Raw genomic sequence first — 112,952 nt, 5'->3', positions numbered from 1 at the left:
CGCATGCCCACCCCGGCTGTTGCGGCTCCGCCGGTGGTCGGTGTACCGCAGCGGAGTACAGCAACCACCGCAACCCCAGCCGACCGGCAAAGGCCTTCGACAACCCCACGACCAGCGTCCTGGACCGCAGTGGTCGTCCAGCTGATAGTTCGCATCGAGGAGGCAGTCATGCCCCTTGCGTGCCCGATCGAGCGGGAACCCACGGGGGACACCGGGCAGTCACGGTAGCCGGACACGAGAACGGCCCCCGACCAAACACCCGGGTAATGTGAACCGCGCTCTGGACGCGGCAGAGCACCCGGGCACCCGGCTGTGCACGCTGTGCGGAGCCGCGCAGGAGCTGACGCCTCTCCTCCGCGGGTTCAAGCACATCACCGACTTCGCCCCGGACGACACCTGATCCCTGGCCGCCGCACCGTCGGCGGCCCTGGCGCGGCGGCCCCGCCCGGCGCGCAACACCGGCGAGCGCGCCCCGATCCCCGGCAAGGTCCGCACCACCCATCCCGCCCTCCCACTCCTCAACTCCAGCCAGGGCATGGGCGAAGGGGGTCGCAACGGGGATGTCAGCGGCCCGACCACGCCGTACGCCCGTGGTGACCTGGGCGGACTCCAGAACGCTGTGAAGGCCTGCGCAACCTCTACCGCAACACTCAGCGCAACATCTGCCGCAACACCCAGCGCAACCCGAGGCCCTACTCGGTCCGGTGAAGACGTCGGGCCTCGCGCCGCATCCATGTGGCCAACCTCTACGCCCTGATAGCCCGGTCCCGCTGCTCCTCCGTCAGGTGGCACGGCAGTGGCCGCGGCTCACCGTTGAACGGTTCTCGCGAACGCCGGTGAGGCGGTCGGACGTGCCGTCGAGGATGACGTGTGTCATGCCCTCGCGTCGGCAGCGGGCCAGGACATCGTGCAGGTCGGGGGCCTGGTCGTCGAGGACGTCGATGCCCTCGTTCAGGCAGCGGTAGCCGGTGGCCTGGGAGATGCCCGCGTCGAGGGCCAGGCAGTACACGCAGCCGCGCTCGCGGAACCAGCGCAGTACCAGAACCGCCTGCCGGAACGGCCCGAGCGCACGCGAGCATTTCGGGGTGCCTATCCGCCATCGGTGGGCGGCCAGCAGGCGGGCGAGGTACTCCACCACATGGCGCGGGACGTCGAGCGTGGCAGCATAGGTGACCAACGTGAAGCCTCTGGTAGCTGTGGACGTCCTGTCCTACGAGGGCCTCACGGCTGCCCATGGCCTGGGCGTGGTGGGGCGAGGCCGGCTCAGAGTGCGATGAGACCTGCCGTTGCCGGTTTGAACCCGCAGCCGTCGAAGTAGAGCGACCGTAGATCGTCCTCGAAGTCGACGTGAAGCCATTCGCATCCGGCTTCGCGGGCCTGCCGGGCGGCCTCGGCGATGAGTTCGGCTCGGATCCCGGACCGGCGACACCCTCCCGCGACCACGGTGTCGAGGATGAACGCGTGAACGCCGCCGTCCCACACGACGTTGACGAAGCCGACGAGGTCACCATCATCACGTGCACAGACCCAGCCGAGGCTGTGGCGTTGCACCTGGGTCAGCCAATCGACAGCTGGGCTCGGATGGTGGAAGCCCTCTGCATGCAGCGCATTGACCGCGACGGGTGCAGCTGATCTCACTCGCACGCTCGTGGAGGGCAAACTCGTCGAACGACCCGGTGATCAGCTTCAACCGGAGGCCGCCTAGAGTGACGCGGCACTTGTGGTCGCGACGTCGGAGGGACGAGTGAGCCAGATGAAGATCGTCGTGGACGACCTGTCCGGCCCGCAGATCGCCCGGTTCCTCGCCGAGCACGTCCGGCAGATGCGGTCCCTCACGCCCCTCGAAAGCAAGCATGCTCTCGACCTGGACGGACTCCGCCGCCCCGAGGTCACCTTCTGGTCGGCACGGGAGGGTGACGCCGTCGTGGGCTGCGGCGCGATCACAAGACTGGACCCCCGCCACGCCGAGCTGAAGTCGATGCGCACCGCGCCGACGCGTACCCGCAGCGGAGTCGCCTCCCGGTTGCTGGAGCACATCCTCACCGAGGCCAAGCGTCTCGGCTTCACCCGGTTGAGCCTGGAGACCGGCGCCGCCGACTTCTTCCTGCCGGCCAGAAAGCTCTATGCGAAGTTCGGGTTCGACTACTGCGAACCTTTCGCGGACTACAAGCCCGATCCCAATAGCGTGTTCATGACCAGGGTGCTCTAGCCGAGCAGGCCGTCCGGCACGCCAGAACCTCGCCACCGGCGCCCAGCCGTGCGAAGGGCCTGAGGGCAAAAAACAGTCCCCGGTAGTACTGCGCGTGTCCTGAAGCTTCAGTCGTCACTGTCGCCTCGGTATCGCGCCGGCTTGCCGGGGGCCTAAACCACATCCTGTCCAAGTCACTCCGCCGACTAGACGTCCTCATCGACTTCGCAACTCTTTCGGTGTTATGGCCTACTAACAACGATCCACGCCAGCTGTCATGAGTCAATAGCTTTTCGGTAAATTCCGGACGGAACTTCCCGCGATCACCTCTTGCTACGGCATCCGACCCGTCCGAGCGCGGTACCAGCGCGCCACCGCAGTGCCCACCGGGTGAAGCATGAGGGATGGGGCCGGGTCTGCGGGTGGGTATTGCCCCCGGTCAGCTGCAGCCTGGCTCGGGCCTCCAGACAGGTCCGGGGGCCCGACCCTGAGACCGCGCGCGATCACTCGTACTCGCGCGACACCCCTTCGATCTTTCCGTCGGCGACCTCCTGCCGGTGATCGATGCATTTGGCGCGACGGCTCAGCAGGCCCTCGACGCTGTCGGCGCACTCGGCAACCTCGGTGTGATCCGCCCCGAAGTTGAGCCAGGTCACGGCGTCGAGTGCCGGAGGCCGTACAGGCGCGCAGCGAGCGGGGAGGCGACTGCGGGGCGCTCCGTCCACGCCCTGACCGCCGCCGTGCCATGCTGGGCGTGCCGGAGCAGGGGGGATCGCATGACAACAGACACCGGTGGTGTGGCCGAGTTCGGTGCACGGCCCTGGTACGGCGCCAACGAAGTCCTGGCGTTTCTGCTTGAGCTCGCGTCGCTGGGATTTCTGAGCTGGTGGGGATTCGGCGCGGGTCATGAGGGTGCTCTCCGGATCCTGCTCGGCGTGGGAACGCCTCTGCTGGCCGTCGTGGTCTGGGCGCTGTTCGCCGCGCCCCGGGCTCGGCTACGGCCGCGGCTTTGGCTGGTCCTGGTGGTGAAGGCGCTGGTGCTCGGCGGTGGTGCGGCCGCTCTGTACGGAGTGGGTCATCCCGTCGCGGCGGGTGCCGTCGCTGTCGTGACGGTCGTCAACACGGCGGTGGCGGAGATCTTCCGTACCGCTCCCGCCGAGCGTGGTGCCGACCGGGCTTCGCCGTCCGAGTGACCACGGACCGACCACCAGGGGGTCGCGGCGGGACTGCGGCGCCGTACTCGTCGAACCGCTCCACGTCGGTGAACACCAACCGGCGGGGAGGACCGGGTTCCACGTCGGCAGCCATCAGAAGCCGCTCACAAGCCCAGAAGCCGCTCACAAGGCCGGCGGACCAGCTGCGGCACACTGCCCGGCGCCCCTTCGCCACCGACCTCGCGAGCCGGGCAAGCGAGTCGTCCAAGGTGACGGACTGATCAGTAGCGAATCTCGACGAGCCGCCCTGCCGCATCCGGCTCGGGCGCCTCGGGAACCCGATTCGCTGTCCCGAGCGCGATCCGGTTCGCCGACCAGGCCGCGACAGCGGCGTCGAGCACGTCGTCGACGGGAATGCGGTCCGCCTCGCCGAGCTCGTCCGGGAGCACGAGGCCGGCCGCGGCCAGCAGCGTGCGGCGCAGGTTCTGGCCGCGCCAGGTCTTCTTGGCGTACGGCAGCGGCACTCCGTCGGCCAAGGCGCGGAAGGACACCTCGGGGTGCACCTCGTGGATCCGCTCGTCGGCGAGCCAGCACGCCCGCGCCTCGAGCAGCTTCGGTCTCAGCGCCCACGCCTGCCGGCTCAGCCGATTACCGGTGAGCTCCTGGCATCGGCCGGCGGCCGCCACGTAGTCCTGTTCCTCCCACGCCGTCCTTGGCGCCACGGGGAAAACGCTGCTGCGCCGCACCCCGAGCAGCGCCCTGGCCGCGAGATCCGCGGCGCGCCAGCCCCGCTCGACCAAACCCAACGGCATGTCCACCGCGACCGCATCCACCTCCGCGGCGCGCTCGATCAGCTTCTCGAGCCGGAGATCCACCAGGCTGCCCGCGTACGCGCCGTCCGTGAGCCTGATCCCGACCCACCCCTGCTTACCGCAGGCGTCGATCCCAAGGACGTCCATCCCACCTCACCCCTCGCGCGCAGGCCCGAGCCGCACCGTAGCGCCACCCACGGTCCCAGAAGCCGCCGCTCGCCGCCGTGCCCACGTCGCGAGATCCCCGGAGCGCACCCTGAGTGCAGGGCCCTCGGAGACGTCCGTTGCCGGGCGTGGTGCGAAGCCTTCCGCCAGTGCCCGGCAAGGGACGCCGGGCAGCGCTACTCGGTGCTGCGCTGGACGGTGTTGGTGGACGTCCCGCCGCGGAGCTCGTTCAGGAACCTGTCGAAGTTCCCTTCCGACCAGTGCTCGACGATCTGGCCGTGTTGCACGCGGTCGATGGAGATGCCGCTGAGGTGGACCTCGTGGCCGGAGGCGGGGATGCCGAAGATCGTCCCGGTGTGGACGCCTCCGAAGCTCCAGCGCGTGACAGCCTTGTCGCCTTCCACGATCTGGTCCTGGACGGTCATCTTGTAGTCGGTGATCCCCGCCTTGATGGCGAGATCGGCCTGGACCCAGTCCTCACGCTTCGCGGGTCCGTCGAACCCGTGGAGTACCAGGTCCTTCGAGATGTAGCGGTCGAAGCCGGCGGCCAAGTCGCCGTTGTAGCTGGCGTAGAACGCCGAGGACACCTGCCGCGGTGACAGATGGTGAAGGCGGGCGTGGGCGGACGCGGCGCGGTGCGAGGCCTGGCTCTGTGCCGCCGCCGGGACGGCCATGCCCGTCAGCGTGGCGGCGAGGGCGAGGCCCGTTATGGCGCCGATCACCCTCCTGCGCTGTTTGGCTGCGGAGGGGGTGGAGGGGGCGGCTGCGACCTTACGGATCCTTCTCGAGACCACGGGACACTCCTGAGAGCTCGTGTCGGTGCCTGACACCGAATTGGCTGACGCAGCAAGGATGCCCCCGCCGCACCTGACAAGCGTCATGGTTTGACCCGAAATCGTCTGGGCTTCGAGCGCCCCTCAAGTCCTGGTGACAGTGCCCCCGGCGAGGCTCCTCCCCAGCCCGATCGGACGGGGGAGCTGACGAGTCGTGGCGCCGGGGGACGGTTTCAGCGCAGGACGAGGAATTGCCGGTCGTGTGCAGTGTGCAGCCGCCACAGTTCCTGGGCCACCGTGTCCGGATGGTGCCCGGGGCGGCGTCCGATCCGGCCCACGACCGTGACCTGCGCGGCGTGCACGCCGTCGTCGGCGAGCGCATCGTGCAGCATGCGTACGTAGGCCGACTCGGCCGCGTAGGCGATTCCCGACACCGCGCGGTCGCGGTGTGGTTCGACGGCGGCGCCGCCTGTGGTGAACAGCAGCGTGCCGTGCCCCCGGCGGCGCATGTCCGGCGCGACCGTGCGGACGACCGCAGCCGCGGCCACGACGCTCAGTGCCAGTGCGCTTTCGACGTCCGACGGTCCGGTGTCGAGTACGGGCTTGATCCACGCGAGGCTCGGCCGTGGGCTGAACAGCACCGCCTCGATCGGCCCGAGCCGCTCGCGCAGTGCGCCGAGCGCGGCGGTGAGCGCCTGCTCGTCGGTGACGTCCGCGGTCTCGGCCGCCGTCGTCATGCCCTCGGAGACCAGACCGGCGACGATCGTTCCCAGGCTCTCCGCGCTGCGCGCGATCAGCCCGACGGGATGTCCCTCGCGGCCGAACCGGCGGGCCGCCGCAGCGCCCACACCGGGTCCGGCGCCGACCACGACGAACGCACCCCTGCTCACACCTGCTCCAGGTCCACGCTCTTGGTGAGGGCCTCGTTGGCATCGATCTCACGGCGCATCCGGTCCAGACGGGCACGTGCCCCGGCGAGCGCGTCGGAGCCGAGCAGCAGCCGCAACGGCGGCACCTCGCTGTCCACTGCCGCGGCGATGGCAGCGGCAGCCCGGTGGGGGTCGCCGGGCTGGCGGCCGGAGACGGCCAGCGTGGCCTCACGGCGCTTGCCCGCGGTCTGCTCGTAGTCGTCCAGGCGTGTCGGTGACTGCCGCATCGACGCGCCCGCCCACCGGGTGCGCAGGCCGCCGGGCTCCGCGATCGTCACCGCGATGCCGAGCGGTGCGAGTTCCGCGGCCAGCGACTCGGACAGGCCTTCCAGCGCGAACTTCGTGGCGTGGTAGTAACCGGTCGCGGCGAAGGCGGCCAGGCCGCCGAAGGAGGAGATGTTGACGACATGCCCAGAGCGGCGGGCCCGCATGCCGGGAAGGACGGCTTTGAGGACTGTCACCACGCCGTGCACGTTGGTGTCGTACAGGGCGCGTACCGCGGCCTCCTCGCCCTCTTCGACGGAGGCCAGGTAGCCGTATCCGGCATTGTTGACCAGGACGTCGATGCGCCCGAACGCCTGCTCACACGCCTGAACCGCCGCGGTCACCGACGCGGGGTCGGTCACGTCCAGCTCCAGAGCCAGCGCGCGGTCGGCGTACCCCGCGGCGAGATCGATCACGGCCGAGCGGTTGCGGGCGGTGACGGCTACTCGGTCGCCCCGTTCAAGAGCGTGCTCGGCCAGGGCGCGGCCCAGGCCGCTGGAGCAGCCGGTGATCAGCCATACAGGCGGTTCAGGCGATTGAGGCGATTGAGGCGATTCATTGGTTGCGTTCGACATGCCTCCATGGCAACAACAAGCCGGCGAACGTGCCACGCCCCCTTGAGGGGGGCTCTCGCAGGGTCAGCTTCGCGTGCGGCACGACCGCGGTCGGGGCCGGGAACAGCGGTAAGGTCGATCCGGATGGCACGTGACGACAATCAGCTCGGTTCCTTCCTGCGCAGCCGCAGGGAGAAGATCGACGCGGCCTCCGCCGGCATCGCCGACAACACGCGTCGGCGGGTCAAGGGGCTCCGCCGCGAGGAGCTGGCGTTGCTCGCCGGGCTCAGCCCCTCCTACTACACCCGGATCGAACAGGGCCGCGACCGGCACCCCTCCCGCGAGATCCTCGAAGCCCTGGCCCGCGTGCTGCGCCTGGACGATGTCGAGCGGGCCCACCTGTGGTCCCTGGCCATGCCGTCGCTGGCACCGGCCGACGACGGCACCGTTTCCGCCCACACTGTGCGGCCGGGGGTTCTGCACCTGCTGGAGCGGTGGAGCGACCTGCCCGCCTTCGTCGTCGGTCCCAGCCGCGACGTGCTGGCCGGCACCGCCCTCGCGGCCCGGGTCAACCCTGCTTGGAGCCCGGGGCACAACCTGATCGAGTTCGCCTTCCTCGACCCGCGCGCGCAGACGGTCTATCCCGACTGGGACGAGATCACGCTGCAGGCCGTCGCAGGTCTGCGCGCCACCGCGGCCACGCGCCGCGCGGACCTCGACGACTTCGTGGCGAACCTGCGCGAGCGCAGCGAAACGTTTCGTGCGCTGTGGGACTCCCACGACGTATACGAACGCGTGGTGGGCGAGAAGCGGCTGCGCGTCGACGGCGCCGGCGTCCTCCGCCTCAGCTTCGAAACCTTCGCGCTCCCCGGGCCCGAGGGCCACGTCCTGTACGTGTACTTCGCCCGGCCCGGCAGCACGGACGACGAGGCACTGCGCGACCTCGCCCGAGATGCCTGCTGAGCGGCTGACGGCGCTGTCCCGGACCGAGCCGCGGCGGCTCCGTGTCGACCTGGCCGTTCGATGCCCCACCGCTGGCAGCCCAGCCGTTCTGTGGTCTCGATGCCGGGCTCCGCGGGTGGTGGAGCAACGGCGGAGTCAACAGGTCCCTGCCTGTTCGTGACGACCTGGGGACGGCCCTCTGACATCTCAGCCGCCCCTCGTCGGGGGCCGAGGGGCGGCGCTTCGGTGCTTCGCCGGCTGAGGCCCTCTACTGTCCCCCTGTCCCCTGTCTACTGGCGCTTCAGGCCACGCTCGCCCCGGTTCGTGAGCCAGGCGAACACCCCGCGCCGGCGGGTGCGCCCACGAGGGAGCCCGCGAGGAGACCGAGGTCGTCGTCAGCCAGTGGCGGGAAGGCCCCTTGCGCCGCTGTCCCGAGGAATGTGGTCACCGTCATCGTCGCGATGAAGGCCGCCAGGGCAGCACGTCGACGAGGCGGTCTCGTGCGGTACAGCTCGCCCACGGGCCCGGCCGCGAACATGGCGGGGACGGCGAGGAAAGAGGCGGAGTCGGGCAGCCATCCGAACGGCCAGAGTGCCAGGGCGATGAGCCCGCACGCGGCGAGGCCCACGAATTCCCACACGAGGGTGGTCACCACGAGGTCTCTCGACCGGCTCGGGACCGGGCCGCTCTCGGTGTTCTCCTCGTCGGCCACGGCAAGAAGGTTAGCCTTCAACAGGGCGAATGTTCCCTGGAGGGAAGCTAGTTGGCAGCGGGACGGCGGCGAGCCAGAAGGATTCCCCCGAGCGCGCTCTCCGCGGAGCTGAGGGTCCTGTGCGTCTCGACGGTGAAGCCGGCCTCCTCGAGCCAGGAGGCCATGGGGCCGTGCTGCCGGCGATGGACGTAGACCTTCATCGGATGACCGCCGTAGCCCTCTGTCTTCAGCCGTGATTCGTCACCCACGTGGAAGCCGAGCAGCAGGGGGCCGCCGGGCCGCAGCACCCTCCGGAAGTGGGTGAGGACCAGGCCGATCTCGTCGTCGGGGACGTGGATCAGCGAATACCAGGCGACCAGGCCGGCCAGCGAGGCGTCGGCGAGGCGCAGGTCCGTCATGGAACCGACCTCGAACCGCAGGCCGGGGTGGTCACGCCGCGCCACCTCGATCATGCCGGGGGACAGATCGATCCCGAACGCGTCCACTCCCAGCTCGGACAAGTGGGCCGTGATCCGTCCCGGACCGCAGCCCACGTCCGCCACCGGTCCGCCGCCGGCGGAGTGCACCAGGTCGGTGAACAGCGCCAGAACCGCCCGTTCGTCCGGTGTCTTGTCCAAGAGGTTGCGTGTCTGCTCCGCATAGCTCTCGGCGACGGTGTCGTAGGACGTCCGGGTGTCCGCCAACCAGCCTTCGGTGCCCGCATCGATGCCCACGCCCGTACGCTACCCAACTGCTGGCATCTGGGGGCACTTTGGCGCTGGCCCTCAACTCGCCGGCCGGCACACCACGTCTGCCGGGGCGTTGCGCCGCCGGCACGAGCCGAGCCGTTGTGCTTCCGCCTCCTCTCGTGCGATCCGCTGGTGCCGTTCAACGAGTTGATACGCGGTCCAGGTGGACCACCACGGTCGTGTAGAAGCGGTGCACCGCGTCGTCGACGCTGCGGATGAAGCCGGACTCGGCGTTGCCGCGGCTGCTCCCCATGCCCTTGAGCAAGGACAGGCGGAAGCCGGTGATACGGATGCCGCTGTCCTTCGGGAGCATGTCCGCGGGCTCGGGGCGCAGCCGTTCCAGGGTGCCTCGCGGGCCGCCCGTCTCCCCTTCGACGAGTGTCTCGACGTGGAGGTCCGCCGGCGCCTCGGCCAGGCGCCGGACGAGCCGTTTCGCCCAGGACAGGGGGTAGCCCTGCTCGGGTGCGGGGATCTCGATGGAAGTACGCAGCCTGCTGGTACGGAGGTCCGCACTGATCGCCAGGATGCCGGGCGTTCCCTCGATGCGCAGCTCCGCTTGCAGTCTGCCGTCGCGGCACAGCTGGTCGGCGAGGCGGAGCCGGCGCGCTTCGGGGTCGGTGCCCCGCTTGGCGCGCTGGACGGGCAGCACCTTCTGCCCCAATTCGCCGCCCAGTCCGAGGCATACCTGGCGAATGAGGCGCTCCCAGCTCTCGACGACCTCCAGTGCGCGCCGGTCTCCGTGGCACAGGGTCTCGTCGTCGATTCCGTTGCGTACGGGTACCCAGGCGGGGCCCATGTTCTGGAAGCCGTGGCATCCGGAGTTGTCGTGCTGCAGGTAGTGCAGCAGCTCCTGGAGAAGCCAGGCGTGCGCCGCGTTGCCGACACCCTCGTGCCGGATCAGCATCTGTGCCTGATGGGCGACTTCCGCCCAGGAGAGGTGCCAGAGGGCCACCTTGTGCTTGCGTCGTCCGTCGATCTTGACGTCGACGAGTGGGCTGCCCTCCAGCGCGACGTCGTTCGACAGCGTGATCACAGCCTCGTAGCCACGTCGCGCGGCGATGTCCATGTACGCCTGGACCTGCTCGGCCTTGAGACTGTTGCCGTTGGTCTTCGTCTCGACCAGAGCGGTCCACAGCTTGCCCGCTCGCTCGACGCGGATCACCCCGTCGGGGCGTCGCGGGGTGTCGCCGTGCGGCAGGGTGACCTCGGTGAAGGTCTCCATGCGGCCGGCCGGCGCGCCGAAGGCGGCTGTGAGTCTCCTGCCGAATTCCGGCACTTGAGCCATCACCGACAGCAGTACCGAGGTGGCGCGCATTTCACGGTCCCGGTCGCTCTTGAGCGCGGACACCGGGAAGAGGCGTGCCACCTTCCAGGACTCGTTCTCCGCCAGGGTCTTCTTGGCCGCCTTGGGCAGGGTGACCTTCTTCTTGGCGGTGCGCGGACGTGCCGTCGGCTTCTTCTTCTCGATGTCGTCGTCGGACGTACGAGGAGCCGGGACGGCCACCAGCGGCGCCGTCGAAGCGGGCTCGTCAACCGTAGCCGGGGGCGTCCTGTTCCCCTGATCGCCCTGATCGTCCGTCGCGGTGCCGTTCTGCGCCTCTACCGCCGCCGCGTCGTCGTCGATGTCGACGCCGAAGTCCGTTGCCAGACCGGCCAGACCGGCGTCGTAGCCCTGGCCGACGGCGCGGAACTTCCACTCTCCGCCGCGCCGGTAGAGCTCGCCGAAGATGATCGCGCTCACCGAGTCGGCTTCATCGATGGCGAAGCGGAGGAGGTCGTCACCGGCACCGTCCGCCAACGACAGCCGCACTCCCTCGAGTTCCCCGAAGCGCGCTCCCTCGTACCTGCTGGCAGCGACGACTATGCGGTCGACTTCGGACGGGACCGCGGTCAGGTCGAAGCTGATGCGGTCCTCGTTGCCGTCCGCCGTCGGCGTCTTGCCCAGAAGCTGCACACTTCCGTCGGCGGCGACCGGGTTGTTGTAGAAGTAGAAGTCGGTGTCGCCGCGCACCTTGCCGTCGGCGTTCAGCATCAGAACGGACACATCCGCGTCGCCTTCGCCGGTCGGGCTTCCCCAGCCCAGACTGACGATCACCGAACCGACGTTCCCACTCAGGGCTCCCAGAGTCACATTCGAGCCCTTGATCATTTCGTGCACAATGCCCCCCCAACCGGCGCTACCTCACAGCGAGGGCCTCCCCGCCCCGGCTGCTTCACGCGCGACACGATGTGACGTGCCGCACACAGGTAAGTGTAGTGTCCACGGAGCGAGGCGTGGGCCGGACGGGATCTTCGGGCGGTCCATCGGCGGCGACAGCGCCGCCTCGGGCCACTGCACGCCCGGGAGGAGCAGTCGAGGACCACCTGGGGCCGGACATGGCGGGGCCCGGGAGTCGTATCCAGCTCCCGGGTCCCTGGGGGTGCCACCCTCGTGCGCACGCCGATGGCGTTTAAGAGTGCGGATCAGTTGTCAGGCCGTCGTGTTCTTCCTTTGAACTACCGCACCGTGGAGAGGTGCAGGCGAGAGTCGAACTCGCATCCGGCGGCGGTCGTCCGTACTCGGTCGATCCGGCGATCGGTGGCGGATGCTGAATCTGGAGCGAGAGTCTGAGTCTGACGGCGGCTGCCTCTACCGGTTGGGCCACCCCGGCCCGTACGTGGGGGCGCTGTGCCGGGGGGAGGATTCGAACCTCCACTGTCACCGCCGGCTTCAGGCTGAACCTCAGTTTCAGCTTGCGCTCGGGGCGCGGGCCGGTCCTCGGTCCGGCCTCTGCCCGGTGCGCACCCCCGCGCTCGCACGCGGGGGCGATTCGGAAGCCACCTTCCTCCGGCCTCAGCCGAACAGGTAGCCGAACACCGCGTCGCCGACCCGCCGGTCGGTGACCTCGGCGCCGTTGGCCTCCTCGCGGGCGAACTTGACGGCCTGCTGGAGCTTCTCGACCCGTTCCAGCAGTTCGTTCACCCGCCTCGCGGGGAGCGCCCCGGAGAACTTCACCGTGGTCCAGTAACCGATGGCCACGTCCTCGTAGTACACCTCGACCTGCGCCGGGTGCTTGTCGGTCGCCTCCGCCTTCACGTGGTTGCGCGGGACCTTCCTCGTGCGGATCGTGCGGACCGGGTCCGTCTTCCACCAGTCCGTCGACGGGTCGAGCGACCAGGACTCGGCCGCGTCCAGCACGGGGAGCTTCTTGACGAAGGTGTGCAGGTCCGTGAGCTGCTTCTCCAGGAACAGCAGGTAGCCGACCGGGACTTCGGCGACGACGGTCCTGCCGTCGACGGTGACGTCCGCGCGGGCCGCGCAGTTCGCCCAGTCCTTCGTGGCGGTCACGTCGAACAGCCGCGTCAGCGACGCGGACATCTCCCGCAGGATCTCCTCGGCCTTGACCTGGACCCGGGTCGACTCGGGCGGCAGCTGCTCGCCCTCCTCGTCCTTGGGCTGGTACGTCCGCGAGATGCCGGCCAGCAGCGCGGGCTTCTGCACCTTGTGGTGGGCCGCGGTGATGTCCTGGAGCGACTTGCTCTTGACACCCTTCTCCACGGCGATGATCTGGTTGAGCTTCGCCACGTCTCCCCCTTCGAACAGCAGCGGCATCAACTTAGCCCGGCAGGGGTCCCGTCTCGCTTCATTTTCTCGCGGGCGCCGTCGCGGCCGTGGCGGGGCTCACACTCGGGGCGCCCCTTCGCGTGAGCTGCCGCACATCCGGCCGGAGCTTCTCGCTCAAGTCGACGGCTGTTCACGGTCGTTGCGGGTATTCGCACACCCGTCCTGTTTGGGACCCATATCTATTTCCATGGTTTTTCGGGCCTTCGCCCCTTTCACTCGTGATGGTCCGCCATACGCCACTTCGCGCCACAGGAAGCTGTACGGATATGTCCTATTCGTCCGAGATGCCAGAAGTCCCCCTCGCTCCCCACGCAGTTACCGCCGCCGAGGTCGTCCCCGGCGACCTGGTCGCCCTCTCGCCGGAGGACGTGGAGCGGCAGCGGTGGTGTGTCGTGATGCACACGCTGCCCGAGTCGCCCGAGACGATCCGCATGACCCTGCGGCCGCCGCTCGGGGGCGTGGACCGGGAGGAGGTCCTCGACCGGGGGCGAGAGGTGGTCGTCGCCTCCCGGCGGGTGGACGTGGAGGGCGTCCCGTCCGTGTCGTCGCCGCGGCTCGACGAGGTCGTGTTCCGGGACGGGGACCGGGTGAGCAGGCTGCGGGCGGTGGATCCGCAGGGCGTCGAGGAGACGTACGCACGCCGGTGGGGCGTATGGCACCGGGACCTCGACTCCGGCAGCGGCGAGACCGTCTCCGACGCCGAGGTGCGGGGGTGGGCCGCCGGCGCCGATCGGGAGGGGTACGTCGTACGGCATCACGCGCGGCCGACACGCGAGCCCTCGGGGGCCGGGCCGCGGCGGGTCGTCGTGACCGGCCTCGGGGCACTCACGCCGCTCGGTGTCGGGGCGGGCGAGCTGTGGCGGGGGCTGCTCGACGGACGGCACGGGATACGGGAGCTGACCGGGGAGGAGTTCGCGGAGCTGCCGGTGCGGGTGGCCGGGGTCGTGCCCGTGGACCCGGCCGGGCTGCTGCCCCGCGCGGCCGCGCGGCGGATGAACCGGGCGGCCCAGTTCGCCGTGCTCGCGGCCCGGGAGGCGTGGGCCGACGCCGGGTTCGCCGACGGCGGGACCCGGGAGAGCGGACTCGATCCCGAACGGGTCGGGGTCAGCCTCGGCGCCATCCTCGGGGACGCCTCGGTGCTGGTCGGCGGGGACCGCCGGCTGCGGGACAAGGGGCCCCGCGGAGTGTCCCCGCTCACCACGCCCATGACCGTGCCGTCGCAGGCCTCCTCACAGGTCTCGCTCGACCTGCACATCACCGGTGAGGCCCGGACCGTGACCAGCGCCTGCGCCTCCGGGACCGAGGCGATCGGGGAGGCCGTCGACCGCATACGGTACGGCCGTGTCGACGTCGCCCTCGCGGGCGGCGCCGAGGCGGTCGTCACGCCGGCGATCATGGCCTCGTTCGCCGCGATGCGGGCTCTGTCCGACCACGGTCTCGAGGACGGCACCTCGCCGTCGCGGCCCTTCGCCAAGGACCGGGACGGGTTCGTCAACGGGGAGGGGGCCGGGCTGCTCGTGCTGGAGGCCGAGGAACACGCCCGGGCCCGCGGTGCCCGGATCTACTGCGAGGCCGCCGGGTGGGGGCTGTCCGCCGACGCGCATCACATGGCCGCGCCCGACCCGTCGGGGAGCGGGGTCGCGCTGGCGCTGCGGCGGGCGCTGCGGGACGCGGGCGGGCACGTCGTCGACGTCGTGCACGTCAACGCGCACGCCACCGCCACCGTGGAGGGGGATCTGGCCGAGGCCGGTGCGCTGCGGGCCGTGCTCGGGCGGCGCGGGGTGCCGGTGACGGCGCTCAAGGGGCATCTCGGGCACCTTCAGGGGGCCGCCGGCGGTGTCGAGGCGGTCGCGGCGGTGCTCACCCTGCATCACGGGCTGGTGCCGCCGACCGTGGGGTGCGCCGAGGTCGACGAGGAGATCGGGCTCGACGTGGTCACGGGGGCGGCGCGCAAGCTGTCCGGGGACGGGGATCTCGTGCTGAGCAACTCGTTCGGGTTCGGCGGGCACAACGCGGTGCTGGCGCTGCGGCGCGTCCGGTAGCGCGTCCCGCACGCGCGGGCGGCGGGGCGGGGCCCGCCGGGCGCCCCCGCCCCGCTCACGCCGTCCGTTTGCGGGCCGCCGCCTTCTTGGCCGGCGTCTTCTTGGCCGCGGTCTTGCCGGAGGCGGAGGCCTTCTTCGGCTCCTGGGAGCGGGCCGACTTCGCCGTCGCCTTCTTCCCGGACGCGGACTTCTTCGCCGCCGTCTTCTTGGTGGTGGAGGCCGACTTCCGGCCGGCCGGTTCCTTGGGGGTGGCGCGGGCCGTCTTGCGGCGCGGAAGGTGCCGGACCTCGGCCTCCTCCCCCGCCTGCGCACCCTCCTCCTCCGGGGCCTGCTCCACCTCCTCCCCGCGGGACTCCCGGGCGGCGCGGACACTGCTCTCCAGGGCGGCCATCAGGTCGAGGACCTTGCCGCCGCGGGCGGGTTCGGGGGCCTCGGGGATGGCCTCGCCGGAGGCCTTGGCCGCGATGACCTCCTCCAGCGCCTCGCGGTACTCGTCGTGCAGGTCCTCCAGGTCCACCTCGCCCAGGGTGTCCATCAGGGCGTCCGCCAGGTCCAGCTCCTTGTCCCGGACGGTGACGCCGGTGTCCGGGGCCACTCCCTCGGGGGCGCGGATCTCGTCCGGCCAGAGCAGGCCGTGCATGGCGATGACGTCGTCCACCACGCGCAGCATCCCCAGACGCTCGCGGCCGCGCAGGGCGAACTTGGCGATGGCGACCTTCCGGCTGCGCTTGAGGGCCTCGCGCAGCAGGGTGTACGGCTTGGCGGCGGGAGCCCCGCTCGCGGCCAGGTAGTACGCGTTCTCCATCTGGAGCGGGTCGATCCGGTCTGCGGGGACGAAGGCCACGATGTCGATCGTCCGTGCGGTCGGGAGCGGCAGATGGGCCAGGTCCTCGTCGGTGATGGGGATGATCGTGCCGTCCGCCTCCTCGTAGCCCTTGCCGATCTCCGCCTGGGTGACCTCGCGGTCCTCCAGCTCGCAGACCTTGCGGTAGCGGATGCGGCCGCCGTCCTCGGTGTGGATCTGGCGGAAGGAGACGGTGTGGCTCTCGGTGGCGTTCACCAGCTTGATCGGGATGCTGACCAGGCCGAACGAGATGGCGCCGTTCCAGATGGATCGCACGTGCAGCACCTTCCCCATCGTTTCGGGCATCGCTTCAGGACGGTTCGTCACGTTTTCGTGGTTTTCTTATCGTATGGCGCCGATCACGGAGGTGGAGGGGCGACGGCTCGCGCTCAGCAACCTGGACAAGGTGCTGTATCCGGCGACCGGGACCACCAAGGGCGAGGTGCTGCACTACTACGCGACGGTCGCCGGCGTCCTGCTGCCCCATCTGCGGGACCGGCCGCTGTCCTTCCTGCGGTATCCGGACGGCCCGGACGGCGAGGTCTTCTTCGTCAAGAACGTGCCCGCGGGTACGCCCGAGTGGGTCACCACCGCCGAGGTGCCCCGCTCGGAGGGCCCGGCCCGGATGGTGCTGGTGCAGGACCTGGCCAGTCTGATGTGGGCGGCCAATCTGGTGACCGAGTTCCACACGCCGCAGTGGGTGGTGCAGGCGCCGGGGCAGGCCGACCGGCTGGTGTTCGATCTCGACCCCGGGCCGCCGGCCGACGTGGTGGACTGCTGCCGGGTGGCGCTGTGGCTGCGGAAGCGGCTGGCCCGGGACGGGATCGAGGCCTACGCCAAGACGTCCGGGTCGAAGGGGCTGCATCTGCTGGCCGCGGTGCGGGACGCGTCCAGCGAGCGGACGGCGGAGTACGCCAAGGGGCTGGCCGTGGAGGCGGAGCAGGCCATGCCGCGGCTGGTGCTGCACCGGATGACCCGGAGTCTGCGGCCCGGCAAGGTGTTCGTCGACTGGAGCCAGAACGCCGCGCGGAAGACGACGGCGGCCCCCTACACCCTGCGGGCGCGGGCCGAGCCGCTGGTCTCGGCGCCGGTCACCTGGGAGGAGGTCGAGGCGTGCCGGGCGCCCCGGGCGCTGGAGTTCCGGGCCGACGACATCGCGCCCCGGGTGCGGGACCACGGAGACCTGCTGGCTCCGCTGCTGGACGGCGGGCGTGCCCGTCCGCTGCCCTGAGTGCTGCTGAAGACCGCTCCCGGAGGCCTCCCCCGTCAGCCGCTCGGCCTGAGGGCCGCTCCCGTCAGCCGCTCAGGATCCCGAAGGTCGCTCCAGTCCGCCGCTCAGGCTCCGAAGGCCGCTCCCCTCAGCCACTGAAGGCCGTCGACGATCCCGCCCGGGGCTCGGTCAGACCTTCCCCCAGGTCCGCCGGTCGCGGGCCATGGCGTGCAGGCCCTCCACGTCCGCCGGTTTGAGGACACCGCCCAGGCGGGCCAGGCCGGGCAGTTCCGTGTCGCGCAGGACGCGGACGTCGCGGGGCGGGGCGGTGAAGCGCAGGTCGGCGGGGCCGGTGAGGGCCAGGAGGGCGTGGACCTCGGCGGTGAGGGCGTAGGAGGCGCGGCCGGCCTCGGCCCGGATGCGGCGCAGCAGTGGTTCCGGCTCGTGGCGGCCCAGCGTGACCATGGGGTCGGCGACCTGGACCCGCTGCTTGCGGGCGTTCAGCGTGTGGACGACGAAGAGGCCGCCGGGGCCGATCGCCAGGTGGTGGATGCGGCCGTCGCCGGGCAAGGGGATCGAGTGCAGGGTGTGCCAGCCGGCGCCGTCCAGGCGGTCCAGGGCCTCGCCGACCGCCTGCTCGGCGGCGAGCGCCCGGCGGCGCGGGTCCGGGCGGAGGCGGTGCGCGGGGCCCGGGTCCCGGTCGAGGGCGATCAGCAGCGCCTCGCCGGGACGGTTGGGCGCGAGGTCGTCGTCGGGATGCAGGCTCAGCCGCGCCAGCTCGGCCGGGTTGGGCACCGGGGGCGGGCCCACCGTGACCGGGCCGGTCAGGAAGGGGCCGAGGGCCTCCAGTACGTCGTCGCGGTGGCTCTCGCCGAGCAGGTTGACCCGGGCGGCCTCCCGGTCGTACCAGGCGACGTTGCTGCCGTCGGCGCGGCAGACGTACAGCCGTTCCTGTCCGTGGCGCCAGGTCGGTATGACGCGCAGTCCACTCATGCACCATCACCCCACGACCATGGGAACAGGCGGGGTGCTCCAGGGGCAAGAACCCGGCTACCTTTGAGAGCGGTTGGGAGGGCATCTGGGAGGCGTCGTTGCGGACCCGAAGGAAGCAACCCGACGTACCGGCTCCGGGCAGTCCGTGGAGCGAGATCGTGCCCGGCCTGTGGATGGGCGGACACGAGTTCGAGGGACGCTCCGGGGCGCGGGAGTTCGCCGTCGTGCGGGACGAGTTCGATCTGGTGCAGACCCTGCTCAGGCTGCCGGGACACGGACCGGATCCGGGGGTCGAGCACCATGTGTGGCCGATCCCGGACGGACCGCTGGACGGCACCCAGCTCGCGGGTGTCATACGGCTGGCGCGGGCCGCCTGCGACGCGCTGGACGACGGCCGCCGGGTCCTGGTCCGCTGCTACCACGGGTACAACCGCTCGGGTCTGGTCGTCGCGCACGCGCTGATCCGGCGGGGGCGCTCCGCCGACGAGGCCATCCGGCTGGTCCGGGCGCGCCGCTCCCCCTGGGCGCTGCACAACGACCTTTTCGTCGCCTATCTGCGGGCCGGGCTGCCGACGGCCCGATTACTGGAGGAGCTGACCGAGTAATCGTTTCGTCGGAAAATGCGTAAGGTGTGCCCGGCACATGATCGGTGTGCGCCCGGCGCGCGGGCGGGACCTTCCGGCGCGTGACCGGCTCGCGCCCGGCGCCGCCCGGCATGTGCCCGGCGCGGCGCACGCACCCGGAGGCCGGCCGCCGAGTCCACCGGGTGATCCCGAAGAACTTCCCGACCGGAGCGCAGTGTTTGCCAGACATCCCGCCCTCGTCACCGCCCTCGTCGGCCTGCTGCTGGCCACGGCGGCGGGCTGTGGCGACGCGGGCGGGCTGCGGGGCGCGGGCCCGACGCCCACCGCGGTCAGCCCGGCCCGGCTGTGGCCCTCGCTGACCCCGGCCGCGAGCCCCGCCTGGCCGTACGACGAGCTCCAGATCGAGACGGTGAAGGGCGTCACGGCGCCCGGGGACGACATCCGCAAGGTCGACCCGGTGGCCGTCGTACGCGCCGAGGTCGCCGCGCACCCGGACGACTACCGCGGCGGCAAGGCGCCCTACCGCGGCACCGCCGCCCGGCTGGCGGACTGCGCGGACGGCCGGGACCGGGCCCGGTGTCCCGTGCTGCGGGCGTACTACCGCGACCTGACCGGTGACGGGCGCGAGGACATGACGCTGGGCTTCCGGCTGTACCCGACCAACCAGACGGCCGTGCGCGTCTACACCTTCGAGGGGCACCGGCTGAAGCAGGTCTTCGCCAACGACGACGCGGTGATCGGCGTGGAGCTGGCCGGCCGGGCGGTGATCATCCGCTCGCCCGCCGGGATCGCCGGGTACGAGTACCGCACGACGTGGTCGTGGGACCCGGAGCAGCGGGCCATGGTGTTCTCGCGCGACGAGTTCCTGCGCACCGGCCGGCCCGCCCGGCACAAGCCCGCGCCCGCGCGCAGCGAGGGGGCCTCGGGCTCCGCCGGGCCGGCCTCGCCGGAGACCGCCGGTCCACGGACCTCCTCCGGGCCGTCCCTGCCGGAGGAGTCCGGCTCGGCGGCCTTCTCGCCCCGTCCGTCGGCCACGCCCTCCGCGAGTCTGCGGTGAGGCTGGTGCTGCCCCGCTGGGCCGGGGCGCTCGCCGTGAAGGCCGCGGCCTTCATCACGGTCATGTCCTGCGGGCTCGCCGCGCTGCTCGGCGTGCTCGTGCACGTCTCGGTGACCGACCAGACCGTCGGCCAGGCCCGGACGCTGGCGCTGTCCCGGCTGCGGGACGCCACCAGCGCCTTCGAGGCCGGGGACACCCTGCCGCCGGGCGCCGGTGTCGATCCCGCGGGCCTGCCCGGGTCGCTGCGCAGGCTCGCCGCGGGCGGGGAACGCGGCACGATGGTCGACCGGCACGACGGGCAGCCGACGATGTGGGCGGCGGGACCCGCCGACCACGGGCGGGCGCTGGCCGTCGAGGTCGACTACGCGCAGAACGCGCGCACCATCGCGGGCCTGGACCGGGCGATCCTGTGGTCGTCGGGACTGGCGATCGGGGCGACGCTGCTGGTGGGCGCGTTCGCGGTGACCCGGGTGACCCGGCGACTGCACGCGACGGCCCGGGTCGCCCGGCGGATCACCGCGGGCGACCTGGACGCGCGGGTGCACGACCCCCGGACGAAGGACCCGACACGCCCGCAGGACGAGGTGGCCGCGGTCGCCGCCGCGCTGGACTCGATGGCGTCGTCGCTGCAGGGCAAGCTGATGGCCGAGCAGCGGTTCACCGCGGACGTGGCGCACGAGCTGCGCACCCCGCTGACCGGGCTGCACGCGGCGGCCGAGCTGCTGCCGCCGGGGCGCCCGACGGAGCTGGTGCGCGACCGGGTGGCCGCGCTGCGCACGCTCACCGAGGACCTGCTGGAGATCTCCCGCCTGGACACCGGGCGGGAGCGGCTGGACCTCGACACCGAGCGGCTGGGCGCGCTGGCGGAGCGGGTGGTACGCGCCACGGGGGCCGCGGCGGGAGCGGGGGCCGCGGCGGGAGCGGGGGCCGCGGCGGGAGCGGGGGCCGCGGCGGGAGCCGCTGAGGCCGGGGCCCGGACCGGGAACGCCGGGGCTCGTGCGGGCGCGGACGCGGGGATCGGCGTCACCGCCCCCGGTGTCACCGTGCGCGTCCTGCGGGACGTGTGCGTGGAGACCGACCGGCGGCGGCTGGAGCGGGTGCTCGGCAATCTGGTGGCCAACGCGCACCGGCACGGACGGCCGCCGGTGGTGCTGACCGTGGACGGGCCGGTCGTGACCGTGCGGGACCACGGGGACGGCTATCCGGCGTACCTCGTGGCGCACGGCCCGCAGCGCTTCCGTACCGAGGGCGGCGCGACGGGGCACGGCCTCGGGCTGACGATCGCGCTGGGCCAGGCGGAGGTGCTGGGCGCCCGGCTGGAGTTCGCCGACGCCCCGGACGGCGGGGCGGTGGCGACCCTGACGCTGCCTCACCGGCCGCCCGTGCCCGGGGACCCGGAGGCCAGGGGCTCGGGGACCGGCGGCGCCGTCCCCGATGGCGCAGTGTGACGGGCGGCCGGAACCCGGCGCTCCTAGGGTGGCGGTGAGCCGGACTCGCCCGTCCCGTGCGGGCCTCGCCACCTCGGGTGGAGGTACCCCATGCCCCAGCGCGGACCGCACCCGGGCACGGGGCCCGGCGCGCCTGGGCCCCGCCCCCGAGGACGCGCCACGCTGGCACCCAGCGCCGCAACCGCCCGGAAGCCACTTTTGGGTAGGTTCCGGACATGACCAAGGCCGGAACCACCGTGGCCACGGCGGACCCGCCCGCGCCGACCGTCCGCCTCCCCCGGCGCCGCGGCGTCGAACTCTCCCTCATCGTCCTGGCCGTCCTGCTGTCCGTGTACGGCTACTGCGCGGTCGGCCTCGCCCGGTTCGGCACGGTCCCGCCCGGCGCCGCCGGCTACGGCGCCGGGCTCGGTGTGCTGGCGCTGCTCGCGCACGGCGCGGTCCGGCTGCGCGCCCCCTACGCCGATCCGCTCCTGCTGCCCATCGGCGTGCTGCTGAACGGTCTGGGCCTGGTGCTCATCTACCGGCTCGACCTGGAGACACCGGGCGAGGAGGCCGCGCCCGTCCAGCTGGTGTGGTCCACGCTGGGCGTGGCGCTGTTCATCCTCGTGGTGCTGATGCTGCGCGACCATCGGTGGCTCCAGCGCTACGCGTACGTGTGCGTGGTCGCCGCGCTCGCGCTGCTCACCCTGCCGATCCTCTTCCCGGCGGTGAACGGCGCCCGTATCTGGATCCGGGTCGGCGGCTTCTCCATCCAGCCGGGCGAGTTCGCGAAGGTGCTGCTGGCGGTGTTCTTCGCCGCGTACCTGGCCGCCAACCGCAGCGCGCTGGCCTTCGCGGGCCGCCGCGTAGGACCGCTGCAACTGCCCACCGGGCGCGTGCTCGGCCCGGTCCTGACGATCTGGCTGCTGAGCGTCGTCGTCCTGGTCCTGGAGCGGGACCTCGGCACCTCGCTGCTGTTCTTCGGCCTGTTCGTCGTCCTGCTCTACGTCGCCACCGGCCGCACCGGCTGGATCGCGCTGGGGCTGCTGCTGGCCGTGGCGGGGGCGGTCGCCGTGGGCCGGCTGGAGCCGCATGTGCACAGCCGGGTCGAGGACTGGCTGCACCCCTTCGCCTCCATCGAGGCGGGCGTGGGCCCCAACCAGGTGACGCAGTCGCTGTTCTCGTTCGCGGCGGGCGGCCTGCTCGGCACCGGGCTCGGTCTCGGCCACTCGGTCCTCATCGGCTTCGCGACCAAGTCGGACTTCATCCTGGCCACCGCGGGCGAGGAGCTGGGCCTGGCCGGGCTGTCCGGGCTCTTCCTGCTGTACGGACTGCTCGTGGAGCGCGGCTTCCGGGCGGGCCTCGCCCTGCGCGATCCCTTCGGCCGGCTGCTCGCGGTCGGGCTCGCCTCGATCGTGGCACTGCAGGTGTTCGTGATCGCGGGCGGGGTGACGGGGCTGATCCCGCTGACCGGCATGGCGATGCCGTTCCTGGCGCAGGGCGGCTCGTCCGTCGTCACCAACTGGGCGATCGTGGCGCTGCTGATCCGCGTGAGCCATGTGGCGCGCCGACAGTACGACGGCCAGGTCGCCCCGTGAACCGCGAGGAGAGCGCGCCGTGAGCCGGTACATCCGCCATGCCGCCGCGTTCTGCGTCCTGCTGCTCGCGGCGCTGCTGGTGAACACGGCCCGGCTGCAACTGTTCCAGGCGCCGTCGTACGAGGAGAACCCGTTCAACCGCCGTTCCTCGATCGCCCGTTACGGGCAGCCCCGCGGGCAGATCCTGGTCGACGGCCGGCCCGTCACCGGCTCCCGGGACACCGGCGAGCAGCTCCGCTACGAACGGACCTACGTGGCAGGGCCGTTGTACGCGCCGGTCACCGGATTCGCCTCCCAGCGGTACGGGACGACCTTTCTGGAGCACGCCGAGGACGAGGTGCTCGCCGGCACCGATCCGATGCTCTCGGCGTTCCCGCTGTGGAACGACTTCACGCGGTCCCTGCCCCCGGGCGGCAACGTGGTCACGACGCTGAACCCGGCCGCCCAGCGGGCCGCGTTCGAGGGGCTGGGGACGCGCCGGGGCGCGGTCGCGGCGATCGAGCCGGCCACCGGCCGGATCCTGGCCCTGGTGTCCGCCCCGTCGTACGACCCGGCGGAGCTGTCCGGCAACGGGCCGACGGTGACGGCGGCGTGGGCGCGGCTGAACGCCGACCCGGAGAAGCCGATGCTCAACCGGGCGGTCCGGCAGACGTATCCGCCGGGTTCGACGTTCAAGGTGGTCACCGCCGCGGCGGCGCTGGACGCGGGGGTGGTGACCGACCTCGACGCACCGACCCGCTCGCCCGACCCGTACACCCTGCCCGGCACCAGGACCCGGCTGGCGAACGAGGCGGACGACTGCCGTGACGCCTCGCTGCGCCATGCCTTCGAGTGGTCGTGCAACACGGTGTTCGCGAAGCTGGGGGTGGAGGTGGGCGTCCACGACATGCGGTCGACGGCGCGGGCCTTCGGCTTCAACGACAAGGGGATCAGGATCCCGTTCTCGGTCGCGCCGAGCAGCTTCGACTCCCAGGTGGACCGGGCGCAGCTGGCGCTGTCGTCGATCGGCCAGTACAACACGCGGGCCACGCCGCTGCAGATGGCCATGGTGGCGGCGGCGGTCGCGAACGGCGGGCAGCTGCGGACGCCGTATCTGGTGGAGCGGACGACGCGCAGCAGCGGGGGCACGGTGTCCGCGCCCGGGCCGCGGCCGGCGCGGCAGGTGATGCTGCCGATGACGGCCGTGCGGCTGCAGGAGCTGATGACCGACGTGGTCGCCGAGGGCACGGGCACCAACGCGGCGATCCCGGGTGCCACGGTGGGCGGCAAGACCGGCACCGCCCAGCACGGACTCGGCAACTCCGGTACGCCGTACGCCTGGTTCGTGGCCTGGGCGCGGAGCGACGGGGACGTGGACGCGCGGGTCGCGGTCGCCGTGGTGGTGGAGGACGCGTCGGCGCGGCGCGGGGACATCAGCGGGGGCGGGACGGCGGCGCCGATCGCGAAGCGGGTGATGCAGGCGGTGCTGCACACCCGGCCGGAGCGCTGACGGCACTTACGCCCGCCGACGGGTGCGCGTGAGGCGGTTGCGCGTGAGCCGGGTGTGCTTCGTCCGGGTGCGCGCCGGCCGGGGTTCAGCCGCCGAGCCGTTGGCCCTGCTCGATGGCGTCCGTCACCTCCGCGACCCGTTCCCGCTCCTCCGCCGCGAAGCGTTCCGCGTCGAGTCGCTCCGCGATCTCCTCGTCCTGGGCCATGAGGAGGTCGAGGTTGGAGTCGCCCATCTCGAAGACGCCCATGTCGACGTAGGCCTGCTGGAGGCGCTTGCCCCACAGGCCGATGTCCTTGACGCAGGGGACGATGCGGCTGAACAGCAGCCGGCGGAAGAGCTGGAGGAACTCGGAGCGCTCGCTCAGCTCCTCCGCCTCCGCCTTCGGGATGCCGAAGTTCTCCAGCACCTCGACGCCGCGCAGCCGGTCGCGCATCAGGTAGCAGCCCTCGATGACGAACTCCTCGCGCTCGCGGAGTTCGGCGTCGGTGAGCTGCTTGTAGTAGTCGCGCAGCGCCATGCGGCCGAAGGCCACGTGCCGGGCCTCGTCCTGCATGACGTAGGCCAGGATCTGCTTGGGCAGGGGCTTGGTGGTGGTGTCCCGGATCATGCCGAAGGCGGCCAGGGCCAGGCCCTCGATGAGGACCTGCATCCCCAGGTACGGCATGTCCCAGCGGCTGTCGCGCAGGGTGTCGCCGAGCAGGGACTGGAGGTCGTCGTTGATCGGGTAGAGCATCCCGATCTTCTCGTGCAGGAAGCGGCCGTAGATCTCGGCGTGCCGGGCCTCGTCCATCGTCTGGGTCGCCGAGTAGAACTTCGCGTCCAGGTCGGGGACGGACTCCACGATGCGGGCGGCGCAGATCATCGCGCCCTGCTCGCCGTGCAGGAACTGGCTGAACTGCCAGGAGGCGTAGTGCCGGCGCAGCTCCCCCTTCTCCCGTTCGGTCATCTTGTCCCAGTACGGCGTCCCGTAGAGGGTCATCGACTCCTCGGGGGTGCCGAGGGCGTCGTAGGGATCGACCTCCAGGTCCCAGTCGATCCGCTTCTGCCCGTCCCACTGCTTGTCCTTGCCCTTCTGGTACAGGGCGAGCAGCCGGTCGCGGCCGTCGTCGTACTCCCAGCTGAAGCGGGCCGCGCCGGTCGCCGGCACCTGCCAGCGGGGGTCGCCCGGGTCCTTCGCGTACAGGTCGTAGGTCGGCATACCTCGCAGGCTCACACGTAGACGCCGAGTCAACAAGTCATGTGCAAGGGATTGACGACCTTGCTGACAAGCAGTCTTATAAGAGCGGAGAACATGTGACCCCGGGTAACGAGGTGGGAGAGCCATGACGACCGTGACGGAAGCCGACGCGCTCGCAGGTCTGCGCGACGCGCTCGGCCTGCTCAAGGACCGGGAGCAGGTGGCCGAGCGGCTGCTCGACTCTTCCGCCAAGCACTCCTTCGACCCGGACAAGGAGTTGGACTGGGACGCGCCCTTCGAGGAGGGCAAGTGGTTCTGGCCGCCGGAGCTGGTCTCGCTGTACGGCACCCCGCTGTGGAAGCGGATGGGCGAGGAGCAGCGCATCCTGCTCTCGCAGCACGAGGCGGCCGCGCTGGCCTCGCTCGGCATCTGGTTCGAGCTGATCCTCATGCAGCTCCTGGTCCGGCACATCTACGACAAGGCGGCCACGAGCGCGCACGTGCGGTACGCCCTGACGGAGATCGAGGACGAGTGCCGGCACTCCAAGATGTTCGCCCGGGTGATCGCGCGCGGCGGGACGCCCTGGTACCCGGTGAGCCGGGCGCATCAGAACCTGGGGCGCCTGTTCAAGACGATCTCCACCACCCCCGGGTCCTTCACGGCCACGCTGCTCGGCGAGGAGGTGCTGGACTGGATGCAGCGGCTGACCTTCCCCGACGAGCGGGTGCAGCCGCTGATCCGGGGCGTCACGCGGATCCACGTCGTGGAGGAGGCCCGCCATGTGCGGTATGCCCGTGAGGAGCTGCGGCGCCAGATGGTGACGGCGCCGAAGTGGTCCCAGGAGTTCACCCGGGTCACCTCCGGCGAGTTCGCCCGCGTCTTCTCGGTCGCCTTCGTCAACCCCGAGGTCTACACGAACGTGGGCCTGGACAAGCGGGAGGCGATGGCGCAGGTCAAGGCGAGCGGCCACCGCCGCGAGGTGATGCAGACCGGGGCCAGGCGCCTCACGGACTTCCTGGACGACATCGGCGTGCTGCGCGGGGTCGGGCGGCGGCTGTGGAAGTCGTCCGGGCTGCTGGCCTGAAGCGCCACCCCCGGCCCCCGGCGCCGGCCACCGGGGGCGCGCGTGCCGTACGGGGTGCGGGGTCAGCGATTACGCTGCGGTTCATGACCCCGCAGGCCCCCACCCCCGCCTACCGCAGGCTCAGCGTCGAGGAACGCCGGGCCCAGCTCCTCGACGCCGCGCTGTCGCTGTTCGCGCACCGGGTGCCCGAGGACGTCTCGCTGGACGACGTGGCGGAGGCGGCCGGGGTCTCGCGCCCGCTGGTGTACCGGTACTTCCCCGGCGGCAAGCAGCAGCTGTACGAGGCCGCGCTGCGCTCCGCCGCCGAGGAGCTCCAGCACTGCTTCGACGAGCCCCGCGAGGGCCCGCTCATGCCCCGTCTGGCCCGCGCCCTGGACCGCTACCTGACCTTCGTCGACGAGCACGACGCCGGTTTCAGCGCGCTGCTCCAGGGCGGCAGCGTGGTGGAGACGTCCCGGACGACCGCGATCGTGGACGGCGTGCGGCGGGCCGCGGCCGAGCACATCTTCCGGCACCTCGGCGTCACCGCGCCGGGCCCGCGGCTGCGGATGACCGTACGGATGTGGATCACGGCCGTGGAGGCCGCCTCGCTGATCTGGCTGGACGAGGAGAAACAGCCGCCCGTCGGCGAGCTGCGGGACTGGCTGGTGGAGCAGTTCGTGGCCGTGATGACCGTGACCGCGGCCCGGGACGCCCAGACCGCGGCGCTGGTGGCCGCCCTGGCGTCGGCGGATGGCTGACACTGGTGCCGTGAAGAGTCAGGACACCCCCTTCGAGGGCGGGCCCATGGACGGCCGGGTGCTGCCCGTGCTGCTCGGGCCCACCGGCCACCCGCCCAAGACCTACCGCATCCCGGTCCCGGACGCCGCGGGCGGGCCGCCCACCGTGCTCGTCTACCGCCGGGTGCCCCGCGGTCACAGCAGGCGGCTGGGGATCACCCAGGGCTGGAAGTACCTGTTCGACCCGGAGGGCGGACGGGGCGGGCGCCCGCGGTGGCCGTGGTCCAGGCCGCGGCCGTCGGGGGGCAGCCAACCGGACAGCACGGCCGGCCGCAGCCCGGGTGACACCCAGGAGTGACCGTGTTGCGCCGTTTCGCGTACATCTGACCTAAAGTCATCTCATCCGTCGCATGCTCACGGTGCGGAGCGGAAGGCCCGCTGCGCAGCGGAGGTGATGACGTGTCAGGAAGGGTGCTGCGTCTGGTGTGCACGGCGGCGGTGGCGGCCCAGGCCGCCCTCGTCCCGGCTTCGGCCACGGCCGCGCCGCAGCCGCCGAACACCGGGCAGCGGTCCGCGGCGGCTCTGCTGACGGACTTTCAGCGGATCTACGGGCAGGCCGAGAAGGCCGCCGAGACCTACCGCACCACCGCCGGACAGCTGGCGAAACAGCGCACCCGGGCCGGCCGGCTGGACGCCGCGCTGACCCGCGCCCGGCGCTCCCTGCTCGACAGCCGCGCGGCCGCCGGACGGCTCGCCCGGCAGCAGTACCAGGGCACCACCGGCCTCTCCCCCTACGTCCGGCTGCTGCTGGCCCGCGATCCGCAGCACGCGCTGGAGGAGGGGCATGTGATCGGGCAGCTGTCGCGGGAGCGGGCCGGGACGGTGGGCCGGCTGGCCGCCGGCGAGAAACGGGCGGACGACCTGGCCGCCCAGGCGCGCAAGGCACTCGCCGCGCGGACCGCCCTCGCGGCGCGCCAGCAGAAGGCCCGGGACGAGGTGCGGGGCCGGCTGCACGACGTCGAGAAGCTGCTGGCCTCGCTCACCGCCGAACAGCTCACGGCGCTGGCCGAGTCCGAGGCGAACGGGATCACCGGGGCGCAGCAGAGGCTGCTGGCCTCCGGCGCGCTCGGCACCGGCACCCCGCCGAGCCAGGAGGGCGAACAGGCCGTGCGCTATGCGGTGGCGCAGCTCGGCAAGCCGTACCAGTGGGGCGCGACGGGACCCTCGGCGTACGACTGCTCGGGGCTGACCTCGCGGGCCTGGGGCGCCGCGGGCACCGAGATCCCGCGCACCAGCCAGGAGCAGTGGGCCCGCCTGCAGCGCATCCCGCTGACGGAGCTGCGGCCGGGCGACCTGGTGGTCTACTTCCCCGAGGCCACGCACGTCGCGCTCTACCTCGGTGACGGCATGGTGGTGCAGGCGCCGCGGCCCGGCGCCCGGGTGAAGGTGTCCCCCGTCGCGGCCAATCCGGTGCTCGGGGCGGTGCGGCCCGACCCGGGCGGGGAGCCCCTGCGGCGGTACGCGCCGCCGAAGCTCCCCGCTGACGCCCTGAACGGGTCGGACCAGGGGTACTACGCGGCGCTCGCGGCGGAGACCTCGGCCAGATAGGCCTGGGTCAGGGCCGGGTCGTAGAAGAAGTTCTCGAAGTCGGCCGGGTCGTTGAAGGCGTTGGCGAAGCGGTCGGCGACCGGCTGGAGCTGGCCGGCGGCGCCGATGAGGTTGAGGATGTGCTCGGGCGGCGGGGCCAGCATCGCGTTGGTCCACTTGGTGACGTGCTGGGCGGTGGCCCAGTAGCGGTCGAAGGTGCGCTGCATCCACTCCTCGTCGAAGGGCTTGTCGCCCTGTTCGAGGATGGAGGCGAGGTAGGCGGCGGCGCACTTGGACGCCGAGTTGGAGCCCTGGCCGGTGATCGGGTCGTTGGCGACGACGACGTCCGCGACGCCGAGGACCAGGCCGCCGCCGGGCAGTCGGCCGATCGGCTTGCGGACGGTCGGGGCGTAGCGGCCGGCGAGCGTGCCGCCCGCGTCGGTCAGCTCCACCTTGGTGGCCCGCGCGTACTCCCAGGGCAGGAACTTCTCCATGAGCTGCAGGGTCAGGGAGAGGTGCTCGGCCGGGTCCTTGACGCCGTTGAAGACGTCGAGCGGGCCGCCGGGGATGCCCTCCCAGAAGAGGATGTCGGCGCGGCCGGAGACGGTGTACGTCGGCATCACGAACATCTCGCCGACGCCGGGGACCAGGTTGCAGCGGACCGCGTCGAACTCCGGGTGCTCCGGGCGCGGGCCCAGGCCGTGCACGTAGGACACCGCGAGGGCGCGCTGCGGCTCGGTGTACGGGGAGCGGGAGGCGTCGCGCTCGAACATCGACACCAGCTCGCCCTTGCCCGCCGAGACGAGCACGAGGTCGTAGGCGCGGGCGAAGTAGTCGAGGTCGCCGACGGCCGCGCCGTGGATGACGAGCTGGCCGCCGCGCTGCGCGAAGGTCTCCATCCAGCCGGCCATCTTCACCCGCTGGTCGACCGACTGGGCGTACCCGTCGAGCCGGCCCACCCAGTCGATGGCGCGCTGCGAGGGACCGGGGTCGAAGGAGCCGGGGGCGGCGACCGAGACACCGAGCCCCTCGATCTTCGGGGCCTGGGACTCCCAGAAGTTCAGCTGCAGGTCGCGCTCGTGCTGCAGTGCCGTGTGGAACATGCACTGCGTCGACATGACGCGGCCGGCGCGGATCTCGTCCGCGGTCCGGTTGGACATCAGGGTGACCTCGTACCCGTGCGACTGGAGGCCGAGGGCGAGCTGGAGGCCGGACTGGCCGGCCCCCACGACGAGTATCTTCCGCATGCGGGGGTGTCTCCTAAAGCTGACTTCTGGACTGCTCGGGGGGTCTCCCCGAGGGTGCTGCTCGGGGTCCTCGAGTCGGACTACTCGGGGGTTTCCTCGAGTGCGTGGGCGACGAGGGCCAGCAGGGTCTCTATGGCCGAGATGCGGCGCCGCGCGTCCATGATCATGACAGGTATGTGTGCGGGAATCGTGAGGGCCTCGCGCACGTCCTCCGCGTCGAACCGCTCGGTGCCGTCGAAGTGGTTGACCGCGACGACGTACGGGAGCCCGCAGCTCTCGAAGTAGTCGAGCGCCGGGAAACAGTCCTTGAGGCGGCGGGTGTCGGCCAGCACGACGGCGCCGATCGCGCCGCGCACCAGGTCGTCCCACATGAACCAGAACCGCTGCTGGCCCGGCGTGCCGAACAGGTAGAGCACCAGGTCGTCGTCGAGCGTGATGCGGCCGAAGTCCATGGCCACGGTGGTGGTCTGCTTGCCCGGTGTGGCGGTGAGGTCGTCGGTCTCCTCGCTCGCCTCGGTCATCATCGCCTCGGTCTGCAGAGGCGTGATCTCCGAGACGGAGGTGACCAGCGTGGTCTTGCCGACGCCGAAGCCGCCGGCCACCACTATCTTCGTGGCGATCGGGGCACGGGTGGGGTCCGTCTGCCACGGTTGCAGTTGCTCCTGCTCCCCCGGCACGGTGGGCAGCGGGGAGACGCCGACGGAGGCGGAGTCAGAGACGACGGAGTCCACTCAGCACCCTTTCCAGCAGTGCGCGGTCCGGCCGGCCCACGCCGTGCCCGGTACCGGTTCCGTACACACGGATCTTTCCCTGGTCCGCGAGGTCGCTCAGGAGCACGCGGACCACGCCGAGCGGCATCTGCAGCAGCGCGGCGATCTCGGCCACCGTCCGCATGCGGCGGCAGAGTTCGACGATGGCCCGCATCTCCGGCATGACCCGGGTGGTGAGGGAACCATTCGTCAGTTCCTTGCGCTCCTCGGCGGCCTCCAGTTCGGCCGTGCTCGTCACGAAGGTCTCGACGAGCAGCACGTGACCGAAGCGGGTACGGCCGCCGGTGAGCGAATAGGGGCGGACGCGGGCGGGTTTGCGTTCCCCGCCGCGGACCGGGAGGTGGTGTTTGGACGTACTGCTCATCGGGCGCTCCCCGCCGACTCGGACTCCAGGGATTTCCTCAGCTCGCTGCGGAGTTCGGGGGTAAGGACGTGTCCGGCGCGGCCCACGAAGAGCGCCATGTGGTAGGCCACCACGCTCATGTCGCACTCCGCGGAGCCGTGCACGCCGAGCAGCGAGCCGTCGCTGATCGACATGACGAACAGGCTGCCCTCGTCCATCGCGACCATCGTGTGCCTGACCCGGCCGAACTGCATGAGCTTGGCCGCGCCGACGGTGAGGCTGCCGATGCCGGAGACGATCGTGGCGAGGTCCGCGGCGGATCCGCGCGGCCCGCTGCGCCGCTCGCCGCGGGTCTGCCGGGCCTCGGCGTTGCGGCCGGGGTCGGACGAGAGCAGCAGCAGACCGTCGGAGGAGACCACCGCGACCGAGAGGATCCCGGGCACCTCCTCGACGAGGTTGCTCAACAGCCAGTGCAGGTTGCGGGCTTCACTGCTCAGTCCGAAGGTACTGGGCGCGGTCAACTGCTTGCCTCCTCGACTGTGCTCCCCGTGGCTTCTTCGACGTCTCCGTGTCCGTCCGGCCGCTGGGTTCCGGCGATCTCCGCCTCGACGTCGCGGTATCCGGCCTGCGCTCCCTGACGGAAGCCGCCGAGGCGGCGGCGGAGGGCCTCGGCGTCCACGGACCCGGTGCGCTGCCGCGGGGCCTGGGTGGGTGCGGTGATCTTCGGGGTGCGCTTGGGCAGGCCCTTGGCGGTGACCGTGTCCTCGGCCTCGTCGTCCGCGCGCTCGTGCACCTCGAGGTCGCCCGCGGCGGCGCGGGTGGGGCCGCCCGGTGCCGCGGGGGAGGTCTCGTGGCCGGGCGCGGCCGGGCTCTGCGGGGCGTTCCCGCCGACGGCCGCGTGCGCCGGCGGCGCGGGGGCCGCGTGCGGTGGCGGCGCGGCGGCCGTGGTGGGGCGGGCATGGGCCGGGTTCGCGCCGGGGCCGGGCCGCACGGGCAGCGGGTCCGGCTCGGAGGCCTGCGCCGGGAGCAGCAGCTCCATGGTCGTCTCGGCGGGGGACTCCGGCGCGGGGCCGGGGGCGGGCGCCGCGGGCGCTGCTTCGGCCGCGCCGTGGGGTGCCGCGGGCGCGGCCTCGGTTGCGCCCTGGGGTGCCGCGGCCTCCTCGGCGGTCCCGGCGGTGCCGGCCGTCTCCGCCGCCTCCGAGCGCTGCACCGCCTTCTCGGCCAGCGCCACCAGCGGGTCCTCGCCCTGCACGCGGCCGTACAGCACGTTGGAGTTGGCCTCGGCGTTCGCGCCCGGCAGCGAGTAGCTCTGGGCGCCCCCGGCCGCGGTCCGCGCCGACGGGGCCCCGGCCGCGGGCGCGGCCGCCAGCAGGCTGCGCGGTACGACGACGACCGCGGCGACGCCGCCCTGCTTCTGCTCGCGCAGATGCACCCGCACACCGTGCCGGTGGGCGAGGCGGGCCACTACGTACAGCCCGAGGCCGAGGCCGTCCTCGGCCTCCTGGTCGTAGGTCGCCTCGGGGTCGAACTCGGCGAGACGGGAGTTGAGGCGGGCCATCCGCTCGTCGGTCATGCCGATGCCCTCGTCCTGGACGGAGAGCATGATCTCGCCGTTCTCCAGGAGCCAGGCGGAGACCTCGACGGGCTGGTCGGGCGGGGAGAACCCGGTGGCGTTCTCCATCAGCTCGGCCAGCAGGTGGCTGAGGTCGTCGGCGGCGAAGCCGGCGATGTGGGCGTGCGGCGGCAGCGCGGCGATGCGGACCCGTTCGTACCGCTCGATCTCGCTGACCGCGGCGCGGACCACGTCGACGAGCGGGACCGGCCCGGCGCTCTGCTGGAGGTGCTCGGTCCCGGCGAGGACGAGGAGGTTCTCGCTGTGCCGGCGCATGACCGTGGCGATGTGGTCGAGCTTGAAGAGGGTGGAGAGGCGCTCGGGGTCGTGCTCGCGCTCCTCCAGGCTCTCGATGACGCCGAGCTGCCGCTCGACCAGGCCGAGGGTGCGCAGCGCCAGGCTGACGAAGGTGCTGCCGATGCTGCCGCGCAGCCGCTCCAGCTGGGCGGCGGAGTCGGCGAGTTCGGCGCGCAGTTCCTCGCGGGCGTCGGCCATCGTCTGGCGCTGGCCGACCAGGTGCCTGCGGTCGGCCTCCAGGTGCTTGCGGTCGGACTCCAGGCCGGCGATGCGCTCGGCGAGGGCCACGGCGTGCGCGTGCAGCGCGTTGACCGAGCGGACGACCTGGGCGAACTCGTCGTTGCGGCCGGTGAACTTGAGGGGTTCCTCGGCCGTCGGGTCGTCCGCGCCGGCCAGGCGCGCGGAGCCCAGGCGCAGCACCGCGAGCGGGCGCGTGAGGGTGCGGGCCAGTGCCGTGGCGATGGCCGTGGCGACCAGCAGCAGGGCGCCGAGGAGGGCGATCCGGATCTCCAGCGCGGTGACGTCGTCGTCGCGCAGCTGCGCCAGGTCCTTGGTGCGGTGGTCGTAGAGCGAGGACTCCGCGCCGCGCATCAGGTCCACGCGGGCGCTGAGCGCCGCGTCGGCCTTCTCCGGGCTGGTGGCGCGGTCGCGGTCGGAGAACGTGGGCTGGTCGGTGAGCTGGGCGAGGTACTTCGACGCGCTGTTGACCTCGGGACCGGTGACGGTCGAGTCGTACGACGCCTTGGCCGCCTCGGGGGCGGTGTCGCGGAAGTCGGCGAGGGCGGCGTCGGAGCGCAGCCGGGCCTGCTGGGCGGCGGCGCTGAGGGCGTCGCGCTCCTTGGCGTCGGCCTCCGAGGCGGCCCCCGTGGTGGTGGGCAGGCCGGTGGCCGGGTCGATGACGGCCTGCGTGGAGTGCGGCACGCTGAGCGCGGCGAGCAGCAGGCCGCGGGCGGCGGCGGCCTGCTGGACGGCGGTGTCCAGCTCGGCGAGCGCGTACGCGCCGGAGCCGGCCCGCGGCGGCATCCGCTCGGCCAGCTCGCCGGCCAGCCGGTGCAGCTCGGTGAGGGCGGCGGAGTAGGCCTGGTGGGTCTGCAGGGCGTTGCTCTGCCCGGTGAGCGCCGCGCGGCGCACGCCCGCGATGCCGTCGAGGTCGGAGCGCAGCCAGGCGGGGGTGTCGGGGTCGGCGCGCAGTTCCTCGACCTGCCGGTCGACGCGGGTGCTGCGCTGCTCGGAGGGCGCCTTGGCCTTGGGGCGGCCGGCGGCGACGTAGGCGGTGACCTCGTCGCGTTCGTCGGCCAGCGCGTGGGCGAGGGCGAGGGCGTCCTGGGTCTGTCCGGCGAGCGTCACCAGGTTCTGGGAGTCGCTCACCTGACCGGAGGCGGCCATCAGGGACGGGGCGCCCGCCCCGGCGACGGCCGCGGCCACGACGGCGACGGCCGCGATGAGCCGGTTGCGTACGTGGGTGGGACGGCCCTTGCCGACGGGGGGCGTGGCGGGGGACTGCTGCGGGCCTCCCGCGGAGGTCGTGTGGTTGCCTGTGCGCCGAGGCCGCGTTTTCTGCACCGGTGCTCGCATTCCTGTGCTCGTGTACTCATGGGCCCGGGTGGCGCCCCGTCAATTGGTGCGACTGGTGCGTACACCCTCCCCCCGAGCTCCCGACTTCGCGCGAGCAGGGGGACCTCCGTCGGTTTCCGACCCTCCCAGTGCCGGTGGGCAGTGGTCCCGCATCGTCCGACCGGCCACCCGAAGGAGTGAACATCGGAGGGGAGTTGGCGGGCAAGTTCCCGGGAGGGGCGTGACGCCCCTGCGCGGCGGGCCGGTTGGACGTCCGGGGCAGGCTTTGGCAGTATTCGCCACCACGCCTTCCCGGAGTGATTCATTCCAACCCAAAACAGGCGTGTGACCTGCGATGGCGCGTAAATCCTGGGGCGGTTGCCAGCCTTTCGCAAACCTTGTGAAGGCCTCGTGCAGACTGGCCGGATGCGTACGGAAGTCGTTTCGGAGCCCGGTCTGCCGGACCGCCCCAACGAGGACTTCGCGAGTGTCGCCCTGCCCGCTTCCGGGCAGGGCGGGTGCCTCGTGGTGCTGGACGGGGTCACGCCGCCCAGAACGGGGACGGGGTGTCTGCATTCGGTCCCCTGGTTCGCCGCCCGGCTCGGCGGGGCGCTGACCGAACTGACCCTTTCCTGCCGGGATCTGACCCTGCCGGGGATCCTCGCGCGGGCCGTCTCGCGGGTGGCCGCGGCCCACGCGGAAACCTGTGACCTTTCTCACCCGCGCACTCCGCAGGCGACCGTGGCCCTCGCCCGCTGGTCGCCGGAGGCGGTGGAGTACCTGGTCCTGTCCGACTCCGCGTTGCTGGTGGAAGCCTCCGACGGCACCGTCACCCCCCTCCTGGACGACCGCCTGGCCCGGCTCCCCCGGGCCTCGCTGGCCACCGACGCGCTCGTCGACGCCACGGTGCGCAACAAGGAGGGCGGCTTCTTCACCGCGGCCGCGGACCCCTCGGTGGCGGCCCGCGCCGTGACGGGCACCCTCCCGCGCTCCGGCGTCCGCTCGCTGACGGCGCTGACGGACGGCGCGGCGCGCTGGGTGGAGACGTTCCACGAGGGCGACTGGGCCGAGTGCGTGGCCCTCGTACGCAAGCAGGGGGCCCGCGCGCTCGTGGACCGCGTCCGCTCCCTGGAGAGGGCCGACCGCGAGGAGCGCGCCCGCCTGGGCCGCGGCAAGACGCACGACGACGCGACGGTGGTTTTCGCGGAGCTGTGAGCCCGGGCTACTTCTCCATGACGTCGTTCAGTTCGTGCAGGAGGCGGGCGAGTTCGGAGACCTCGCGGCGGTTCCAGTGGGCGAGCTGGCTGACGTAGCGGGCGCGGCGGGCCTCGCGGACCCTGCCGACGCGGCCGCGGCCCTCGTCGGTGAGGGCCACGAGCCAGGCGCGCCCGTCCGCCGGGTCCGGTTCCCGGGCGACCAGGCCGAGTTCCTCCAGGGCGCGCAACTGGCGGGACATGGTGGCCTTGCCGACGCCGATGTAGGCCGCGAGGTCGGTGGCGCGCTGGCCGCCGCACTCGTCGAGCCGGACGAGCAGGCCGTAGGCGGAGGACTCCAGGTCGGGGTGGACCTCGCGGGCCATCTCCCCCTGGTTGGCGCGGGCGCGCCGCAGCAGGACCGTCAGTTCCCGCTCCAGGGAGAGGAACTCGCGTTCCGCACCGCCGGGCACCGCGTCGGGCGCGCCGCCCCGGTCTCCGTCGCCGTTCGCCTCTTCGTGCACGTCAGCCCCGCCTCGTTCTCCCGGTTCCCGGTGTTTCCCGGGCGTGAAAGTTTCCGCCCGCCGCCGCCGTCGTCGCAGCTCCGCAAGTATTTCGCAGGCGTAGACCAACGGCAGCCCCCGGACCCCCTTCCCACCCCGGGTCTACGTGCGTAGCGTCCTTCGCAGGCCAGGAATGACATGCCCACGCCATCAGCGAACGCCGGGCCCACGGCGGCCCGTTCTCCCCGTCCGGCCGGCATGTCCGCGTTCTCCCCCACCGCGCACCACCGAGCCTCGGAGGCACGTCATGCCCGTGCACAGATCCGGAACGGCCCGCGTACGGCGGCTGACCGTCGCGGGGATCCTGCTCGCCGCGTTCTCCCTGCTGTTGACGCTCCCCGCCGCGGCCGCCGGCCGCCCCGCCCGGGGCACCGCCCACATGGGCATGGGCGTCCTGGCGCACGACGGCCCGGGCGGCACCCCCGCACCCACCGCCGTCACCCAGACCGAGGGCGTCGACGTCGCCGGCTACCAGGGCAACGTCGACTGGCCGACCCTCTGGAACAGCGGCGTCCGGTGGGCCTACACGAAGGCGAGCGAGGGGACGTACTACACGAACCCCTACTTCACCCAGCAGTACAACGGCTCCTACGGCATCGGCGTGATCCGCGGCGCCTACCACTTCGCCACCCCCGACACCACCAGCGGCGCCACCCAGGCCGACTACTTCGTCGACCACGGCGGCGGCTGGTCGCGCGACGGCATGACGCTGCCGGGCACCCTCGACATCGAGTGGAACCCGTACGGGGCCGCCTGCTACGGCAAGACCGCGAGCGCGATGGTCGGCTGGATCGCCGACTTCCTGAACACGTACAAGGCGCGCACCGGCCGGGACGCGGTGATCTACACGGCCACCAGCTGGTGGACCCAGTGCACCGGCAACTACGGTGGATTCGCCGCGAACAACCCCCTGTGGATCGCGCGGTACGCCTCGGACCCGGGGACGCTGCCCGCGGGTTGGGGCTACTACACGATGTGGCAGTACACCTCGTCCGGCCCGACGGTCGGCGACCACGACCGGTTCAACGGCGGGCTGGACCGGGTGCAGGCTCTCGCCAACGGCTGACCCCGCCTCCCGGCGCACGGCGAAGGCCCGGGACTCCCTCACGGGGCCCGGGCCTTCCCTCATCCGGCGGCCTCCGTCACGCGGCCACCGGAACCTCCGGCGCCGCCCCGCTCGACGCGGGCGCGAGCGCCAGCTCCAGGACCTGCCGGACGTCGGTCACGGCGTGGACCTCGAGCCGGTCCAGCACCTCGGCCGGGACGTCGTCCAGGTCCGCCTCGTTGCGCTTGGGGATGACGACGGTCCGCACCCCGGCGCGGTGGGCGGCCAGCAGCTTCTGCTTCACACCGCCGATCGGCAGGACCCGGCCGGTCAGCGAGATCTCGCCGGTCATCGCCACGTCCGTACGGACCAGGCGCCCGGAGAGCAGCGACGCCAGCGCGGTCGTCATCGTGATGCCCGCGCTCGGGCCGTCCTTGGGGACCGCGCCCGCCGGGAAGTGGATGTGCACGCCCCGGTCCCGCAGGTCGCCCACCGGCAGCTCCAGTTCGGCGCCGTGGCTGCGCAGGAAGCTCAGCGCGATCTGCGCCGACTCCTTCATCACGTCGCCCAGCTGACCGGTCAGCGTCAGGCCCGCCGCGCCGGTCTCCGGGTCGGCCAGGGACGCCTCCACGAACAGGACGTCACCGCCGGCGCCGGTGACCGCGAGGCCGGTCGCCACCCCGGGGACGGCGGTACGGCGCTCGGCCGGGTCCTGGGCGGACTCCGGCACATGGTGCGGCCGGCCGATCAGGGAGCGCAGATCGGCGTCGGTGACGGTGAACGGCAGCTCCCGCTCGCCCAGTTCGTGCCGGGCCGCCACCTTGCGCAGCAGCCGCGCCACCGACCGCTCCAGCGCCCGCACGCCCGCCTCGCGGGTGTACTCGCCGGCCAGCCTGCGCAGCGCGCCCTCCTCGATCGTCACCTCGCCCTCGTGCAGGCCCGCCCGCTCCAGCTGGCGCGGAAGCAGGTGGTCGCGCGCGATGACGACCTTCTCGTCCTCGGTGTAGCCGTCCAGCCGGACGATCTCCATCCGGTCGGCCAGCGCCTCCGGGATGGCCTCCAGGACGTTGGCCGTCGCGAGGAACACGACGTCGGACAGGTCGAGTTCGACCTCCAGGTAATGGTCCCGGAAGGTGTGGTTCTGCGCCGGGTCCAGGACCTCCAGCAGGGCCGCGGCCGGGTCGCCGCGGAAGTCCGAGCCGACCTTGTCGATCTCGTCGAGCAGCACGACCGGGTTCATCGACCCGGCCTCCTTGATCGCGCGGACGATCCGGCCGGGCAGCGCGCCGACGTAGGTGCGCCGGTGGCCGCGGATCTCGGCCTCGTCGCGGACGCCGCCGAGGGCGACACGGACGAACCGGCGCCCCATGGCGTGCGCGACCGACTCGCCGAGCGAGGTCTTCCCGACGCCGGGCGGCCCGACGAGCGCGAGCACGGCGCCGCCGCGCCGCCCGCCGACCACGCCGAGGCCCCGGTCCACGCGCCGCTTGCGCACCGCGAGGTACTCGGTGATCCGCTCCTTGACGTCGTCCAGGCCCGCGTGCTCCGCGTCCAGGACCGCCTTGGCGCCCCGGATGTCGTAGGCGTCCTCGGTCCGCTCGTTCCACGGCAGGTCGAGGATCGTGTCGAGCCAGGTGCGGATCCAGGAGCCCTCGGGCGACTGGTCGGACGCCCGCTCCAGCTTGTCGACCTCCTTCAGGGCCGCCTCGCGGACCTTCTCGGGCAGGTCGGCCGCCTCCACCCGGGCGCGGTAGTCGTCGGACTCCTCACCGTCCGTCTCGCCGTTCAGCTCGCGCAGCTCCTTGCGGACGGCCTCCAGCTGACGGCGGAGCAGAAACTCGCGCTGCTGCTTGTCGACGCCCTGCTGGACGTCCTTGGCGATGGTCTCGGCGACGTCCTGCTCGGCGAGGTGGTCCCGCAGCTGCCGCGTGGCGAGCCTCAGCCGGGCCACCGGGTCGGCGGTCTCCAGGAGCTCGAGCTTCTGGTCGGTGGTGAGGAAGGGCGAGTAGCCGGAGTTGTCGGCGAGGGCGGAGACGTCGTCGATGGCCTGGACCCGGTCGACGACCTGCCAGGCGCCGCGCTTCTTCAGCCAGCTCGTGGCGAGGGCCTTGTACTCCTTGACCAGTTCCGCGACCTGGCCCGGGTAGGGGTCTCCCCCGTCCGAACGGAGCGGAGCACCCGGGGAAGGGTCCGGCACGGTCTCCTCGACCGCCGTCCCCTCGACCCACAGCGCCGCGCCGGGGCCGGTGGTCCCGGCGCCGATCCGCACCCGCCCGCGGCCGCGTACCAGGGCACCCGGGTCGCCGTCGGCCAGCCTGCCGACCTGCTCGACCGTGCCCAGCACACCGGTCTTCGCGTACGTCCCCTCGATGCGCGGCACCAGCAGGACCCTGGGCTTGCCCGGCTCCGACCTCGCGGCGGCCTGGGCGGCCTCCACCGCGGCCCGCACCTCGGCGTCGCTCAGGTCCAGCGGGACCACCATGCCGGGCAGCACGACCTCGTCGTCGAGCGGCAGCACGGGCAGGGTGAGCGGTGTGAACGCCGTGGACTCAGCAGCCATGATCTCCCCTTCGGCAGTCAAGTTGAGCTATGCCGACTCAATGCTCGTGAGCCCGTTGTTGTTCCCCGACGCCTGTTCGCTCTGAGCGATCAAGGGGGAAGCCGCGCCGTCCGCGCCTTTCACGGCACGCGGGAGCGCAAAGGAGGGGGAGTTGAGGCGCAACGGGTGGGGCGCCGGGCTCATGCGCCGGAGCCGACGCCGGCAGTCATGTGCTGACGTCTGACACCCCGATGCCCGACGTCCTGACGCCTGACGCCCTGACGCCCGGTCAGGCCGTCGCGGCGGCCGGGCTCTGGACGCGCGCCCGCGCCCAGCGGCGGACCACCGGCCAGCTCGCCGTGCCGAGGCTCACGGAGAGCAGATGCCCCCAGCTCGTCATCGGGTCGGTGTACGCGATCAGGTCCGGGACCTGCATCCCGAGGAACCCGAGGAGCAGCGGCCATCGCAGCCAGGGAGCGAGCAGGCCGGACAGCGCCCCGACACCGGTGGCCACACCGAAGCTGATGCCGTAGTCCAGGCGGTGCAGCGAACTGTCGGGCAGCAGGCCCCCGAGCACCGCGAGCCCGACCGGGACCTCGGTCGCGAGGGTCGCCAGCACATGCCCGAACAGGAAGACGCCCGCCGCGCGCAGGCCCCCCACCCGGCGCTCCAGCGCGGTGAGCACCAGCAGGAAGCACAGCGCGTACGGCGAGGCGATCCCGCCCGCGACCCACAGCGCGCTGCCCGTCAGCACCAGCAGGGGCGTCCGCACCAGGTGCGCGACATCCGTGCTGGAGCCCTGGTACAGGACGTTCATCAGGGCGGGGTCGACACAGCGGGCGACGAGCGAGGTGACGGCCAGGACGACCGCGTAGCCGAAGGTGAAGGGGGTGCCGGTGGGGTCGGGCAGCAGACGCCAGGGGCGCGGTGCGCGTACGGCGCCGCCGGACCCGCCGGGTCCGCGCCGTGCGTCGAGGCGCGCCGCCGACGGGATGCGTACGGTCGCCCCGGCCGCGTCGGTCTCCGGCGGGGCGGCCGTGACGACGGCCCCGCCGGCGCCGGCGTCCGGCACCGGGCCCCGCTGCCGCGGCATGCCGTCGAGCAGCTGCGCGACCTCCGCGAGCCCCGGGTCCGCGTCGACGGCCGCGCCCGCGCGCACACCGGCGTCCGCGCCCTCCCCCGGCGCGAGCGGAGCGCGCCCGCCCGCCTCCGGCGCGGGAGGAACGCCCGAGGACGCCGAAAACGCAGCTCCGTCAGCCGTAGCAGTCCGTTCCACGCCGAGGCGCTCCTTCCGTCACGCCCCACCCTTGGCGCCCCACCGGCCACTGTCTATGACCGACGCCACCCGAACGCCGATTCACAGGAACTTCTGACCCAGCTCCCGCGTCCGCCCCCCTCTGCTTCGACACCACCCCCCGGGCACCGGTAATTCAGGTGGCGGCAAAGGCCCGTTGGGGCAGGATGGCCTCATGACCGCCTCGTACGACACGCCCGTGGTGCTGGACCGTCGCGAGGGCCCCTACGGCGAGGTCGTACTGCGCCGGCACGGCGCGCTGCTGCAGATCATCGCCAACGGCTGCTTCCTGATGGACACCTCCGACGGCCGCTCCGAACGGCTGCTCGTGGACGCCGCGCTCGCCGCCCTGGACGGACGCCCGGCACCGGACGTGCTGATCGGCGGCCTGGGTGTCGGCTTCTCCCTCGCGCACGCGGCCGCCGACCCCCGCTGGGGGAGGATCACCGTGGTCGAACGCGAGCGCGCCGTCGTCGACTGGCACCGCCGCGGCCCGCTCGCCGTCCTGACCGCCGAGGCCCTCGCCGATCCGCGGACGGAGGTCGTCGAGAGTGACCTGGTTCACTACGTCAATGAGACATCCGCCACATTCGACGCCCTGTGCCTCGATATCGACAACGGACCGGGCTGGACGGTCACCGAGGGCAACGAGGGGCTCTACGCACCCGCCGGACTGGCAAGCTGCGCAAGGGTGTTGAGGCCCGGCGGAGTGCTCGCGGTATGGTCCGCCCAGCCGTCTCCGGATTTTGAAGGAAGCTTGCGGAATGTCGGATTCCAGCAGGTGCGCACCGAAGAGATCCCGGTTGCCCGGGGCGTTCCGGACGTCGTCCACCTCGCCGTCCGACCTGGATAGCAATGCCGAGGTGACTCCCCGTACGCTGCTTTCCTGACGCCGATCATTCAAGCGTCAATCGCAGTCATGGGATCACCCCACGGATTCCGGAAAGCACACCCCAGGGGCGGGCGATGGAGCAGACACACACCGCGCACAACGGCACGACGGCGACCCCCGGCGCACAGCGCCGGGTTCTGGTCGTCGAGGACGACCCGACCATCGTGGACGCCATCGCCACCCGTCTGCGCGCCGAGGGATTCCTCGTGCAAACCGCGGGCGACGGTCCATCCGCCGTCGACACCGCGGAGGCCTGGCAGCCCGACCTGCTGATCCTCGACATCATGCTGCCCGGCTTCGACGGCCTGGAGGTCTGCCGCCGGGTGCAGGCCCAGCGCCCGGTGCCGGTGATGATGCTCACCGCGCGGGACGACGAGACCGACATGCTGGTCGGGCTCGGGGTCGGCGCGGACGACTACATGACCAAGCCGTTCTCGATGCGGGAGCTGGCCGCGCGCGTGCACGTGCTGCTGCGCCGGGTGGAGCGGGCGGCGATCGCCGCGACCACCCCGCGCTCCGGCATCCTGCGCCTGGGCGAGCTGGAGATCGACCACGCGCAGCGCCGGGTGCGGGTGCGCAGCGAGGACGTCCACCTCACGCCCACCGAGTTCGACCTGCTCGTGTGCCTGGCGAACACCCCGCGCGCGGTGCTCTCGCGCGAGCAGCTGCTCGCGGAGGTGTGGGACTGGGCGGACGCCTCCGGCACCCGGACCGTCGACAGCCACATCAAGGCGCTGCGCCGGAAGATCGGCGCCGAGCGGATCCGCACGGTGCACGGCGTGGGCTACGCCCTGGAGACGCCGACGCCATGAGCGGGGGGCCGGCGACACGGAGAGGCCCCGGGGAGGAACCCTGGGGCGGCGTACGCCCGTTCTCGATCAAGACCAAGCTCGGCGCGCTGGTCGTCATCGCGGTGCTGATCACCACCGGTCTGTCGATGATCGCGGTGCACACCAAGACCGAGCTGCGCTTCATCATGGTCTTCTCGATGATCGCCACCCTGCTCATCACACAGTTCGTGGCGCACTCGCTCACCGCGCCGCTGGACGAGATGAACACGGTGGCCCGCTCCATCTCGCACGGCGACTACACCCGCCGGGTGCGTGAGAACCGCCGGGACGAGCTGGGCGACCTCGCCCAGACGATCAACCTCATGGCCGACGAGCTGGCGGCCCAGGACAGCGCCCGCAAGGAACTGGTGGCCAACGTCTCCCACGAGCTGCGCACGCCCATCGCGGGCCTGCGCGCGGTGCTGGAGAACATCGTGGACGGGTTCACCGAGGCCGACCCCGAGACCATGCGCACGGCCCTGAAGCAGACCGAGCGGCTGGGCCGGCTGGTGGAGACGCTGCTGGACCTCTCCCGGCTGGACAACGGGGTCGTACCGCTGAAGAAGCGGCGGTTCGAGGTGTGGCCGTACCTGTCGGGCGTGCTGAAGGAGGCCAACATGGTGGCCTCCGCGCGCGCGGGCATCGCCTCCGGCTCCGGCAGCCACACGCGTACCGACGTCCATCTGCACCTCGACGTCTCCCCGCCGGAGCTGAGCGCGCACGCGGACCCCGAGCGCATCCACCAGGTGGTGGCCAACCTGATCGACAACGCGGTCAAGCACAGCCCGCCGCACGGCCGGGTGACGGTGCGGGCGCGGCGCGGAGCCCAGCCGGAGTCCCTGGAGCTGGAGGTGCTCGACGAGGGGCCCGGCATTCCGCGCTCCGAGTGGCACCGTGTCTTCGAGCGCTTCAACCGGGGCGCGGTGAGGCGTCCGCACGGACCCGGCAGCGACGGCGGCACCGGCCTGGGCCTGGCGATCGCCCGCTGGGCGGTGGATCTGCACGGCGGCCGGATCGGTGTGGCCGAATCCGAGCGTGGCTGCCGGATCCAGGTCACCCTTCCGGGGCTTCCCACTGCGTCGAGTTGACGTAAGGTTCGAACCGGAACCTCAAGATCCACCGGCGTCGCCGCAGGCGGACACGTGTGATCAGGCAGGAACCGCCGGGGACCGCGCCCTCCTACGGGCCGGACCCGGGTCGCGCCTTCCCATTCGCAGCGGAACCACGGTTGTTTCCCGCCATTTCAAGCCCCGAAACACGGCTTTCAATGTGACTTACGCGACGATGAACGGGCCCGACCTGACCTTCACGGTCTTGGGGGCGTAGCCTTTATTTCCGCTGTCCATCACCTTGTGAAGCGGAAGAGGGCGGTTGCCGCCGTGTCGCCACAGTCCCCCAGTAACTCGAGCATCTCGACCGACGACCAAGCCGGGAAGAACCCCGCTGCCGCGTTCGGTCCCAACGAGTGGCTCGTCGACGAGATCTATCAGCAGTACCTCCAGGACCCGAACTCAGTAGACCGCGCCTGGTGGGACTTCTTCGCCGACTACAAGCCCGGGGCCGCTGCCGCCGGCTCCTCGGCCCCGGCCGGTACGGGCCCTGCGGCCGCGGGGGCCGCAGAGACCGCCACCCCGGCTCAGGCGGCGCCCGCCGCTCCGGCCCAGCCCGCGGCCCCCGCCGCGCAGGCGCCGGCCGCTCCCCGGCCCGCCGCCGCGGCTCCGGCCCAGGCTCCGGCTCCGGCGAAGCCCGCCGCGCAGGCCCCGGCGCCCGCGCGGGCCGCCGCGCCCGCCGCCAAGCCGCAGGCCAAGGCCGCGCCCGCCGCCGAGGCGCCCGACGGTCCCGAGTTCGTGACGCTGCGCGGCCCGTCCGCCGCGGTCGCCAAGAACATGAACGCCTCCCTGGAACTGCCCACGGCCACCTCCGTGCGCGCGGTCCCGGTGAAGCTGCTGTTCGACAACCGCATCGTCATCAACAACCACCTCAAGCGGGCCCGCGGCGGGAAGATCTCCTTCACGCACCTGATCGGCTACGCGATGGTCCAGGCCATCAAGGCCATGCCGTCGATGAACTGGTCGTTCGGCGAGAAGGACGGCAAGCCGACCCTCGTCAAGCCGGCCCACGTCAACCTCGGTCTCGCGATCGACCTGGTCAAGCCCAACGGCGACCGCCAGCTCGTCGTCGCGGCGATCAAGAAGGCCGAGACGCTGAACTTCTTCGAGTTCTGGCAGGCCTACGAGGACATCGTCCGCCGCGCCCGCGACGGCAAGCTGACGATGGACGACTTCACCGGCGTCACGGTCTCCCTGACCAACCCCGGCGGCCTCGGCACGGTCCACTCGGTGCCGCGTCTGATGCCCGGCCAGTCGGTGATCATGGGCGTCGGCTCCATGGACTACCCGGCGGAGTTCCAGGGCACCAGCCAGGACACGCTCAACAAGCTCGGCGTCTCGAAGGTCATGACGCTCACGTCGACCTACGACCACCGGGTGATCCAGGGCGCCGCCTCCGGCGAGTTCCTCCGCCAGGTCGCGAACCTGCTGCTCGGCGAGAACGACTTCTACGACGGCATCTTCGAGTCGCTGCGCATCCCCTACGAGCCGGTCCGCTGGCTCAAGGACATCGACGCCAGCCACGACGACGACGTCACCAAGGCCGCCCGCGTCTTCGAGCTGATCCACTCCTACCGGGTCCGCGGCCACGTCATGGCCGACACCGACCCGCTGGAGTACCAGCAGCGCAAGCACCCCGACCTGGACATCACCGAGCACGGCCTCACCCTGTGGGACCTGGAGCGCGAGTTCGCCGTCGGCGGCTTCGCCGGCAAGTCGATGATGAAGCTGCGCGACATCCTCGGCGTGCTGCGCGACTCGTACTGCCGCACCACCGGCATCGAGTACATGCACATCCAGGACCCCAAGCAGCGCAAGTGGATCCAGGACCGCGTCGAGCGCCCGCACTCCAAGCCGGAGCGCGAGGAGCAGCTGCGCATCCTGCGCCGGCTGAACGCGGCGGAGGCCTTCGAGACCTTCCTGCAGACCAAGTACGTCGGCCAGAAGCGCTTCTCCCTGGAGGGCGGCGAGTCGGTCATCCCGCTGCTCGACGCGGTGATCGACAGCGCGGCCGAGTCGCGCCTGGACGAGGTCGTCATCGGCATGGCCCACCGCGGCCGCCTGAACGTGCTCGCCAACATCGTCGGCAAGTCGTACGCGCAGATCTTCCGCGAGTTCGAGGGCAACCTCGACCCGAAGTCGATGCACGGCTCCGGCGACGTGAAGTACCACCTGGGCGCCGAGGGCACCTTCACCGGCCTGGACGGCGAGCAGATCAAGGTCTCCCTGGTCGCGAACCCCTCCCACCTGGAGGCGGTGGACCCGGTCCTGGAGGGCGTCTCCCGCGCCAAGCAGGACATCATCAACAAGGGCGGCACGGACTTCACCGTCCTGCCGGTGGCGATCCACGGCGACGCGGCCTTCGCGGGCCAGGGCGTGGTGGCCGAGACCCTGAACATGTCGCAGCTGCGCGGCTACCGCACCGGCGGCACGGTCCACATCGTCATCAACAACCAGGTCGGCTTCACCGCGGCCCCCGAGTCCTCGCGTTCCTCCATGTACGCGACGGACGTGGCCCGCATGATCGAGGCGCCGATCTTCCACGTGAACGGCGACGACCCGGAGGCCGTGGTCCGCGTCGCGCGGCTCGCCTTCGAGTTCCGCCAGGCGTTCAACAAGGACGTGGTGATCGACCTCATCTGCTACCGCCGCCGCGGTCACAACGAGTCGGACAACCCGGCCTTCACCCAGCCGCTGATGTACGACCTGATCGACAAGAAGCGCTCGGTGCGCAAGCTCTACACCGAGTCCCTGATCGGTCGCGGCGACATCACCCTGGAAGAGGCCGAGCAGGCGCTGCAGGACTACCAGGGCCAGCTGGAGAAGGTCTTCACCGAGGTCCGCGAGGCCACCTCGCAGCAGCCGGCCGCCTCCCACGCGCCGGAGCCGCTGGACGGCTTCCCGGTCGCCGTCCCGACGGCCGTCTCCGCGGAGGTCGTCAAGCGCATCGCCGAGTCCCAGGTCAACGTCCCCGACCACATCACCGTCCACCCGCGTCTGCTCCCGCAGCTCCAGCGGCGGGCGGCCATGGTCGAGGACGGCACGATCGACTGGGGCATGGGCGAGACCCTGGCCATCGGCTCGCTGCTCCTGGAGGGCGTCCCGGTCCGGCTGTCCGGCCAGGACTCCCGCCGCGGCACCTTCGGCCAGCGCCACGCGGTGATCATCGACCGCAACACCGGCGAGGACTTCACCCCGCTGCTGTACCTGTCCGAGGACCAGGCCCGCTACAACGTCTACGACTCGCTGCTCAGCGAGTACGCGGCGATGGGCTTCGAGTACGGCTACTCGCTGGCCCGCCCGGACGCGCTGGTGATGTGGGAGGCCCAGTTCGGCGACTTCGTCAACGGCGCGCAGACGGTCGTGGACGAGTTCATCTCCTCGGCGGAGCAGAAGTGGGGCCAGACCTCCGGCGTCACCCTGCTCCTCCCGCACGGCTACGAGGGCCAGGGCCCGGACCACTCCTCGGCCCGCCCTGAGCGCTTCCTCCAGCTGTGCGCGCAGAACAACATGACGGTCGCGATGCCGACCTCGCCGGCGAACTACTTCCACCTGCTGCGGTGGCAGGTGCACAACCCGCACCACAAGCCGCTGGTCGTCTTCACCCCGAAGTCGATGCTGCGCCTGAAGGCCGCGGCCTCGACGGCGGAGGAGTTCACCACCGGCGAGTTCCGCCCGGTCATCGGCGACGCCACGGTGGACGCGGCCGCGGTCCGCAAGGTCGTCTTCTGCGCCGGCAAGGTCTACTACGACCTGGAGGCCGAGCGGCAGAAGCGCGGCGTGACGGACACCGCGATCATCCGCATCGAGCGCCTGTACCCGCTGCCGGGTGCCGAGCTCCAGGCGGAGATCAAGAAGTACCCGAACGCCGAGAAGTACCTGTGGGTCCAGGAGGAGCCGGCGAACCAGGGCGCGTGGCCGTTCATCGCCCTGAACCTCATCGACCACCTGGACCTGGCCGTCGGCGCGGACATCCCGCCGGGTGAGCGCCTGCGCCGCATCTCGCGGCCGCACGGCTCCTCGCCCGCCGTGGGTTCCGCCAAGCGGCACCAGGCGGAGCAGGAGCAGCTGGTCCGCGAGGTCTTCGAGGCCTGACCGGCCCGAGCCTGCGCACCGCCGGCGTGACGGCACAGGGCCCGGCCCCGAGTTTCCCGCTCGGGACCGGGCCCTTCGGCGTGTCCGGGACGCATAACCTGGAGGGGTACGACCCGAGGCCCGCGGGCCCAGCATCAGGAGAGCACCCGTGTACTTCACCGACCGAGGCATCGAGGAACTCGAGAAGCGGCGCGGCGAGGAGGAGGTCACCTTCGAGTGGCTCGCCGAACAGCTGCGGACGTTCGTCGACCTGAACCCCGACTTCGAGGTGCCGGTGGAGCGACTGGCGACGTGGCTGGCCCGGCTGGACGACGAGGACGACGAGTAGGGGCCCTGGGGTTTCTCTTCGGGGGTCGGGCGGGGGGGCGCCGGGACCGCGGGTTCCGTGTTCCCGCGGGTGCTGCGTGTCCCGCGTGTCCCGCGTGTTCGTGTTCCGCGTGTTCCGCGTGTTCCCTGCGGGGCGCGCGTTTCGTGGGGCCGCTTCCGGCCGCATGTCGTCACCGCATCGGGTGTCTTGACTTTCCATGGCCGCGATATATCGTGAATAACGGAAGACGCGATATGGCGTGTCGTGTCAATGTCCGGCCCTGTCCCGGTCCTGCGGTTGCGCGCGGTCCGGCCCGTCCCAGGAGGTCAGCACCATGCCCGAGTGGTCCGTCGGCGAGCCCGGGAAGCTCACCTTCGACGAGCCCGTGTCCGAGCTCCACGTCCGCATCGTCAACGGCGCGGTGAACGTCGTGGGCACGGACGAGGGTTCCGCGCGGCTGGAGGTCTCAGAGATCGAGGGCCCGCCCCTCATCGTCACCCAGCAGGGCGGCACCCTGACGGTCGCCTACGAGGACCTGCCCTGGAAGGGCTTCCTCAAGTGGCTCGAACGCAAGGGCTGGCGGCGCAGTGCCGTGGTGTCCCTGGCGGTTCCGGCGCAGGCGCGCGTCGAGCTCGGGGTGGTCGGCGCCGCGGCGATGGTCTCCGGGCTGGACGGGCACGCGGAGGTGAAGGGCGTCTCCGGCGACACCACCCTGGTGGGGCTCACCGGCCCGGTGCGCGCGGACACCGTCTCGGGCAGCGTGGAGGCGCAGGCCCTCTCGGGCGACTTGCGGTTCAACTCGGTCTCCGGGGACCTGACCGTGGTCGAGGGCGCGGGCTCCTCGGTGAAGGCCGACTCGGTGAGCGGGTCGATGATCGTGGACCTCGACCCGGCGGGCCGCCCCACCGACATCAGCCTGACCAACGTCTCCGGCGAGATCGCCATCCGTCTGCCCCACCCGGCGGACACACGGGTGGAGGCGAACACCGCGAGCGGGACGGTGTCCAACGCCTTCGAGGACCTCCGGGTCAGCGGGCAGTGGGGTGCGAAGCGCATCACCGGCCGCCTCGGCACGGGGCACGGCCGGCTGAAGGCGACCACCGTCTCCGGCTCGATCGCGCTGCTGCGGCGCCCGCCGGCGGAAGACGAGCCGTGGAAGTCGGAGGACCGCCGGCCGACCGACACCCCGAGCGACAGCACGACCCACAAGAAGGTGCTCTGAGATGCCCCCCGTCTTCGCCCACGGCCGCCTGCGTCTGTACCTGCTCAAGCTGCTCGACGAGGCCCCGCGCCACGGCTACGAGGTGATCCGCCTGCTGGAGGAGCGCTTCCAGGGGCTGTACGCGCCCTCGGCGGGCACCGTGTACCCGCGCCTGGCCAAGCTGGAGGCCGAGGGCCTGGTCACCCACACCACCGAGGGCGGCCGCAAGGTGTACGCGATCACGGACGCGGGCCGCGCCGAACTGGCCGACCGCAGCGGTGAGCTGGCGGATCTGGAGCTGGAGATCCGCGAGTCGGTCGCCGAGCTCGCCGCCGAGATCCGGGCCGATGTGCGTGGCGCGGCGGGCGACCTGCGGCGCGAGATGCGTGCGGCCGCCTCCGAGGCCCGGCAGGGACCCGGCACCGGCGTGGGCGGCCACGGCGACCTGGGGGACCCGGGCGACAAGGAGGCGTGGCGCGTCGCCAAGGAGGAGATGCGGCGGGCCCGGCAGGAGTGGAAGGAACAGGCCCGGCGCGCCAAGGACGAGAGCCGGCGCGCCCGGGAGGAGGCCCAGCGCGCCCGGCGCCAGGCGAAGGAGGCTCAGGAGCATGCCCGCGCCCAGGCGCAGGAGGAGCTGCAGCGCGTCGCCCGGCGGGTCCAGGAGCAGGTGCAGGACCACTTCGCGAGGGGCGACTGGCCGACGGGCGTGCGCGAGGGCCTGACCGAACTCGCCAAGGAGTTCGGCAAGGACTTGGGCTTCGGCCGCCCGGCGAACGGCACCACGGCGACCGGCACGTCCGCGCCCGGCCCCTCGACGAGCGGCGCGTCCCCCACGGGCCCGTCGAGGTCGGACGACTCCGGCACCCCTGCCACGCCCGCGGCCGGCCCCGAGTACACGCAGGCCCCGGAGGACTTCCCCGCCGCGTACGAACCGGCCTGGGCACACGAGGACTTCACCGGTGACCCGGCCCGCGACCTCGACCGGCTCCTCGACCGCTTCCGCGACGACATCCGTGACGCGGCCCGTGACCACGGCGTCACACCCGACCAGCTGCGTGACGCCCGCCGCCATCTGTCCACGGCCGCGGCCCACATCGGAGCGGCCCTGCGGGGCCCGAAGGTCTGACGGGCCCCGGAGGGACGGGCATCCTCCGTGTCGCCGTGGGAGGTGCGGGGGCAGGCCGTCAGCCGGCCTGCGCCTCTCCCCCGGCGTACAGCACACGGGTCAGGGACTCGTAGGTCACGCCGTGGTCGGCGAGGACCTCCGACGACACGCCCGGGCGGGCCGTCAGGGCGATCAGAAGGTGCTCGTCGCCGATGTACCGGTCGCGGTGCCCCAGCGCGACCCGCAGCGACTGGGAGAGCAGTTCCCTGGCCCCGCGGCTGAACGGCCGCCGTCCGGCCCTGCGGCCGGGACCGGCCTTCGCCCCGGGCGCCAACGCCCCTTCCCCGTGGGCCTCCTCGATCCGGGAGACGACGGCCGACAGGTCGATGCCCAGCCCGGACAGGGCGTCCGCGTCGGCCCGGGAGAGTCCACCCCTGCGCCGGGCCTCGGCCACCTCCCGTGCCACCGCCCGCCGCCGCGCCGGGGTCAGGCCCAGCGCGGCCAGGGCGAACGACCCGCGACCGCCCTCCCGGTCGAGGAGGGCGAGCAGGACGTGGGACTCCTCGACCCGGCCGGCCCCCGCCCGCTCGGCGTGCAGCACCGCGCCCTCGACCACGGCGCGGGCGTCCTTGCTGAACCGTTCGAACATCACTGCCTCCCGTACTTCTTGTGCACGGCCTGCCTGCTGACGCCCAGCTCGGCGGCGATCTCCTGCCACGACCAGCCCTGATTGCGCGCGCTGCGCACCTGTACCGCTTCCAGTTGCTCCAGCAGCCGGCGCAGTGCGGCGACGGCCCGCAGCCCGACCCGCGGGTCGCGGTCGCCCGCGCGCGCGGCGAGTTCCGTTGCCTCGGTCATGATGTCAACTTACGTTGACAGCAGGCCTTTGTCAACCGTGATTGACATGCGGGAGGGGTGCGGACGAACGAAACGGCGGGCCCGGAGGTCCGGACCCGCCGTCGCCGGCCGGGGAGCGCGCGCGGCGCCCGCGTCAGGAGTTGGTGAGGACGATCTTGCCGAACTGGTCGCCCGACTCCAGTCGCTGGAAGCCCTCGCGGGCGCGGTCGAGCGGGAGCGCCTCGTCGATGACGGGACGTACGCCGGTGGCGGCGCAGAACGAGAGCAGGTCCTCCAGCTCGTCCTTGGTGCCCATCGTGGAGCCGACGACCTTGAGCTCCAGGAAGAAGATGCGGGTCAGCTCGGCATGGGACGGCCGGTCACCGCTGGTGGCCCCCGAGATGACGACGGTCCCGCCGGGCCGCAGCGACTTCACCGAGTGGGACCAGGTGGCCGCGCCCACGGTCTCGATGACGGCGTCCACGCGCTGCGGCAGCCGCGCCCCGGGCTCCAGCGCCTCGACGGCGCCGAGCTCCACCGCCCGCTTGCGCTTGGCCTCGTCCCGGCTGGTGGCGAAGACCCGCAGACCGGCCGCCTTGCCGAGCACGATGGCGGCCGTCGCGACACCGCCGCCGGCCCCCTGGACCAGCACCGAGTCGCCCGGCCGCACGCCCGCGTTGGTGAAGAGCATGCGGTACGCCGTGAGCCAGGCCGTGGGCAGGCAGGCGGCCTCCTCGAAGGAGAGCTCCTTGGGCTTGGGCAGGATGTTCCAGGTCGGGACGGCGACCTGCTCGGCGAAGGTGCCCTGGTAGCGCTCGGTGAGGATGGAGCGGGGCTCCTTCGGGCCGACGCCGTGGCCGGTCTGGCCGATCACGGAGTGCAGGACGACCTCGTTGCCGTCCTCGTCGACACCGGCGGCGTCGCAGCCGAGGATCATGGGCAGCTTGTCCTCGGACAGCCCCACGCCCCTCAGCGACCAGAGGTCGTGGTGGTTCAGCGAGGCTGCCCTCACGGTGACCGTGCTCCAGCCTGGACGGGCCTCGGGGGCCGGGCGCTCCCCCAGTTCCAGACCGCTCAGCGGCTGGTCGCGGTCGATTCGGGCGGCGTAGACAGCGAACATGACCTTGACGATAGGTGCGCGTCCCGACCGACGGAACCACAGACCTCTGTGACACACGTCTTCTTGCCAACGCGGCGACTCGTCCGGGGGACGCACGGGCGCCGGAAAACGGAAATGGCCCCGCCCGAGAGAGGCGGGGCCATCAGGCTCACGTCAGCGACGCGCGACGCCCTCCGCGCGGGCGGCCGCGGCCACCGCCGCCGTCACCGCCGGAGCGACCCGCTCGTCGAACGGCGAGGGGATCACGTAGTCCGCCGCGAGGTCGTCCCCGACCACACCGGCCAGCGCCTCGGCCGCCGCGATCTTCATGCCTTCGGTGATCCGGGACGCCCGCACCTGCAGCGCGCCCGCGAAGATGCCGGGGAACGCCAGGACGTTGTTGATCTGGTTCGGGAAGTCCGACCGCCCGGTGGCCACGACGGACGCGTACTTGTGCGCGACGTCGGGGTGCACCTCGGGGTTGGGGTTGGCCATCGCGAACACGAAGGCGCCCTCGGCCATCGACGCCACCGCCGACTCCGGCACCGTACCGCCGGAGACGCCGATGAAGACGTCGGCGCCGGCCAGCGCCTCCTCCAGCGGACCCGACAGGCCCGCCTTGTTGGTGAACGACGCCAGCTCCCGCTTGACCGGGGTCAGGTCGTCCCGGTCGGCCGACACCACGCCCTTGCGGTCGGCGACGGCGACGTCGCCGATCCCGGCCTCCACCAGCATCTTGGCGATGGCGACACCCGCCGCCCCGGCGCCGGAGATGACCGCGCGCAGGTCGCCGAGGGCCCGGCCGCTCAGCCGCGCCGCGTTCCGCAGCGCCGCCAGCGTCACGACGGCCGTGCCGTGCTGGTCGTCGTGGAAGACCGGGATGTCGAGCCGCTCCTGGAGCTTGCGCTCGACCTCGAAGCACCGCGGCGCCGAGATGTCCTCCAGGTTCACGCCGCCGAAGGAGGGCGCCAGCCGGACCACGGTGTCGACGATCTCGTCGACGTCCGTGCAGGCCAGCGCGATCGGCACCGCGTCGACGCCTCCGAACTGCTTGAAAAGAATCGCCTTCCCCTCCATCACCGGAAGGGAGGCCTCGGGGCCGATGTCCCCGAGTCCGAGCACGGCCGTGCCGTCGGTCACGACGGCGACCACGGACGACTTCCACGTGTAGTCGTGGACGAGTTCCGGCTGCTCGGCGATGGCGGTGCACACCCGCGCGACGCCGGGCGTGTACGCCAGGGACAGGTCGTCCTTGTCACGGACCGGCACGGTGGCCTGCACTGCCATCTTGCCGCCGCGGTGCAACGCGAAAGCCGGGTCGAAGGAATCGAGGGGCTCGGCCCCGCCGTCCTGCTCCGCACTGCCGTCGCTGCGAGGATTGACGATCTCCGCTGCCACTTGGTTTTACCCCTTAAGTATTCATGGTTTGAGGGTGGCCACTCCTGGTTGAGGGGTGGGCGGGACCGCGTGGGCCCGGTTCGGTGATCGTGTCGGGCACCTACGCGACGGGCGCGCCGCACACGCGCCCTTGAGCCCCGGATGAGGGGTGTAAAGAACCTTCTTACCGGACGCACGGTGTCGACGACGAGTCCATAACGCGAAGGTCACATGACGGCGACGCGACACTTGGCCCAATATGGGGACAAGCCCTCGTCGATCGCTTGACAAGCGCTCAAGCGCTCTCAAACACCGCGGCCCTGCTGACCGCATCCTGAGATGCACCGAAGATCTTCCGGCCGGAAGGAGACATTCCCGCAGATGGTCCGGCCTTGTCGGACCGGCTTCGCGGGGTTCGGGGGTCGCCCGTTATCCGATTTTGACATAGCGGGCCCCCTGAATAATGCAATTCAAATGGCAAGATGCGGTCAATCACACGAGGTCGCAACACCCGAAGGTGTGTGTTCTCGTCGACCCATCGGCAACGCCACCCATCCGCCGGAGGAACCCACCATGACCGCACGCTCCACCCGTCGTCCGACCGCCGCGCACTCCCGGCTAGCTGCGGTCGGTGCGATCGCGGTCGCAGGCGCTCTCATTCTCACCGGTTGCGGTGACCAGACCAAGGACAAGAACAACGCGTCCGGCAGCTCGTCCGCCGGTTCCGCGCCGCTCGCCGACAAGCTCCCGGCGTCCATCCGCGACAAGGGCGTCATCCGCGTCGGCTCCGACATCGCCTACGCCCCGGTCGAGTTCAAGGACAACTCCGGCAAGGTCGTCGGTCTCGACCCGGACCTCGCGGCCGCGATGGGCAAGCAGCTCGGGGTGAGGTTCGACTTCCAGAACGGCACCTTCGACGCCCTGCTCACCGGCATCCGCTCCAACCGCTACGACGTCGCCATGTCGGCGATGACAGACAACAAGAGCCGCCAGGAGGGTGTCGACCCCACCACGGGCAAGAAGGTCGGCGAGGGCGTCGACTTCGTCGACTACCTGACCGCCGGTGTGTCGATCTACGCCCGCAAGGGCGACACCAAGGGCATCACCACCTGGTCCGACCTGTGCGGCAAGAAGATCGCCCTGGAGCGCGGGACCGTCTCGGAGGACCTCGCCAAGGCCGAGGCCAAGAAGTGCCCGGCCGGCAAGAAGCTCACCATCGAGGCCTTCGACGACGACCAGCAGGCCCAGACCCGGCTGCGCTCGGGCGGCGCGGACGCGGCCTCCTCGGACTTCCCCGTCGCCGCCTACGCGGTGAAGACCTCCGGCGGAGGCAAGGACTTCCAGCTCGTCGGCGACCAGGTCGAGGCCGCCCCGTACGGCATCGCCGTCGCCAAGAACAACACGCAGCTGCGCGACGCGCTGAAGGCCGCGATGGACGCGATCATCAAGAACGGCGAGTACGAGAAGATCCTGACGAAGTGGGGCGCCGAGGACGGCGCGGTGAAGAGCTCCGTCGTCAACGGCGGCAAGTGACCGCTCCGTGCGGGCACTGAGAGGCAATTCCCGTGACTGACATCGACAAGACGGCGGGGCCGAAGGGCACGCCCCCGGCCGGCGCGGAGGCCATCAAGGCCATTCCGGTCCGGCACTACGGGCGGTACGTCTCCGCCGTCATCGCGATCGCGGTCTTCGCCGCGATCATCTACGCGTTCGGCCAGGGCAAGATCAACTGGCACGCGGTTCCGGACTACTTCTTCGACGACCGGATCCTGACCGGCGTCAGCAAGACCCTCCTGCTGACGGTCCTGTCCATGGTCATCGGCATCGTCGGCGGCATCCTGCTGGCCGTGATGCGCCTGTCGAAGAACCCGGTGACCTCGTCCATCGCCTGGTTCTACATCTGGTTCTTCCGCGGCACCCCGGTCCTGGTCCAGCTGTTCCTCTGGTTCAACCTCGGCCTGGTCTTCGAGTACATCGACCTCGGGCCGATCTACAAGAACTACTGGTCCGACTTCATGACGCCGCTGCTGACGGCGCTGCTCGGCCTCGGCCTCAACGAGGCCGCGTACATGGCGGAGATCTGCCGCGCCGGCCTGCTGGCCGTCGACGAGGGCCAGACCGAGGCCGCCCACGCGCTGGGCATGAGCCACGGCAAGACGCTGCGCCGGATCGTCATTCCGCAGGCCATGCGGGTGATCGTCCCGCCGACCGGCAACGAAGTCATCAACATGCTGAAGACGACCTCGCTCGTGGCGGCCGTCCAGTATCCGGAGCTGTTCCGCTACGCCCAGGACATCGGCCAGGTCTCCGGCGCCCCGGTGGAGATGTACTTCCTCGCCGCCGCCTGGTACCTGATCATGACGTCGATCCTGAGCGTGGGCCAGTACTACATCGAGCGGTACTACGCCCGCGGCTCCAGCCGCAGCCTGCCGCCGACGCCGTTGCAGAAGGTCAAGGCCAGCGTGTTCTCCCTCGGCCGGCCGAAGGGAGGCATGGCATGACCGACAGGCTCGGCAAGACCGACACCCCCAGGGACGCGTCGGCGGCGATGGTCAAGGCCGAAGGCGTCCACAAGTCCTTCGGGCAGGTCGAGGTCCTCAAGGGCATCGACCTGGAGGTGCGGCCCGGCGAGGTGTTCTGCCTCATCGGTCCCTCCGGCTCCGGCAAGTCGACCTTCCTGCGGTGCATCAACCACCTGGAGAAGATCAACGCGGGCCGTCTGTACGTCGACGGCGAGCTGGTCGGCTACCGGCAGCAGGGCGACAAGCTCTACGAGCTGCGCGACCGCGAGGTCGCCATGAAGCGCCGGGACATCGGCATGGTCTTCCAGCGCTTCAACCTCTTCCCGCACATGACCGCGCTGGAGAACGTCATCGAGGCGCCGGTGCAGGTCAAGGGCGTGGGCAAGGGCGAGGCCCGGGACCGGGCCATGCAGCTGCTGGAGCGGGTCGGTCTCGCCGACCGCGCGGGACACTACCCCTCGCAGCTCTCCGGCGGCCAGCAGCAGCGTGTGGCGATCGCCCGGGCGCTGGCGATGGACCCGAAGCTGATGCTGTTCGACGAGCCGACCTCGGCCCTCGACCCGGAGCTGGTCGGCGACGTCCTCGACGTCATGCGCGACCTGGCCGAGTCCGGCATGACGATGGTCGTCGTCACGCACGAGATGGGCTTCGCCCGCGAGGTGGGCGACAGCCTGGTCTTCATGGACGAGGGCGTGGTGGTCGAGTCCGGCCACCCGCGTGAGGTGCTGACGAACCCTCAGCACGAGCGCACGCAGTCGTTCCTGTCGAAGGTCCTCTGACGGCACCGGCACACGAAGGGGCGGTACGGGTCCTCCGTACCGCCCCTTCCGCGTGTCGTCGTCGGCCCCTCCGCGCGGCCCGCCCCGTAATACCCTGGAACCACGACCGGCTGTTACCCGACCGTACCCAATGACCGTCGAGCGCCTGCATGAGGACACCAAGTGGAACTGGCCTATTACTCGGATTACGCCGTACGTCTCGTCAACAGCGAGGAGCCGGCCCGGGGCAAGGATTCCCTGACCTCGGTCGAGGCCGTCCGCGACCTGTTCAGCGGCAACGCTTCGGCGGCCCGGCGCGCCACCGACGCCGACGTCACGCGCTTCCGTTCGGTGCGGGGCCGGCTGCGCGCGGTCTTCGAGGCGGCCGACCAGGGCGACGAGACCCTCGCCGTGGACCTGCTCAACTCACTGCTGCTGGAGTTCCCGGTCAGCCCGCAGATCTCCGGGCACGACCACCGCGACGACGACGGCCGCCCCCTGTGGCACATGCACCTGGCCGACCACCCGTCCAACGCGACCGCCGGCTACGCGGCCATCGCCGCCATGGGCCTGGCCTTCCACCTCACCGAGTACGGCGTCGACCGGCTCGGCCTGTGCCAGGCCGCACCCTGCCGCAACGCCTACCTGGACACCTCGACCAACCGGTCGCGGCGCTACTGCTCCGACCGCTGCGCGACCCGCGCCAACGTGGCCGCCTACCGCGCCCGCAAGCGCCTGGAGGCGGACCGGTCGGTGAGCACGGGCCTCGCGGCCGACAGCGCCCAGCGCACCAGCGCCAGCGGCGAGCGCCGAGCCGCCCCGCGCGGCCGGTAGCGGAACCACACCCTGCCGAGGACCAGGTCCTCGGGCACGGTCCCGTAGTCGGTGCTGTCGCCGCCCGCGAACGCGTTGTCCCCGAGCACCCACCAGCCGCCCTCGCGCCGCTCCGCCGCGCGCTTGACGACGAGCAGGTCCTGCTGGAACGGATGACGCAGAACGATCACGTCCCCCGGCCGGACGCGGGCTCCGTAGTGCACCACGAGCTGGTCCCCGTGGTGCAGCGTCGGAACCATGGACGGCCCGGTCACCTCGGCCAGCCCGAACGGCAGCGCCGCTCCCCTGCGGCCGGTCTCCTGCGACAGCTCCGGCATCACCCGGCACCTCCCCGGTTCTTCCTCCACCAGTCTCAGTCTGACCCCGGACTTTTGTCGTAAGCCCAAGGGGGCACTCGCGAAAACGAGCCTTGCAGGGAGTAATGTCCCACCTGAGAAGACGATCACGAGGAAGGAACGCTCCATGCTTTCCCGCCTGTTTGCCCCCAAGGTCAAGGTCAGCGCGCACTGCGACCTGCCCTGCGGTGTGTACGACCCGGCCCAGGCCCGCATCGAGGCGGAGTCGGTGAAGGCCATCCAGGAGAAGATGGCCGCCAACGACGACCCGCACTTCCAGGCGCGCGCCACCGTCATCAAGGAGCAGCGTGCCGAGCTCGCGAAGCACCACGTCTCCGTGCTCTGGAGCGACTACTTCAAGGCCCCGCACTTCGAGAAGTACCCGGAGCTGCACCAGCTGGTGAACGACACCCTCAAGGCCCTCTCCGCGGCCAAGGGTTCCACCGACCCGGCCACGGGCCAGAAGGCACTGGACTACGTCGCCCAGATCGACAAGATCTTCTGGGAGACCAAGAAGGCCTGACCTTCGTCCCCGCCTTCCGACCTGCGGCGTCCTGCGCGCAGCGTCTCCCCTCCGCACCCGGTCCCCCGGCCGCCGAGCACGGCGTTCCGGTGGGCCGGGTGCGGTCTTGTCCGTCTCGTCTCCGCCCGGCCGTCGGTTACCGAGCGCCCCGGGCCCCTTCCCGTGCCATGCTGGCCGCATGACTCCCGAAGACCTGGTACGGCTGCGCCGGGCCCGTGACCGCATGGACCGGGAGTACGCCGAGCCGCTCGACGTGGCCGCGCTGGCGCGCACCGCGCTGATGTCGCCGGGCCACTTCCAGCGCAGCTTCCGGGAGGCGTACGGCGAGACGCCGTACGGCTATCTCATGACTCGGCGCATCGAGCGGGCGAAGGCACTGCTCAGGCGGGGCGACCTGAGTGTGACGGAGGTGTGCATGGCGGTCGGCTGCACCTCGCTGGGGTCGTTCAGCTCCCGGTTCACGGAGCTGGTCGGCGAGACGCCGAGCGCGTACCGGGCCCGGTCGCACGAGGAGAGCGCGGTGATCCCGGCGTGCGTCGCACGGACGTTCACCCGGCCCAGGCGGGCGGGGGCGCCGCGGCGGTCCTAGGTTGGGGGTATGGACCTCAAACTCCGCCAGTGCTTCATCGCCGTCGACGACCACGACAAGGCGCTCACCTTCTATCGGGACGTGCTGGGCCTGGAGGTCCGCAACGACGTCGGGTTCGAGGGGATGCGGTGGGTGACCGTCGGATCGCCGCTGCAACCGGACGTGGAGATCGTCCTGGAGCCGCCCGCCGCGAACCCGGACGCCTCCCCCGCCGACAAGGAGGCCATGGCCCGCCTGCTGGCCAAGGGCGTGCTGCGCGGGGTCATCTTCACCACCGCCGACTGCGACGCCCTCTTCGCGCGGGTCCAGGAGTCCGGCGCCGACGTCGTCCAGGAGCCGATGGACCAGCCCTACGGAGTGCGGGACTGCGCGTTCCGGGACCCCGCCGGGAACATGCTGCGGTTCATGGAACGGCCCGGAGACCGGTGACGCGCGCGCCGACCGGCCCGCCGCCCGGATCCCGGAGCGGGCCGGGCCGCCCGACCGGATCGGCGGGCAGGCGGTGGTGACGACGGCATGAGGCACGCACGAGCCGACCACGGCACGCCGACTCTCCCGCGCCGGGCGGGAGCCGGTGCCGCGGCCTCGTGCGCGGCCTTCCTCGTCGTGAGCTGCGGCCTGCCCCCGGGGCCCGGCGCCCCGGCCGGCTCGTCCTCCCCGACCGCGGCGACGGCCCGCGCCTCCGCCCCCACACCTTCGGCGCTGAAGCACATCGACCCGGCCGGGTTCCGGTCCGCCGTGGCGAGTGCGGCGAGGAAGCTCATGGTTCCCGGCGCGGTGGTCCTGCTCCGCACCCCTCAGGGGACCTTCCGGGCGGCCGTCGGCACGACGCAGCGGGGCACCGCCCGGCCGCCCACCACGGGCGACCACTTCCGGATCGCCTCCAACACCAAGACCCTGACCTCGGCGCTGATCCTTCTGCTCGCCCAGGACGGCAGGCTCCGGCTGAGCGACCCGGTGTCCGCCTACGTCCCCGGGGTCCCGAACGGCGAACACATCACCATCGCCGACCTGTTGAGGATGCGCAGCGGGCTCTACAACTACACCGACGCGCCCGGACTCGCGGCGAGTCTGGACGCCGACCCGGGCCGGGCCCGGACCCCGCGGGAGATGCTGGCACTGGCGTTCCGGCACCCGCCGGACTTCGCGCCCGGCACGTCCTACGAGTACAGCAACACCGACTACGCGCTCCTCGGCCTCGTCGCCGAGAAGGCGGGCGGCCGCCCGCTGGCCCGGCAGTTCCGGGACCGGCTGTTCGCGCCGCTCGGCCTGGCGGGGACCTCGCTGCCCGGCGCCGAGGACGTGTCCCTCCCCGCTCCCTTCGCACACGGCTACATGTACGGCGGGACGGCCTACGCGCTGGTCGACCGGCCCTACCCCGCCGGAACACGGGCGGCGGCCCGGTCCGGAAGGCTCCGGCCGCGGGACTACACCCACCAGAACCCCTCCTACGCCACCGCCGCCGGAGGCGCCGTCTCCACCGCGGACGACCTGGCCACCTGGATCCGGGCCCTGGTGAGGGGAAGGGTCCTCGACCCCGCGTTCCAGCGGCAGTGGCTGCACAGCCCGCGGGCCGAGGACCCGGCCGCGCCCGACGGGCGGAAGTACGGGTACGGCATCGCCCACCAGCGCTTCGGCCCGCACGCCGCGATGTACTACCACGGCGGCGAACTCCCCGGCTTCAACTCCTTCATCGGCCACGACCCGGACCACGACGTCACGCTCGTGATCTGGACGAACCTGACCCTGTCGCCCGACGGCCGGACCACCGCCAACGCCCTGCTGCCCACCGTCCTCAACGCGGTCTACGCCGGGCTCTCCCTGCCCACCTCGCCGGCCGGCGCGGAGTCCTGAGCCCGGTCGGGGTCGTGAGCCCGGTCGGGCTGTCGAGCCGGGGCGGACTCGTGCGGCTCCGCCGCGCCCGCTTCGGGAGCCGCCTCGGGCGCGGTGCCGGCGCGGGATCCGCAGGCCGGATTCCGGCACGGCCCGGGCCCCCATACCGGCACCCAGGCGCCCAGGGTCTTGTGCCGCCGGATGACCGTCTCCACGGGCTGTCCGCAGTCGGGACAGACGTGTCGTTCGCCGCCCATGTCCTCAGGGTAGGACGGTCAGCGCCGGCGCGCGTAGGTACGGACGATCGTCCCGTTGGCGAAGGTGCGCACCGACTCCAGGGTGAAGTCGGTGACCGCGAACCCGGAGCCGAACATCGGCATGCCCGAGCCGTACACCTGCGGGTACGTCTTGATGACCAGTTCGTCGATCTCGTCGAGCAGCTCGCCCGCGAGCTGCGAGCCGCCGCAGAGCCAGATGCCGAGGCCGGTCTCCTCCGTCTTCAGCTCGCGGATTCTGCCGACCAGGTCCTCGGCGATCACCTCCACGTTCGGGTCGGGTGCGGCCCCGAGGGTGCGGGAGGCGACGAACTCGCGCAGGTGGCCGTACGGGCTGGTGATCCCGGCGTCCAGGGCGAGCCGGTAGCTGCCGCGCCCCTGCACCACCGTGTCGAAGTGGCGGTTGGCGGTGTCCTCGACGCCGAGCTCGGCGCGGCCCTGCGCCGCGATGGTCTCGGGGTACGTCGACCTCAGATACCCGAGGAACTCCTCGTCCAGGAAGGCGAACATCGAGGAGGCGTCCCCGGACGGGTCGCCGATGAAGCCGTCGATGGAGCAGGCGACGAAGTAGGTGAGCTTTCGCAAGCGGGTCTCTTTCCGTAGGGTGGGCGAACCACTCCAGTTGTAGTGCTTCACTTGTAGTGGTTGCAAGGTATTTCCAGCACCGAAAACAAGTGACAGAAGGGATTCCGCATGGCCGGCAATCCGGAGCGGCGGGCGGCCCTGGTCGACGCAGGGATCGCGGTGCTCGCGCGGGAGGGCGCGCGGGGGCTGACGTTCCGCGCGGTGGACGCCGCGGGGGGCGTGCCGGTGGGCACCGCCTCGAACTACTTCACCGGCCGGGACGACCTGCTGCGCCAGATCGACGCCCGGCTGCACGTCCGTCTCGCACCCGACCCGGAGGTGCTGGCCCGGCTGATGGCCCGGCCCCGGGACCGCACCCTGGTCACCGCCTTCATGCACGACCTGCTGGCACGCGCGACCCGGGACCGCGCGGGCTACCTGGCCCTGCTGGAGATGCGCCTGGAGGCCACCCGGCGGCCCGCGCTGCGCGACTCCTTCACCAGGTCGGTGCGCGGGGACCTGGAGGAAGCCGTGGAGTTCCACCGCTCGGCCGGGCTGCCCGGCGGCGACGAGACCGTCACGGTGCTCTACCTCGCCGTGCTCGGGCTCATCCTGGAGCACCTGACACTGCCCGGGGTACTGGACGGCGTCCTGCCGGGAGTGGGTGTGCCGGAGGGCATGGTGGAGCGGATCGTGGCGGCGATCGTGCCCGAGGAGTGAGGCGCGAGGAGCCGGGACGGGGTCAGCCGCGCGGCTCCCGCCACATCGGCCACATGCTCGGGCCGTCCGGCAGGTCGAGGGTGCGGCCGGTCGGGGCGAACCCGAGGCGCTCGTAGAGCCTGGTGCTGCGGGCGCTGCTGGCCTCCAGGTAGGCGGGCACTCCCTCGCGGTCGCAGCGGCCCAGGACGTGCTGGACGAGCGCGGTGCCCAGCCCCTCGCCCTGCCGGGCCGGGGCGACGCCGATCATCCACAGGTACTCGTGAGCGCGGTCCGCGGGGTGCGCCTCGGCCATCAGCCGGGCGATCCACTCCACGCGTTCGTTGGCCGGGTCGACGCTCTCGCGCAGCCGTACGGCGTCGTCCGCCTCGGAGCCGCCGTCCCCGGAGTGGCCGCCGTCGCCTCCGGCGGGAACCGGCAGCCACAGCGCGCAGGCCGTGCCCTCGGCGGTGATGTCGATCCGGCCCTCGGCGAGCACGATGTCGGTGAAGGCGGTCATCAGCCGGTGATGGGTCGCGCGGCGGTACTCGTCGCCGGGGAAGACCCAACTGCTGACCGGGTCGTCCTGGAAGGCCTCGTCCAGCAACCGCACGACCAGCTCGCGGTCGCTCTCCCCCGCCGTCCGGATCTCCACGCCCATCTGCCAGCCCCTTCGCCTCAACCGGCTTGCCCCGTACGGGCGTTGAGGGTACTCGGCGCGGTGGGGGCATGGTCCGGCGGCCCGGTGGAAAGGGCGGGCCCCGCACACCGTGGGGAAGTGCGGGACCCGCCGGACCGGTGCCCGCGGCGGCCGTACGGGGTCAGGAGCCGTACGGACCCGGGGTCACCGGGGTCTTCTTTCGGCGCCACGCCGGCCGGACGGGCCCGCGCGGCGGTGCCGGACGCGGACTCAGCTGGTGCGCCGGGTCACGAACTCGGCCAGGGCGAGCAGGCCGCCCGCCCGGGCGGGGTCCGGGACGGCCCGGGCCAGTTCGTCCAGGGCCCGGCCCATCAGGTCGGCCGCCTGGGCCTGCGCCCAGTCACGTCCGCCGGCCCGCTCCACGGCCAGCGCGGTCCGCTCCCTCTCTCCTTCCCGGTACGGGCGCGCGTACAACTCGGCGAGTTCGGCGGCGGCCGGGGTGCCGGAGGTGAGCGCGGCGACCACCGGCAGGGACTTCTTGCGCGCGGCCAGGTCGGCGCCGGCCGGCTTGCCGGTGCGGCCCGGGTCGCCCCATATGCCGATCACGTCGTCGATGAGCTGGAAGGCGAGCCCGGCCTGCCGGCCGAACGCGTCCAGCGCCTCGACGTCCTCCTCCGCCGCTCCCGCGTACAGCGCGCCGACGGCGCACGCGCACCCCAGCAGCGCGCCGGTCTTGGCCTCGGCCATCGCGAGCACCTCGGTGAGCGTGACCTCGCGCGGGTCGCGCCGCTCCAGGGCCGTGTCCGCCTGCTGGCCGGCGCACAGCTCCACGACGCAGGCCGCGAGCCGGGCGGCGGCCGCCGGGGACGCCGGATGCGGGTCCTCGGCGAGCAGCCGCAGGGCCAGTGCCTGCAGGGCGTCCCCGGCGAGGATCGCGTCGTTGTCGCCGAACACCGTCCACGCGGTGGCCCGGTGCCGGCGGGTGGCGTCCCGGTCCATCACGTCGTCGTGCAGCAACGTGAAGTTGTGGACCAGTTCCACGGCCGCGGCGGCCCGCGCCGCGTCCGCCCGCGCCCCGGGACCGCCCAGCGCGGCGGCCGCGGTGAGGACGAGCGCCGGGCGGACGGCCTTGCCCCCGTGCCCCGCCGCCGGGGTGCCGTCCGCCTCCTCCCAGCCGAAGTGGTAGCGCGCGATCCGGCGCATCACGCCGGGCAGCGAGGCGACTGCGGACCGCAGTTCGGGATCGACCACCGTCCGGGCACGCTCCAGGATCAGCGTCGCGTCCTGTGCGTCGGCGGCGTCCGCCCGGCCTTCCGTCCGGCTGCCGACGGGGCGGTGGGGCAGTGTCGCGGCAGGCCGGTCCCCTCCTCGGCCGGCCTCCTGCGCGGCCTGCCGCGCCGCGCCGGCGGGACGCGGCACCCCGGTGGGGCCTTGCGTTCCGGCGGGACGCTGTGTCGTCTCCGTCATGAACTCGACCATCCGATCCCCCTCGGAGAATCCGCGGACGGTGGCGCTGATGCTGCCGGTTCCGGGCACGTACCCCCAGGGTGTACCCGGCCGCGCGGTCCGGGACACCGTGGACGGGCGTGAGGTGTCAGCGCCAACGGCCGACCTCGACGTTCTCCAGGACGCCGAGCGCGTCCGGCACCAGGACCGCCGCCGAGAAGTACGCGGTCACCAGGTACTTGATGATCGCCTGCTCGTTGATGCCCATGAACCGCACGGACAGGCTCGGCTCGATCTCGTCCGGGAGGCCGGACGCCCGCAGCCCGATGACGCCCTGCTCCTGCTCGCCGGTGCGCAGGGCGATGATCGAGCTCGTCCGGGCCTCGGTGACCGGGATCTTGCCGCACGGGAAGATCGGCACACCGCGCCAGGTGGGGATGCGGCTGCCGCCCATGTCGATGGTCTCGGGGACCAGTCCCCGCTTGTTGAGCTCGCGGCCGAACGCGGCGATCGCGCGCGGATGGGCGAGGAACAGCTTGGTGCTGCGCCGCCTGCTGAGCAGCTCGTCCATGTCGTCGGGACCCGGCACGCCGTCGTGGGGCTGGATGCGCTGGTCGTACTCGCAGTTGTGGAGCAGGCCGAACTCGCGGTTGTTGATCAGCTCGTGCTCCTGGCGCTCCTTCAGCGCCTCCACCGTGAGCCGGATCTGCTGCTCGGTCTGGTTCATCGGCTGGTTGTAGAGGTCGGCCACGCGGCTGTGGATGCGCAGCACGGTCTGCGCGATGCTCAGCTCGTACTCGCGGGGCGTGCCCTCGTAGTCGACGAAGGTGTGCGGGATGTCCGGCTCACCGCTGTGCCCTGCGGCGAGTTCCACCTCCTTCTCGCCGAACCTGTTGGTGCGCTGGGCGGGGATCGAGCGCTGCCGCTGCAGGTGGGCGCGCAGGGAGTCGGCGCGCTCCAGGACCTGCTCGAAGTCGTGGCGGGGCAGGACGAGCACCGTGCAGGGGGTGTCCGCGCGGGCCGTGTACTCCCAGATGGCGTCCGGGTCGAGCAGCGCCTGGTCGCCGAAGTACGCTCCGTCCGCGAGGACGCCGAGCACCTGGTCGTCGCCGTAGGGGCCGGTGCCCACCTTCTCGACCCTGCCGTGCGCCAGCAGGTACACCTCGTCGGCCTGGTTGCCGAAGGAGGCGATGACCTGGCCCGCGCCGATCTCCCGCTGCCGGCAGCGGGAGGCCAGTTCGGAGAGGACCTCCTCGTCCTCGTACCCCCGCAGCACCGGCAGTTCGCCGAGCTCCGCGGGGATGACCTCGACGCGGTCGCCGGTCTTCACGAAGGTGATGCGCCCGTCGCCGACGGCGTAGGTCAGCCGCCGGTTCACCCGGTACGTGCCGCCCTGGACGTCGACCCAGGGCAACATCCGCAGCAGCCAGCGCGAGCTGATCTCCTGCATCTGGGGAACGGACTTGGTGGTGGTGGCCAGGTTCCGCGCGGCCGTGGTGCCGAGGCTCTGCTGCGGCCGACCCTGCTCCGTGCGGACCTCTTCGCCTACCGACATAGAGAATTGCCCTCCCTTTCGTGCCCGGCATCGATCAGCACCGGGCATCGTTGTGCGGGCACAAGCCTTCCATCACGGAGCGTGTTCGTGCCATTACACGAAAGAGCGGGAATGGATCACTGCGGGCGGGGGCACGGACGGCGACAATGGTCGGGTGACCAGCTCCTCCGCCCCCGGCCCCGCCGGCTTCGACCCCGCAGGCGCAGACCCCGCCGCTCCCGGCCCGGCGGCCCTCTCCCCGCGGCTTCCGTCGCCGGTGCAGGAGCTCGCCGACGACCGCTTCGCCCGGCACGGGCTGCGGCTGCTGCTGAAGCGCGACGACCTGATCCACCCGGAGCTGATCGGCAACAAGTGGCGCAAGCTCGCGCCGAACCTCCGGGCCGCGGCCGGCCGGACGGTCGTCACCTTCGGCGGGGCGTACTCCAACCACCTGCGCGCGACCGCCGCCGCGGGCCGTCTGCTGGGTCTGCCCACGGTCGGCGTGGTGCGCGGCCAGGAGCTGGCCGACCGCCCGCTCAACCCCTCGCTGGCCCGGTGCGCGGCCGACGGGATGCGCCTGCTCTTCGTCGACAGGTCGACCTATCGACGCAAGACCGAGCCGGAGACGCTCACGGCCCTGCTGCGGACCGCCGCGCTCGACGCCGACGAGGCGCACGTGGTCCCCGAAGGCGGCAGCAACGCCCTCGCCGTGCGGGGGTGCCGCGCGCTCGGCGAGGAACTCCGCGACGACCACGCCGACGTGGCCGCCGTGGCCTGCGGGACCGGCGGCACGCTCGCCGGACTGGCCGCCGGACTGGGGGCGGGCCGGCGCGCCCTCGGCATACCGGTCCTCAAGGGAGGCTTCCTGGAGGCCGAGACCGCGGCCCTGCAGGAACGTGCCTTCGGCGGCCGCAGGGGCGAGTGGTGGCTGGACGACCGCTTCCACTTCGGCGGCTACGCCCGCACCACACCCGAACTGGACGCCTTCGCCGCGGACTTCACCCGCCGCCACGGCCTCCCCGTCGAGCGTCTCTACGTCGCCAAGCTGCTGTACGCCCTCGTCCGCCTGGCCGACGAGGGCGCCTTCCCGCGCGGGACGGCGATCGCCGCGGTCGTCACGGGCCGCCCCTTCCCGGACGGGCCCTGATCCACCGCGGCGGTTCCGCGCGGCCCGCCACCGCGCCCCGGCACTCCCCCGACCATGCGGCGCGCGAGCACTCGTGCGCGAGCCGCCCGGGCGACCACCCCGCCAGCGACCACCCCGCGAGCCGGCGCCGAGCACGCACCCCCCGCTCGGCCGCCCCGCCCACGAGCACGCCCCCGCGAGCGCCCCTCACGCCGCCTCCCGGTAGGCCGCCGCCTCCTCCAGGTCCAGCCTGCGCAGCAGGGTCCGCAGCATCTCGTCGTCGATGTAGCGGCCGTCCCGCAGCCGCACGAAGACCGACCGCTCGGCGCTGATCATCTCCCGGGACAGCCGGCGGTAGGTGTCGTCGACCGACTCGCCGGTGACGGGGTTGACCTGGCCGAGCCGCTCCCAGACGGCGTTGCGGCGGCGCTCCAGGACGGAGCGGAGCCGGTCGGCGAGCGGCGGTGGCAGGGCGTTGCGCTCGTCGGAGAGGAGTTCCTCCAGGCGCTGCTCGGCGACCCGTGACGCCTGCGCCTGGGCGTTGGCCTCGGCCAGGGTCTGCGCCTGCACGTCCCGGCGGGGGAACTTCAGCAGCCGGATCAGCGGCGGCAGCGTCAGCCCCTGCACCACCAGCGTCCCGATGACCGTCGTGAAGGTCAGGAAGAGGATCAGGTTGCGCTGCGGGAACGGGGCGCCGCCGTGCACCGTGACCGGGATCGAGAAGGCGATGGCCAGCGACACCACGCCCCGCATCCCGGCCCAGGCGGTCACCATCGCCCCCCTCCACGTGGGGTTCTCCTCGCGCTCCCGGATCCGCCGGGACAGCAGCCGGGGCAGGAACGTCGCCGGGTACACCCACACGAACCGGGTCGCGACGACGACCAGGAAGGCGGCGACCGCGTACCAGGCGGCCTCCACGCCCTCGTACTCCCCGAGTCCCCTCAGGACGATCTGGAGCTGCAGTCCGATGAGGGCGAAGACGGCCGACTCCAGCAGGAACGCGACCATCTTCCACACCGCCTCCTCCTGGAGCCGGGTGGCGAAGTCGACCTCCCAGGCGCGATGGCCGAGGTAGAGGGCGACCGTGACGACCGCGAGGACGCCGGAGGCGTGCAGCTGCTCGGCGACGCCGTAGGCGACGAACGGGATCAGCAGGGAGAGCGTGTTCTGCAGCAGCGCCTCCTTCAGGTGGGTGCGCAGCCAGTGGATCGGCGCCATCAGCACCAGCCCGACGCCTACGCCGCCGACCGCCGCGATCAGGAACTCGCCCACCCCGCCGGCCCAGGTGGCGCCCTCGCCCACCGCGGCGGCGAGGGCCACCTTGTAGGCGGTGATGGCGGTGGCGTCGTTGAGCAGGGACTCGCCCTGCAGGATCGTGGTGATCCGGGAGGGCAGCCCGACCCGGCGCGCGACGGCCGTCGCCGCGACCGCGTCCGGAGGCGCCACCACCGCGCCCAGCACCAGGGCAGCCGTCAGCGGCAGTCCGGGCACGATCAGGTACGCGGCCCAGCCGACCACGAAGGTCGCGAACAGCACGTACCCGACCGACAGCAGCGCCACGGGCCGCAGTTGTGCGCGCAGGTCGAGATAGGAGCTGTCGATGGCCGACGTGTACAGCAGCGGCGGCAGCAGCAGCGGAAGGACCACCTCGGGATCGAGGGTGTAGTCCGGCACCCCGGGGACGTACGAGGCCACCAGCCCGGCGGCGACCAGCAGCAGCGGTGCCGGTACCGGTGTGCGGCGGGCGGCCCCGGCCACCGCGGCGCTGCCCGCCACCAGCAACAGCAGCGGCAATACGTCCATCGTCCTCGCCCGCCCTCGTCTTTCCGCGCGGTCACCCGCGTGCCCGTCGTAATCTGGCAATCATGAAACAGTGCACGCACGCCGGCACGCTGCCGCATCCGGAGCCGGAGGCCCAGAGCGAGACGTGTCCGGAGTGCCTGGCGAACGGCACGCACCCGGTGCAGTTGCGGCTGTGCCTGACCTGTGGCCACGTCGGTTGCTGCGACTCCTCGCCCGGACAGCACGCCACCCGGCACCACGGGGAAACCGGTCACCCCGTGATGCGGACCTTCGAGCCGGGCGAGGACTGGCGCTGGTGCTTCGTGGATCACGTACTGGTCTGACCGGGCCGCGGGACGGTTCGACCGTCTGACGTCTGGGTACGTCAACCCGGCGCGTGCTGTTCCCTTTTGGGCCCGCAGACCTCTAGCCACGGAGCGTATTCGTAGTTTTACTATGAGTGACAGCAACGGTTGGGGTCCCGGGACAGGAATGTCGAGAGCGCGGTAGCGTCACCGCTGAACCACGTATCGCGTTGGCCGGGGGCCGGCCCCCGGCCCGAGAAAGCTTGTACCACCTTGGAGGTGAGGGTGTCCCAGATCGCAGGCGAGCCCGCGGCCCAGGACTTCGTGGAAGTCCGGCTGCCGGCTGCGGGTGCCTACCTGTCGGTGCTGCGTACGGCCACGGCCGGTCTCGCCGCCCGTTTGGACTTCACCCTCGACGAGATCGAGGACCTGCGCATCGCGGTGGACGAGGCCTGCGCGATCCTGCTCCAGCAGGCCGTGCCCGGCTCGGTGCTCAGCTGCGTCTTCCGGCTCGTCGACGATTCGCTCGAGGTCACGGTGTCGGCCCCGACCACGGACGGTCACGCGCCGTCGCGCGACACCTTCGCCTGGACCGTGCTGTCCGCGCTGGCGGGCAAGGTCTCCTCGGCCGTGGACGACGACAAGACCGTGTCGATCAGCCTCTACAAACAGCGCGGCGCGGGACCCGGGCCGGCGTGAGGAACGGGGACGGGCCGGTGCGGGACGAAGAGCGCGGCACGCGCAAGCTGCCGAACGAGGGCGGGATTCCCCCTCGCGCCCGGGAGTCCTCCCGCTCGGGCGCGGGCGCCGAAGGGGGAGGAACCGGAGGCCCGGGACAGAGCGGTACTGCCGGGTCCCGGCGTCCGGCGAGCGGCATCGACGGCATCCCCGAGCAGGCCAGACCGCATCCGGAGGACGACCACCCGGTGCCCGGCCTGCCGGGCGAGGGGCCGCGGGATCAGGACGATGCCGCGCAGGGCGCGCCTCCAACGGCACGGGGCGGGGTCTCCCCGGGCCGATCGGAGGCGCGGGCTCGGGGAAGGGCAACGGGCGGGACGATGAGCGAGCACGAGCGAGACGACGAGCCGGGCGTGCCCAACGCGCACGGCGCGAGGCACGAGCCTCAGGACCGCAGCGGCGCACGCGCGCTGTTCGTCGAGCTGCGCGCGCTGAAGGAGGGCAGCCCCCAGTACGCGGAGCTGCGCAACCAGCTGGTCCGTATGCACCTGCCGCTCGTCGAGCACCTCGCCCGCCGCTTCCGCAACCGCGGGGAGCCGCTGGACGACCTCACCCAGGTCGCCACCATCGGCCTGATCAAGTCGGTCGACCGGTTCGACCCGGACCGCGGCGTCGAGTTCTCGACCTACGCGACCCCGACGGTCGTCGGCGAGATCAAGCGGCACTTCCGGGACAAGGGCTGGGCGGTGCGCGTTCCGCGCCGGCTGCAGGAGCTGCGCCTGGCGCTCACCACGGCGACGGCTGAGCTCTCCCAGCTGCACGGCCGCTCCCCCACGGTGCACGAGCTCGCCGAGAAGCTGGCGATCTCGGAGGAGGAGGTCCTGGAGGGCCTGGAGTCCGCCAACGCGTACTCGACGCTGTCCCTGGACGTCCCCGACACGGACGACGAGTCCCCGGCGGTCGCGGACACCCTCGGCGCGGAGGACGAGGCGCTGGAGGGCGTGGAGTACCGCGAGTCGCTGAAGCCGCTGCTGGAGGACCTGCCGCCGCGCGAGAAGCGCATCCTGCTGCTGCGCTTCTTCGGCAACATGACCCAGTCGCAGATCGCGCAGGAGGTCGGCATCTCGCAGATGCACGTCTCGCGGCTGCTGGCCCGGACGCTGGCCCAGCTGCGGGAGAAGCTGCTGGTCGAGGAGTAGCCCGCAGGGAGGTCGTTGCGCGCGGGTCGCCGCGCGCAGGTCGTCCGCACGAGGGTCCTGGTCGAGGCCCGGAAGGGCGGCCGGTGCGCCTACTGCCGCTCGGTCTCCCGGCCACGGCCCGGACCCTTGATCCCGAGGGCCCGGGTCGTCGCCGGGTGCACCAGCAGCACCAGGGCGGCCACGGCCACGGCGGCCAGCGCGATGCCCGCGGGTACGGCCACGCTGTCGGCCTGGAGCAGCTGGTAGGCGACGGGCAGCGCCAGGATCTGGGTGATGACCGCCGGCCCCCGGCTCCAGCCGCGGCGCAGCAGCAGCCCGCGGGCGGCGAGCAGCGGCAGCAGGGCGAGCACGAGCACCGTGATCCCGCCGGTGACGGCCTGCTGACGGTCGCCGCCGTCGCCCGTGGCCCCGAGGACGAGCATCCACACCCCGGCGGCGAGCAGCGCGCATCCCTCCAGCGCGACCAGCGCCGCCGCGTAAGTCAGCCGCCGCGGGCGGGGGCCGGCGGCGTCCGCGGTGCCGGGGGCTTCGGGGGCGGGGGTCTGCTCGCTGCTCACCCCTGAAGCGTAGCCCTCGGCGCACGACCCACCGGCGGCCGGGCCGACGGCCCGTGGCCGGTCTCACGCACCGTTCTCTTACCCGATCCCTACCTCGCCCTGGGCCGGGTACCAGGCAGTAGGTACGCTGCACCCCATGCGTGCACTTCTCGTGGCCAATCCGGCGGCAACCACCACAAGCGCACGTACGCGCGATGTGCTGATCCACGCGCTGGCCAGCGAGATGAAGCTGGAGGCGGTCACCACCGAGTACCGCGGCCACGCCCGCGACCTGGGCCGGCAGGCCGCGGACAGCGACGACATCGATCTGGTCGTGGCCCTCGGCGGCGACGGCACCGTCAACGAGGTCGTGAACGGTCTGCTCCACCGGGGCCCCGACCCGGAGCACCTGCCCCGCCTCGCCGTGGTCCCCGGCGGCTCCACCAACGTCTTCGCGCGCGCCCTGGGCCTGCCGAACGACGCCGTGGAGGCGACCGGCGCCCTGCTGGACGCGCTCGCCACCGGCGGCGAACGCACGATCGGCCTGGGCCTCGCCTCGGGGACGCCGGGCACGCCGGACGCGGAGGTCCCGGCGCGCTGGTTCACCTTCACCGCCGGGCTCGGTTTCGACGCGGGCGTCGTGGGACGGGTGGAACAGCAGCGGGAGCGCGGCAGGAAGTCGACGCACGCCCTGTACGTGCGGCAGGTGGTCCGCCAGTTCCTCGGCGAGCCGAACCGCCGGCACGGCCGCATCACGCTGGAGCGGCCCGGCCAGGACCCGGTCTCCGATCTGGTGGTGGCCATAGTCGCGAACACGTCGCCCTGGACGTATCTCGGCAATCGCCCCATGTACACGTCGCCTAAGGCCTCGTTCGACACGGGCCTCGACGTACTCGGGCTCAGCCGTCTGTCCACGGCCGCGGTTGCCCGGTATGGAACCCAGTTGCTCACTTCGTCCCCGGAGCGGGGACCGCATGGAAAGCATGCGGTCTCGCTGCACGATCTGAGCGCGTTCACCTTGCATTCGAAGGTGCCGCTGCCCCTGCAGATGGACGGTGACCACCTGGGGCTGCGCACGAGCGTGACGTTCACAGGCGTACGCCGTGCACTGCGTGTGATTGTGTGAGCGGAAGAGGCCAAAGTCCTTTCACTCGAACGTTTAGGCCAGGATCCACCCCATGGAAGTACGGCTGTGACCTAGTCGACACCGAGGAATCAAAAAAAACTTTCCGGAAGGGGTTGTATCCGCCGCTGAGGTTTGCGAGTCTCTACGTGGCGATCGGGGCGGCCCACCACACGGGCCCCAGAGATCACCGGAACCCCTCTTCAATCCACAGGACCACGCCAGGGAGACCTGACGGTCGGCCCTTCACTTGTTGAGGGATTCGTGAAAGCGTTCACATTCACAAGCAACCCGCACGTAATACCAAGGAGAGGTAGCAGCCATGGACTGGCGTCACAACGCCGTTTGCCGCGAGGAAGACCCCGAGCTCTTCTTCCCCATCGGCAACACCGGTCCTGCGCTGCTGCAGATCGAGGAAGCCAAGGCCGTCTGCCGTCGCTGCCCGGTTATCGAGCAGTGCCTGCAGTGGGCGCTCGAGTCCGGTCAGGACTCCGGCGTCTGGGGTGGTCTCAGCGAGGACGAGCGCCGCGCCATGAAGCGCCGCGCCGCCCGCAACCGGGCCCGTCAGGCCTCCGCCTGACCCACGCCACCCCGCTGACAGCCTGAGCTTGGCGGCGCGTGCAGCACGCACGCATCTCCCGCCCCCGAGCCGCAGCGCGCAGTATCCCCGCGCTTGACACAACAGCGAGCATTGGCCCCGGACCGCATCGCGGTCCGGGGCTTTCTGCTGTGCGGGGCCGGTCACGCGGACGCCGTGCCGCGCGTGGGCCGGCCGCGGCCGGCCCCAACTCCCGTGCGGCGCAACGCTTCCGGGCCGGGCGCACTGCTTCCGGGTGGGCTCGCTGCTCCCGGGCGAGGCGCCCTCCTCCCGGACCACGCCCGCTACTTCTGGGCCACCGGGATGTCCAGGATCACGCGCGTGCCGCGCTCCGGGGCCGGGACCATGTCGAAGGTGCCGCCCAACTCGCCCTCGACCAGGGTGCGGACGATCTGCAGACCGAGGTTGCCGGAGCGGTGCGGGTCGAAGCCCTCCGGCAGTCCGACCCCGTCGTCCTGCACGGTGACGAGCAGGCGGGCCTCGCGCGAGGTGCCGCCACGGACCGCGGAGACCTCCACCGTGCCGGTCTCGCCCTGCCGGAAGCCGTGCTCCAGGGCGTTCTGCAGCACTTCGGTCAGCACCATCGACAGCGGGGTCGCGACCTCGGCGTCCAGGATTCCGAAGCGGCCGCTGCGCCGGCCGGTGACCTTGCCCGGCGAGATCTCGGCGACCATCGACAGCACCCGGTCGGCGATCTCGTCGAACTCCACCCGCTCGTCCAGGTTCTGCGACAGCGTCTCGTGCACGATCGCGATCGACCCGACCCGGCGCACCGCCTCCTCGAGGGCCTCCCGGCCGCGCTCGGACTCGATCCGCCGGGCCTGGAGGCGGAGCAGGGCCGCCACCGTCTGCAGGTTGTTCTTGACCCGGTGGTGGATCTCCCGGATGGTCGCGTCCTTGGTGATCAGCTCCCGTTCGCGGCGGCGCAGCTCGGTGACGTCCCGCAGCAGCACCAGCGAACCGATCCGCGTCCCCTTGGGCTTGAGCGGGATCGCCCGGAACTGGATCACGCCGTCGTGGGCCTCGATCTCGAACTCGCGGGGCGCCCAGCCGCTGGCCAGCTTGACGAGCGCCTCGTCCACCGGGGCCCGGGACGGGGCGAGTTCGGCGGTGGTCCGGCCGAGGTGGTGGCCGACGAGGTCGGCGGCGAGGCCGAGGCGGTGGTAGGCGGACAGCGCGTTCGGCGAGGCGTACTGGACGGTGCCGTCCGCGTCGAGCCGGATCAGCCCGTCGCCGACGCGCGGTGAGGCGTCCATGTCGACCTGCTGGTCGGGGAACGGGAAGGAACCCGCGGCGATCATCTGCGCGAGGTCGGAGGCGCTCTGCAGATAGGTCAGCTCCAGCCGGCTCGGGGTGCGCACGGTGAGCAGGTTGGTGTTGCGCGCGATGACGCCCAGGACCCGCCCCTCCCGCCGGACGGGGATCGACTCGACCCGCACGGGGACCTCCTCGCGCCACTCCGGGTCGCCCTCGCGCACGATCCGGCCCTCGTCGAGCGCGGCGTCCAGCAGGGGGCGGCGGCCGCGCGGGACGAGGTGGCCCACCATGTCGTCCTGGTACGAGGTCGGGCCGGTGTTGGGCCGCATCTGCGCGACGGAGACGTACCGGGTGCCGTCGCGGGTGGGGACCCACAGGACCAGGTCGGCGAAGGAGAGGTCGGAGAGCAGTTGCCACTCCGAGACCAGCAGGTGGAGCCACTCGAGGTCGGAGTCGTCGAGAGCGGTGTGCTGGCGTACGAGTTCGTTCATGGAGGGCACGTCTGCGAGCGTACCTGGGTGTTCGGCCACCGTTCGAAATCGGCCGCTCGCGCCGGCGGGGCCGAACGGCCCCGAAGACACCCGCGGGCCGCGGCGCCTGAGAGGGACCCTCAACCCTCCCGGCACCGCAGCCCGGAGCAACATCGGCCGCGGGGTGTGCGGTCCCGGTCGGCCGAAGGATGAGGAGCCGGGGCAGTCAGGGCAGAGAGCACCGGTTCCTCGGTCCGTCCTCCTGTGCGGGGAGGACGGAGGTTCGTGCGTTCACCTGTGGCGCGCGGGCGGTGCCGCGCGCGTTCGCTGTTCACGTCTCTTCCCGCATTCTGGACTAGACCACTTCGGCATGTCCATGAGCAGGAAGACGTTCATCGGTGTTTTCGCCGGTCCGCCGCTCCGGTGCGAGCCGGGTCGGCCAACCGAGCGGACGCCGTCGGGCGTCCGCATCCACCCCGCAGCCTAGCCCGCCCGGCTCATCCACGGGGCCAGATGGCCATGGCAATTTCGGCGAGGGCCTCCAGTTCCTCGCGGGACGCGCCGTCGCGCGCCTGCTGGGACATGCCCTGGACGACCGCGCCGACGTACCGGGCCAGCGAGCCGACGTCGGTGGCCGCGGGCAGCTCCCCCGCGGCCACCCCCGCCTCCATACGGCGCTCGAAGGCGGCGATGGACGCGTTGCGCCGCTCACGCAGGGATTCCGCCACCTCCGGGGTCGTGCAGTTGGTCGCCGCGTGGACGACGAGGCAGCCGCGCGGGCGGCCGGGGGCGGTGTACGCGGCGGCGGCCTCCCGCAGCGTCCGTGCGACGGCGGCACGGGCGGTGGGCTCCTCGGCGAGGGCGCGGTCGCCGAACGAGCCGTACCGCTCGGCGTAGGCGCGCACGGCCTCCGCGAAGAGCGCCCGCTTGTCGCCGAAGGCGGCGTACAGACTCGGGGTGCCGATGCCCATGGCCCGGGTGAGGTCGGAGACGGAGGTGGCCTCGTACCCGTGCTCCCAGAAGGCGAGGACCGCCTTCTGCAGCGCGGTCTCGCGGTCGAAGGAGCGCGGGCGGCCACGGGGTCTGGAAGCGGGTCCGCCCCGCACCCCGGCGTCCTCGCCACAGCTCACCATGGCGCGCATTTTATAGCGGCCGCTAGAGAAACGTGAAGGGGTCGGCGTGCCCCGCGATACGCCGACCCGGGCGCGGTCCACTCTGTTAGATTGGTCTAAACCACATGGTCCCTGACGCGGCCCTCCCCACCGGGCCCCGTCCCTCCCCTGTCCCTCTCCTCAGCCTTCTCAGATCGGCAGGCCCAGCGTGGAAGTTGTCATCGTTCCCGACGCCGCGGCGGGCGGCGAGCTCATCGCCGAGGCCATGGCGCAGCTGCTCAGGCGCAGGCCCGACGCCCTGCTCGGCGTGGCCACGGGCTCGACGCCGCTGCCCGTCTACGAGGCCCTGGCGGCCAAGGTGCGCGCCGGCGCCGTGGACACCTCCCGGGCACGGATCGCGCAGCTCGACGAGTACGTGGGGCTGCCCGCCGACCACCCGGAGTCCTACCGCTCCGTCCTGCGGCGCGAGGTGCTGGAGCCGCTCGGGATCACGATGGAGGGCTTCCTGGGCCCCGACGGCACAGCCGAGGACGTGCCGGCGGCGTGCGCGGCGTACGACCGGGCGCTGGCCGAGGCCGGCGGGGTGGACCTCCAGCTGCTCGGCATCGGGACGGACGGGCACATCGGGTTCAACGAGCCGTGCTCGTCGCTCGCCTCCCGGACCCGGATCAAGACCCTGACCGAGCAGACCCGGGCCGACAACGCGCGCTTCTTCGACGGTGACGTCGACCAGGTGCCCCACCACGTGATCACGCAGGGCATCGGGACGATCCTGGAGGCGCGGCACCTGGTGCTGCTGGCCACGGGCGAGGGCAAGGCGGACGCCGTCGCCGCGACCGTCGAGGGCCCGGTCGCCGCCGTGTGCCCGGCGTCGGCGCTCCAGCTCCACCCGCACGTCACGGTCGTCGTCGACGAGGCCGCCGCCGCCGAGCTGAAGCTCGCCGACTACTTCCGGCACACCTACGCCGACAAGCCCCGGTGGCAGGGCCTCTGATCCCCGCCGATCGCGCCGCCGCCCGGCCCGGCGTCCCGGACGGCGGCGCAGGGCGAGACGAAGGCGCCGGCCGTCCCGTCGGGGGTGGCCGGCACCTTCGTCCTACGGGCCGTCCGCGCCCGTGTCCGACGCGGCGGGCCTTCTGAAGAGGGCTCTAGCCCTCCGTCCCCGCGATCACCTCTGCCGCCGCTCGGCCGCAGACGCGGGCCGCGCCGTGGGTGGCGAGGTGGAGGGCGCCCCGGGGGGCCGCCCGGGGGACGCCCATCTCGACGACGATCGTGTCGGGGCGGGCCGCGAGCAGGGTGTCGAGGACTGCGGCCATCCACGGGTGGCGGTGCTCGTCGCGGACGACGGCGACCACCCGGCGGCTTCCGGCCGCGTCCAGGGCCGCGCGTGCGGCCTCCCCCTCCGCGAAGGTGCCCGTCTGCGTCCCGGGCAGGAGCCGGCGGAGTTCCGCGGCCACGCCCCACGGGGTCTCGTCGCCGACGGCGATGTTGGCGACCGGGGTGAGGGCGACGACGTAGGGCGGTTCGGTGAGCGGGGTGAAGTCCGCCCCGCCGGTGACCCGCAGGGCGCGGCGGGCCGCCCGCAGGCCGACCTCTTGCTCGGCGGCGTTCCGCGCCGCGCCGGGCCGGGCCGCCGTCCAGCGCGCCAGGCCGCGCACCCGGTCCGCCGCGTCCGCGAGCCGTTCCTCGGGGAGTTCACCGGCGCGGACCGCCGTGACCAGGGCGTCCCGCAGGCGCCGTACCGTCTCGTCGTCCGCCAGACCGCCGCCCACGCAGATCGCGTCGGCGCCGGCCGCGACGGCGAGGACGCTGCCCCGCTCCATGCCGTAGGTGGCGGAGACGGCCCGCATCTCCATGCCGTCGGTGACGATCAGGCCGTCGTAGCCCAGCTCGCCGCGCAGCAGTTCGGTCAGGACCGCGCGGGACAGGGTCGCGGGGTGGTCCGGGTCCAGGGCGGGGAGCAGGATGTGCGCGCTCATCACGGCCTTGGTGCCCGCGGCGATCGCCGCGCGGAACGGGACCAGTTCCCGCGCCCGGAGCACCGCGTCCCCGACGTCGATGCGCGGCAGCGCGTGGTGGGAGTCGACCGCGGTGTCGCCGTGCCCGGGGAAGTGCTTGGTGCAGGCGGCGACCCCCGCGGACTGCAGTCCGGTGACGTAGGCGGCGGTGTGCCGGGCGACCAGTTCGGGGTCGGCGCCGAAGGAGCGGACGCCGATGACGGGGTTGGCCGGGTCGGAGTTCACGTCGGCGGAGGGCGCCCAGTTGAGGTTGACGCCGCAGGCGGCAAGGCGGTGGCCGAGTTCGAGGGCGACCGAGCGCGTCAGCTCCACGTCGTCCACGGCGCCGAGCGCGTGGTTGCCGGGGAAGCTGGAACCCGTGCGCGCCTCCAGGCGGGTGACGTCGCCGCCCTCCTCGTCGATGGCGACCAGTACGTCGTCCCGCTCGGCGCGCAGCTGGGCGGTGAGCGCGGCCAGTTGCGCGGGCGAGGCGATGTTGCGGCCGAACAGGCCGACCGAGGCGAGGCCCTCCCCCAGCCGCCGCAGCAGCCAGTCGGGGGCGGTGGTCCCGGTGAAGCCGGGCTGGAGGACCGTCAGCGCGTCGCGCGTGAGGGTGTCGGTACCCCTGGCGAATGTCGTCATCGGGTGGCGTTATCCCTTCACGGCGCCCGCGGTCAGGCCCGCGGCCATCTTGCGCTGGACGAGGAGGAACAGGACGACGATCGGTACGGCCATCATCGTGGCTCCGGCCATCATCGGGGCGTATTCGGTGCCGTGCTTGGTGGTGAAGTTGCCGAGCCAGACGGTGGCGGTCTGGTGCTCCTGGCTCATCAGCATCAGGGCGTACAGGTACTCGTTCCAGGCCTGGATGAAACCGTAGACCGAGGTGGCGACCATGCCGGGGGCGAGGAGCGGGAAGACCACCCGGACGAAGGCGCCGGTGCGGGAGCAGCCGTCGACCATGGCGGCCTCCTCCAGCTCCCGGGGGACGTTGACGATGAAGCCGCGCAGGGTCCACACCGTGAAGGGGAGGATGAAGGTCAGGTACGTGATGATGAGGCCGGTGAGCCTGTCGTACTGCTCCAGGTCGTTGAGCAGCAGGAAGACCGGGATGATCATGGCGACCAGCGGGACCATCTGGACCGCCAGGATGCCCACGATCACGATTCTGCGGCCGCGGAAGGCGAAGCGGGAGATGGCGAGCGCGGCCAGCATCCCGACCGCCATGCCGATCACCACGACCGTCAGCGACACGACCAGGCTGCGGCCGACCGGGCCCCAGAAGTCGGCGATGTCCAGCGCCCGGCGGAAGTTGCCGAGGGTGAGGCCGGTGGGCAGCAGGCTCGGCTCGGGGTCGATGGCGTCCTTGGCCGGCTTGAACGCCGTGTCGAGCATCCAGTACAGGGGGAAGCCCGCGGTGACGAAGACGAGCAGGCCGAGCAGGTTCCAGCCGAGCCTCGGCCTTCGGCGCCCGGGGGACGTGAGGGTGGTCGTCCCGCTCATTCGACCTCTCCGATCTTCAGCATCTGGCGCATGTAGACGGCGACCACCCCGAGCAGCAGCAGGACGGTGACGAGGGCGATCGCCGAGCCCTGCGCGTAGTCGTTGACGACGAAGGCGCGGTCGTAGGAGTAGGTGTTGAGGACCTGGAACTCCGCCTCGGGATGGCCGCCCCGCATCACGAACACCTGGGGGAAGACGCCCATGTCCCAGATCACCGACAGGGTCGTCAGCATCACCACGATCGGCTTGAGGACCGGCAGGGTGACGTAGCGGAAGACGCCCCACGAGCTCGCCCCGTCCAGCCGCGCGGCCTCCTCCAGCTCCCTGGGCACCTGCGTGAGACCCGCGCTCAGCGTGACGACGACGAAGGGCACGGCCCCCCAGACCACCAGCAGCATGATCACGGCCAGGCCCTGCGGCCCGCTCGCGAACCAGTTGTGGCCGATCATGTCGACCCCGGGCAGCCTGCTGAGCAGTGCGTTGAGGACGCCGTAGTCCGAGTCGAAGAGCCACTTGAAGACGGTGGTGGCCACGATGACCGGCATGCCCCAGCTCGCCACCAGCACGATGTTGATCAGGGTCTTCAGCCAGCCCGACACCCGTTGCAGCAGGAGCGCGATCACCATGCCGGAGACCATGGTGAGGACCACGCAGCCGCCGGCGAAGACGACCGTGCGCAGCACGACCGCCCAGAACGCGCCGTCGCCCAGCACGGCCGCGAAGTTGGCGAACCCGACCCACTCGGCCGGCTGGAAGCCCCACAGCTGGGGCTGGCCGAACTTCTGCACGGACAGGGTGACCAGCCGCACCAGCGGATAGGCCATGACCAGGGCCAGGATCAGCAGACAGGGCGCGAGCAGCAGCCAGGGCGTCGCGGCGCCGCCCGCGGTGCGCGGTCTGCGCGGCCGGTCCGGGGCGGGCGGTGGCGCCTGGCGCGGCGGCGGCGCCTTGGCGGGGGTGGTGGTGTCTGCGGCACTCATCGCGCGCTCCTCAGCGGTCCCTCACGGGCGTACGGGACGGGGTCGTACGAGGCTCGGTCGTATGGGGCCCGGTCGTATGGGGCCCGGTCGTACGAGAAGCGGGGCCCCGCCCGACGGCGGGGCCCCGCGCCCGGTCACTTGGTGTTGATGACCTTGTCGATCGCGGCGTCCGCCTCCTTGGCGGCGGCCTCGACCGACTTCTTGCCGGTGCCGATGTTCTGCAGCATGGTCTGCAGGACCTGGGCCTTCTCGACCTGGCCCCAGCCCGGGGCCATGGGGACGAACCAGTTGGACTCGGCCGCGGTGGCGGGGACGGCGGTCGCGGGGTCGTTCTTCAGGGTCGCGAGGTCGGTCTTGTTGTTGGGCAGGTTGCCCTTCCCGATCAGGCCCTTCTGGCCCGACGGGCCGGTGAAGGCGTTGATCCACTCGGCGGCGAGGTCCTGCGCCCTGGACTTCACCGGGACGGCGAGGTCGGAACCGCCCAGGAAGACCGGCATGTTCTTGCCGGACGGGCCGGGCATCACGAAGTTCTCGAGGTTGTCCTTGAGCTTGCCGGTCTTGTCGTTCTTCGGGTCGGCCGCGGTCGCGCCCTCCCAGGCGGCGCCGAAGATCATGCCGGACCTGCCCTGACCGTAGACGATGTAGCGGTCGGACTCGTCCTTGGTCTTGTCGCCGTGCATGTACCTGTCGACGACGTTCTTGAACTCGGTGAGGCCCTTGAGGGACTCGGGCGAGGAGAGACCGGCCTTCCAGGTGCCGCCCTCCTCCTTCGCTATGGAGCCGCCGGCGTCGTAGACGAAGGACATGGCCGCGTACCAGTCGCGGGTGGGCTGGTACCAGGCGCTGAACTTGCCGCCCTGCTTCTTCTGCACCTTGTCCAGGGCGGCGGTGAGGTCCTGGTAGGTCTTCGGCACGGACTTCACGCCCGCCGCGGCGAACACGTCCTTGCGCCAGTTGGCGACGCGGCCGCCGGCGTAGTAGGGGACGCCGTAGGTCTTGCCGTCGTAGGTCACCGAGGCCTTCAGGCCGTCGAGCCAGGCGGCGGAGCCCGTGAACTTCGCCGGGTCGACGGGGGCGAAGGCGCCCTTGACCATGTAGCCGAGCATCTCGGTGTTGCCCATCTCGACCACGTCGGGGGCCTTGTCGGTGGCGAGGACGGCGTCGAGCTTGGTGTTCTTGTCCGGCCAGCCGTAGTACTCGTGCTTGATCCTCAGGCCGGGGTGCTTCTTCTGCACCGCGGCGTCGGCGGCCTTCACCAGCTCCGGCCAGTTGTTCTGCGCGTCCACGGTGAGCCAGACGGTCAGCTCCTTGGCGTCCGCGCCGCCCTTGCCCGACCCCGTGCCGTCATCGCTCCCGCACGCCGCGATGGAGACCATCATGCCCGCGATACCGATCGCGGCAACCAGCTTGCGCTTCACGCCACCCTCCTCAGGGATGCCACAAACCCCCCTGCCTCCCCGCGGTTCGAGCGTCAGCGCAACCGCCCTCGGGGCCGGGACCTGGACCAGTGGTGTAGACCAGTACGGGGAGCTTGGCCCAGACCAATAGGGCTGTCAAGGGTGTTCCGACGGGCTCCCGCCGTCCGTTACGGGACCGCGATATGCAGGGACCTTTCATTGCTCGTCCGGCAGAAACGGACGGCCCGACTCCCCCGGACCATCGGCGTCCGCGCGGGCGTCCCCGCCCCCCGGTCCGCCTGGACCACGCGTCCCGGACCCGCTATGGACTAGACCAGCAGGGGTCACGGCGGTATACAGAGGAGATCACGGAGCGTACGGGTGGCCCCCCGGCGCGCGAAGCCGTGCCACGATGTGAGCCGCGGCCGATCAGCGGGTCGGCCGCTTCGGCACTGGAGCCGGGAAGGCGGAGCATGAGCACCGACGTCAGCAGTGCGGAGAACGAGGGTGGGACGACCGTCCGTACCGCGCGCGTGCCCAAGTACTACCGCCTGAAGAAGCACCTGCTCGACATGACGGACACGCTCCCGCCCGGCACGCCGGTCCCCCCGGAGCGGACGCTGGCGGCCGAGTTCGACACCTCGCGCACGACCGTGCGCCAGGCCCTGCAGGAACTGGTCGTCGAGGGCCGCCTCGAGCGCATCCAGGGCAAGGGCACCTTCGTCGCCAAGCCGAAGGTCTCCCAGGCGCTGCAACTCACCTCCTACACCGAGGACATGCGCGCCCAGGGCCTGGAACCGACCTCGCAACTGCTGGACATCGGGTACATCACCGCCGACGACCGGCTCGCCGAACTGCTCGACATAACGGCCGGCGGACGGGTGCTGCGCATCGAGCGCCTGCGCATGGCCAACGGCGAGCCGATGGCCATCGAGACCACACACCTGTCGGCCAAGCGCTTCCCCGCCCTGCGGCGCAGCCTGGTGAAGTACACGTCCCTCTACACGGCCCTCGCCGAGGTCTACGACGTCCACCTCGCCGAAGCCGAGGAGACCATCGAGACCTCGCTGGCCACTCCGCGCGAGGCGGGACTGCTCGGCACCGACGTGGGCCTGCCCATGCTGATGCTCTCCCGGCACTCGCTGGACCGGCAGGGCAACCCGGTGGAGTGGGTGCGGTCGGTCTACCGCGGCGACCGCTACAAGTTCGTCGCGCGACTCAAGCGGCCGCAGGACTGAACCGGACGGCCGGCCCGTTCGTGTACCCCGTCAGGACGGACTCATGCCCACGACAAGGGGCCCACTCGGCAGTCGGGTGTGTGCGATTGTGCACATGCCCTGACCTGCGACGACCGTTTCCACGCCACGGTTGCTCACGCTGCCGAACTGTTATGCGGAAAGACCTTTTCGCTTTCCGGACGCCGTGGCTAGATTGCCGCGCATAGCCAGGTGACAGAGAGTGGAGCCGCAAATATGTCCGATTCCCCCGATGTCAGCAGAGCGGTGGTGACACCCGTCCGGGTCGTCATCGCCCTCTGTCTCCTCGCGCCCTTCGTGGCGCTGCTGTGGGTGGGGTCATACGCCAAGACGGACCCGGCCTTCGCCGGCATCCCGTTCTTCTACTGGTACCAGATGCTGTGGGTGATCATCTCCACCGCGCTGACCATGACCGCCTACCAGCTGTGGCGGCGTGACCAGCGCGCCCGCGCCGCCGCCCGCACCCAGGACGGAGGTGCCTCGGAATGAACAACGGAGTTCACGGCGTCGAACTCGGCGTCTTCGTCTTCTTCTTCCTGCTCGTGACGGTCATGGGCTTCGTCGCCGCGCGCTGGCGCAAGGCGGACAACGCCCACAGCCTCGACGAATGGGGTCTGGGCGGCCGGTCGTTCGGCACCTGGATCACCTGGTTCCTGCTGGGCGGCGACCTGTACACCGCGTACACCTTCGTGGCCGTCCCGGCGGCGATCTACGCGGCGGGCGCGGCCGGCTTCTTCGCCGTGCCGTACACGATCCTCGTCTACCCGCTCATCTTCACCTTCCTGCCGCGTCTGTGGTCGGTGTCGCACAAGCACGGGTACGTCACCACCTCGGACTTCGTCCGCGGCCGCTTCGGCTCCAAGGGCCTGTCGCTGGCCGTGGCGCTCACCGGTCTGCTGGCGACCATGCCGTACATCGCGCTCCAACTGGTCGGCATCCAGGCCGTCCTGGACGTGATGGGTCTCGGCGGCGACGCGTCCTCCAACGTGTTCGTGAAGGACCTGCCACTGCTGATCGCGTTCGGTGTGCTGGCGGCGTACACCTACTCGTCGGGGCTGCGCGCGCCCGCGCTGATCGCGTTCGTGAAGGACGCGCTGATCTACATCGTCATCGCGGTGGCCATCATCTACATCCCGATCAAGCTGGGCGGGTTCGACCAGATCTTCGCCAAGGCGGGTGACGCCTTCGCGCAGACCAACCCGGCGACCGGCAAGCCGCGGGGCGCGCTGGCTCCCCCCGAGGCGGGCCAGTGGACGTACGCCACGCTGGCGCTGGGCTCCGCGCTCGCGCTGTTCATGTACCCGCACTCGATCACCGCGACGCTGTCCTCGCGCAGCCGTGACGTGATCCGCCGCAACACCACGATCCTGCCGCTGTACTCGCTGATGCTGGGTCTGCTGGCCCTGCTCGGCTTCATGGCGATCGCGGCGGGCGTGAAGGTGCAGAACGGCCAGTTGGCCATCCCGGCCCTGTTCGACCAGATGTTCCCCGACTGGTTCGCCGGTGTGGCCTTCGCGGCGATCGGCATCGGCGCGCTGGTGCCGGCGGCCATCATGTCCATCGCGGCCGCGAACCTGTTCACCCGCAACATCTACAAGGACTTCATCAAGCGGGACGCGACGCCCGCGCAGGAGACCAAGGTCTCCAAGCTGGTCTCGCTGCTGGTGAAGGTGGGCGCCCTGGTCTTCGTCCTGACGATGGACAAGACCGTGGCGATCAACTTCCAGCTGCTCGGCGGCATCTGGATCCTGCAGACCTTCCCGGCCCTGGTCGGCGGCCTGTTCACACGCTGGTTCCACCGCTGGGCGCTGCTCGCCGGCTGGGCGGTCGGCATGGTCTACGGCACCGCCGCGGCCTACGGGGTCGCCTCGCCGACGCAGAAGCACTTCGGCGGCTCCGCCGCGGAGATCCCCGGCATCGGCGAGATCGGCTACATCGGCCTGACCGCGTTCGTGCTCAACGTGGTGGTCACGGTGGTCCTGACCTTCGTCCTGAAGGCCGTCAAGGCGCCGGAGGGCGTCGACGAGACCAAGCCGGAGGACTACACGGCGGACGCGGGCGACCCGGGCGTCGAGGTGGAGCTCCCGCCGGCCACGGCAGGCGCCTCGCACTGAACCGCCTCGCACACCCCACGGGCCGCCGGAGCAATCCGGCGGCCCGTTGCCGTACCGGCGTCGCCGCCCTCACTCTCCTCACCTACGAGTTGACGCTCTGACACGGCGGTGGCACTACATCTGGGGGTGGCGTCGCGGCCCGGCACAAGATGTATGCTCATGCTCGCTGTCGCCGCAGGGGAATCCGGTGCGAATCCGGAACTGTCCCGCAACGGTGTACTTGTGCGTGTCCGTCCACAGACGGCCCCGCGCTCGCGTCAGTCCGAGGACCTGCCGACAGCGCGCCCGGCCGTCCGGTCCGGGTGCCCTGACGTCCGGGCCTCGTGGAATGGGCCGGTGGACGCGACGCCCCGTGCGCTCGTGTGCTGCCCCCTGCCCTCGGCGAGGCCCCCGTGCGAGCGAGGGAGAGCCCCACGTGACCATCGCGCCGGCCGATCCGGCCTCTGCGACACCGGCCGAGACCGACACCGACGGCCCCGGTGCCGCGCTGCTGCGCACCCTGACCGGGCTGACCGCCGATCTCCCCGACGCCGACCCCGGCCGCGTCGCCGCCGCCGCGCTGCGCGGACGGTCGGCGCGCGCCGACGAGGCCGAACTGCGCGAGCTGGCCACCGAGGCGGCCGCCGGTCTCATCTCCGAGGACCCGGCCTACTCCCGGCTGGCCGCCCGGCTGCTGGCCATCGGCATCCGCGCCGAGGCCGCCGGGCAGGGCGTCACCCGCTTCACCGAGTCCATCGCCGTCGGCCACCGCGAGGGCCTGATCGCCGACCGGACCGCCGAGTTCGTACGCCGGCACGCCGAGCGGCTCGACGCGCTGGCCGACCCGCGGGCCGACGACCGCTTCGGCTACTTCGGCCTGCGCACCCTGCACAGCCGCTATCTGCTCCGGCACCCGATCACCCGCGAGGTGATCGAGACGCCCCAGCACTTCCTGCTGCGCGTCGCCGCCGGTCTGGCGGAGGACGCGACCACCCGGTCCGCCGACGAAGTCGCCGCGCTCTACGGCCTGATGAGCCGCCTCGACTACCTGCCGTCCTCGCCCACCCTCTTCAACTCCGGTACCCGGCACCCCCAGATGTCGTCCTGCTACCTGCTCGACTCCCCCAAGGACGAGCTGGACTCCATCTACGACCGCTACCACCAGGTCGCCCGGCTCTCCAAGCACGCCGGCGGCATCGGCATCGCCTACTCCCGCATCCGCTCGCGCGGTTCCCTCATCCGCGGCACCAACGGGCACTCCAACGGCATCGTGCCGTTCCTGAAGACCCTGGACGCCTCGGTCGCCGCCGTGAACCAGGGCGGCCGGCGCAAGGGCGCGGCCGCCGTCTACCTGGAGACCTGGCACTCCGACATCGAGGAGTTCCTGGAGCTGCGCGACAACACCGGCGAGGACGCCCGCCGTACGCACAACCTGAACCTCGCCCACTGGATCCCGGACGAGTTCATGCGCCGGGTCGACGCGGACGGGCAGTGGTCGCTCTTCTCCCCGGCCGACGTGCCGGAGCTGGTCGACCTGTGGGGCGAGGAGTTCGACGCGGCCTACCGCAGGGCGGAGGAGGCGGGGCTGGCGCGCCGGACGCTGCCCGCCCGGGACCTGTACGGCCGGATGATGCGCACCCTCGCGCAGACCGGCAACGGCTGGATGACCTTCAAGGACGCCGCCAACCGCACCGCCAACCAGACGGCCGAGCCGGGCCACGTCGTCCACTCCTCCAACCTGTGCACGGAGATCCTGGAGGTCACCGACGACGGGGAGACGGCGGTCTGCAACCTGGGCTCGATCAACCTGGGAGCCTTCGTCACGGACGGCGGCATCGACTGGGAGCGGCTGGACGAGACCGTCCGCACCGCCGTCACCTTCCTCGACCGCGTCGTCGACATCAACTTCTACCCGACCGAGCAGGCGGGCAGGTCCAACGCCCGGTGGCGCCCGGTGGGCCTCGGCGCGATGGGGCTGCAGGACGTCTTCTTCAAGCTGCGCCTGCCCTTCGACTCGCCGGAGGCCCGGCGGCTGTCCACCCGTATCGCCGAGCGCGTCATGCTCGCCGCGTACGAGGCCTCCGCCGACCTCGCCGAGCGCCCCCAAGCACCTACGACAAGCTCCGGTGCAGGGGGGACCCCCGTCGGCCCGCTGCCGGCCTGGGAGAAGACCCGTACCGCCAGGGGTGTCCTGCACCCCGACCACTTCGACGTCGAGCTCAACTGGCCGGAGCGCTGGGCGGCCCTGCGCGAGCGGATCGCCTCCGTCGGCATGCGCAACGCGCTGCTGCTGGCCATCGCGCCGACCGCGACCATCGCGTCGATCGCCGGTGTCTACGAGTGCATCGAGCCGCAGGTCTCCAACCTCTTCAAGCGCGAGACGCTGTCCGGCGAGTTCCTCCAGGTCAACTCCTATCTGGTGCGGGACCTCAAGGAGCTCGGGGTGTGGGACGCGCGCACCCGGGAGGCACTGCGCGACTCCGGCGGCTCGGTGCAGGAGTTCGGCTGGATCCCCGAGGACATGCGGAAGCTGTACCGCACGGCGTGGGAGATCCCGCAGCGCGGCCTGATCGACATGGCCGCCGCCCGGACCCCGTTCCTGGACCAGTCCCAGTCGCTGAACCTGTTCATGGAGACGCCGACCATCGGCAAGCTCTCCTCGATGTACGCCTACGCCTGGAAGCAGGGCCTGAAGACGACGTACTACCTGCGCTCCCGTCCGGCGACCCGGATCGCCCGCGCCGCCCGGGCGCAGGCCCCCGTCCCCGTCCAGCAGCCGGCCCCCGCGGACGCCGTGGCCTGCTCCCTGGAGAACCCCGAGTCCTGCGAGGCCTGCCAGTGATGCCCAGCACCGCCCGATCCCAGAACCTGCTCGACCCCGGTTTCGAGCTGACGCTCCGCCCGATGCGCTACCCGGACTTCTACGAGCGCTACCGGGACGCCATCAAGAACACCTGGACCGTGGAGGAGGTCGACCTCCACTCGGACGTCGCCGACCTCGCCCGGCTGACGCCCGGTGAGCAGCACCTGATCGGCCGTCTGGTCGCCTTCTTCGCGACCGGCGACTCGATCGTGGCGAACAACCTGGTGCTGACCCTCTACAAGCACATCAACTCCCCCGAGGCGCGGCTCTATCTGAGCCGGCAGCTCTTCGAGGAGGCCGTGCACGTCCAGTTCTACCTGACGCTGCTGGACACCTACCTGCCCGATCCGGACGACCGCTCCGCCGCGTTCGCGGCCGTGGAGAACATCCCCTCCATCCGGGAGAAGGCCGGGTTCTGCTTCAAGTGGATCAACGAGGTCGAGAAGCTGGAGCGCCTGGAGACCAAGGCCGACCGACGCCGCTTCCTGCTCAACCTGATCTGCTTCGCGGCGTGCATCGAGGGCCTGTTCTTCTACGGCGCCTTCGCGTACGTCTACTGGTTCCGCAGCCGGGGTCTGCTGCACGGCCTGGCGACCGGCACCAACTGGGTTTTCCGCGACGAGACGATGCACATGTCCTTCGCCTTCGACGTCGTCGACACCGTCCGCAAGGAGGAGCCGGAGCTGTTCGACGACGCGCTGCGCCGTCAGGTCACCGACATGCTCCGGGAGGCCGTCGAGGCCGAGCTGCAGTTCGCGCGCGACCTGTGCGGTGACGGCCTCCCGGGCATGAACACCGACTCCATGCGGCAGTACCTGGAGTGCGTCGCCGACCAGCGCCTGACCCGCCTCGGCTTCGCTCCGGTGTACGGCTCGGAGAACCCCTTCTCGTTCATGGAGCTGCAGGGCGTTCAGGAGCTGACCAACTTCTTCGAGCGGCGCCCCTCCGCGTACCAGGTGGCGGTGGAGGGCACCGTCGACCTGGACGAGGACTTCTGATCCCCTCGGTGGGCGCCGGCTGAGGACCCGGCCTCCTTCCCGGTGCCGCGGTGCCTCCGGGGACTCCCGGCGGCACCGCGGCACGGTCACCGCGGCAGGGCCCTCACCATCAGCCGGTTGGGGCGCAGTGTGATGCCCACCCGGGTCGCGTCGCTCGACCCGGGGACCTGCTCGAGGCGGAACCGGGTCGCCACCACGGCCGTGACGAGACTCAGCAGCGCCATGGAGAAGTGGTCGCTGGGGCACTTGCGGTTGCCCACGCTGAACGGACTCATGGCGTACTTCGGCACGTCCTTGGAGCGTTCCGGAAGCCACCGGTCGGGGTCGAACTCCAGGTTGTCGGCATACGAGCGCGGATCGCGCTGGATCGCGTACGGGCTGTACACGATGTCCGCTCCGGCCGGAATGCGATAGCCACCGAGTTCCGTGTCCGTGACCGCCCGCCGCGTCAAAATCCAGACGGCCGGCCGCAAACGCATCGTCTCGACGATGACATTGTTGGTGTGGGTGAGCCTGCGGACGTCGTCGAATCCGACCGGTCGACCGCCGGTCGCGGATTCGACCTCGGCGCGGATCCGGTCGGCGTGTTCCGGGTGTTCCGCGAGCACCTGCAGCAGCCACATGATCGTGGACGCAACGGTTTCACTGCCCGGGGTGAGTATCGCGACCACCTGGTCGTGGATCTCCTGCTCCCCGATGGGCTCACCATTCTCGTCCTTCGCCTCAAGCAATGCCGTCAGCAAATCGTCCGGCTTTTGACCGGACGCGCGGCGCTCGGCGACGATCTCGTCGACCAGGAGATGCAGATCGGCCAGTGCGCGGTTGAATTCGCGGTTGGCCGGCAGCGGGAGCCGGTACAGCGGCCCGAGCGGGACCACCATCCGCCGGTACATGCCGCGGAAGACGGTCGCGAGCGCCCCGCACAACCGCTCCGCGCGCTCGTCCATGTACGCGCCGCGCAGCAGGCAGCGGGCCGCGATCCGCACCGCGATGCGGAACGACTCCGAGGTGCAGTCGATGGTCTCCCCGGCTTTCCAGCGCCGGGCCAGCGCGTGCGCCTCCTCCTCCATGACGGGCCCGTAGGCGGGGATGGCGTCGAGCCGGAAGGCGGGCTGGATGATGCGACGCTGGCGCCGGTGCAGCGGGCCGTTGGCCGTGGCCACGCCCTCCTTGCCGAGCAGGTCCTCCAGGGACTCCCAGAGCGGGCCGGCGATGATGTAGTCGGGGCTCAGCGCCAGCGCGCCGGTGAGGGCGGGCGCGGTGACGGCGTACACCGTCTTCGGGCCGAGCCGGAGCCGGACGACGTCGCCGTGGTCGCGCAGCTGGGCCATGAAGGCCAGCGGGTCCCGGACGAGGGCGAGACCGTGGCCGAGGGCCGGTACCGCGCCGCCGGCCAGGGGCGGCTCCCGCAGCGGGGACGCCGTCGTGGGCGGGGCTTCCGGCGCGGGGGGCGGCGCCTTGGTCGAAGCCGGGAACTCGGGGGATGACTCGACGGTCATTTCTCACCTGCCGCTTCGTTGTCGACGTACGGGGGCGTGGACCGGTCGTCCCAGCTGTCGACCATGTACCGGCCGGACTCGTGGTGGAACCAGTAGACGGAACTGAACCAGTTCCGCATATTGCCCAGACAGGCCCGCACGGCGGCACCGAGTTCCTTTCCCCGCACCGTGCCGTCCGCGAGGCCGTCGGCGAACCGTAATCCCGCCTCTTCCGCTTCAAGGAATTCCGCGATGCATTGCTCGACGCGGCGCCTGAGATCCGCGATCGCTTCTTCCAGTGTCATTCCCTCGTGCTTGACGAGACTGATTCCGAGATTGTGCACCTCGTCGCCCGCTATTTCCTTGGGCAGCGAACACAGGTCGTTGTACCAGGCGGCGAATTCCTGGCTCAGCAGCGCCGGGCGCCGATATGCGGGATTCTTCCGCACGACGTCCGGGAGTTCGAGGCCCACACTCGGTTCCAGCAGATCGGTCCATATCCAGTGCGCGAAGGTGAGCCGGCGCAGCGCCAGGTACTCCCGGACCGTGGGCACGATTCCCTCGGTGCGGTTGACGAATTCCCGGTCGTAGGCCTCGATCACCGCGTGGAAGTGCCGCCCGAAGCGGGCGTTCCAGGTCGGGGGCAGGAACGAGAACAGCCGCAGCACACTGTCCGCGAAGGCCGCGACCAGGGGATCCCGGTGGTGCAGATGGTCTCCGGGTGAGTCCAGAGCCGCGTGCAGCGCGCGCCTGAGCCGCCGCCAGGAGGCCGGTCGGCCGTGCACGATGTCGCGGTCGTGACGGTCGTCCCAGACGAAGAACCACGCGCTGTAGTCCGCTATCGCCTGCAGGACCTCGTCGGGTGCGCCGAGGTAGTACCCCGCCATGAGATCGGTGTAGCGCAGGCTGTCGGCGTGTTCCGCCACCTTGTCCGCCGGCATGAGCCGCTTTTCGAGCAGCCAACGCCGGGTGTTCTCCTGGAGTTCGGGCCAATACGGGTGCAGTTGCCTGGGAAACGCGGCCTCGATCACCGGGAGAGCGAGCGAAGGTGGGACTGCGACCGTTGCAGAAGTCGATGTCGATGTGGTGCTGTGTGGGAAAGCTGGCACGAACAAACCCCTCTCAGCCGCCGGTGGCGCCCGCCCCTGTCGTCGTGCCCGGCGCGCGCCGTCGCGTATCCCCGCACTCCCATTCAGCACCACAACTGACCGTTCTGGGAACGGATTTGGCCCACTCACTCCCCGGGGTGCCGAGAATATCCCCTTGTGTGTCTGAATATGAATCGACAGAAGCGCACAAAGGATCGAATGCGCGACGCGCACACGCACGCGCGACGCCCGGCCGACGGTGGCCGGCCGGGCGTCGCGGGGGAAGAATCGTTCACCTCAACGGGTGGTTTGTATCTCAGGAGTTGACGACCTCGCCGGTCGTCGACGACCGCGTCAGTCGTTGGCCACCACGGGGTAGCGCGGCTCGTTCTCCGCCATCTGCCGCAGCGCGTCCTTGCGTTCGCGCTTGGAGAGCCGGTCGATGTAGAGGTAGCCGTACAGGTGGTCGGTCTCGTGCTGCAGGCAGCGGGCGAAGTAGCCCGTGCCGCGCACCCGGATCGGGTTGCCCTTCTCGTCCTGCCCTGTGACCTCGGAGTAGTCCGGACGGGCCAGCGGCGCGTAGGCGGTCGGCACCGACAGGCAGCCCTCGTTGCTGTCGTCCAGGCGGCGCCGCTCCGCGGGCAGCTCGACGAGCTTCGGGTTGCAGACGACGCCGACGTGCCGCACGCCCTCGTCGTCCGGGCAGTCGTAGACGAAGACCTTCAGGTCCACGCCGATCTGGTTGGCGGCCAGGCCCACGCCCTCGGCGGTGCGCTGGCTGGCGAACATGTCCGCGACCAGCTGCTGGAGCTCCTCGCCGAACTCGGTGACGTCCTTGCACTCCTTGTGCAGCACCGGGTTCCCGACGACCGTGATCGGCCGCGAGGTGCCGCGCTCGCGCCACGCCGTCTCGCGCTCCTCGCAGTCGTCCGTGTCGACGACGAACCCCTCGTCGTCGACGGGGAGCACGCCCGCGTGCTGCTGATCGGTGTCCTGCTGCGCCATGACCGACGTGTGCCTTCCTGCAAGCCTGGGGAAACTCTGCCAGTACAGCCTAAAGGGGTCCGCGGCCGCTCCCGCTCCGGTGGACGTGCGCTAACAGACCTCTTCGAGGTCCCGCCAGTCCCGCGAGTCCGGACTGTCGGCCACCCACCCGTCCAGCAGCCCCCGCACCAGCGCGGCCGGCGCCGCGATCCCGCACTCGCGCTCCGGCACCCACAGCTGCCCGTCGGTGCGGTGGCCGAGCGGCCCGGGGTGCCCCGGCTCACTGTGGTCGTGCGGGTCGAGGTGGACCCCGTCGCCCTCGTCGGACGGCATCCGTGACTCCGAGCACATCCGGCACAGCAGCCGCACGGACGACGACCAGTCCTCGGCGGCGAAGCCGGCGTCGGCGGCGAGCTGCTCCAGGGCCTCCCGGTCCGCCTCCGTGGCGGCCTCCAGCAGGACCACCCAGGTCGGCACCGGCGAGGGCGCCCACAGCTCGATCTCGTCGAAGACGGGGTAGGTGTGCCCGGCGGCGGTGGTCCGCTCCCCGTGGGGCACGCCGTCGTGCAGCACGACCTCGCCCCAGCGCCGCCCCGAGGACGGCAGCGGAATGGACAGCACCTCGATCCGGGCCGGATCCAGCCGGCGCCCCCAGACCACCTCGGCCTCGCCCTCGGGCGACAGCCGCACCGCCGCGCTGCCCAGCTCCATGCCCGCGGGCTCCTCCGCGGCGGTCGCGCCGCCGGGGACCCTGAGCCCGTACGCCTGCCAGGCGCGCCGGGCCAGCGGCCAGTCCTGCAGGGCGGTGGCGGCGATGCCCACGTTCCACCAGTCGGGCGCCCCGGTCTCCTTCTCGAGCAGCGCCACGGCCCGCAGGCCCGCCGCCCTGGCCTGCTCCCAGTCGTGCCGGAACTTGTGCAGCAGGGCCAGGTTGAACCAGGACTCCGACAGCCAGGGCTCCAGATCGGCGGCGCGCGTCAGCAGCGCGCCCGCGTCCTCGTACCGACCGTCGCCGATCAGGGTGAAAGCCCGGTCGGTGGCCTGCCGCCAGGAGGCGGAGGGCCGGTGCCGTCCCTTGCCGAAGATCCTCACGATTCCCGCCTGCCAGTTCCGTTCTGTGGGCTGGCTCATGCCCCCGGACACGCTTTCCTTCGCATCCAACCACGTACGGTCGGAAGGTCGCTCATTACCCATGGGTTACCCCGGGACGGGCAAGGTCAGACAGTCCCGGGCCAGTACCCGGGCCAGCGCTTCGACCACTTCGGGGGCGTAGTCGCCCGCGGTGCCCAGCCGCAGCTCCTCCAGCGCCGTGAGCGGTCCGCCGGGCCCCGCGTCCCGCGCCTTCTCCTCGAAGGCGTTCACCGCCCGCACGATCCGGGCCGGCAGCGGCTGGTCCCGGCAGGGGTCCGCCTGCCGCTCCACCACGACCGCGACCGCCGCGTCCACCCCGGTCTGCCGGACGACCGCCCCGCCGAGCAGCGCGATGCGCCGCTGCTCCTCGGCGGGCAGCCCGGCGGTGGCCCCCGCGGGCACCGGGTCGACCAGGCTGAGCTGCCCGATGTCGTGCATCAGCGCCGCGTACTCCAGCACGGTCAGCTCGGGCCCGGCCAGCCCGAGGTCCCGCCCGACGGCCCGGCTGAGCGCGGCGACGCGCCGGGCGTGCCCGGCCGGGGTGTACCCGGCGACCTCGGTGGCCCGGGCCAGGGAGGCGATGGTCTGCCGGTAGGTGGTGCGCACGGCGGCGTACCGGCGCAGGGACAGCTGGGTGAGCAGCAGCGGCAGCGAGAAGACCGGCAGCGCCCACAGCCCGGCCACGGCGACCGCCAGGGCCATCACCGCGCCGGTCGCGCAGACGGCCGACCCGATGCCGAGCAGGCCCCGCAGCTCCTCCCGCAGCAGCGGCCCGAACGGCCAGCGGGTACGGCCGTGCGCCAGCGCCGCGGCGAACAGGGCGTCGCACAGCGCGCTCAGCACCAGCAGCGCGAGCAGCACCAGCGCGTACGCCGGGCCGCCCCACGCCCGGAAGACTCCCACGCCGTACAGCGGCTGGAAACAGACCGCCGCGAAGGAGACGGTGAGCGTGCGCCGAGCCAGGTGGTCGAGGGTCGGGCTGTGCCCGCGCGCGATGTGCGGAACGCTGCCGAGCAGCGAGGCGGCGAGCACGACCGCGACCACCTGGAAGGCGCCGTGGTGGGTGGGCCGGCCGGCGTCCTCGCCCAGCAGCGCGTACGACAGCGCCCCGGCGGCCCCGAGCGGCGCGGCCTCCCGGACGCCCTCACCCGTCCACCGGGTGAGCTCCCCGAGGAGCACCAGGGCCCCGAAGGCGAGGGCGGCCCCGCGCTCGTGGAGGCCGGTGAGGAGGGTGACGGCGAGGGAGACGAGGGCGAGCAGGAAGGCGCAGCCGCGGATCAGGGCGGTCGGGGACGGCCGCCTCATCGGCGCGCTTCCTGGCGGCCGGGGGCGGGCGGCACCGGGGCCCCGGCGGGCGTGTCGTCCTCCGCCGTGACCGCCGGGTGCCAGCCGTGCCTGCCGAGGGCGCGCACCAGCGCCGTGACCATCCGCGGGTCGAACTGGGCCCCGGCGCAGCGCTTCAGCTCCTGCAGCGCGGCCCCGACCGGCCGGGCCCTGCGGTAGGAGCGGGTGGACGTCATCGCGTCGAAGGCGTCCGCGACGGCCACCACCCGGGCGCACTCGGGGATCTGGCCGCCCGTCAGCCCGTAGGGGTAGCCGCTGCCGTCCAGCCGCTCGTGGTGGTGCAGGATCGCCGACCGGGCCTCCCCGAGGAAGGAGATCCCCCGGACCATCTCGTGCCCGTACTCAGGATGCAGTTCGATCACCCGCCGCTCCTCGGGGGTCAGCGGCCCGTCCTTGCGCAGCAGCCGGGTGGGGACGCCCAGCTTGCCCACGTCGTGCAGGATCCCGGCGAAGCGGAGCACCTCGACGCGCTCGTCGTCCATCCCCAGCTCGCGCGCGATCATCATGGAGGCCCGGCCGACCCGTTCGCTGTGCCCGCGCGTGTACCCGTCCTTGATGTCGACGGCCTGCACCAGCGCCCGGATCGTCGCCCGGTGGGCGGCCCGCTCGCGGTGGTACTGCGCGTACACCCACCAGGACACGCACATCGGCAGCAGGACGAGCAGCGCGGCGACCGGCCCGTACGGGCTGCGCCACAGCACGGCCATCATCAGCCCCGCGAGTCCGTGCACCCCGACCGGCGCCAGTGAGCGAAGGAACAGCCCGCTCCAGGCGCGCCGGGCGGGCGCGGCCCCGCGCTGCCCGAGCGGGGCGGGCGCCACGCCCACCGCGAGCGCGCGCATGCAGCCGTCCAGCACGGTCAGCGCCAGGCAGAACGCCAGCACGGCGGCGCCCGCGGGCAGGAGGACGTAGGGGAAGTCGGAGTGCACGACGGCGTCCCGGCCGCCGAGCCCCCAGTGCACCCGGGCGGCCGCCCACACGGCGACGGCGAGCTGGGCCGCCCGCCAGGTCCGCCGCAGCCCCTCGGGCCGCCGGCCGGCCGGGACGAGCGCGGCGGCGGGCAGGGGGACGAGCGCGGCGGCGGGCGGCGGGAGCAGGAAGGCGGCGGCGAGCAGCACCGGGTAGAAGGTGCCGCCGAACCGCCGCCGGGCGAGTTCCTCGCAGCCCGCGTACACCAGCGCGAGCAGGAGGACCGCCCACCAGGGCGTGCGGAGCAGGGGCAGCGGCAGCAGACACAGCAGTGCCGCGAGGGCGACGCAGGCGACGTACGCACGGGCTCGTGGCGGAACCGCCTCCATGACGCCCTCCCCGGTCATGCGTGTCCACGGTCAGCGAGCCTAGGACCAGCAGGGGGGCGTCCGCGGGCAGATAACCCGCGGATTAGCACGTTCGAGTGATGGCGGCGGGAGCGCGGCCGCTGGGGAGGTCAGGACTCCCGGGGAGTGACGGGCGCCGCGGCCACGTCCCGCTCGGGCCCGACCTGGCCGGAGCGGATCAGGTCGAGCCGGCCCATCACCTTGGCGCGCAGGTCGGCGGGCACGTCGTCATGGCCGCAGCACCGCTTGACCAGCTTCTTCACGGCCTGCTCCAGGCCGTACTTCTCCAGGCACGGCGAGCACTCCTCGAAGTGCTGCTCGAACTTGGTGCGATCGACGTCCGGCATCTCACTGTCGAGGAACTCGTACAGATGGTCGAGTACCTCACTGCAGTCCGTCTCGTGCGGCTCTCCGCAGCTCATGAGCCCGAGCCTTTCGCTTCGTTCGACTCTCCGGCACCGGCCGGGACCAGGCCGCGCTCGCGGGCGTAGTCCTCGAGCATGCCGCGCAGTTGCCGGCGGCCCCGGTGCAGCCGGGACATCACCGTACCGATGGGTGTCCCCATGATGTCCGCGATCTCCTTGTACGCAAAGCCCTCCACATCCGCGAGATAGACGGCGATGCGGAATTCCTCGGGGATCGCCTGGAGGGCTTCCTTCACGTCCGAGTCGGGAAGGTGGTCGAGCGCCTGCGACTCGGCGGAGCGCAGACCGGTCGACATGTGCGACTCGGCGCGGGCGAGCTGCCAGTCCTCGATCTCCTCGGCCGCGCTGCGCTGGGGCTCGCGCTGCTTCTTGCGGTAGGAGTTGATGAACGTGTTGGTCAGGATCCGGTACAGCCACGCCTTGAGGTTGGTGCCCTCGCGGAACTGGTGGAAGGACGCGTAGGCCTTGGCGTACGTCTCCTGCACCAGGTCCTCGGCGTCGGCCGGGTTGCGCGTCATGCGCAGCGCGGCCGAGTACATCTGGTCGAGGAATTCGAGCGCGTCCCGCTCGAAGCGCGCACTGCGCTCCGCGGTCGACTCCGCGCCCGTGCCCTGGCCCTCGGGCAGCTCCGCCTGGCCGTTGTCGGTCCCTGCGTCGGTACCGGGAACCGGACCCACCTCCTCAAGCGATGTCGCAGGACCACCGAAAGCGGTCCCACTCGTTTCGGAGGATAGACGACGATCCGGTCCGCCCGCCGCTCGAACGGCGCCGGTCCTGCCCGCGTGCAGCACCGTCCAGTCCAGGTCAGTGCGGCTGCTGCGGCTCGGGCATACGGTCGAACCCATGCGGCGGACTTCCTCTCCACGACGACGGTGCTGGTCACCAGCGCTCACGTCCGCCTCAACAGCAGCCACCGGCCCGGCATTCCCCGCCGTCATCCGAGTGACGCGCTCCACCTGGCGACGCCCTCGGTGATGATCTCCAGGGCCCGGTCCTGGGTGAGGTCCGCCCGCTTCGGCACGGCGAAGCCGTGATCGGCGTACGGCACCTCGATCAGCTCGTGGTCGCCCTCCGGGAACTCCCCGGGCTTCCCGAACGGGTCGTTGCCCCCTTGTACGACGAGGGTGGGCACCCCGGCGCCGAGCAGTTCCCCGGCCCGGGACTTCTCCGGCCTGCCGGGCGGGTGCAGCGGGAAGCTCAGGGCCAGGACGGCGTGCGCGCCGAGTTCCGTCGCGGTACGGCAGGCCACGCGCGCGCCCGCGCTGCGGCCCCCGGAGACCACCGGCAGGCCGACCGCGGCCAGCGCGGGCCACACGCCGCGCCAGCCGGTGTCCAGGGTCCGGGGCGCGGGGGCGAGCTTCTTCCCGGCGACCCGCCAGGGCTGCTCGACCAGGGCCACGGTCACGCCGTGCCGGGGCAGCGTCCGGGCGAGTGCCCGGAGGTCCCGCGCCTCGACGCCGCCGCCGGCGCCGTGGCCGAGGGCGAGGACGAGGCGTGCCTTCCCGGCCCGGTGCCAGGTGACGCGGGCGGTCCCGGCGTCGGTCTCGACGGTCTCGTCCGTCCCGCTGCTCTCGTGCTTCACGCCGGTCGCATCGCTCACGTCAGAAGAGTGTGCCCTCTTCCGGGGCCGCCAGCTCCTTCAGCAGCTCCGGCCCGTTGTTGCGGACGTTGCTGACGGCGGTGCCCACCGGGTACGCGCGCATCAGCCCCCCGGGCGGCGGCGCGAGCAGCGGGCGCAGGTCTTCGGGGTCCGTGCGCGCCGGGTCCAGCCAGGCGTCCCAGCGGTCCGGCGTCAGCATCAGCGGCATCCGCGGGTGGATGTCGGCCAGGGTGCGCGGTCCCTCGGCCGCGGCCACCGCCAGCGGCGCCGTCTCCGCCTCCGTGGTGATCACCGAGCAGGTCGCCCACCAGGCCCGCGGATGGTCGTCGGGCAGCGTCCGGTCCCGCCAGAACTCGTAGAGCCCGGCCATGGCGAACACCGAGCCGTCCGCCGGGGTCACGAAGTACGGCTGCTTGCGCGGCCGCTTCCGCCTGCCCTCGACCTCCAGCTCGCGCTCCTGCTCGCCGGTGACCCACTCGTAGTAGCCGTCGGCGGGCAGGATGCAGCGCCGGACGGCGAAGGCGCGGCGGTACGACGGCTTCTCGTGCACGGTCTCCGCGCGCGCGTTGATCATCCGGGCCGCGCCCTCCGGGGTCTTCGCCCAGGACGGCACGAGACCCCACCTCAGCCTGCGCAGCTGCCGAACCGGGCGCCCGTCGCCCGCGTCCTTCAGTGGGCGGTCCAGGACCACGTGGACCTCCTTGGTCGGAGCCACGTTGTAATCGGGCGCGAAGGTCTCCTCCGGCTCCCTCCCCCCGCTCCCCGCCTCCGCTCCGGCAGGGGGCACCCCCACCTCGATCCCGAAGACGCCTGCGAGATCCTCGGGTCCGCGACTCGCTGCATACCGTCCGCACATGCGTGCCACACTGCCAGACTCCGTTCGACGACAGGGAGCCACCGGGAAACATGGACAGCACCGCCTCGATAGCGCTGCCCGACCTCTGGGACCGCCTGGTCGGCATCCAGCCCGACCCGAACCTGTGGGTGGTGAGCGCCACCATGGTCGCCGCGCTCGCCGTGGTCGTCCCGCACACCGTGTGGCGCCTCTCGCGCAACGCGATCACCATCGCCCACGAGGGCGGCCACGGGCTCGTGGCGCTGCTCACCGGCCGCACCCTCACCGGCATACGCCTGCACTCCGACACCAGCGGCCTGACGGTCAGCCGCGGCAAGCCGCACGGCATCGGGATGATCCTCACCGCGGCCGCCGGCTACACCGCTCCCCCGCTGCTCGGCCTCGGCGGAGCCGCCCTGCTGTCCGCCGGGCGCATCACGCTGCTGCTGTGGCTGGCCACGGCGCTGCTGGTGGCGATGCTGGTGATGATCCGCAACGCCTACGGGGCGCTGACCGTGCTCGTGACCGGCGGCACCTTCGTGCTGGTGTCGTGGCTGGCCGGGCCGCAGGTGCAGGCCGCGTTCGCCTACGCGGTGGTGTGGTTCCTGCTGCTCGGCGGGGTGCGCCCGGCCTTCGAGCTCCAGGCCAAGCGGGCCCGCGGGGGCGCCGGGGACTCGGACGCGGACCAGCTCTCGCGGCTGACGAACGTGCCGGCCGCCCTGTGGCTGTTCCTGTTCCACGCCGTGTCGCTGTGCTCCCTGATCGGCGGCGGCCGCTGGCTGCTGGAGGGATGAGGGAACACGGAGGGGAGGGGTTCGGAGGCCCGGTGGGGCGAGGACGCGCGGATGAGGACACCGGGCCGTGGGTGCCGGTGGGGGTCGTGCGGCGGACGTGCGGGGTGAGGGAGCGTGAACGAGTCCACGGCGCATATGTGCTCGGCATGTTCCATGCCGGCGCTTCGCCGCGGTTTCGGCGCCTTTGCTCAGGATTTGCGGCCATCGCCAGCCACTAAAGTGGGGGCCATGGCCGTTAACCCCGCACACACCGCCCTCTGGCCCGCCCCGCACGCGAGCGGAGCCGTCGACGCGACGGTCCACGTGCCCGGGTCCAAATCGGTCACCAACCGCGCCCTGGTGCTCGCCGCGCTCGCCTCGGAGCCCGGCTGGCTGCGCCGCCCGCTGCGCTCCCGCGACACCCTGCTGATGGCCGGCGCCCTGCGCGCGATGGGCGTCGGCATCGAGGAGACGGTGTCCTCCAGCTCCTCCGGCGGCGGCTCCGGCGAGGCGTGGCGGGTCATCCCCGCGGGTCTGCACGGTCCGGCCACGGTCGACGTCGGCAACGCCGGCACGGTGATGCGCTTCGTGCCCCCGGTCGCCGCGCTGGCCGACGGCCCGATCCGCTTCGACGGCGACCCCCGGTCCTACGAGCGCCCCCTGCACGGCGTCATCGACGCACTGCGCGTGCTCGGCGCCCGGATCGACGACGACGGCCGCGGCACCCTGCCGCTGACGGTGCACGGCGGCGGCGCGCTGGACGGCGGCCCGGTGGAGATCGACGCCTCCTCCTCGTCCCAGTTCGTCAGCGCCCTGCTGCTGTCGGGCCCGCGCTTCAACCAGGGCGTCGAGGTCCGTCACGTCGGCTCGGCACTGCCGTCGATGCCGCACATCCGGATGACCGTCGACATGTTGCGCGCGGTCGGCGCGCAGGTGGACACCCCGGAGTCGGGCGGCGAGCCGAACGTCTGGCGGGTCACGCCCGGCGCCCTGCTCGGCCGTGACCTGACCGTCGAGCCGGACCTGTCGAACGCGCAGCCATTCCTGGCGGCGGCCCTGGTGACCGGCGGCAAGGTCGTCATTCCGGACTGGCCGGCCCGGACCACCCAGCCGGGTGACCGGCTGCGGCAGATCTTCACCGAGATGGGCGGTTCCTGCGAACTGACCGAGTACGGCCTGCAGTTCACCGGCTCGGGCGCGGTCCACGGCATCGACGTGGACCTGAGCGAGGTCGGCGAGCTGACCCCGGGCATCGCGGCCGTCGCCGCGCTCGCGGACTCGCCCTCGACGCTGCGGGGCGTGGCCCACCTGCGGCTGCACGAGACCGACCGGCTGGCCGCGCTGACCAAGGAGATCAACGAGCTCGGCGGTGACGTGACGGAGACCGCCGACGGACTGCGCATCCGCCCGCGCCGCCTGCACGGCGGCGTCTTCCACACCTACGAGGACCACCGCATGGCGACGGCCGGCGCGATCATCGGCCTGGCCGTCGAGGGCGTGCAGATCGAGAACGTGGCGACGACGGCGAAGACCCTGCCGGACTTCCCCGAGCTGTGGACCGGGATGCTCGGGGCGTAGGGACACCACCATGCGCCGCTACGGCAAGCACACCGACGAGGACGACATCCGGACCCGCCCGAACCGCAAGGGCAACCGGCCCCGTACGCACATCCGCCCCAAGCACGAGGACGCCGCCGGGGGCATGGTCCTCACCGTCGACCGGGGCCGGCTGACCTGTCTGGTCGAGGGCCGCACGATCGTCGCGATGAAGGCCCGCGAGCTGGGCCGCAAGGCGGCGGTGGTCGGCGACCGGGTCGCCCTGGTCGGCGATCTGTCCGGCACGAAGGACACCCTGGCACGCATCGTCCGCATCGAGGAGCGGTCCTCCGTCCTGCGCCGCACGGCGGACGACGACGACCCCTACGAGCGCGTGGTCGTCGCCAACGCCGACCAGCTCGCCATCGTGACGGCCCTCGCCGACCCCGAGCCGCGCCCGCGGCTGATCGACCGCTGCCTGGTGGCGGCGTACGACGGCGGGCTGGACCCCCTGCTGGTCATGACCAAGTCGGACCTCGCCCCGCCGGACAAGCTCCTGGAGTTGTACGGGGACCTCGACATCCCGTACGTCGTCACCAGCCGCGAGGAGCTGGAGAACGGCGACGCGGCGGTCCGGGTGCGCGAGCACCTGGACGGCAAGGTCACCGCTTTCGTCGGCCACTCCGGCGTCGGCAAGACGACCCTCGTCAACGCGCTGGTGCCGGAGGACCGGCGGCGTCTGACGGGAGTGGTGAACGCGGTGACGGGCCGGGGCCGGCACACCACGACCTCGGCGCTGGCGCTGCCGCTGTCCGGGGACGGGGGCTGGGTGGTCGACACCCCGGGCGTCCGGTCCTTCGGTCTGGCCCACATCGACCCGTCCCGGGTCATCCACGCCTTCCCCGACCTGGAGCCGGGCACCGAGGGCTGTCCGCGGGCGTGCAGTCACGACGAGCAGGACTGCGCGCTGGACGGATGGGTCGCCGAGGGCCACGCGGACCCCGCCCGCCTGTACTCGCTGCGCCGGCTGCTGGCCACCCGGGAGCGCAAGGAAGGCGACTGACCTCCGGGTGGTTTGTGAGGTGCACGGCCTGGCAAGTGCATAATCGCACGGGGCCCGATCCGGGCCGAACCCCGGCGGAACACGACGAAGCGGTCGACGACGCGGTCACGGAACGCTGACGTACGGGAGGACAGCACATGGCGTGGCTGCTGGTCATCGTGGCCGGGTTGCTGGAGACCGGCTTCGCCGTGTGCCTGAAGCTGTCCCACGGCTTCACCAGACTCTGGCCGACCATCGCCTTCGCCAGTTTCGCGCTGGGCAGCTTCGGTCTGCTCACCCTCTCCCTGAGGAAGCTGGACGTGGGTCCCGCCTACGCGGTGTGGACCGGCATCGGCGCGGCGGGCACCGCGATCTACGGCATGGTCTTCCTCGGCGACCTGGTGTCGACGCTGAAGATCGTCTCGATCAGCCTGGTCATCATCGGCGTGATCGGCCTCCAGCTGTCCGGTTCCACGCACTGAGCGGGGCCGGACGCGGTTCCGGGCAGGTGCGGGGCGGGTTCCGGTCGGTTTCGGAGCAGTTCACAGCGGGGTTCACAGTGGGTGCCGGTGCAGGGTGGCGCGCACCAGTTGGGCGATCCCCTCGCCGGGCGGGGCGGCCACGCACGACAGCGCGAGCCGCACCACCAACTCACAGGTACGGCTCAGCTCGACGGGGTCCGCCTGGGACACGGCGTCCGGGAGCGGGGCGCCGGGGCCGTGCTGGACGGTGGGGGCGGGCGGGGGGCCCGGTGCGTGCGGGACCACGGGGGCCGGCGGGGCGCCCGGTGCTTGCGGGACCGCGGGGGCCGGCGGGGCGCCCGGTGCGTACTGGGCGGTCTGTCCGGGCAGGGCGACCGGTTCGGGCTGGGCGGTGGCACCCGGGCCGGGTGCGACGGTCTGCGCAGTGGCACTCGGGCCGGGCGGGACGGTCCGACCGGTCAGCGCGTCCGGGCCGAGCTGCGCGGTCGCGCCGGGCGGGGCGCCCACGCCGGACGGGACGGCGGGGCCGCTGGGTCCGCCACGGGCGGCCGGTCCGGAAGGGGCGGCCTGGCCGGGCACGGCCGACGGCGCCGACAGGACCGCCACCGCCCGGTCGCGGACGATCATCACGAAGTCGGCGGGCGACGGCAGCGGGCCGTCCGCCCGGCGCTGCGCCGGCACCGCGGAGGACGAGGGCACGGCCGACAGCGTCGGGGACGGCAGCCGCTCGCTCCAGCAGCCGGTGAGCATGGCCCGGACCAGCGCGTTCTCCCGGGCCGCCGCCGCGGTCCACTCGGCGACGGCGGTGAGCCGCTCCCGGGGGCCGGCGTGGGCGGCGAGGGCGCGCTCGACCCCGGCGAGGAAGCCGTCGGCCTCCCTGCGCACCAGCGCCCGCGCGAGGCCCTCCTTGCTGCCGAACTCGTTGTAGAGCGTCTGCCGGGAGACTCCGGCCGCCGCCGCCACGTCGACCATCCGCACGACGGCCCACGGCCGGCACGCCAGCGCCGTATAGGCGGCGTCCAACAGGGAATCCCGCGCTGCAGGCATCATCGCCTCCCCGGGGCGAGCGCGACTCTGCGCCCAGATTTGACGCGCCCGACAGCACTGTCAAGAGGGCGCGAGAGCCTCCGGGGGCGCCCGTCGGCCGGCCGTGTGCGCGGGCGGCCCCGCCCGGTGTGGCCCCGCCCCGACCCCGGCAGATACGGTTCGTTGCATGCCCGACTACCTCGACGACCTGCGTCTGGCCCACGTCCTCGCGGACACCGCCGACGCCGCGACCATGGACCGCTTCAAGGCCCTCGACCTCAAGGTGGAGACCAAGCCGGACATGACTCCGGTGAGCGAGGCGGACAAGGCGGCGGAGGAGCTCATCCGCGGCCAGTTGCAACGCGCCCGCCCCCGCGACGCGGTGCTCGGCGAGGAGTACGGCATCGAGGGCACCGGCCCGCGCCGCTGGGTCGTCGACCCGATCGACGGCACCAAGAACTACGTCCGCGGTGTGCCGGTCTGGGCCACGCTGATCTCCCTGATGGAGGCCGGGGAGAGCGGCTACCAGCCCGTCGTGGGGGTCGTCTCCGCCCCCGCCCTGGGCCGCCGCTGGTGGGCCGCCAAGGGGCACGGCGCGTTCAGCGGCCGGAGCCTGTCGCAGGCGACCCGTCTGCGGGTGTCCCGGGTCGGGAAGCTGGCCGACGCCTCCTTCGCGTACTCCTCGCTCAGCGGCTGGGAGGAGCAGGGCCGGCTCGACGGCTTCCTGGACCTGACCCGGCAGGTGTGGCGCACGCGCGCGTACGGCGACTTCTGGCCGTACATGATGGTCGCCGAGGGCTCGGTCGACTTCTGCGCCGAGCCCGAGCTGTCCCTGTGGGACATGGCCGCGACCGCCATCGTCGTCACGGAGGCCGGCGGCACCTTCACCGGTCTCGACGGCCGGCCGGGTCCGCACAGCGGCAACGCGGCCGCGTCCAACGGCCTGCTGCACGACGACCTGCTGGTGTATCTCAACCGGCGCGCCTGAGAAGCGCGGGACGGGGGCCCGCGCCCCCAACCGGCCGCGTGCGCCCTCTTGTTGACTCCCGCTTTGCCTGCGACTCTGAGAGTTCCCCCACTTGTGAACTTGTGAATCCGTGAACTAGCGGCGCCCCCGCCGTTCCGTCTCGGGTTCCGGTAGGAGGTGGCTCCAGTCCATGCTCGTCCGTGACGCCATGAGCACGGTGGTCCTCACCGTCGGTCCCGCACACACCCTCCGCCAGGCAGCCGCCCTGATGTCCGCACGCCGTGTGGGCGCGGCCGTGGTGCTCGACCCCGACGCCGGCGGCGTCGGCATCCTCACCGAACGCGACATCCTCAACTCCGTCGGCCGGGGCCAGAACCCGGACACGGAGCGCGCCCACGCCCACACCACCACCGACGTCGTCTTCGCCTCCCCGTCCTGGTCCCTGGAGGAGGCGGCCCGCGCCATGGCGCACGGCGGCTTCCGTCATCTCGTCGTCCTCGACGGCGGCGAACCGGCCGGGATCGTCTCGGTCCGCGACATCATCCGCTGCTGGGCACCCGGGCGGCAGCCCGCGGCCACGGCGGCCGGTTCGCTGACCGGCTGAACGCGTGCGAGCGGGCCGGAGCTCCTCGGAGAGGGGTTCCGGTCCGCGCCCCGGTGAGCGGATCTCCCCCACCATGGACCATGTCTAAGTCAGGCTCGGCTCCAAGTTCACACTCGTTCGGAACCTGGCCTCCTTGACTGTTAGGCTGGTTTCCATGAGCGACCTTCTGGAACGGCTGCGCGGACGCGGATGGCGGATGACCGCGCAGCGACGCGTCGTGGCCGAGGTCCTCGACGGCGAACACGTCCATCTGACGGCCGACGAGGTCCATGCGCGTGCCGTCGCCAAGCTGCCCGAGATCTCCCGGGCGACCGTCTACAACACGCTGGGTGAGCTGGTCTCCCTCGGCGAGGTGCTGGAGGTCGCCACGGACCGGCGGGCCAAGCGGTACGACCCCAACGCGCACCGCCCGCACCAGCACCTGGTCTGCGCCGGCTGCGGCGCGATCCGGGACGTCCACCCGGTCGGCAATCCGCTGGCAGACCTCCCCGACTCGGAGCGTTTCGGCTTCACGGTCTCGGACGTCGAGGTCACGTACCGCGGCCTGTGCCCGACCTGTGCGGCGGCCTGACCACGGCTTTCCGCTGATCGCCCCTTCTCGTTGAACCCCGGCGCCTTCCCTGTGCCGGGGTTCTTGCCGTGCCGGGGAGAGGAACGCGGGGAAGCCGGGCGGGCACGAAAACACCGAGGGCCGGAATCCTTGATCGGATTCCGGCCCTCGGCCTTCAGTAGCGGGGACAGGATTTGAACCTGCGACCTCTGGGTTATGAGCCCAGCGAGCTACCGAGCTGCTCCACCCCGCGTCGACAGGTGAAACACTACGTGACCGTCGGGCGCAGAGGCAAATCGCTTCCGCGAGGGGGCGGCGGAGAGCGGCCGCGCCGGGCAGCTGCCCGGGCCTGCGGGGCGGCCGCGGCCGGGCCGCGTGGGCCGGCCGGGACCGACGGAGGCCCCGCCGGTCCCGCCGGGGCCTAGGCGGACAGTTCCTCGCGCAGCGCGTCCCGCAGCCGCGCCGCCCGCGCCCCGACCTCCTCCGGCCCGAGCGACACGGCCCGGTCGGCCCACCGCTGCCCCTCGGCCAGCTCTCCCCGGCGCGCGTAGACCAGGGCCAGGCGCAGCGCGGCCCGCCCGTGTCCCGCCTCGGCCGCCCGCGTCCACCACACGGCCGCCTCCGGCTCGCTCCCCTCCCGGGCCAGCAGCAGCCCCAGGTTGAAGGCGCCGTTGCGCGACCCGGCCTCCGCCGCCTCCCGGTACCACCGCGCCGCCTCGACCACGTCCCCGCGGGCCGCGGCCAGCATCCCGACCCGGACCTGGGCCCGGCGGTGCCCCTGGGAGGCCGCCCGCTCGTACCACTCCTCGCACTCGGTCTTCTCGTGCACCGCCGGCTCGCCGAGCTCGTGCGCGGGCGCCGGCGGGCGCCGCGCGTCGAGCAGGGCCGCCAGCCGGTACGCGGCCTCCGCGCTCCCGCCGCCGGCCGCGCACCGCAGATGCCGCTCGGCCTCCGGCTCGTCCCCCTCGCGCAGCCGGGCCATCCCCACCTGCAGCGCGGCCTCCGTGTGCCCGGCCGCCGCGGCACGCTCGTACCAGCGCAGCGCCTCGGCGTCGGCGCCCCGCCCGGCGTAGAGGATGCCGAGGTTGAACGCGGCGTCCACGCTGCCCGCCTCCGCGGCCTTGGAGAACCACGGTTCGGCACCGGCGGTGTCCCCGCCCTGCAGCAGCAGGATGGCCAGCGCGTTCGCCGCCTCCCGGTGCCCGGCGTAGGCCGCCCTCCGGTACCACTGCTCGGCCTGCGCGGTCCGCGCCTGCTCGGCGCAGAGCAGGCCGAGGTTGTAGGCGCCGTTGACGTCGCCGGCGTCCATCGCCGCGCGGTACCAGCGCTCGGCGGTCTGCGTCTCGCCGCGCTCGGCGTGCAGGGCGCCCAGCGCGTTCGCCGCGTTGCCGTCGCCGTCCTGGGCGGCCCTCAGCCACCACACGGCGGCACTCTCGGTGTCACCGGCGTCCCGCAGCAGGAAGCCGAGCGCGCAGGCGGCCCGTGCCTCCCCGTCCTTGGCGGACGTCAGGTACCAGCGTCCGGCCTCCTTGAGGTCGCCCCGCTTCTCCAGGATCGCCCCGAGGTGCAGGGCGGCCCGCCGGTGGCCGCGCGCGGCGGCCTGCCGGTACCACTGCTCGGCCTCCTCCGCCGGCCCGACACCGTTGTCACCGTCGGGGTCCTGCGCGGCCTTGCGGTCCACGGCCCGCGCCAGCCGGTACGCAGCCTCCCGGTGCCCCCGCTCGGCGGCGAGCCGCATCCAGCGCTCGGCCGCGGCGTCCCCGCGGTGCTCCAGCAGATCGGCGAGCGCGTACGCGCCCAGCGCGTGCCCCTGCTCGGCGGACTGGCGCAGCCAGTACTCGGCGGCGGGCTCGTCGCCGCGCTCGCGGTGGTGCCGCCCGAGCGCGTGCGCGGCCGCCGCGGACCCGGCGACGGCGGCGATCCGCCACCATCCGGCGGCCTCGTCCGCGTATCCGCGCTGATGCAGCAGGACCCCCAGGTTGTTGGCGGCGGCGCGGTCACCCGCGGCGGTGGCGGCACGCAGGTGCGGCTCGGCTCCGTCGAGGTCGCCGCCGCGCAGCAGCATGGCCCCGAGAACGCTCATCGCCTCCACGTCGCCGGCCTCGGCGGCGAGCCGACGGCGTACCTCCTCGGCGGCCTCGTCGGCGGCCTGCCCGGTCTCGTCCCGGGTCTCGCCTCCGATCTCATCGGGATCGGAGGCCTGCACAAATCGCCCTGTCTCGAACAGAGTTGCCTTGTCCCCCATAACGTCCATCGTCGCACCACCTGCAACCTGGGTACACCTGGTATACCGCAGCCAGTGAGGTCACTTCAGCGTTTTGTCGACATGCCCACAGAGAGACAAGTCAAACACAGATCCCCCAACTCCCCACGGCGGCACGGCCACCCGTCACGTCGGCACATGCGTTCGCACACGTCGAAGGCCCGGATCCCGCGGGGGATCCGGGCCTTCGAGCGTCAACCTCCGTCAGCCGTCTTCATCCGGCCCGAACGGCACGGCCGTTACCCTGTCCCGCCGCTTCGCCGGGCCGGCTGGGACTGCGCCTGCTCGGCCTTCTTCAGGGCGTCCTGGAGGTCCTGCTGCGCCTTGCCGTAGGCCTGCCAGTCGCTCTTCTTCAGGGCCTCCTGACCGTCGTCGAAGGCCTTCTGGGCGTCCTTGAGCGCCTGCTGGACCGTCGGGTTGCTCGACGCCGGGGGCTTGCCGGTGCCGTTGTCCGGTGGCGGGGTCGTCGCGCCTCCCGCGCCGAACACCTTGTCCAGCGCCTCGTCGAGGGTGTTCTCGAACGCGGTGGTGCCGCCGTAGGTCACCAACACCTTGCGCAGCAGCGGGTACTTCAGTCCACCGCCGCGTACGTAGACCGGCTCCACGTAGAGCAGTCCTCCGTCGAGCGGCACGGTCAGCAGGTTGCCGTACTCGATCTCCGAGTCACCGCCTCTGATGAGCCGGACGAACTCGGCGATGTTCTGCTGCGAGTTGGAGTTGAACTGGCTCTGCACCTGCTTGGGACCGTCGACGGTCTTGCTCGTCGGCAGTTTGAGCACTCTGATCTGGCCGTAGTCCTTCGTGCCCGCCTGGGAGTCGACCGCCATGAAGGCGCTGAGGTTGTCCCGGCCGTTCGGCGTGAAGGTCGTGGTCAGCGAGAACGCCTGGGCGGTCTGGTCGGGCATCTTCATGGTCAGGTAGTACGGCGGCACCGCGTTGCCCGACTTGTTCGTCGGGTCGTTGGGCACCTGCCACACCTCGCTGCCGCTGAGGAAGGTCTGCGCGTCCTGAACGTGGTAGCGGGTGAGCAGCTCGCGCTGGACCTTGAACAGGTCCTGCGGGTAACGGAGATGGGCCATCAGCTCCGGGGAGATGTCCGTCTTCGGCTTCACCGTCCCGGGGAAGGCCTTCATCCAGGTCTTCAGCACCGGGTCCGCGTCGTCCCACTGGTACAGCCTGACCTGGCCGCTGTAGGCGTCGACGGTCGCCTTGACCGAGTTGCGGATGTAGTTGACCTGGTTCTGCTGGGCCACCACCGCGCGCTGGTTGTTGTTGTAGGTCAGCGAGTCGGCGGTCGTGTCCCCCAGGGTCGTCCGGGAGGCGTACGGGTATCCGTTCGTGGTCGTGTAGGCGTCGACGATCCACTGGATGCGTCCGTCCACCACCGCGGGGTAGGCGTCGCCGTCGATGGTCAGCCAGGGCGCCACCGCCTCCACGCGCTCCTTGGGCGTGCGGTTGTAGAGGATCCGCGAGCCGTCGCCGATGGCGCCGGAGTAGAGGATCTGCGGCTCCCCGAACGCCGCCGCGTAGGCCGCGCGGTTGATCGGGCTGGACAGGCTGACCCCGCTGCGGCCCTGGTAGCTGGTGGTCTTCTCACCGTTGTCGTCGGAGTAGTCGATCTCCTTCTGGGGACCGCCGACGATCGAGTAGGTGGTGGTCTTCTCGCCGTAGTAGACCCGCTGTTCGTACGTCCCCAGCTGGCCGCTGGAGGGCAGGTCGGACTCGGTGAAGACGGGCCGGCCGTTGCTCTCGGCCTCCGTGCCCTTGGCCGCGACGACGCCGTAGCCGTGGGTGTAGCGGAAGTGGTTGTTGATCCAGTTCTTCTTCGGGATGCCCGCGAGGTTCAGCTCGCGCAGGCCCACGACCGTGTCCTGGACCTTGCCGTCCCGCGCGTAGCGGTCCACGTCCAGGTTGTTGGGGAACGTGTAGTAGTTCCGCATCTGCTGGAGCTGCTGGAACGTGGGCGAGACGATGTTCGGGTCCAGGATGCGGATGCTCGCCGCCGAGTCGACGTCCCCGCGCAGCTTCGACTTGTCCTTGGCGGTGCTCTCCCCCGCGTACTCGGAGACCTGGGTGTCGTCGATGCCGTAGGCCTCGCGCGTCGCCCTGATGTTCTTCGCGACGTACGGCGCCTCCTTGGCCTGCTCGTTGGGCTGGACCTGGAACTTCTGGACGATCGCCGGGTACAGGCCGCCGATGAGGATGGCCGAGAGCACCATCAGGCCGAAGCCGATGAGGGGCAGCTGCCAGGTGCGCCGCCACAGCGTGGCGAAGAACAGCAGCGCGCAGATGACGGCGATGCAGAACAGGATCGTCTTGGCCGGCAGGTAGGCGTGGGCGTCGACGTACCTGAGGCCCGTCCAGTTGCCGGTCGCCTTGAAGTCGCTGGACTTCACCGCGAGTCCGTACCGGTCGAGCCAGTAGGCGACCGCCTTGAGGGCGACGAAGACGCCGAGCAGCACCGACAGATGCCCGGTGGCCGCGGCCGTGGCGCGCGCGCCGGGGCTGGTGACGCGCAGCCCGCCGTACAGGTAGTGGGTGAGCGCGGCGGCGATCACGGACAGGATCGTGGCGGCGAAGCCGAAGCCGAGCAGGAAGCGGTACCACGGCAGGTCGAAGGCGTAGAAGGCCACGTCGAGGTGGAACTGCGGGTCCTGCTGGTGGAACGGCACGCCGTTGACCCACATCAGCCAGGTCCGCCACTGGCTCGCCGCCGAGGCGCCCGCGATCAGGCCCACCAGCGCGGTGATGCCGCACAGCAGCCACTTCTTGTACGGCGCGATCCCCATCCGGTAGCGGTCGAGGCTCTGCTGCTCCATCGACATGGCGCTCAACGGGGGCCGCAGCCGGTGCGCGAGCCAGATGTTGAAGCCGACCGCGGCCGCCATCAGCAGACCGAAGACGAAGAACAGCCCGATCTTGGTCCACAGCGTGGTGGTGAACACGGACGAGTAGTGCACCGACCGGTACCACAGCCAGTCCGTCCAGAACCCCGCGAACATGGTGAACGCCATGCCGAGCACGGCAAGGACGCCCAGGGTCATCAGCAGGGTCCGGACGCGCCGGGACGGGCGGCCCACTCTGATCCGCGGCCCCGTGGGGCCTCCGCCGCGGTCCGGCATCTGGAAAGCCAAGGTGCGCACCTCGAAGTTCGCTGTCGATTCGCTGTCGTTGCGTCAGTCCCCGTGTCCGTGGACCGTCCGGTGTGCCCCCGTGATCGTGGACCCACACCTATGCAACTTACTGAGGGTTTACTCGGTTCCCGATTCCGGGCGGGAACGAGGCAGGATTGTGACCATGTCCAACACTCCCATGGCAGCGAGCCCCCTCACCCGGGCCGTACTCGAGATCGACGAGTACGCGTCCGGCCTCGGCTGGGACCAGCCCGCTCGCCTCTTCGCCCTCGTAGACACCGCACGGCTCCGGGTCCAGGAACCCGCTCTCGCGAAGCAGCTCGGCCTGGGGGACGAGCAGGAGGCCTCCGGCCTCACCCCGATCGAGCAGGACGAGATCCCGGCGGACCGGCCGCTCGACGACTTCCTCGGCACGATCGCCTGGCCCGACGCGGTGGCCGGCTGTGCGCTCACCGTGGAGCGCCTGATGCTGCCCCCTTCCGCCGAGACGCAGGTCCCGCAGGGGCTGGACGGGGCGAAGCTGGCGAAGTGGGTGGCGGACCACCCCGAGCGCCAGGAGGTCCGTATGACGGTCGCGGTCCTGCGGGACGGCGCGCGGGAGTCGGCC

103 protein-coding genes, 2 tRNA genes, 2 pseudogenes and 1 riboswitch (1 of these 108 cut by a window edge) are annotated in these 112,952 nt (G+C 72.0%); of the genes and pseudogenes, 53 read left to right on the top strand and 54 right to left on the bottom strand.

All coding sequences use genetic code 11. The features are described from left to right. Positions 1-268: 268 nt before the first annotated feature. A pseudogene (locus ACIPM1_RS05710) lies at positions 269-400 on the top strand (hypothetical protein); the annotation flags it as partial. A 381-nt stretch (positions 401-781) separates the two neighbouring features. Here ACIPM1_RS05710 and ACIPM1_RS05705 read toward each other — a convergent pair. Both ACIPM1_RS05705 and ACIPM1_RS05700 read right to left on the bottom strand, forming a co-directional pair. Beyond that, on the bottom strand, positions 782-1,177 hold the full coding sequence (locus tag ACIPM1_RS05705; protein WP_402429333.1) for a hypothetical protein: 396 nt from the start codon (positions 1,175-1,177) through the stop codon (positions 782-784). 86 nt (positions 1,178-1,263) lie between these two features. Then, a complete protein-coding gene (locus ACIPM1_RS05700) occupies positions 1,264-1,638 on the bottom strand; it encodes a GNAT family N-acetyltransferase (RefSeq protein ID WP_402429331.1) in 375 nt (124 codons plus the stop codon). A gap of 115 nt (positions 1,639-1,753) precedes the next feature. Between ACIPM1_RS05700 and ACIPM1_RS05695 the strand changes: the two genes are divergently transcribed. Next, positions 1,754-2,209: a GNAT family N-acetyltransferase gene (locus tag ACIPM1_RS05695; protein ID WP_402429430.1), complete on the top strand. Its 456-nt coding sequence runs from the start codon at positions 1,754-1,756 to the stop codon at positions 2,207-2,209. Positions 2,210-2,691: 482 nt separating this feature from the next. Here ACIPM1_RS05695 and ACIPM1_RS05690 read toward each other — a convergent pair whose 3' ends face one another. After that, on the bottom strand, positions 2,692-2,844 hold the full coding sequence (locus tag ACIPM1_RS05690) for a hypothetical protein (protein ID WP_402429329.1): 153 nt from the start codon (positions 2,842-2,844) through the stop codon (positions 2,692-2,694). A 120-nt stretch (positions 2,845-2,964) separates the two neighbouring features. Here ACIPM1_RS05690 and ACIPM1_RS05685 point away from each other — a divergent pair, with 120 nt between their 5' ends. Then, positions 2,965-3,381, top strand: coding sequence for a YrdB family protein (locus ACIPM1_RS05685; protein WP_402429327.1), 417 nt, complete (start codon positions 2,965-2,967; stop codon positions 3,379-3,381). A 242-nt stretch (positions 3,382-3,623) separates the two neighbouring features. Here the strand turns inward: ACIPM1_RS05685 and ACIPM1_RS05680 are convergent, their stop codons facing one another. The 4 genes from ACIPM1_RS05680 to ACIPM1_RS05665 all read right to left on the bottom strand — a co-directional run bounded on the left by ACIPM1_RS05680 (position 3,624) and on the right by ACIPM1_RS05665 (position 6,860). Continuing rightward, on the bottom strand, positions 3,624-4,301 hold the full coding sequence (locus ACIPM1_RS05680) for a DUF429 domain-containing protein (protein WP_402429324.1): 678 nt from the start codon (positions 4,299-4,301) through the stop codon (positions 3,624-3,626). A 194-nt stretch (positions 4,302-4,495) separates the two neighbouring features. Next, on the bottom strand, positions 4,496-5,113 hold the full coding sequence (locus tag ACIPM1_RS05675) for an ester cyclase (RefSeq protein WP_402429321.1): 618 nt from the start codon (positions 5,111-5,113) through the stop codon (positions 4,496-4,498). A 212-nt stretch (positions 5,114-5,325) separates the two neighbouring features. Then, a complete protein-coding gene (locus tag ACIPM1_RS05670) occupies positions 5,326-5,982 on the bottom strand; it encodes an SDR family NAD(P)-dependent oxidoreductase (protein ID WP_402429318.1) in 657 nt (218 codons plus the stop codon). Then, positions 5,979-6,860 carry an oxidoreductase gene (locus tag ACIPM1_RS05665; RefSeq protein WP_402429315.1) on the bottom strand — a complete coding sequence of 294 codons (882 nt, stop codon included), beginning with the start codon at positions 6,858-6,860 and terminating at the stop codon, positions 5,979-5,981. The genes ACIPM1_RS05670 and ACIPM1_RS05665 overlap by 4 nt, the downstream gene beginning before the upstream one ends. A gap of 123 nt (positions 6,861-6,983) precedes the next feature. Here ACIPM1_RS05665 and ACIPM1_RS05660 point away from each other — a divergent pair, with 123 nt between their 5' ends. Beyond that, positions 6,984-7,802, top strand: a complete 819-nt coding sequence (locus tag ACIPM1_RS05660) for a helix-turn-helix domain-containing protein (protein WP_402429312.1) — start codon at positions 6,984-6,986, stop codon at positions 7,800-7,802. Positions 7,803-8,082: 280 nt separating this feature from the next. On the opposite strand, the gene ACIPM1_RS05655 is transcribed toward ACIPM1_RS05660, so the two are convergent. The 5 genes from ACIPM1_RS05655 to ACIPM1_RS05635 all read right to left on the bottom strand — a co-directional run bounded on the left by ACIPM1_RS05655 (position 8,083) and on the right by ACIPM1_RS05635 (position 12,786). Further along, a complete protein-coding gene (locus ACIPM1_RS05655; protein WP_402429310.1) occupies positions 8,083-8,493 on the bottom strand; it encodes a hypothetical protein in 411 nt (136 codons plus the stop codon). Positions 8,494-8,540: 47 nt separating this feature from the next. Beyond that, positions 8,541-9,206 (bottom strand): class I SAM-dependent methyltransferase, encoded by a 666-nt coding sequence (locus tag ACIPM1_RS05650; protein WP_402429307.1) that lies wholly within the window; start codon positions 9,204-9,206, stop codon positions 8,541-8,543. Positions 9,207-9,360: 154 nt separating this feature from the next. Next, positions 9,361-11,370, bottom strand: coding sequence for a TerD family protein (locus ACIPM1_RS05645; RefSeq protein ID WP_402429304.1), 2,010 nt, complete (start codon positions 11,368-11,370; stop codon positions 9,361-9,363). Between the two features lie 520 nt (positions 11,371-11,890). Continuing rightward, positions 11,891-12,012, bottom strand: a tRNA-OTHER gene (locus tag ACIPM1_RS05640). A gap of 42 nt (positions 12,013-12,054) precedes the next feature. Further along, complete coding sequence (locus tag ACIPM1_RS05635; protein ID WP_402429301.1) at positions 12,055-12,786, bottom strand: hypothetical protein; 732 nt, start codon at positions 12,784-12,786, stop codon at positions 12,055-12,057. Positions 12,787-13,109: 323 nt separating this feature from the next. On the opposite strand from ACIPM1_RS05635, the gene ACIPM1_RS05630 reads away from it, so the two are divergent. Further along, on the top strand, positions 13,110-14,867 hold the full coding sequence (locus ACIPM1_RS05630) for a beta-ketoacyl-[acyl-carrier-protein] synthase family protein (RefSeq protein ID WP_402429298.1): 1,758 nt from the start codon (positions 13,110-13,112) through the stop codon (positions 14,865-14,867). 55 nt (positions 14,868-14,922) lie between these two features. On the opposite strand, the gene ACIPM1_RS05625 is transcribed toward ACIPM1_RS05630, so the two are convergent. Continuing rightward, positions 14,923-15,987 carry a Ku protein gene (locus ACIPM1_RS05625; protein WP_402429295.1) on the bottom strand — a complete coding sequence of 355 codons (1,065 nt, stop codon included), beginning with the start codon at positions 15,985-15,987 and terminating at the stop codon, positions 14,923-14,925. Positions 15,988-16,060: 73 nt separating this feature from the next. Between ACIPM1_RS05625 and ligD the strand changes: the two genes are divergently transcribed. Then, on the top strand, positions 16,061-16,942 hold the full coding sequence (gene ligD / locus ACIPM1_RS05620) for a non-homologous end-joining DNA ligase (protein ID WP_402429292.1): 882 nt from the start codon (positions 16,061-16,063) through the stop codon (positions 16,940-16,942). 168 nt (positions 16,943-17,110) lie between these two features. Here ligD and ACIPM1_RS05615 read toward each other — a convergent pair whose 3' ends face one another. Further along, complete coding sequence (locus ACIPM1_RS05615; RefSeq protein ID WP_402429289.1) at positions 17,111-17,914, bottom strand: nuclease-related domain-containing protein; 804 nt, start codon at positions 17,912-17,914, stop codon at positions 17,111-17,113. 98 nt (positions 17,915-18,012) lie between these two features. Between ACIPM1_RS05615 and ACIPM1_RS05610 the strand changes: the two genes are divergently transcribed. The 5 genes from ACIPM1_RS05610 to ACIPM1_RS05590 all read left to right on the top strand — a co-directional run bounded on the left by ACIPM1_RS05610 (position 18,013) and on the right by ACIPM1_RS05590 (position 24,069). Further along, complete coding sequence (locus ACIPM1_RS05610) at positions 18,013-18,519, top strand: dual specificity protein phosphatase family protein (RefSeq protein WP_402429286.1); 507 nt, start codon at positions 18,013-18,015, stop codon at positions 18,517-18,519. A 193-nt stretch (positions 18,520-18,712) separates the two neighbouring features. After that, positions 18,713-19,555 carry a hypothetical protein gene (locus ACIPM1_RS05605; RefSeq protein ID WP_402429282.1) on the top strand — a complete coding sequence of 281 codons (843 nt, stop codon included), beginning with the start codon at positions 18,713-18,715 and terminating at the stop codon, positions 19,553-19,555. Then, the gene (locus ACIPM1_RS05600; RefSeq protein ID WP_402429279.1) at positions 19,552-21,003 is read left to right on the top strand and encodes an ATP-binding protein; all 1,452 of its coding nucleotides are present in this window, start codon (positions 19,552-19,554) and stop codon (positions 21,001-21,003) included. Before ACIPM1_RS05605 ends, ACIPM1_RS05600 begins: the two co-directional genes overlap by 4 nt. A gap of 215 nt (positions 21,004-21,218) precedes the next feature. Next, on the top strand, positions 21,219-22,580 hold the full coding sequence (locus ACIPM1_RS05595) for an FtsW/RodA/SpoVE family cell cycle protein (protein ID WP_402429276.1): 1,362 nt from the start codon (positions 21,219-21,221) through the stop codon (positions 22,578-22,580). Positions 22,581-22,599: 19 nt separating this feature from the next. Next, on the top strand, positions 22,600-24,069 hold the full coding sequence (locus ACIPM1_RS05590) for a penicillin-binding transpeptidase domain-containing protein (RefSeq protein ID WP_402429273.1): 1,470 nt from the start codon (positions 22,600-22,602) through the stop codon (positions 24,067-24,069). Positions 24,070-24,154: 85 nt separating this feature from the next. Here the strand turns inward: ACIPM1_RS05590 and ACIPM1_RS05585 are convergent, their stop codons facing one another. After that, a complete protein-coding gene (locus ACIPM1_RS05585; RefSeq protein ID WP_402429269.1) occupies positions 24,155-25,267 on the bottom strand; it encodes a ferritin-like domain-containing protein in 1,113 nt (370 codons plus the stop codon). Between the two features lie 124 nt (positions 25,268-25,391). Here ACIPM1_RS05585 and ACIPM1_RS05580 point away from each other — a divergent pair, with 124 nt between their 5' ends. The 4 genes from ACIPM1_RS05580 to ACIPM1_RS05565 all read left to right on the top strand — a co-directional run bounded on the left by ACIPM1_RS05580 (position 25,392) and on the right by ACIPM1_RS05565 (position 28,657). Then, entirely contained in the window at positions 25,392-26,330 is a 939-nt protein-coding gene (locus ACIPM1_RS05580) for a diiron oxygenase (RefSeq protein WP_402429267.1), read from the top strand. 83 nt (positions 26,331-26,413) lie between these two features. Beyond that, on the top strand, positions 26,414-27,070 hold the full coding sequence (locus ACIPM1_RS05575; protein ID WP_402429264.1) for a TetR/AcrR family transcriptional regulator: 657 nt from the start codon (positions 26,414-26,416) through the stop codon (positions 27,068-27,070). After that, positions 27,063-27,407, top strand: a complete 345-nt coding sequence (locus tag ACIPM1_RS05570; protein WP_402429261.1) for a hypothetical protein — start codon at positions 27,063-27,065, stop codon at positions 27,405-27,407. Before ACIPM1_RS05575 ends, ACIPM1_RS05570 begins: the two co-directional genes overlap by 8 nt. Positions 27,408-27,508: 101 nt before the next feature. Further along, positions 27,509-28,657, top strand: coding sequence for an NlpC/P60 family protein (locus ACIPM1_RS05565; RefSeq protein WP_402429258.1), 1,149 nt, complete (start codon positions 27,509-27,511; stop codon positions 28,655-28,657). On the opposite strand, the gene ACIPM1_RS05560 is transcribed toward ACIPM1_RS05565, so the two are convergent. From ACIPM1_RS05560 to ACIPM1_RS05540, 5 genes are all read right to left on the bottom strand, one after another. After that, positions 28,621-29,883: a styrene monooxygenase/indole monooxygenase family protein gene (locus ACIPM1_RS05560; RefSeq protein ID WP_402429255.1), complete on the bottom strand. Its 1,263-nt coding sequence runs from the start codon at positions 29,881-29,883 to the stop codon at positions 28,621-28,623. The genes ACIPM1_RS05565 and ACIPM1_RS05560 overlap by 37 nt on opposite strands. Positions 29,884-29,963: 80 nt before the next feature. Continuing rightward, on the bottom strand, positions 29,964-30,614 hold the full coding sequence (locus ACIPM1_RS05555) for an ATP/GTP-binding protein (RefSeq protein ID WP_356191908.1): 651 nt from the start codon (positions 30,612-30,614) through the stop codon (positions 29,964-29,966). Continuing rightward, a complete protein-coding gene (locus ACIPM1_RS05550; protein WP_356191906.1) occupies positions 30,595-31,017 on the bottom strand; it encodes a DUF742 domain-containing protein in 423 nt (140 codons plus the stop codon). Before ACIPM1_RS05550 ends, ACIPM1_RS05555 begins: the two co-directional genes overlap by 20 nt. Next, complete coding sequence (locus tag ACIPM1_RS05545) at positions 31,014-31,517, bottom strand: roadblock/LC7 domain-containing protein (protein WP_356191903.1); 504 nt, start codon at positions 31,515-31,517, stop codon at positions 31,014-31,016. Before ACIPM1_RS05545 ends, ACIPM1_RS05550 begins: the two co-directional genes overlap by 4 nt. Further along, positions 31,514-34,468 carry a nitrate- and nitrite sensing domain-containing protein gene (locus ACIPM1_RS05540; RefSeq protein WP_402429251.1) on the bottom strand — a complete coding sequence of 985 codons (2,955 nt, stop codon included), beginning with the start codon at positions 34,466-34,468 and terminating at the stop codon, positions 31,514-31,516. Before ACIPM1_RS05540 ends, ACIPM1_RS05545 begins: the two co-directional genes overlap by 4 nt. 417 nt (positions 34,469-34,885) lie before the next feature. Here ACIPM1_RS05540 and ACIPM1_RS05535 point away from each other — a divergent pair, with 417 nt between their 5' ends. Further along, complete coding sequence (locus ACIPM1_RS05535) at positions 34,886-35,674, top strand: protein phosphatase 2C domain-containing protein (RefSeq protein ID WP_402429248.1); 789 nt, start codon at positions 34,886-34,888, stop codon at positions 35,672-35,674. A gap of 7 nt (positions 35,675-35,681) precedes the next feature. Here the strand turns inward: ACIPM1_RS05535 and ACIPM1_RS05530 are convergent, their stop codons facing one another. Further along, a complete protein-coding gene (locus tag ACIPM1_RS05530; protein ID WP_402429245.1) occupies positions 35,682-36,176 on the bottom strand; it encodes a MarR family winged helix-turn-helix transcriptional regulator in 495 nt (164 codons plus the stop codon). A gap of 286 nt (positions 36,177-36,462) precedes the next feature. Here ACIPM1_RS05530 and ACIPM1_RS05525 point away from each other — a divergent pair, with 286 nt between their 5' ends. After that, a complete protein-coding gene (locus tag ACIPM1_RS05525) occupies positions 36,463-37,281 on the top strand; it encodes a lysozyme (RefSeq protein ID WP_402429242.1) in 819 nt (272 codons plus the stop codon). A gap of 76 nt (positions 37,282-37,357) precedes the next feature. Here the strand turns inward: ACIPM1_RS05525 and lon are convergent, their stop codons facing one another. Both lon and ACIPM1_RS05515 read right to left on the bottom strand, forming a co-directional pair. Beyond that, positions 37,358-39,820: an endopeptidase La gene (gene lon / locus ACIPM1_RS05520; protein ID WP_402429239.1), complete on the bottom strand. Its 2,463-nt coding sequence runs from the start codon at positions 39,818-39,820 to the stop codon at positions 37,358-37,360. Positions 39,821-40,088: 268 nt separating this feature from the next. Beyond that, entirely contained in the window at positions 40,089-41,075 is a 987-nt protein-coding gene (locus ACIPM1_RS05515) for a rhomboid-like protein (protein ID WP_402429236.1), read from the bottom strand. A 193-nt stretch (positions 41,076-41,268) separates the two neighbouring features. Between ACIPM1_RS05515 and ACIPM1_RS05510 the strand changes: the two genes are divergently transcribed. The 7 genes from ACIPM1_RS05510 to ACIPM1_RS05480 all read left to right on the top strand — a co-directional run bounded on the left by ACIPM1_RS05510 (position 41,269) and on the right by ACIPM1_RS05480 (position 50,653). Continuing rightward, positions 41,269-41,946 carry a spermidine synthase gene (locus tag ACIPM1_RS05510; RefSeq protein WP_402429233.1) on the top strand — a complete coding sequence of 226 codons (678 nt, stop codon included), beginning with the start codon at positions 41,269-41,271 and terminating at the stop codon, positions 41,944-41,946. Positions 41,947-42,059: 113 nt separating this feature from the next. Then, entirely contained in the window at positions 42,060-42,797 is a 738-nt protein-coding gene (locus ACIPM1_RS05505) for a response regulator transcription factor (protein ID WP_392191141.1), read from the top strand. Beyond that, on the top strand, positions 42,794-43,903 hold the full coding sequence (locus tag ACIPM1_RS05500) for an ATP-binding protein (protein WP_402429230.1): 1,110 nt from the start codon (positions 42,794-42,796) through the stop codon (positions 43,901-43,903). The genes ACIPM1_RS05505 and ACIPM1_RS05500 overlap by 4 nt, the downstream gene beginning before the upstream one ends. Positions 43,904-44,194: 291 nt before the next feature. Next, a complete protein-coding gene (locus ACIPM1_RS05495; protein WP_402429227.1) occupies positions 44,195-48,019 on the top strand; it encodes a multifunctional oxoglutarate decarboxylase/oxoglutarate dehydrogenase thiamine pyrophosphate-binding subunit/dihydrolipoyllysine-residue succinyltransferase subunit in 3,825 nt (1,274 codons plus the stop codon). Positions 48,020-48,167: 148 nt separating this feature from the next. Next, entirely contained in the window at positions 48,168-48,347 is a 180-nt protein-coding gene (locus ACIPM1_RS05490; protein WP_003992906.1) for a DUF6104 family protein, read from the top strand. 313 nt (positions 48,348-48,660) lie between these two features. Next, positions 48,661-49,548 (top strand): DUF4097 family beta strand repeat-containing protein, encoded by an 888-nt coding sequence (locus ACIPM1_RS05485; RefSeq protein WP_402429224.1) that lies wholly within the window; start codon positions 48,661-48,663, stop codon positions 49,546-49,548. 1 nt (position 49,549) lies between these two features. Next, positions 49,550-50,653, top strand: a complete 1,104-nt coding sequence (locus ACIPM1_RS05480; RefSeq protein WP_402429221.1) for a helix-turn-helix transcriptional regulator — start codon at positions 49,550-49,552, stop codon at positions 50,651-50,653. Positions 50,654-50,711: 58 nt separating this feature from the next. On the opposite strand, the gene ACIPM1_RS05475 is transcribed toward ACIPM1_RS05480, so the two are convergent. The 4 genes from ACIPM1_RS05475 to ACIPM1_RS05460 form a co-directional block, all read right to left on the bottom strand. Beyond that, positions 50,712-51,281, bottom strand: a complete 570-nt coding sequence (locus tag ACIPM1_RS05475; RefSeq protein ID WP_402429218.1) for a Clp protease N-terminal domain-containing protein — start codon at positions 51,279-51,281, stop codon at positions 50,712-50,714. Then, positions 51,281-51,490: a helix-turn-helix domain-containing protein gene (locus ACIPM1_RS05470; RefSeq protein WP_356186085.1), complete on the bottom strand. Its 210-nt coding sequence runs from the start codon at positions 51,488-51,490 to the stop codon at positions 51,281-51,283. The genes ACIPM1_RS05475 and ACIPM1_RS05470 overlap by 1 nt, the downstream gene beginning before the upstream one ends. 133 nt (positions 51,491-51,623) lie before the next feature. Further along, entirely contained in the window at positions 51,624-52,589 is a 966-nt protein-coding gene (locus ACIPM1_RS05465) for a zinc-binding dehydrogenase (RefSeq protein WP_402429214.1), read from the bottom strand. Between the two features lie 153 nt (positions 52,590-52,742). After that, the gene (locus ACIPM1_RS05460; protein ID WP_402429212.1) at positions 52,743-53,966 is read right to left on the bottom strand and encodes an NADP-dependent malic enzyme; all 1,224 of its coding nucleotides are present in this window, start codon (positions 53,964-53,966) and stop codon (positions 52,743-52,745) included. Between the two features lie 552 nt (positions 53,967-54,518). On the opposite strand from ACIPM1_RS05460, the gene ACIPM1_RS05455 reads away from it, so the two are divergent. From ACIPM1_RS05455 to ACIPM1_RS05440, 4 genes are all read left to right on the top strand, one after another. Further along, a complete protein-coding gene (locus ACIPM1_RS05455) occupies positions 54,519-55,478 on the top strand; it encodes an ABC transporter substrate-binding protein (protein ID WP_402429208.1) in 960 nt (319 codons plus the stop codon). Positions 55,479-55,510: 32 nt separating this feature from the next. Beyond that, the gene (locus tag ACIPM1_RS05450) at positions 55,511-56,446 is read left to right on the top strand and encodes an amino acid ABC transporter permease (RefSeq protein WP_402429206.1); all 936 of its coding nucleotides are present in this window, start codon (positions 55,511-55,513) and stop codon (positions 56,444-56,446) included. Between the two features lie 47 nt (positions 56,447-56,493). Next, positions 56,494-57,246: an amino acid ABC transporter ATP-binding protein gene (locus ACIPM1_RS05445; RefSeq protein ID WP_392191215.1), complete on the top strand. Its 753-nt coding sequence runs from the start codon at positions 56,494-56,496 to the stop codon at positions 57,244-57,246. Between the two features lie 162 nt (positions 57,247-57,408). Further along, positions 57,409-58,059, top strand: coding sequence for a CGNR zinc finger domain-containing protein (locus tag ACIPM1_RS05440; RefSeq protein WP_356186068.1), 651 nt, complete (start codon positions 57,409-57,411; stop codon positions 58,057-58,059). Here the strand turns inward: ACIPM1_RS05440 and sodX are convergent. Further along, positions 57,942-58,376: a nickel-type superoxide dismutase maturation protease gene (gene sodX, locus ACIPM1_RS05435; RefSeq protein ID WP_402429202.1), complete on the bottom strand. Its 435-nt coding sequence runs from the start codon at positions 58,374-58,376 to the stop codon at positions 57,942-57,944. The genes ACIPM1_RS05440 and sodX overlap by 118 nt on opposite strands. Positions 58,377-58,521: 145 nt before the next feature. On the opposite strand from sodX, the gene sodN reads away from it, so the two are divergent. The 4 genes from sodN to ACIPM1_RS05415 all read left to right on the top strand — a co-directional run bounded on the left by sodN (position 58,522) and on the right by ACIPM1_RS05415 (position 61,360). Next, positions 58,522-58,917 (top strand): superoxide dismutase, Ni, encoded by a 396-nt coding sequence (gene sodN, locus ACIPM1_RS05430; protein WP_356186063.1) that lies wholly within the window; start codon positions 58,522-58,524, stop codon positions 58,915-58,917. Between the two features lie 178 nt (positions 58,918-59,095). Continuing rightward, entirely contained in the window at positions 59,096-59,506 is a 411-nt protein-coding gene (locus ACIPM1_RS05425) for a helix-turn-helix transcriptional regulator (protein WP_356186061.1), read from the top strand. A gap of 9 nt (positions 59,507-59,515) precedes the next feature. Beyond that, a complete protein-coding gene (locus ACIPM1_RS05420; RefSeq protein ID WP_356186059.1) occupies positions 59,516-59,935 on the top strand; it encodes a VOC family protein in 420 nt (139 codons plus the stop codon). A gap of 87 nt (positions 59,936-60,022) precedes the next feature. Beyond that, entirely contained in the window at positions 60,023-61,360 is a 1,338-nt protein-coding gene (locus tag ACIPM1_RS05415; protein ID WP_402429197.1) for a serine hydrolase domain-containing protein, read from the top strand. Positions 61,361-61,614: 254 nt separating this feature from the next. Here ACIPM1_RS05415 and ACIPM1_RS05410 read toward each other — a convergent pair whose 3' ends face one another. Next, on the bottom strand, positions 61,615-62,199 hold the full coding sequence (locus tag ACIPM1_RS05410) for a dihydrofolate reductase family protein (protein ID WP_402429194.1): 585 nt from the start codon (positions 62,197-62,199) through the stop codon (positions 61,615-61,617). 108 nt (positions 62,200-62,307) lie between these two features. Between ACIPM1_RS05410 and ACIPM1_RS05405 the strand changes: the two genes are divergently transcribed. Beyond that, the gene (locus ACIPM1_RS05405) at positions 62,308-62,898 is read left to right on the top strand and encodes a TetR/AcrR family transcriptional regulator (protein WP_402429191.1); all 591 of its coding nucleotides are present in this window, start codon (positions 62,308-62,310) and stop codon (positions 62,896-62,898) included. A 22-nt stretch (positions 62,899-62,920) separates the two neighbouring features. On the opposite strand, the gene ACIPM1_RS05400 is transcribed toward ACIPM1_RS05405, so the two are convergent. From ACIPM1_RS05400 to ACIPM1_RS05390, 3 genes are all read right to left on the bottom strand, one after another. Next, complete coding sequence (locus tag ACIPM1_RS05400; protein ID WP_402429188.1) at positions 62,921-63,535, bottom strand: GNAT family N-acetyltransferase; 615 nt, start codon at positions 63,533-63,535, stop codon at positions 62,921-62,923. 249 nt (positions 63,536-63,784) lie between these two features. Next, positions 63,785-64,981, bottom strand: coding sequence for a family 2 encapsulin nanocompartment cargo protein polyprenyl transferase (locus tag ACIPM1_RS05395; protein WP_402429185.1), 1,197 nt, complete (start codon positions 64,979-64,981; stop codon positions 63,785-63,787). A gap of 127 nt (positions 64,982-65,108) precedes the next feature. Then, positions 65,109-66,515, bottom strand: a complete 1,407-nt coding sequence (locus tag ACIPM1_RS05390) for a family 2B encapsulin nanocompartment shell protein (RefSeq protein WP_356186042.1) — start codon at positions 66,513-66,515, stop codon at positions 65,109-65,111. Between the two features lie 154 nt (positions 66,516-66,669). Here ACIPM1_RS05390 and ACIPM1_RS05385 point away from each other — a divergent pair, with 154 nt between their 5' ends. After that, a complete protein-coding gene (locus ACIPM1_RS05385) occupies positions 66,670-67,641 on the top strand; it encodes a 1-aminocyclopropane-1-carboxylate deaminase/D-cysteine desulfhydrase (protein WP_402429182.1) in 972 nt (323 codons plus the stop codon). Positions 67,642-67,827: 186 nt separating this feature from the next. On the opposite strand, the gene ACIPM1_RS05380 is transcribed toward ACIPM1_RS05385, so the two are convergent. Then, positions 67,828-69,423, bottom strand: coding sequence for a Na+/H+ antiporter (locus ACIPM1_RS05380; protein ID WP_402429179.1), 1,596 nt, complete (start codon positions 69,421-69,423; stop codon positions 67,828-67,830). Positions 69,424-69,485: 62 nt separating this feature from the next. On the opposite strand from ACIPM1_RS05380, the gene ACIPM1_RS05375 reads away from it, so the two are divergent. The 3 genes from ACIPM1_RS05375 (at position 69,486) to ACIPM1_RS05365 (ending at position 71,584) form a co-directional block, all read left to right on the top strand. After that, positions 69,486-69,746 carry a UBP-type zinc finger domain-containing protein gene (locus tag ACIPM1_RS05375; protein WP_402429176.1) on the top strand — a complete coding sequence of 87 codons (261 nt, stop codon included), beginning with the start codon at positions 69,486-69,488 and terminating at the stop codon, positions 69,744-69,746. A 246-nt stretch (positions 69,747-69,992) separates the two neighbouring features. After that, a complete protein-coding gene (locus ACIPM1_RS05370) occupies positions 69,993-70,406 on the top strand; it encodes an anti-sigma regulatory factor (RefSeq protein WP_356186033.1) in 414 nt (137 codons plus the stop codon). 17 nt (positions 70,407-70,423) lie between these two features. After that, entirely contained in the window at positions 70,424-71,584 is a 1,161-nt protein-coding gene (locus ACIPM1_RS05365; RefSeq protein WP_402429173.1) for an RNA polymerase sigma factor SigF, read from the top strand. A gap of 89 nt (positions 71,585-71,673) precedes the next feature. On the opposite strand, the gene ACIPM1_RS05360 is transcribed toward ACIPM1_RS05365, so the two are convergent. Then, positions 71,674-72,141: a hypothetical protein gene (locus tag ACIPM1_RS05360; protein ID WP_402429170.1), complete on the bottom strand. Its 468-nt coding sequence runs from the start codon at positions 72,139-72,141 to the stop codon at positions 71,674-71,676. Between the two features lie 136 nt (positions 72,142-72,277). On the opposite strand from ACIPM1_RS05360, the gene ACIPM1_RS05355 reads away from it, so the two are divergent. Both ACIPM1_RS05355 and ACIPM1_RS05350 read left to right on the top strand, forming a co-directional pair. Beyond that, positions 72,278-73,246 (top strand): diacylglycerol kinase family protein, encoded by a 969-nt coding sequence (locus ACIPM1_RS05355; protein WP_356186023.1) that lies wholly within the window; start codon positions 72,278-72,280, stop codon positions 73,244-73,246. Between the two features lie 319 nt (positions 73,247-73,565). Further along, positions 73,566-73,823, top strand: coding sequence for a WhiB family transcriptional regulator (locus ACIPM1_RS05350; RefSeq protein WP_003992873.1), 258 nt, complete (start codon positions 73,566-73,568; stop codon positions 73,821-73,823). A gap of 302 nt (positions 73,824-74,125) precedes the next feature. Here ACIPM1_RS05350 and ACIPM1_RS05345 read toward each other — a convergent pair whose 3' ends face one another. Beyond that, entirely contained in the window at positions 74,126-75,589 is a 1,464-nt protein-coding gene (locus ACIPM1_RS05345; RefSeq protein WP_402429427.1) for a sensor histidine kinase, read from the bottom strand. 476 nt (positions 75,590-76,065) lie between these two features. After that, the gene (locus ACIPM1_RS05340) at positions 76,066-76,701 is read right to left on the bottom strand and encodes a TetR/AcrR family transcriptional regulator (protein WP_402429167.1); all 636 of its coding nucleotides are present in this window, start codon (positions 76,699-76,701) and stop codon (positions 76,066-76,068) included. A 187-nt stretch (positions 76,702-76,888) separates the two neighbouring features. Between ACIPM1_RS05340 and nagB the strand changes: the two genes are divergently transcribed. After that, positions 76,889-77,674, top strand: coding sequence for a glucosamine-6-phosphate deaminase (gene nagB / locus ACIPM1_RS05335; protein ID WP_356186017.1), 786 nt, complete (start codon positions 76,889-76,891; stop codon positions 77,672-77,674). A 154-nt stretch (positions 77,675-77,828) separates the two neighbouring features. Here the strand turns inward: nagB and ACIPM1_RS05330 are convergent, their stop codons facing one another. The 4 genes from ACIPM1_RS05330 to ACIPM1_RS05315 form a co-directional block, all read right to left on the bottom strand. Further along, complete coding sequence (locus ACIPM1_RS05330) at positions 77,829-79,319, bottom strand: glycoside hydrolase family 3 protein (protein WP_402429164.1); 1,491 nt, start codon at positions 79,317-79,319, stop codon at positions 77,829-77,831. 9 nt (positions 79,320-79,328) lie between these two features. Then, the gene (locus tag ACIPM1_RS05325; RefSeq protein WP_402429161.1) at positions 79,329-80,180 is read right to left on the bottom strand and encodes a carbohydrate ABC transporter permease; all 852 of its coding nucleotides are present in this window, start codon (positions 80,178-80,180) and stop codon (positions 79,329-79,331) included. Continuing rightward, positions 80,177-81,160, bottom strand: coding sequence for a carbohydrate ABC transporter permease (locus ACIPM1_RS05320; RefSeq protein WP_402429158.1), 984 nt, complete (start codon positions 81,158-81,160; stop codon positions 80,177-80,179). Before ACIPM1_RS05320 ends, ACIPM1_RS05325 begins: the two co-directional genes overlap by 4 nt. A gap of 134 nt (positions 81,161-81,294) precedes the next feature. Then, positions 81,295-82,578, bottom strand: a complete 1,284-nt coding sequence (locus ACIPM1_RS05315) for an extracellular solute-binding protein (RefSeq protein ID WP_402429155.1) — start codon at positions 82,576-82,578, stop codon at positions 81,295-81,297. Positions 82,579-83,030: 452 nt separating this feature from the next. Here ACIPM1_RS05315 and ACIPM1_RS05310 point away from each other — a divergent pair, with 452 nt between their 5' ends. From ACIPM1_RS05310 to ACIPM1_RS05290, 5 genes are all read left to right on the top strand, one after another. Then, positions 83,031-83,795: a GntR family transcriptional regulator gene (locus ACIPM1_RS05310; RefSeq protein WP_402429151.1), complete on the top strand. Its 765-nt coding sequence runs from the start codon at positions 83,031-83,033 to the stop codon at positions 83,793-83,795. Between the two features lie 234 nt (positions 83,796-84,029). Next, positions 84,030-84,302, top strand: coding sequence for a DUF3311 domain-containing protein (locus ACIPM1_RS05305; protein WP_402429148.1), 273 nt, complete (start codon positions 84,030-84,032; stop codon positions 84,300-84,302). Next, positions 84,299-85,927 (top strand): monocarboxylate uptake permease MctP, encoded by a 1,629-nt coding sequence (gene mctP / locus ACIPM1_RS05300; protein WP_402429145.1) that lies wholly within the window; start codon positions 84,299-84,301, stop codon positions 85,925-85,927. Before ACIPM1_RS05305 ends, mctP begins: the two co-directional genes overlap by 4 nt. 178 nt (positions 85,928-86,105) lie before the next feature. After that, a riboswitch (cobalamin riboswitch) is annotated at positions 86,106-86,198 on the top strand. A 144-nt stretch (positions 86,199-86,342) separates the two neighbouring features. After that, positions 86,343-88,748: a ribonucleoside-diphosphate reductase subunit alpha gene (locus tag ACIPM1_RS05295; protein ID WP_402429142.1), complete on the top strand. Its 2,406-nt coding sequence runs from the start codon at positions 86,343-86,345 to the stop codon at positions 88,746-88,748. After that, entirely contained in the window at positions 88,748-89,767 is a 1,020-nt protein-coding gene (locus tag ACIPM1_RS05290; RefSeq protein ID WP_402429139.1) for a ribonucleotide-diphosphate reductase subunit beta, read from the top strand. Before ACIPM1_RS05295 ends, ACIPM1_RS05290 begins: the two co-directional genes overlap by 1 nt. Positions 89,768-89,853: 86 nt before the next feature. Here ACIPM1_RS05290 and ACIPM1_RS05285 read toward each other — a convergent pair whose 3' ends face one another. The 10 genes from ACIPM1_RS05285 to ACIPM1_RS05240 form a co-directional block, all read right to left on the bottom strand. Beyond that, positions 89,854-91,266: a cytochrome P450 gene (locus tag ACIPM1_RS05285; protein ID WP_402429136.1), complete on the bottom strand. Its 1,413-nt coding sequence runs from the start codon at positions 91,264-91,266 to the stop codon at positions 89,854-89,856. Beyond that, complete coding sequence (cyc1, locus tag ACIPM1_RS05280; protein WP_402429133.1) at positions 91,263-92,354, bottom strand: epi-isozizaene synthase; 1,092 nt, start codon at positions 92,352-92,354, stop codon at positions 91,263-91,265. The genes ACIPM1_RS05285 and cyc1 overlap by 4 nt, the downstream gene beginning before the upstream one ends. Before the next feature lie 333 nt (positions 92,355-92,687). Beyond that, positions 92,688-93,338: a peptide deformylase gene (def, locus tag ACIPM1_RS05275; RefSeq protein ID WP_356185983.1), complete on the bottom strand. Its 651-nt coding sequence runs from the start codon at positions 93,336-93,338 to the stop codon at positions 92,688-92,690. A 90-nt stretch (positions 93,339-93,428) separates the two neighbouring features. After that, positions 93,429-94,409, bottom strand: coding sequence for a hypothetical protein (locus ACIPM1_RS05270; protein WP_356186137.1), 981 nt, complete (start codon positions 94,407-94,409; stop codon positions 93,429-93,431). Between the two features lie 105 nt (positions 94,410-94,514). Continuing rightward, positions 94,515-95,753 carry an HD-GYP domain-containing protein gene (locus tag ACIPM1_RS05265; protein ID WP_402429130.1) on the bottom strand — a complete coding sequence of 413 codons (1,239 nt, stop codon included), beginning with the start codon at positions 95,751-95,753 and terminating at the stop codon, positions 94,515-94,517. After that, entirely contained in the window at positions 95,750-97,090 is a 1,341-nt protein-coding gene (locus ACIPM1_RS05260) for an HD-GYP domain-containing protein (protein ID WP_402429424.1), read from the bottom strand. The genes ACIPM1_RS05265 and ACIPM1_RS05260 overlap by 4 nt, the downstream gene beginning before the upstream one ends. A 128-nt stretch (positions 97,091-97,218) precedes the next feature. Continuing rightward, positions 97,219-97,530: a mycothiol system anti-sigma-R factor gene (gene rsrA, locus ACIPM1_RS05255; RefSeq protein WP_402429127.1), complete on the bottom strand. Its 312-nt coding sequence runs from the start codon at positions 97,528-97,530 to the stop codon at positions 97,219-97,221. Beyond that, positions 97,527-98,210: an RNA polymerase sigma factor SigR gene (sigR, locus tag ACIPM1_RS05250; protein WP_356185974.1), complete on the bottom strand. Its 684-nt coding sequence runs from the start codon at positions 98,208-98,210 to the stop codon at positions 97,527-97,529. The genes rsrA and sigR overlap by 4 nt, the downstream gene beginning before the upstream one ends. A gap of 257 nt (positions 98,211-98,467) precedes the next feature. Continuing rightward, a complete protein-coding gene (locus ACIPM1_RS05245; protein WP_402429123.1) occupies positions 98,468-99,133 on the bottom strand; it encodes an alpha/beta family hydrolase in 666 nt (221 codons plus the stop codon). Position 99,134: 1 nt separating this feature from the next. Continuing rightward, a complete protein-coding gene (locus ACIPM1_RS05240; RefSeq protein ID WP_402429120.1) occupies positions 99,135-99,989 on the bottom strand; it encodes an SOS response-associated peptidase in 855 nt (284 codons plus the stop codon). Between the two features lie 50 nt (positions 99,990-100,039). Here ACIPM1_RS05240 and ACIPM1_RS05235 point away from each other — a divergent pair, with 50 nt between their 5' ends. The 4 genes from ACIPM1_RS05235 to ACIPM1_RS05220 all read left to right on the top strand — a co-directional run bounded on the left by ACIPM1_RS05235 (position 100,040) and on the right by ACIPM1_RS05220 (position 103,801). Next, complete coding sequence (locus tag ACIPM1_RS05235; protein WP_402429117.1) at positions 100,040-100,762, top strand: M50 family metallopeptidase; 723 nt, start codon at positions 100,040-100,042, stop codon at positions 100,760-100,762. 228 nt (positions 100,763-100,990) lie between these two features. Beyond that, positions 100,991-102,319: a 3-phosphoshikimate 1-carboxyvinyltransferase gene (gene aroA, locus ACIPM1_RS05230; RefSeq protein WP_402429114.1), complete on the top strand. Its 1,329-nt coding sequence runs from the start codon at positions 100,991-100,993 to the stop codon at positions 102,317-102,319. A gap of 10 nt (positions 102,320-102,329) precedes the next feature. Next, positions 102,330-103,340 (top strand): ribosome small subunit-dependent GTPase A, encoded by a 1,011-nt coding sequence (rsgA, locus tag ACIPM1_RS05225; RefSeq protein WP_402429111.1) that lies wholly within the window; start codon positions 102,330-102,332, stop codon positions 103,338-103,340. A gap of 137 nt (positions 103,341-103,477) precedes the next feature. After that, on the top strand, positions 103,478-103,801 hold the full coding sequence (locus ACIPM1_RS05220; protein WP_356185960.1) for a multidrug efflux SMR transporter: 324 nt from the start codon (positions 103,478-103,480) through the stop codon (positions 103,799-103,801). A 561-nt stretch (positions 103,802-104,362) separates the two neighbouring features. Here ACIPM1_RS05220 and ACIPM1_RS05215 read toward each other — a convergent pair. Beyond that, positions 104,363-104,851 (bottom strand): annotated as a pseudogene (locus tag ACIPM1_RS05215) (TetR/AcrR family transcriptional regulator); the annotation flags it as partial. A gap of 163 nt (positions 104,852-105,014) precedes the next feature. On the opposite strand from ACIPM1_RS05215, the gene hisN reads away from it, so the two are divergent. From hisN to ACIPM1_RS05200, 3 genes are all read left to right on the top strand, one after another. Beyond that, positions 105,015-105,815: a histidinol-phosphatase gene (hisN, locus tag ACIPM1_RS05210; protein ID WP_402429109.1), complete on the top strand. Its 801-nt coding sequence runs from the start codon at positions 105,015-105,017 to the stop codon at positions 105,813-105,815. Between the two features lie 169 nt (positions 105,816-105,984). After that, positions 105,985-106,398, top strand: a complete 414-nt coding sequence (locus ACIPM1_RS05205) for a cyclic nucleotide-binding/CBS domain-containing protein (protein ID WP_402429106.1) — start codon at positions 105,985-105,987, stop codon at positions 106,396-106,398. A gap of 154 nt (positions 106,399-106,552) precedes the next feature. Beyond that, a complete protein-coding gene (locus ACIPM1_RS05200) occupies positions 106,553-106,969 on the top strand; it encodes a Fur family transcriptional regulator (protein WP_356185951.1) in 417 nt (138 codons plus the stop codon). Positions 106,970-107,127: 158 nt separating this feature from the next. Here ACIPM1_RS05200 and ACIPM1_RS05195 read toward each other — a convergent pair. The 3 genes from ACIPM1_RS05195 to ACIPM1_RS05185 all read right to left on the bottom strand — a co-directional run bounded on the left by ACIPM1_RS05195 (position 107,128) and on the right by ACIPM1_RS05185 (position 112,333). After that, positions 107,128-107,201, bottom strand: a tRNA-Met gene (locus tag ACIPM1_RS05195). Between the two features lie 168 nt (positions 107,202-107,369). Further along, the gene (locus ACIPM1_RS05190) at positions 107,370-109,202 is read right to left on the bottom strand and encodes a sel1 repeat family protein (protein ID WP_402429103.1); all 1,833 of its coding nucleotides are present in this window, start codon (positions 109,200-109,202) and stop codon (positions 107,370-107,372) included. Positions 109,203-109,450: 248 nt separating this feature from the next. After that, the gene (locus ACIPM1_RS05185) at positions 109,451-112,333 is read right to left on the bottom strand and encodes a UPF0182 family protein (protein ID WP_402429421.1); all 2,883 of its coding nucleotides are present in this window, start codon (positions 112,331-112,333) and stop codon (positions 109,451-109,453) included. A 175-nt stretch (positions 112,334-112,508) separates the two neighbouring features. Between ACIPM1_RS05185 and ACIPM1_RS05180 the strand changes: the two genes are divergently transcribed. Then, a protein-coding gene (locus ACIPM1_RS05180; protein ID WP_402429100.1) for a PPA1309 family protein crosses the window boundary here: on the top strand, positions 112,509-112,952 show its 5' portion. 99 nt of this gene lie beyond the right edge of the window; 444 of the gene's 543 nt are visible here — the first part of the coding sequence; it begins with the start codon at positions 112,509-112,511; its stop codon lies off the right edge, out of view.

This window comes from Streptomyces sp. NPDC086766 (assembly GCF_044746005.1).
Lineage (GTDB): Bacteria > Actinomycetota > Actinomycetes > Streptomycetales > Streptomycetaceae > Streptomyces.
Note: the sequence above shows the minus strand (reverse complement) of the source record. Positions and strands in the feature narration are given on the sequence as shown.

Excerpts from the sequence above, each read along its gene's own strand:
- ACIPM1_RS05695 (WP_402429430.1), top strand. The coding sequence starts at position 1,754 with ATGAAGATCGTCGTGGACGACCTGTCCGGCCCGCAGATCGCCCGGTTC.
- ACIPM1_RS05685 (WP_402429327.1), top strand. The coding sequence starts at position 2,965 with ATGACAACAGACACCGGTGGTGTGGCCGAGTTCGGTGCACGGCCCTGG.
- ACIPM1_RS05680 (WP_402429324.1), bottom strand. The coding sequence starts at position 4,301 with ATGGACGTCCTTGGGATCGACGCCTGCGGTAAGCAGGGGTGGGTCGGG.
- ACIPM1_RS05665 (WP_402429315.1), bottom strand. The coding sequence starts at position 6,860 with ATGTCGAACGCAACCAATGAATCGCCTCAATCGCCTCAATCGCCTGAA.
- ACIPM1_RS05660 (WP_402429312.1), top strand. The coding sequence starts at position 6,984 with ATGGCACGTGACGACAATCAGCTCGGTTCCTTCCTGCGCAGCCGCAGG.
- ACIPM1_RS05645 (WP_402429304.1), bottom strand. The coding sequence starts at position 11,370 with ATGATCAAGGGCTCGAATGTGACTCTGGGAGCCCTGAGTGGGAACGTC.
- ACIPM1_RS05630 (WP_402429298.1), top strand. The coding sequence starts at position 13,110 with ATGCCAGAAGTCCCCCTCGCTCCCCACGCAGTTACCGCCGCCGAGGTC.
- ligD (WP_402429292.1), top strand. The coding sequence starts at position 16,061 with ATGGCGCCGATCACGGAGGTGGAGGGGCGACGGCTCGCGCTCAGCAAC.
- ACIPM1_RS05615 (WP_402429289.1), bottom strand. The coding sequence starts at position 17,914 with ATGAGTGGACTGCGCGTCATACCGACCTGGCGCCACGGACAGGAACGG.
- ACIPM1_RS05595 (WP_402429276.1), top strand. The coding sequence starts at position 21,219 with ATGACCAAGGCCGGAACCACCGTGGCCACGGCGGACCCGCCCGCGCCG.
- ACIPM1_RS05585 (WP_402429269.1), bottom strand. The coding sequence starts at position 25,267 with ATGCCGACCTACGACCTGTACGCGAAGGACCCGGGCGACCCCCGCTGG.
- ACIPM1_RS05580 (WP_402429267.1), top strand. The coding sequence starts at position 25,392 with ATGACGACCGTGACGGAAGCCGACGCGCTCGCAGGTCTGCGCGACGCG.
- ACIPM1_RS05575 (WP_402429264.1), top strand. The coding sequence starts at position 26,414 with ATGACCCCGCAGGCCCCCACCCCCGCCTACCGCAGGCTCAGCGTCGAG.
- ACIPM1_RS05570 (WP_402429261.1), top strand. The coding sequence starts at position 27,063 with ATGGCTGACACTGGTGCCGTGAAGAGTCAGGACACCCCCTTCGAGGGC.
- ACIPM1_RS05560 (WP_402429255.1), bottom strand. The coding sequence starts at position 29,883 with ATGCGGAAGATACTCGTCGTGGGGGCCGGCCAGTCCGGCCTCCAGCTC.
- ACIPM1_RS05550 (WP_356191906.1), bottom strand. The coding sequence starts at position 31,017 with ATGAGCAGTACGTCCAAACACCACCTCCCGGTCCGCGGCGGGGAACGC.
- ACIPM1_RS05535 (WP_402429248.1), top strand. The coding sequence starts at position 34,886 with ATGCGTACGGAAGTCGTTTCGGAGCCCGGTCTGCCGGACCGCCCCAAC.
- ACIPM1_RS05525 (WP_402429242.1), top strand. The coding sequence starts at position 36,463 with ATGCCCGTGCACAGATCCGGAACGGCCCGCGTACGGCGGCTGACCGTC.
- lon (WP_402429239.1), bottom strand. The coding sequence starts at position 39,820 with ATGGCTGCTGAGTCCACGGCGTTCACACCGCTCACCCTGCCCGTGCTG.
- ACIPM1_RS05510 (WP_402429233.1), top strand. The coding sequence starts at position 41,269 with ATGACCGCCTCGTACGACACGCCCGTGGTGCTGGACCGTCGCGAGGGC.
- ACIPM1_RS05505 (WP_392191141.1), top strand. The coding sequence starts at position 42,060 with ATGGAGCAGACACACACCGCGCACAACGGCACGACGGCGACCCCCGGC.
- ACIPM1_RS05500 (WP_402429230.1), top strand. The coding sequence starts at position 42,794 with ATGAGCGGGGGGCCGGCGACACGGAGAGGCCCCGGGGAGGAACCCTGG.
- ACIPM1_RS05485 (WP_402429224.1), top strand. The coding sequence starts at position 48,661 with ATGCCCGAGTGGTCCGTCGGCGAGCCCGGGAAGCTCACCTTCGACGAG.
- ACIPM1_RS05480 (WP_402429221.1), top strand. The coding sequence starts at position 49,550 with ATGCCCCCCGTCTTCGCCCACGGCCGCCTGCGTCTGTACCTGCTCAAG.
- ACIPM1_RS05475 (WP_402429218.1), bottom strand. The coding sequence starts at position 51,281 with ATGTTCGAACGGTTCAGCAAGGACGCCCGCGCCGTGGTCGAGGGCGCG.
- ACIPM1_RS05470 (WP_356186085.1), bottom strand. The coding sequence starts at position 51,490 with ATGACCGAGGCAACGGAACTCGCCGCGCGCGCGGGCGACCGCGACCCG.
- ACIPM1_RS05465 (WP_402429214.1), bottom strand. The coding sequence starts at position 52,589 with ATGTTCGCTGTCTACGCCGCCCGAATCGACCGCGACCAGCCGCTGAGC.
- ACIPM1_RS05455 (WP_402429208.1), top strand. The coding sequence starts at position 54,519 with ATGACCGCACGCTCCACCCGTCGTCCGACCGCCGCGCACTCCCGGCTA.
- ACIPM1_RS05445 (WP_392191215.1), top strand. The coding sequence starts at position 56,494 with ATGGTCAAGGCCGAAGGCGTCCACAAGTCCTTCGGGCAGGTCGAGGTC.
- sodX (WP_402429202.1), bottom strand. The coding sequence starts at position 58,376 with ATGCCGGAGCTGTCGCAGGAGACCGGCCGCAGGGGAGCGGCGCTGCCG.
- sodN (WP_356186063.1), top strand. The coding sequence starts at position 58,522 with ATGCTTTCCCGCCTGTTTGCCCCCAAGGTCAAGGTCAGCGCGCACTGC.
- ACIPM1_RS05425 (WP_356186061.1), top strand. The coding sequence starts at position 59,096 with ATGACTCCCGAAGACCTGGTACGGCTGCGCCGGGCCCGTGACCGCATG.
- ACIPM1_RS05420 (WP_356186059.1), top strand. The coding sequence starts at position 59,516 with ATGGACCTCAAACTCCGCCAGTGCTTCATCGCCGTCGACGACCACGAC.
- ACIPM1_RS05415 (WP_402429197.1), top strand. The coding sequence starts at position 60,023 with ATGAGGCACGCACGAGCCGACCACGGCACGCCGACTCTCCCGCGCCGG.
- ACIPM1_RS05405 (WP_402429191.1), top strand. The coding sequence starts at position 62,308 with ATGGCCGGCAATCCGGAGCGGCGGGCGGCCCTGGTCGACGCAGGGATC.
- ACIPM1_RS05400 (WP_402429188.1), bottom strand. The coding sequence starts at position 63,535 with ATGGGCGTGGAGATCCGGACGGCGGGGGAGAGCGACCGCGAGCTGGTC.
- ACIPM1_RS05395 (WP_402429185.1), bottom strand. The coding sequence starts at position 64,981 with ATGACGGAGACGACACAGCGTCCCGCCGGAACGCAAGGCCCCACCGGG.
- ACIPM1_RS05390 (WP_356186042.1), bottom strand. The coding sequence starts at position 66,515 with ATGTCGGTAGGCGAAGAGGTCCGCACGGAGCAGGGTCGGCCGCAGCAG.
- ACIPM1_RS05380 (WP_402429179.1), bottom strand. The coding sequence starts at position 69,423 with ATGGACGTATTGCCGCTGCTGTTGCTGGTGGCGGGCAGCGCCGCGGTG.
- ACIPM1_RS05375 (WP_402429176.1), top strand. The coding sequence starts at position 69,486 with ATGAAACAGTGCACGCACGCCGGCACGCTGCCGCATCCGGAGCCGGAG.
- ACIPM1_RS05355 (WP_356186023.1), top strand. The coding sequence starts at position 72,278 with ATGCGTGCACTTCTCGTGGCCAATCCGGCGGCAACCACCACAAGCGCA.
- ACIPM1_RS05350 (WP_003992873.1), top strand. The coding sequence starts at position 73,566 with ATGGACTGGCGTCACAACGCCGTTTGCCGCGAGGAAGACCCCGAGCTC.
- ACIPM1_RS05345 (WP_402429427.1), bottom strand. The coding sequence starts at position 75,589 with ATGAACGAACTCGTACGCCAGCACACCGCTCTCGACGACTCCGACCTC.
- ACIPM1_RS05340 (WP_402429167.1), bottom strand. The coding sequence starts at position 76,701 with ATGGTGAGCTGTGGCGAGGACGCCGGGGTGCGGGGCGGACCCGCTTCC.
- ACIPM1_RS05330 (WP_402429164.1), bottom strand. The coding sequence starts at position 79,319 with ATGACGACATTCGCCAGGGGTACCGACACCCTCACGCGCGACGCGCTG.
- ACIPM1_RS05325 (WP_402429161.1), bottom strand. The coding sequence starts at position 80,180 with ATGAGCGGGACGACCACCCTCACGTCCCCCGGGCGCCGAAGGCCGAGG.
- ACIPM1_RS05320 (WP_402429158.1), bottom strand. The coding sequence starts at position 81,160 with ATGAGTGCCGCAGACACCACCACCCCCGCCAAGGCGCCGCCGCCGCGC.
- ACIPM1_RS05310 (WP_402429151.1), top strand. The coding sequence starts at position 83,031 with ATGAGCACCGACGTCAGCAGTGCGGAGAACGAGGGTGGGACGACCGTC.
- ACIPM1_RS05305 (WP_402429148.1), top strand. The coding sequence starts at position 84,030 with ATGTCCGATTCCCCCGATGTCAGCAGAGCGGTGGTGACACCCGTCCGG.
- mctP (WP_402429145.1), top strand. The coding sequence starts at position 84,299 with ATGAACAACGGAGTTCACGGCGTCGAACTCGGCGTCTTCGTCTTCTTC.
- ACIPM1_RS05290 (WP_402429139.1), top strand. The coding sequence starts at position 88,748 with ATGCCCAGCACCGCCCGATCCCAGAACCTGCTCGACCCCGGTTTCGAG.
- ACIPM1_RS05285 (WP_402429136.1), bottom strand. The coding sequence starts at position 91,266 with ATGACCGTCGAGTCATCCCCCGAGTTCCCGGCTTCGACCAAGGCGCCG.
- def (WP_356185983.1), bottom strand. The coding sequence starts at position 93,338 with ATGGCGCAGCAGGACACCGATCAGCAGCACGCGGGCGTGCTCCCCGTC.
- ACIPM1_RS05265 (WP_402429130.1), bottom strand. The coding sequence starts at position 95,753 with ATGAGGCGGCCGTCCCCGACCGCCCTGATCCGCGGCTGCGCCTTCCTG.
- ACIPM1_RS05260 (WP_402429424.1), bottom strand. The coding sequence starts at position 97,090 with ATGGAGGCGGTTCCGCCACGAGCCCGTGCGTACGTCGCCTGCGTCGCC.
- rsrA (WP_402429127.1), bottom strand. The coding sequence starts at position 97,530 with ATGAGCTGCGGAGAGCCGCACGAGACGGACTGCAGTGAGGTACTCGAC.
- ACIPM1_RS05240 (WP_402429120.1), bottom strand. The coding sequence starts at position 99,989 with ATGTGCGGACGGTATGCAGCGAGTCGCGGACCCGAGGATCTCGCAGGC.
- ACIPM1_RS05235 (WP_402429117.1), top strand. The coding sequence starts at position 100,040 with ATGGACAGCACCGCCTCGATAGCGCTGCCCGACCTCTGGGACCGCCTG.
- aroA (WP_402429114.1), top strand. The coding sequence starts at position 100,991 with ATGGCCGTTAACCCCGCACACACCGCCCTCTGGCCCGCCCCGCACGCG.
- rsgA (WP_402429111.1), top strand. The coding sequence starts at position 102,330 with ATGCGCCGCTACGGCAAGCACACCGACGAGGACGACATCCGGACCCGC.
- ACIPM1_RS05220 (WP_356185960.1), top strand. The coding sequence starts at position 103,478 with ATGGCGTGGCTGCTGGTCATCGTGGCCGGGTTGCTGGAGACCGGCTTC.
- hisN (WP_402429109.1), top strand. The coding sequence starts at position 105,015 with ATGCCCGACTACCTCGACGACCTGCGTCTGGCCCACGTCCTCGCGGAC.
- ACIPM1_RS05205 (WP_402429106.1), top strand. The coding sequence starts at position 105,985 with ATGCTCGTCCGTGACGCCATGAGCACGGTGGTCCTCACCGTCGGTCCC.
- ACIPM1_RS05200 (WP_356185951.1), top strand. The coding sequence starts at position 106,553 with ATGAGCGACCTTCTGGAACGGCTGCGCGGACGCGGATGGCGGATGACC.
- ACIPM1_RS05190 (WP_402429103.1), bottom strand. The coding sequence starts at position 109,202 with ATGGACGTTATGGGGGACAAGGCAACTCTGTTCGAGACAGGGCGATTT.
- ACIPM1_RS05185 (WP_402429421.1), bottom strand. The coding sequence starts at position 112,333 with ATGCCGGACCGCGGCGGAGGCCCCACGGGGCCGCGGATCAGAGTGGGC.